This is a genomic window from Anoxybacillus tepidamans PS2, from assembly GCF_000620165.1.
Lineage (GTDB): Bacteria > Bacillota > Bacilli > Bacillales > Anoxybacillaceae > Anoxybacteroides > Anoxybacteroides tepidamans_A.
Genome location: NZ_JHVN01000001.1, coordinates 401,776 through 515,892 on the forward strand (window position 1 = coordinate 401,776; position 114,117 = coordinate 515,892).

The 114,117-nt window shown below is 42.1% G+C and carries 105 protein-coding genes, 1 rRNA gene and 1 pseudogene (1 of these 107 only partly in view); 28 read left to right on the forward strand and 79 right to left on the reverse strand.

The window, feature by feature from the left end; genetic code table 11:
- The 7 genes from icmF to N667_RS0102245 form a co-directional block, all read right to left on the reverse strand.
- Positions 1–2,884 carry the 5' portion of a fused isobutyryl-CoA mutase/GTPase IcmF gene (gene icmF, locus N667_RS0102215; protein ID WP_027408050.1) on the reverse strand. It extends 374 nt beyond the left edge of the window, so the window shows 2,884 of its 3,258 coding nt (coding positions 1–2,884); its start codon is at positions 2,882–2,884; its stop codon lies off the left edge, out of view.
- A 28-nt stretch (positions 2,885–2,912) separates the two neighbouring features.
- Entirely contained in the window at positions 2,913–3,542 is a 630-nt protein-coding gene (locus N667_RS0102220; protein ID WP_027408051.1) for a TetR/AcrR family transcriptional regulator, read from the reverse strand.
- Between the two features lie 21 nt (positions 3,543–3,563).
- Entirely contained in the window at positions 3,564–4,706 is a 1,143-nt protein-coding gene (locus tag N667_RS0102225) for an acyl-CoA dehydrogenase (RefSeq protein WP_027408052.1), read from the reverse strand.
- Between the two features lie 187 nt (positions 4,707–4,893).
- Positions 4,894–6,027, reverse strand: a complete 1,134-nt coding sequence (locus N667_RS0102230) for an acyl-CoA dehydrogenase (RefSeq protein ID WP_027408053.1) — start codon at positions 6,025–6,027, stop codon at positions 4,894–4,896.
- A gap of 23 nt (positions 6,028–6,050) precedes the next feature.
- Positions 6,051–6,902, reverse strand: coding sequence for a 3-hydroxybutyryl-CoA dehydrogenase (locus N667_RS0102235; RefSeq protein ID WP_027408054.1), 852 nt, complete (start codon positions 6,900–6,902; stop codon positions 6,051–6,053).
- Positions 6,903–7,048: 146 nt separating this feature from the next.
- A complete protein-coding gene (locus N667_RS0102240) occupies positions 7,049–8,230 on the reverse strand; it encodes an acetyl-CoA C-acetyltransferase (protein ID WP_027408055.1) in 1,182 nt (393 codons plus the stop codon).
- 193 nt (positions 8,231–8,423) lie between these two features.
- On the reverse strand, positions 8,424–10,529 hold the full coding sequence (locus tag N667_RS0102245) for a (Fe-S)-binding protein (protein WP_027408056.1): 2,106 nt from the start codon (positions 10,527–10,529) through the stop codon (positions 8,424–8,426).
- 201 nt (positions 10,530–10,730) lie between these two features.
- Here N667_RS0102245 and cls point away from each other — a divergent pair, with 201 nt between their 5' ends.
- Complete coding sequence (gene cls, locus N667_RS0102250) at positions 10,731–11,918, forward strand: cardiolipin synthase (protein ID WP_027408057.1); 1,188 nt, start codon at positions 10,731–10,733, stop codon at positions 11,916–11,918.
- A 300-nt stretch (positions 11,919–12,218) separates the two neighbouring features.
- On the opposite strand, the gene N667_RS18185 is transcribed toward cls, so the two are convergent.
- The 5 genes from N667_RS18185 to speE form a co-directional block, all read right to left on the reverse strand.
- Positions 12,219–12,386, reverse strand: a complete 168-nt coding sequence (locus N667_RS18185; RefSeq protein ID WP_035097789.1) for a XapX domain-containing protein — start codon at positions 12,384–12,386, stop codon at positions 12,219–12,221.
- 210 nt (positions 12,387–12,596) lie between these two features.
- A complete protein-coding gene (gene argS, locus N667_RS0102260) occupies positions 12,597–14,267 on the reverse strand; it encodes an arginine--tRNA ligase (protein ID WP_027408058.1) in 1,671 nt (556 codons plus the stop codon).
- Positions 14,264–14,701: a DUF1934 domain-containing protein gene (locus N667_RS0102265; RefSeq protein WP_027408059.1), complete on the reverse strand. Its 438-nt coding sequence runs from the start codon at positions 14,699–14,701 to the stop codon at positions 14,264–14,266. The genes argS and N667_RS0102265 overlap by 4 nt, the downstream gene beginning before the upstream one ends.
- A gap of 221 nt (positions 14,702–14,922) precedes the next feature.
- A complete protein-coding gene (speB, locus tag N667_RS0102270; protein ID WP_027408060.1) occupies positions 14,923–15,804 on the reverse strand; it encodes an agmatinase in 882 nt (293 codons plus the stop codon).
- Positions 15,805–15,816: 12 nt separating this feature from the next.
- Positions 15,817–16,644 carry a polyamine aminopropyltransferase gene (speE, locus tag N667_RS0102275; RefSeq protein WP_027408061.1) on the reverse strand — a complete coding sequence of 276 codons (828 nt, stop codon included), beginning with the start codon at positions 16,642–16,644 and terminating at the stop codon, positions 15,817–15,819.
- 182 nt (positions 16,645–16,826) lie between these two features.
- Here speE and N667_RS0102280 point away from each other — a divergent pair, with 182 nt between their 5' ends.
- Positions 16,827–18,881, forward strand: coding sequence for a transglycosylase domain-containing protein (locus tag N667_RS0102280; protein ID WP_027408062.1), 2,055 nt, complete (start codon positions 16,827–16,829; stop codon positions 18,879–18,881).
- 156 nt (positions 18,882–19,037) lie between these two features.
- Here the strand turns inward: N667_RS0102280 and N667_RS0102285 are convergent, their stop codons facing one another.
- Positions 19,038–19,544 (reverse strand): YwhD family protein, encoded by a 507-nt coding sequence (locus N667_RS0102285; protein ID WP_027408063.1) that lies wholly within the window; start codon positions 19,542–19,544, stop codon positions 19,038–19,040.
- Positions 19,545–19,556: 12 nt separating this feature from the next.
- Positions 19,557–20,225: a site-2 protease family protein gene (locus tag N667_RS0102290; protein WP_027408064.1), complete on the reverse strand. Its 669-nt coding sequence runs from the start codon at positions 20,223–20,225 to the stop codon at positions 19,557–19,559.
- 143 nt (positions 20,226–20,368) lie between these two features.
- Between N667_RS0102290 and N667_RS0102295 the strand changes: the two genes are divergently transcribed.
- Positions 20,369–20,554, forward strand: a complete 186-nt coding sequence (locus N667_RS0102295; RefSeq protein WP_027408065.1) for a 2-hydroxymuconate tautomerase — start codon at positions 20,369–20,371, stop codon at positions 20,552–20,554.
- Between the two features lie 120 nt (positions 20,555–20,674).
- On the forward strand, positions 20,675–21,976 hold the full coding sequence (locus N667_RS0102300; protein ID WP_027408066.1) for an NCS2 family permease: 1,302 nt from the start codon (positions 20,675–20,677) through the stop codon (positions 21,974–21,976).
- Positions 21,977–21,988: 12 nt separating this feature from the next.
- Here N667_RS0102300 and N667_RS0102305 read toward each other — a convergent pair whose 3' ends face one another.
- From N667_RS0102305 to N667_RS0102315, 3 genes are all read right to left on the reverse strand, one after another.
- Positions 21,989–22,507: a YwgA family protein gene (locus N667_RS0102305; protein ID WP_027408067.1), complete on the reverse strand. Its 519-nt coding sequence runs from the start codon at positions 22,505–22,507 to the stop codon at positions 21,989–21,991.
- A gap of 13 nt (positions 22,508–22,520) precedes the next feature.
- Entirely contained in the window at positions 22,521–23,822 is a 1,302-nt protein-coding gene (locus N667_RS0102310) for an HD domain-containing protein (protein WP_027408068.1), read from the reverse strand.
- 130 nt (positions 23,823–23,952) lie between these two features.
- On the reverse strand, positions 23,953–24,180 hold the full coding sequence (locus N667_RS0102315; protein ID WP_027408069.1) for a DUF1450 domain-containing protein: 228 nt from the start codon (positions 24,178–24,180) through the stop codon (positions 23,953–23,955).
- 337 nt (positions 24,181–24,517) lie between these two features.
- On the opposite strand from N667_RS0102315, the gene N667_RS0102320 reads away from it, so the two are divergent.
- Positions 24,518–25,165: an RsfA family transcriptional regulator gene (locus N667_RS0102320; protein ID WP_027408070.1), complete on the forward strand. Its 648-nt coding sequence runs from the start codon at positions 24,518–24,520 to the stop codon at positions 25,163–25,165.
- A 46-nt stretch (positions 25,166–25,211) separates the two neighbouring features.
- Here N667_RS0102320 and N667_RS0102325 read toward each other — a convergent pair whose 3' ends face one another.
- Positions 25,212–26,039, reverse strand: coding sequence for a biotin/lipoate A/B protein ligase family protein (locus N667_RS0102325; protein WP_027408071.1), 828 nt, complete (start codon positions 26,037–26,039; stop codon positions 25,212–25,214).
- Between the two features lie 90 nt (positions 26,040–26,129).
- Entirely contained in the window at positions 26,130–27,104 is a 975-nt protein-coding gene (pta, locus tag N667_RS0102330; protein ID WP_027408072.1) for a phosphate acetyltransferase, read from the reverse strand.
- Positions 27,105–27,307: 203 nt separating this feature from the next.
- Between pta and hemQ the strand changes: the two genes are divergently transcribed.
- The 3 genes from hemQ to gerQ all read left to right on the forward strand — a co-directional run bounded on the left by hemQ (position 27,308) and on the right by gerQ (position 29,181).
- Entirely contained in the window at positions 27,308–28,054 is a 747-nt protein-coding gene (hemQ, locus tag N667_RS0102335; RefSeq protein WP_027408073.1) for a hydrogen peroxide-dependent heme synthase, read from the forward strand.
- Positions 28,055–28,213: 159 nt separating this feature from the next.
- The gene (locus N667_RS0102340) at positions 28,214–28,636 is read left to right on the forward strand and encodes a cell wall hydrolase (protein ID WP_027408074.1); all 423 of its coding nucleotides are present in this window, start codon (positions 28,214–28,216) and stop codon (positions 28,634–28,636) included.
- A 29-nt stretch (positions 28,637–28,665) separates the two neighbouring features.
- The gene (gerQ, locus tag N667_RS0102345) at positions 28,666–29,181 is read left to right on the forward strand and encodes a spore coat protein GerQ (RefSeq protein ID WP_027408075.1); all 516 of its coding nucleotides are present in this window, start codon (positions 28,666–28,668) and stop codon (positions 29,179–29,181) included.
- Positions 29,182–29,218: 37 nt separating this feature from the next.
- Here the strand turns inward: gerQ and N667_RS0102350 are convergent, their stop codons facing one another.
- The 3 genes from N667_RS0102350 to N667_RS0102360 form a co-directional block, all read right to left on the reverse strand.
- Positions 29,219–29,590: a DUF423 domain-containing protein gene (locus N667_RS0102350; RefSeq protein ID WP_027408076.1), complete on the reverse strand. Its 372-nt coding sequence runs from the start codon at positions 29,588–29,590 to the stop codon at positions 29,219–29,221.
- 92 nt (positions 29,591–29,682) lie between these two features.
- On the reverse strand, positions 29,683–29,937 hold the full coding sequence (locus N667_RS0102355; protein WP_027408077.1) for a hypothetical protein: 255 nt from the start codon (positions 29,935–29,937) through the stop codon (positions 29,683–29,685).
- A 72-nt stretch (positions 29,938–30,009) separates the two neighbouring features.
- Complete coding sequence (locus N667_RS0102360; RefSeq protein ID WP_027408078.1) at positions 30,010–30,264, reverse strand: YwdI family protein; 255 nt, start codon at positions 30,262–30,264, stop codon at positions 30,010–30,012.
- Positions 30,265–30,358: 94 nt separating this feature from the next.
- On the opposite strand from N667_RS0102360, the gene N667_RS0102365 reads away from it, so the two are divergent.
- Positions 30,359–31,975: a glycoside hydrolase family 13 protein gene (locus tag N667_RS0102365; RefSeq protein WP_027408079.1), complete on the forward strand. Its 1,617-nt coding sequence runs from the start codon at positions 30,359–30,361 to the stop codon at positions 31,973–31,975.
- A gap of 107 nt (positions 31,976–32,082) precedes the next feature.
- Here N667_RS0102365 and N667_RS0102370 read toward each other — a convergent pair whose 3' ends face one another.
- The 6 genes from N667_RS0102370 to N667_RS0102395 all read right to left on the reverse strand — a co-directional run bounded on the left by N667_RS0102370 (position 32,083) and on the right by N667_RS0102395 (position 39,446).
- Complete coding sequence (locus N667_RS0102370; RefSeq protein ID WP_027408080.1) at positions 32,083–32,757, reverse strand: uracil-DNA glycosylase; 675 nt, start codon at positions 32,755–32,757, stop codon at positions 32,083–32,085.
- Positions 32,758–33,009: 252 nt separating this feature from the next.
- Complete coding sequence (locus tag N667_RS0102375; protein ID WP_027408081.1) at positions 33,010–34,392, reverse strand: glycine--tRNA ligase; 1,383 nt, start codon at positions 34,390–34,392, stop codon at positions 33,010–33,012.
- 301 nt (positions 34,393–34,693) lie between these two features.
- Positions 34,694–35,509, reverse strand: coding sequence for a glycosyltransferase family 2 protein (locus N667_RS0102380; RefSeq protein WP_027408082.1), 816 nt, complete (start codon positions 35,507–35,509; stop codon positions 34,694–34,696).
- 7 nt (positions 35,510–35,516) lie between these two features.
- Positions 35,517–36,443, reverse strand: a complete 927-nt coding sequence (locus N667_RS0102385; RefSeq protein WP_027408083.1) for a DMT family transporter — start codon at positions 36,441–36,443, stop codon at positions 35,517–35,519.
- A gap of 81 nt (positions 36,444–36,524) precedes the next feature.
- Positions 36,525–37,721: an MFS transporter gene (locus N667_RS0102390; RefSeq protein WP_027408084.1), complete on the reverse strand. Its 1,197-nt coding sequence runs from the start codon at positions 37,719–37,721 to the stop codon at positions 36,525–36,527.
- A 105-nt stretch (positions 37,722–37,826) separates the two neighbouring features.
- Complete coding sequence (locus N667_RS0102395) at positions 37,827–39,446, reverse strand: M20/M25/M40 family metallo-hydrolase (RefSeq protein ID WP_027408085.1); 1,620 nt, start codon at positions 39,444–39,446, stop codon at positions 37,827–37,829.
- 460 nt (positions 39,447–39,906) lie between these two features.
- Here N667_RS0102395 and N667_RS0102405 point away from each other — a divergent pair, with 460 nt between their 5' ends.
- The 3 genes from N667_RS0102405 to N667_RS0102415 all read left to right on the forward strand — a co-directional run bounded on the left by N667_RS0102405 (position 39,907) and on the right by N667_RS0102415 (position 43,379).
- Positions 39,907–41,145, forward strand: a complete 1,239-nt coding sequence (locus N667_RS0102405; protein WP_027408086.1) for a PucR family transcriptional regulator — start codon at positions 39,907–39,909, stop codon at positions 41,143–41,145.
- Between the two features lie 113 nt (positions 41,146–41,258).
- The gene (ald, locus tag N667_RS0102410; protein ID WP_027408087.1) at positions 41,259–42,392 is read left to right on the forward strand and encodes an alanine dehydrogenase; all 1,134 of its coding nucleotides are present in this window, start codon (positions 41,259–41,261) and stop codon (positions 42,390–42,392) included.
- Between the two features lie 135 nt (positions 42,393–42,527).
- Positions 42,528–43,379, forward strand: a complete 852-nt coding sequence (locus N667_RS0102415; protein WP_027408088.1) for a carbon-nitrogen hydrolase family protein — start codon at positions 42,528–42,530, stop codon at positions 43,377–43,379.
- A 98-nt stretch (positions 43,380–43,477) separates the two neighbouring features.
- Here the strand turns inward: N667_RS0102415 and N667_RS20110 are convergent.
- Positions 43,478–43,802: pseudogene (locus N667_RS20110) on the reverse strand (sodium:solute symporter family transporter); the annotation flags it as partial.
- 484 nt (positions 43,803–44,286) lie between these two features.
- Here N667_RS20110 and N667_RS0102425 point away from each other — a divergent pair.
- From N667_RS0102425 to N667_RS19920, 4 genes are all read left to right on the forward strand, one after another.
- Positions 44,287–45,096, forward strand: coding sequence for a basic amino acid ABC transporter substrate-binding protein (locus N667_RS0102425; protein ID WP_027408090.1), 810 nt, complete (start codon positions 44,287–44,289; stop codon positions 45,094–45,096).
- A gap of 68 nt (positions 45,097–45,164) precedes the next feature.
- Positions 45,165–45,821: an amino acid ABC transporter permease gene (locus N667_RS0102430; RefSeq protein WP_027408091.1), complete on the forward strand. Its 657-nt coding sequence runs from the start codon at positions 45,165–45,167 to the stop codon at positions 45,819–45,821.
- A complete protein-coding gene (locus N667_RS0102435) occupies positions 45,818–46,540 on the forward strand; it encodes an amino acid ABC transporter ATP-binding protein (RefSeq protein WP_027408092.1) in 723 nt (240 codons plus the stop codon). The genes N667_RS0102430 and N667_RS0102435 overlap by 4 nt, the downstream gene beginning before the upstream one ends.
- Positions 46,541–46,700: 160 nt before the next feature.
- A complete protein-coding gene (locus N667_RS19920; RefSeq protein WP_198020505.1) occupies positions 46,701–46,868 on the forward strand; it encodes a hypothetical protein in 168 nt (55 codons plus the stop codon).
- Positions 46,869–46,897: 29 nt separating this feature from the next.
- Here N667_RS19920 and N667_RS0102445 read toward each other — a convergent pair whose 3' ends face one another.
- The 12 genes from N667_RS0102445 to N667_RS0102500 all read right to left on the reverse strand — a co-directional run bounded on the left by N667_RS0102445 (position 46,898) and on the right by N667_RS0102500 (position 60,541).
- Positions 46,898–48,160, reverse strand: a complete 1,263-nt coding sequence (locus N667_RS0102445) for an erythromycin esterase family protein (protein WP_027408093.1) — start codon at positions 48,158–48,160, stop codon at positions 46,898–46,900.
- Positions 48,161–48,333: 173 nt separating this feature from the next.
- Complete coding sequence (gene qoxD / locus N667_RS0102450) at positions 48,334–48,633, reverse strand: cytochrome aa3 quinol oxidase subunit IV (protein WP_027408094.1); 300 nt, start codon at positions 48,631–48,633, stop codon at positions 48,334–48,336.
- A 1-nt stretch (position 48,634) separates the two neighbouring features.
- Positions 48,635–49,249, reverse strand: a complete 615-nt coding sequence (gene qoxC / locus N667_RS0102455) for a cytochrome aa3 quinol oxidase subunit III (protein ID WP_027408095.1) — start codon at positions 49,247–49,249, stop codon at positions 48,635–48,637.
- A gap of 3 nt (positions 49,250–49,252) precedes the next feature.
- Positions 49,253–51,199, reverse strand: a complete 1,947-nt coding sequence (gene qoxB / locus N667_RS0102460) for a cytochrome aa3 quinol oxidase subunit I (RefSeq protein ID WP_027408096.1) — start codon at positions 51,197–51,199, stop codon at positions 49,253–49,255.
- A gap of 37 nt (positions 51,200–51,236) precedes the next feature.
- The gene (qoxA, locus tag N667_RS0102465; protein WP_027408097.1) at positions 51,237–52,148 is read right to left on the reverse strand and encodes a cytochrome aa3 quinol oxidase subunit II; all 912 of its coding nucleotides are present in this window, start codon (positions 52,146–52,148) and stop codon (positions 51,237–51,239) included.
- A 263-nt stretch (positions 52,149–52,411) separates the two neighbouring features.
- Positions 52,412–53,119, reverse strand: coding sequence for a TrmH family RNA methyltransferase (locus N667_RS0102470; protein WP_027408098.1), 708 nt, complete (start codon positions 53,117–53,119; stop codon positions 52,412–52,414).
- Between the two features lie 243 nt (positions 53,120–53,362).
- Positions 53,363–54,070: an ABC transporter ATP-binding protein gene (locus tag N667_RS0102475; protein WP_027408099.1), complete on the reverse strand. Its 708-nt coding sequence runs from the start codon at positions 54,068–54,070 to the stop codon at positions 53,363–53,365.
- Positions 54,071–54,084: 14 nt separating this feature from the next.
- Positions 54,085–54,864, reverse strand: coding sequence for an ABC transporter ATP-binding protein (locus N667_RS0102480; protein WP_027408100.1), 780 nt, complete (start codon positions 54,862–54,864; stop codon positions 54,085–54,087).
- Positions 54,845–56,149, reverse strand: a complete 1,305-nt coding sequence (locus N667_RS0102485) for an ABC transporter permease subunit (RefSeq protein ID WP_084278837.1) — start codon at positions 56,147–56,149, stop codon at positions 54,845–54,847. Before N667_RS0102485 ends, N667_RS0102480 begins: the two co-directional genes overlap by 20 nt.
- Positions 56,150–56,152: 3 nt before the next feature.
- On the reverse strand, positions 56,153–57,139 hold the full coding sequence (locus N667_RS0102490) for a branched-chain amino acid ABC transporter permease (protein WP_027408102.1): 987 nt from the start codon (positions 57,137–57,139) through the stop codon (positions 56,153–56,155).
- Between the two features lie 164 nt (positions 57,140–57,303).
- Positions 57,304–58,518: a branched-chain amino acid ABC transporter substrate-binding protein gene (locus tag N667_RS0102495; RefSeq protein WP_027408103.1), complete on the reverse strand. Its 1,215-nt coding sequence runs from the start codon at positions 58,516–58,518 to the stop codon at positions 57,304–57,306.
- Positions 58,519–59,170: 652 nt separating this feature from the next.
- Entirely contained in the window at positions 59,171–60,541 is a 1,371-nt protein-coding gene (locus N667_RS0102500) for an ATP-binding protein (RefSeq protein ID WP_027408104.1), read from the reverse strand.
- 197 nt (positions 60,542–60,738) lie between these two features.
- Between N667_RS0102500 and N667_RS0102505 the strand changes: the two genes are divergently transcribed.
- Entirely contained in the window at positions 60,739–62,268 is a 1,530-nt protein-coding gene (locus tag N667_RS0102505) for an FAD-dependent oxidoreductase (protein WP_027408105.1), read from the forward strand.
- Between the two features lie 65 nt (positions 62,269–62,333).
- Here N667_RS0102505 and N667_RS19715 read toward each other — a convergent pair whose 3' ends face one another.
- A complete protein-coding gene (locus tag N667_RS19715) occupies positions 62,334–62,807 on the reverse strand; it encodes an alanine:cation symporter family protein (protein WP_156936077.1) in 474 nt (157 codons plus the stop codon).
- Positions 62,808–62,861: 54 nt separating this feature from the next.
- Positions 62,862–64,004 carry a glycerate kinase gene (locus tag N667_RS0102515; protein WP_027408106.1) on the reverse strand — a complete coding sequence of 381 codons (1,143 nt, stop codon included), beginning with the start codon at positions 64,002–64,004 and terminating at the stop codon, positions 62,862–62,864.
- 426 nt (positions 64,005–64,430) lie between these two features.
- On the opposite strand from N667_RS0102515, the gene N667_RS0102520 reads away from it, so the two are divergent.
- Entirely contained in the window at positions 64,431–65,657 is a 1,227-nt protein-coding gene (locus N667_RS0102520) for a GGDEF domain-containing protein (RefSeq protein ID WP_027408107.1), read from the forward strand.
- Between the two features lie 159 nt (positions 65,658–65,816).
- On the opposite strand, the gene N667_RS0102525 is transcribed toward N667_RS0102520, so the two are convergent.
- The 4 genes from N667_RS0102525 to N667_RS0102545 all read right to left on the reverse strand — a co-directional run bounded on the left by N667_RS0102525 (position 65,817) and on the right by N667_RS0102545 (position 70,173).
- Positions 65,817–66,926 (reverse strand): alanine/ornithine racemase family PLP-dependent enzyme, encoded by a 1,110-nt coding sequence (locus tag N667_RS0102525; RefSeq protein ID WP_051529927.1) that lies wholly within the window; start codon positions 66,924–66,926, stop codon positions 65,817–65,819.
- The gene (locus N667_RS0102530; RefSeq protein WP_027408109.1) at positions 66,923–68,008 is read right to left on the reverse strand and encodes a DUF1611 domain-containing protein; all 1,086 of its coding nucleotides are present in this window, start codon (positions 68,006–68,008) and stop codon (positions 66,923–66,925) included. The genes N667_RS0102525 and N667_RS0102530 overlap by 4 nt, the downstream gene beginning before the upstream one ends.
- A gap of 336 nt (positions 68,009–68,344) precedes the next feature.
- A complete protein-coding gene (locus N667_RS0102540; protein ID WP_027408111.1) occupies positions 68,345–69,157 on the reverse strand; it encodes an ABC transporter permease in 813 nt (270 codons plus the stop codon).
- The gene (locus N667_RS0102545) at positions 69,154–70,173 is read right to left on the reverse strand and encodes an ATP-binding cassette domain-containing protein (protein WP_051529928.1); all 1,020 of its coding nucleotides are present in this window, start codon (positions 70,171–70,173) and stop codon (positions 69,154–69,156) included. The genes N667_RS0102540 and N667_RS0102545 overlap by 4 nt, the downstream gene beginning before the upstream one ends.
- A gap of 466 nt (positions 70,174–70,639) precedes the next feature.
- Here N667_RS0102545 and N667_RS0102550 point away from each other — a divergent pair, with 466 nt between their 5' ends.
- Positions 70,640–71,515, forward strand: coding sequence for a LysR family transcriptional regulator (locus N667_RS0102550; protein ID WP_027408113.1), 876 nt, complete (start codon positions 70,640–70,642; stop codon positions 71,513–71,515).
- Here the strand turns inward: N667_RS0102550 and N667_RS0102555 are convergent.
- The 21 genes from N667_RS0102555 to N667_RS0102655 all read right to left on the reverse strand — a co-directional run bounded on the left by N667_RS0102555 (position 71,481) and on the right by N667_RS0102655 (position 92,213).
- Entirely contained in the window at positions 71,481–72,380 is a 900-nt protein-coding gene (locus N667_RS0102555; RefSeq protein WP_027408114.1) for a PhzF family phenazine biosynthesis protein, read from the reverse strand. The two genes, N667_RS0102550 and N667_RS0102555, sit on opposite strands and share 35 nt — an antisense overlap.
- A gap of 141 nt (positions 72,381–72,521) precedes the next feature.
- Positions 72,522–73,001 carry a 23S rRNA (pseudouridine(1915)-N(3))-methyltransferase RlmH gene (gene rlmH / locus N667_RS0102560; protein WP_027408115.1) on the reverse strand — a complete coding sequence of 160 codons (480 nt, stop codon included), beginning with the start codon at positions 72,999–73,001 and terminating at the stop codon, positions 72,522–72,524.
- 83 nt (positions 73,002–73,084) lie between these two features.
- Positions 73,085–73,240 (reverse strand): CxxH/CxxC protein, encoded by a 156-nt coding sequence (locus N667_RS19270; RefSeq protein WP_084278810.1) that lies wholly within the window; start codon positions 73,238–73,240, stop codon positions 73,085–73,087.
- 105 nt (positions 73,241–73,345) lie between these two features.
- The gene (locus tag N667_RS0102570) at positions 73,346–74,581 is read right to left on the reverse strand and encodes a S1C family serine protease (protein WP_027408116.1); all 1,236 of its coding nucleotides are present in this window, start codon (positions 74,579–74,581) and stop codon (positions 73,346–73,348) included.
- A gap of 113 nt (positions 74,582–74,694) precedes the next feature.
- A complete protein-coding gene (locus N667_RS0102575) occupies positions 74,695–75,483 on the reverse strand; it encodes an MBL fold metallo-hydrolase (RefSeq protein ID WP_027408117.1) in 789 nt (262 codons plus the stop codon).
- A gap of 8 nt (positions 75,484–75,491) precedes the next feature.
- Positions 75,492–76,277, reverse strand: a complete 786-nt coding sequence (locus N667_RS0102580; protein WP_027408118.1) for a two-component system regulatory protein YycI — start codon at positions 76,275–76,277, stop codon at positions 75,492–75,494.
- Positions 76,264–77,610, reverse strand: a complete 1,347-nt coding sequence (locus N667_RS0102585; protein WP_027408119.1) for a YycH family regulatory protein — start codon at positions 77,608–77,610, stop codon at positions 76,264–76,266. Before N667_RS0102585 ends, N667_RS0102580 begins: the two co-directional genes overlap by 14 nt.
- Positions 77,591–79,420 (reverse strand): cell wall metabolism sensor histidine kinase WalK, encoded by a 1,830-nt coding sequence (gene walK / locus N667_RS0102590; RefSeq protein WP_027408120.1) that lies wholly within the window; start codon positions 79,418–79,420, stop codon positions 77,591–77,593. The genes N667_RS0102585 and walK overlap by 20 nt, the downstream gene beginning before the upstream one ends.
- Before the next feature lie 10 nt (positions 79,421–79,430).
- A complete protein-coding gene (yycF, locus tag N667_RS0102595; RefSeq protein WP_027408121.1) occupies positions 79,431–80,144 on the reverse strand; it encodes a response regulator YycF in 714 nt (237 codons plus the stop codon).
- A 165-nt stretch (positions 80,145–80,309) separates the two neighbouring features.
- On the reverse strand, positions 80,310–81,596 hold the full coding sequence (locus N667_RS0102600; RefSeq protein ID WP_027408122.1) for an adenylosuccinate synthase: 1,287 nt from the start codon (positions 81,594–81,596) through the stop codon (positions 80,310–80,312).
- A 159-nt stretch (positions 81,597–81,755) separates the two neighbouring features.
- Entirely contained in the window at positions 81,756–83,120 is a 1,365-nt protein-coding gene (dnaB, locus tag N667_RS0102605; protein WP_027408123.1) for a replicative DNA helicase, read from the reverse strand.
- A 100-nt stretch (positions 83,121–83,220) separates the two neighbouring features.
- Positions 83,221–83,670: a 50S ribosomal protein L9 gene (gene rplI, locus N667_RS0102610; RefSeq protein WP_027408124.1), complete on the reverse strand. Its 450-nt coding sequence runs from the start codon at positions 83,668–83,670 to the stop codon at positions 83,221–83,223.
- Positions 83,667–85,640, reverse strand: a complete 1,974-nt coding sequence (locus N667_RS0102615) for a DHH family phosphoesterase (RefSeq protein WP_027408125.1) — start codon at positions 85,638–85,640, stop codon at positions 83,667–83,669. Before N667_RS0102615 ends, rplI begins: the two co-directional genes overlap by 4 nt.
- A 38-nt stretch (positions 85,641–85,678) precedes the next feature.
- Complete coding sequence (locus tag N667_RS0102620) at positions 85,679–86,611, reverse strand: YybS family protein (protein ID WP_027408126.1); 933 nt, start codon at positions 86,609–86,611, stop codon at positions 85,679–85,681.
- Positions 86,612–86,680: 69 nt separating this feature from the next.
- The gene (rpsR, locus tag N667_RS0102625; RefSeq protein WP_332248955.1) at positions 86,681–86,920 is read right to left on the reverse strand and encodes a 30S ribosomal protein S18; all 240 of its coding nucleotides are present in this window, start codon (positions 86,918–86,920) and stop codon (positions 86,681–86,683) included.
- 52 nt (positions 86,921–86,972) lie between these two features.
- A complete protein-coding gene (ssb, locus tag N667_RS0102630) occupies positions 86,973–87,467 on the reverse strand; it encodes a single-stranded DNA-binding protein (protein ID WP_027408128.1) in 495 nt (164 codons plus the stop codon).
- A gap of 26 nt (positions 87,468–87,493) precedes the next feature.
- Positions 87,494–87,781, reverse strand: a complete 288-nt coding sequence (gene rpsF, locus N667_RS0102635) for a 30S ribosomal protein S6 (RefSeq protein ID WP_027408129.1) — start codon at positions 87,779–87,781, stop codon at positions 87,494–87,496.
- A gap of 104 nt (positions 87,782–87,885) precedes the next feature.
- Positions 87,886–88,986, reverse strand: coding sequence for a redox-regulated ATPase YchF (ychF, locus tag N667_RS0102640; protein ID WP_027408130.1), 1,101 nt, complete (start codon positions 88,984–88,986; stop codon positions 87,886–87,888).
- 71 nt (positions 88,987–89,057) lie between these two features.
- Positions 89,058–91,067 carry a molybdopterin-dependent oxidoreductase gene (locus N667_RS0102645; RefSeq protein ID WP_027408131.1) on the reverse strand — a complete coding sequence of 670 codons (2,010 nt, stop codon included), beginning with the start codon at positions 91,065–91,067 and terminating at the stop codon, positions 89,058–89,060.
- Between the two features lie 36 nt (positions 91,068–91,103).
- Positions 91,104–91,298, reverse strand: a complete 195-nt coding sequence (locus tag N667_RS0102650; RefSeq protein ID WP_027408132.1) for a DUF951 domain-containing protein — start codon at positions 91,296–91,298, stop codon at positions 91,104–91,106.
- A 15-nt stretch (positions 91,299–91,313) separates the two neighbouring features.
- Complete coding sequence (locus N667_RS0102655; protein WP_027408133.1) at positions 91,314–92,213, reverse strand: mechanosensitive ion channel family protein; 900 nt, start codon at positions 92,211–92,213, stop codon at positions 91,314–91,316.
- A gap of 325 nt (positions 92,214–92,538) precedes the next feature.
- Between N667_RS0102655 and yyaC the strand changes: the two genes are divergently transcribed.
- Complete coding sequence (yyaC, locus tag N667_RS0102660; RefSeq protein ID WP_027408134.1) at positions 92,539–93,162, forward strand: spore protease YyaC; 624 nt, start codon at positions 92,539–92,541, stop codon at positions 93,160–93,162.
- A 48-nt stretch (positions 93,163–93,210) separates the two neighbouring features.
- Here the strand turns inward: yyaC and N667_RS0102665 are convergent, their stop codons facing one another.
- From N667_RS0102665 to rpmH, 11 genes are all read right to left on the reverse strand, one after another.
- Positions 93,211–93,912, reverse strand: a complete 702-nt coding sequence (locus N667_RS0102665) for a DUF554 domain-containing protein (protein WP_027408135.1) — start codon at positions 93,910–93,912, stop codon at positions 93,211–93,213.
- Between the two features lie 44 nt (positions 93,913–93,956).
- On the reverse strand, positions 93,957–94,811 hold the full coding sequence (locus N667_RS0102670) for a ParB/RepB/Spo0J family partition protein (protein WP_027408136.1): 855 nt from the start codon (positions 94,809–94,811) through the stop codon (positions 93,957–93,959).
- Positions 94,804–95,565 (reverse strand): ParA family protein, encoded by a 762-nt coding sequence (locus N667_RS0102675; protein WP_027408137.1) that lies wholly within the window; start codon positions 95,563–95,565, stop codon positions 94,804–94,806. The genes N667_RS0102670 and N667_RS0102675 overlap by 8 nt, the downstream gene beginning before the upstream one ends.
- A 140-nt stretch (positions 95,566–95,705) precedes the next feature.
- Positions 95,706–96,551: a nucleoid occlusion protein gene (noc, locus tag N667_RS0102680; protein WP_027408138.1), complete on the reverse strand. Its 846-nt coding sequence runs from the start codon at positions 96,549–96,551 to the stop codon at positions 95,706–95,708.
- 58 nt (positions 96,552–96,609) lie between these two features.
- Positions 96,610–97,326, reverse strand: a complete 717-nt coding sequence (gene rsmG, locus N667_RS0102685) for a 16S rRNA (guanine(527)-N(7))-methyltransferase RsmG (RefSeq protein ID WP_027408139.1) — start codon at positions 97,324–97,326, stop codon at positions 96,610–96,612.
- A 21-nt stretch (positions 97,327–97,347) separates the two neighbouring features.
- A complete protein-coding gene (mnmG, locus tag N667_RS0102690; RefSeq protein WP_027408140.1) occupies positions 97,348–99,237 on the reverse strand; it encodes a tRNA uridine-5-carboxymethylaminomethyl(34) synthesis enzyme MnmG in 1,890 nt (629 codons plus the stop codon).
- 18 nt (positions 99,238–99,255) lie between these two features.
- The gene (gene mnmE / locus N667_RS0102695; protein ID WP_027408141.1) at positions 99,256–100,641 is read right to left on the reverse strand and encodes a tRNA uridine-5-carboxymethylaminomethyl(34) synthesis GTPase MnmE; all 1,386 of its coding nucleotides are present in this window, start codon (positions 100,639–100,641) and stop codon (positions 99,256–99,258) included.
- A gap of 250 nt (positions 100,642–100,891) precedes the next feature.
- Positions 100,892–101,527: an RNA-binding cell elongation regulator Jag/EloR gene (gene jag / locus N667_RS0102700; RefSeq protein ID WP_027408142.1), complete on the reverse strand. Its 636-nt coding sequence runs from the start codon at positions 101,525–101,527 to the stop codon at positions 100,892–100,894.
- A complete protein-coding gene (gene spoIIIJ, locus N667_RS0102705; protein WP_035097809.1) occupies positions 101,524–102,291 on the reverse strand; it encodes a YidC family membrane integrase SpoIIIJ in 768 nt (255 codons plus the stop codon). Before spoIIIJ ends, jag begins: the two co-directional genes overlap by 4 nt.
- A gap of 54 nt (positions 102,292–102,345) precedes the next feature.
- Positions 102,346–102,705, reverse strand: coding sequence for a ribonuclease P protein component (gene rnpA / locus N667_RS0102710; RefSeq protein ID WP_027408144.1), 360 nt, complete (start codon positions 102,703–102,705; stop codon positions 102,346–102,348).
- Between the two features lie 66 nt (positions 102,706–102,771).
- Positions 102,772–102,906, reverse strand: a complete 135-nt coding sequence (gene rpmH / locus N667_RS0102715; protein WP_003397591.1) for a 50S ribosomal protein L34 — start codon at positions 102,904–102,906, stop codon at positions 102,772–102,774.
- Positions 102,907–103,424: 518 nt separating this feature from the next.
- Between rpmH and dnaA the strand changes: the two genes are divergently transcribed.
- From dnaA to N667_RS0102755, 8 genes are all read left to right on the forward strand, one after another.
- The gene (gene dnaA, locus N667_RS0102720; protein ID WP_027408146.1) at positions 103,425–104,774 is read left to right on the forward strand and encodes a chromosomal replication initiator protein DnaA; all 1,350 of its coding nucleotides are present in this window, start codon (positions 103,425–103,427) and stop codon (positions 104,772–104,774) included.
- A 172-nt stretch (positions 104,775–104,946) separates the two neighbouring features.
- The gene (dnaN, locus tag N667_RS0102725; RefSeq protein WP_027408147.1) at positions 104,947–106,083 is read left to right on the forward strand and encodes a DNA polymerase III subunit beta; all 1,137 of its coding nucleotides are present in this window, start codon (positions 104,947–104,949) and stop codon (positions 106,081–106,083) included.
- A gap of 119 nt (positions 106,084–106,202) precedes the next feature.
- Complete coding sequence (yaaA, locus tag N667_RS0102730; RefSeq protein ID WP_027408148.1) at positions 106,203–106,424, forward strand: S4 domain-containing protein YaaA; 222 nt, start codon at positions 106,203–106,205, stop codon at positions 106,422–106,424.
- Between the two features lie 11 nt (positions 106,425–106,435).
- Positions 106,436–107,551 (forward strand): DNA replication/repair protein RecF, encoded by a 1,116-nt coding sequence (gene recF / locus N667_RS0102735; protein ID WP_027408149.1) that lies wholly within the window; start codon positions 106,436–106,438, stop codon positions 107,549–107,551.
- 48 nt (positions 107,552–107,599) lie between these two features.
- Positions 107,600–109,522 (forward strand): DNA topoisomerase (ATP-hydrolyzing) subunit B, encoded by a 1,923-nt coding sequence (gene gyrB / locus N667_RS0102740; protein WP_027408150.1) that lies wholly within the window; start codon positions 107,600–107,602, stop codon positions 109,520–109,522.
- Positions 109,523–109,626: 104 nt separating this feature from the next.
- A complete protein-coding gene (gene gyrA / locus N667_RS0102745) occupies positions 109,627–112,098 on the forward strand; it encodes a DNA gyrase subunit A (RefSeq protein ID WP_027408151.1) in 2,472 nt (823 codons plus the stop codon).
- A 93-nt stretch (positions 112,099–112,191) separates the two neighbouring features.
- A complete protein-coding gene (locus N667_RS0102750; protein WP_027408152.1) occupies positions 112,192–113,286 on the forward strand; it encodes an HD-GYP domain-containing protein in 1,095 nt (364 codons plus the stop codon).
- A gap of 493 nt (positions 113,287–113,779) precedes the next feature.
- Positions 113,780–114,117 (forward strand): 16S ribosomal RNA (locus N667_RS0102755); the annotation flags it as partial.

Consider the following 114,117-nt stretch of genomic DNA (forward strand, 5'->3'; position numbering starts at 1 on the left):
TCGCGCCTAACACGCCGCCGCGATCGTTCAAGCGTTCAAACTCTTTTAATACCGCCTCTTCGACTAAATCGGTCAACTCTTCAATGATGAACGACCCTTGCAACGGATTTTCGTTTTTCGTTAATCCATGCTCTTTTGTAATAATGAGCTGGATCGCCATTGCGCGGCGGACCGACTCCTCGGTCGGTGTTGTGATCGCTTCATCGTACGCGTTCGTATGCAGAGAGTTGCAGTTGTCATGAAGCGCCATTAAAGCTTGAAGTGTTGTACGAATGTCGTTAAAATCGATTTCTTGTGCGTGCAAAGAACGGCCGGACGTTTGCACATGATATTTTAATTTTTGGCTTCGTTCGTTTGCCCCATATTTTTCGCGCATGACGACCGACCAAATGCGGCGAGCCACACGTCCGATTACCGTATATTCAGGATCTAAACCGTTGCTAAAGAAGAATGAAAGGTTTGGCGCAAAATCGTCAATATGCATGCCGCGGCTTAAATAATATTCAACATACGTGAAGCCGTTCGCCAACGTAAACGCGAGCTGTGTAATCGGATTCGCTCCTGCTTCGGCGATATGATAGCCGGAGATAGAAACGGAATAGTAGTTGCGCACTTTGTTTTTAATAAAGTATTCTTGAATATCTCCCATCATTTTTAACGCGAATTCTGTTGAGAAGATGCATGTGTTTTGTCCTTGATCTTCTTTTAAAATATCTGCCTGCACCGTGCCGCGCACTGTTTGCAACGTCCACGCTTTCACTTCTTCATATTCTACTTCTGTTAATGGACGGCCTAATTCTTGTTCTCGTTTTTCCACTTGCTGTTCAATGGCCGTATTCATAAACATCGCCAAAATAATTGGTGCCGGTCCATTGATCGTCATTGACACAGATGTCGATGGATGACATAGATCAAAGCCTTTATATAGCTTTTTCATATCGTCTAGCGTACAAACGCTGACGCCGCTTTCACCCACTTTTCCGAAAATATCCGGACGATATTGCGGGTCTTCCCCATACAACGTGACTGAATCAAATGCCGTGCTTAAGCGCTTTGCTGGATCATCTTTACATAAATAATGGAAACGGCGGTTCGTCCGCTCTGGCGTTCCTTCACCAGCAAATTGCCGCTTCGGATCTTCCCCTTGGCGCTTGAACGGGAATACGCCAGCTGTATATGGGAAGGAACCTGGTACATTCTCCTTATATACCCAGCGTAAAATTTCCCCATAATCTTTAAATTTCGGAAGTGCCACCTTCGGAATATCCAAGCCAGCTAAGCTTTTTGTTGTTAATTCCGTCACGATTTCTTTATCGCGAATTTTCGTAACAAACTGCTTTGCAGCATATTTCGCTTTTAACTCCTCCCACGAGGAAAGGATTTGTTTTGATTCTGTCGTTAGCTCGTTTTCATAGTGTTGTTTTAACGCTTCAAGCGATGTAAGCACCTCTTCATTTCGTTCGCGCTCTTTAACCGCTTCAATGGCCCCTTCGAGCTGGAATAAACGACGGGCGATGCTCGCTTGATGCTCGACCTTTTTATGATAGTTGCGTACCGTATCCGCAATTTCACGCAAATAGTAGCGACGGTCATTTGGGATAATGACGTTTTGTTTTTGAACGTCCGTTACCTTTTCAAGCGTTGTTGTCCAGTTTGTGCCCGCCTTTTTGTTAATTAAGTCCACTAATGCGACAAATAGCGTGTTCGTGCCCGGATCGTTAAATTGGCTTGCAATTGTTCCGTATACAGGCATTTCTGATAAATCTTTATCAAACAATTGATGGCTGCGCTGATATTGCTTTTGCACTTGGCGCTTTGCATCTTCAGAACCTTTGCGCTCAAATTTGTTGATCACGATTAAATCCGCATAATCGATCATGTCAATTTTTTCAAGCTGAGTCGGTGCCCCGAATTCGCTCGTCATTACATACATGGAAATATCGCACACTTCGGTAATCGCTGCATCCCCTTGCCCGATGCCGCTCGTCTCAACAATGATTAAATCAAATCCAGCCGCTTTGACGACTTGAATCGCATCTTGAATCGCGAGTGACAATTCGGAGCGCGAATTACGGGTCGCTAAACTGCGCATGTATACTCTTGGTGAATTGATCGAATTCATGCGAATGCGATCCCCTAAAAGGGCTCCACCTGTTTTTTGCTTTGTTGGATCAACTGATAAAATCGCAATCGTTTTGTCCGGAAGCTCGTTTAAAAAGCGGCGTACTAATTCATCGGTGAGCGAACTTTTCCCTGCTCCACCAGTTCCGGTAATACCGACGACCGGAACTGGCTTTGTTAATTCTTTTACTTTATCAAGAACATTATCAACGGCTACAGCAGCTTCTTTTACCATATCCATGCGATTTTCACACACAGTGATGAGACGTGCAATGGCCTGCACATCCCTATTTGGCAGACGCTCCAACTCGTCTGTAATCTCTTGAATTGTTGGGAAATCGCATTCTTCCATCATTACATTAATCATGCCTTGCAAACCAAGAACACGCCCATCCTCTGGTGAAAAAATACGGGCAATTCCATAGTCGTGCAATTCTTTTATTTCCCTAGGAATAATGACGCCGCCCCCACCGCCATAAATGCGGATGTGGGAAGCCCCTCTTTCTTTGAGTAAATCGTACATATATTTGAAGAATTCGACGTGACCACCTTGGTAGGAAGAAACAGCAATGCCCTGTACATCCTCTTGAATAGCAGCATTGACGATTTCTTCCGCGGACCGGTTATGTCCTAAGTGAATGACTTCTGCGCCGCTTGCTTGTAAAATACGGCGCATAATATTGATTGAGGCATCGTGGCCATCAAATAAACTAGAGGCTGTCACAAAGCGAACATGATGTTTCGGACGATAAATATGAGCCATCCTCTTTCCCCCTTTGTTGTCTATGACATTATGACCGTTTCTCCAAAATACCCCTTAACAATAAATCTGTTTGCAACTCAATATACTCATCAAGCGTGTACATTTTGTGCAATGCCCAACGGCGAAACGCCCACATTTGCCCAAGCACAAAAATGTTATGGGCAAACAACTTGATTTCTTGTTCTGTTAATTGAAAAACCCCATTTTGCACACACGTCTGCAAAATTTTTTCAAACATCGCGACCATTTGAAGTTCCTTATTGAGAACATATGGCAATGAATCTTTCGTCAATGATTTGACTTCTTGATACATGACGAGCACTTCGTCTTGCAAGTCGTCAATAACCTTGAAATAACGGGCAATGGCCAGTTTAAAACTTTCGATGGTTCCATGATGGGTGCCAATATCTTTTTCCATCCGTTCGTGCACCTCATCATAAATGCGGTCACACACTAAATACAACACATCTTCTTTTTGGCGGATATACTCATATAAAGTCCCGATGCTAAAACCGGACGCTTTCGCGATTTCCCTTGTTGTCGTGCGATGAAATCCTTTTTGTTTGAAAAGAGCAATCGCTCCTTTAATCATTTCGTTACGCCGCTTCTTTACTAGGCGCTCATCTTTAACAGATGCAGGCACTTCGCGTTTCTTCATATTCATCGCTGTTCGCCCCAATTATTCTTTTGTCAGCATTCGAGAAATAACAAGTCTTTGAATTTCTTGCGTTCCTTCGTAAATTTGTGTAATCTTCGCGTCGCGCATGAACCGTTCCACTGGATAGTCTTTCGTGTATCCGTATCCACCAAAAATTTGCACCGCATCAACCGTTACTTTCATCGCTGTGTCACCAGCAAATAGCTTGGCCATCGCTGATGCTTTTCCATATGGAAGCCCTTCAGATTCTAACCATGCTGCTTGATATGTCAATAAACGCGCCGCTTCAATCGCTGTCGCCATGTCTGCTAACTTAAAGCCAACCCCTTGCTGCTCAATGATCGGCTTGCCGAACTGCACACGTCCTTTTGCATATTCCACGGCAGCATCCAATGCGCCTTGAGCAATACCGACTGCCTGTGCGGCAATACCGTTCCGGCCGCCGTCCAATGTCATCATGGCGATTTTAAATCCTTCCCCTTCCTGTCCAAGAAGGTTCTCTTTTGGAATACGGCAATCTTCAAAAATTAACTCCGTCGTCGGCGACGAACGAATGCCAAGCTTCTTCTCTTTTTTACCGATCGAAAACCCTGGCGTTCCTTTTTCTACGATAAATGCGCTAATGCCTCTATGTTTCTTTTCCGGATCTGTGACAGCGAATACGACATAAATTTCTGCTTCGCCACCGTTCGTAATCCAGACTTTGGAGCCGTTTAAGACATAATGGTCTCCGTCTAATACTGCTCTCGTTTTCATCGAAGATACGTCAGACCCTGCTCCCGGCTCAGAAAGGCCGTAAGCGCCCAATTTTTCTCCCGTCGCTAGCGCACGCAAATATTTTTGTTTTTGTTCCTCGTTGCCAAATTTATAAATCGGCCAGCTCGCGAGGGAAATATGCGCTGACAATGTGACGCCGGTAGAAGCACACACTTTTGAAAGTTCTTCCACCGCAATGACATAGGCTAAATAATCGCTGCCAATACCGCCGTACTCTTCCGGCCAAGGAATACCTGTTAAGCCAAGCTCGGCCATTTTGTTAAAAATCTCGCGATCAAATCGTTCTTCTTCATCGCGTTCTGCTGCGGTCGGCGCGACTTCATTTTTCGCAAAGTCGCGTACCATTTTTCGTATCATTTCATGCTCTTCCGTTAATTGAAAGTTCATCGTCCGCTCCCCCGATCTCTATATAATTTGATCAAAGTGTATTAACTAACTAATAGCAACTACTACTTGCACTTGCTGGACAGTAGTCACCAAACCATTTGATTGCAACCGAGATACTACCTAAATGTAGAAAACCTTTAGTCTAGAATTACTATTCTGAATTCTTCAACGGCACTTGTTGTGTCCTTTATAATTGTTTGCTGATGACTAGGCGCTGAATTTCGCTTGTTCCTTCGTAAATTTCGCAAATTTTTGCGTCGCGGAACAGGCGCTCCACTGGATAATCTTCCGTGTAGCCATTGCCGCCAAAAATTTGTACAGCTTCGATTGCATTCTCCACTGCTGCCCGCGAAGCGAACAATTTGGCCATCGACGCTTCTTTGCCGCAAGGAAGACCGTTTGCGCGCAAGAACGCCGCACGGTACACTAATAGCTTCGCTGCCTCCACTGCTGTAGCCATATCGGCGAGCTTGAACGCCACCCCTTGTTGTTCAGCGATTGGCTTGCCAAATTGAATGCGTTCTTTCGCATAAGCTGTCGCATGTTCAAGCGCCGCTTCTGCGATGCCAAGCGATTGTGCGGCAATACCGATGCGCCCAACATCGAGATTTGCCATCGCAATTTTAAATCCTTGACCTTCTTCGCCTAACAAATTTTCTGCCGGCACTTTGGCATCTTCAAATGAAATTTGTACCGTTCTTGATCCGTGCAAACCCATTTTCTTTTCATCTTTGCCGATGATAAAACCTGGCGTATCTTTTTCAACGATAAATGCCGAAATGCCTCGGCTTCCTTCTTCTTCTGGATTCGTGCGAGCAAACACGATATACGTATCCGCTTCTCCTCCGTTTGTGATAAACACTTTCGAGCCGTTTAAAATATAGTAATCTCCTTGGCGAACCGCTTTTGTTTTTAAGCTTTTCGCATCTGAACCAGCGCTCGGTTCCGTTAAGCAAAACGCTCCTAAATATTCACCGCTCGCCAGTTTCGGCACGTATTTTTTCTTTTGCTCTTCCGTTCCGAAATAAAGAATCGGGTTCGTGCCGACGGATGTGTGCACCGATAAAATAACACCTATCGTCGCGCTCACTTTCGAAAGCTCATGAATCGCGATAATGTACGATGTAAAATCCATCCCAGCGCCGCCGTATTCTTCTGGAATCGTAATTCCCATCAAGCCGAGCTCCGCCATTTTTTTAAGAATTGGGCGCGGAAACTCGCCTTGCTCCATGTGCTCCACGAACGGAGCGATTTCGGTTTCAGCAAACTCTTTCACCATCTTGCGCATCATTTCTTGTTCTTCAGTAAAACGCAAATTCATGTCTGTCACCTTCTTTGCTGTTTTTATTCGTATGTGTAAAATCCTTTTCCAGTTTTACGTCCAAGCCAGCCAGCTTTCACATACTTGCGTAGCAGCGGGCATGGGCGATATTTGTCGTCGCCGAATCCTTCGTGAAGTGTTTCCATAATATAAAGGCACGTATCTAATCCGATAAAATCGGCCAACGTCAATGGCCCCATTGGATGGTTCATGCCGAGCTTCATCACTTCATCGATCGCTTCTTTTGTGGCAACGCCTTCATAAAGCGCGTAAATCGCTTCGTTAATCATCGGCATTAAAATACGGTTCGAAATAAATCCTGGGAAATCGTTCACTTCTACTGGCACTTTGTTAAGTTTATGAGTCATATCTTCAATCGTTTGATATACTTCTTCAGCTGTTGCCAAGCCGCGGATAATTTCCACAAGCTTCATCACAGGAACTGGGTTCATAAAATGCATGCCAATGACTTTTTCTGGTCGTTTCGTTGCTGCGGCAATTTCTGTGATTGGAAGTGAGGATGTGTTTGTTGCTAAAATGGCATGCGGAGGAGCAATTTCATCGAGTTGTGCAAATAGTTTCGTTTTAACCTCCATGTTTTCAACGACCGCTTCAATCACTAAATCTACGTTGCTTGCGTTCTGTAAATCAAGCGAAGGAGTAATTCGATTTAAAATGCCCGCTTTTTCTTCTTCTGTCAATTTTCCTTTCTCAACTTGCCGTGCCAAATTTTTAGAAATCGTCGCAAGTCCGCGGTCCACATATTCTTGCTTTAAATCATGCAAAAACACTTCATATCCTGCCATCGCACATACTTGCGCAATACCTGATCCCATTTGGCCAGCGCCAACTACCATTACTTGTTTAACGTCCATATTTCAATCCCCCATCTATTAATCTTTGAAACTATTTTTTCTCTCCATCATACTTGAACGAGAACGCCGCCACGGCCAGGCGTTCTTCGTTCATTTAAGTAACAGCATCTAGAATTCAATGCTTTGTATAATGTTTTAATGGCTTCTTAGTCCACTTGCACCATAATCGCGTCGCCCTGGCCGCCGCCGCTACAAATCGCCGCAATACCAATACCGCCGCCACGGCGCTTGAGTTCGTGAATCAACGTAATAATGATGCGCGCTCCGCTTGCCCCGATCGGATGGCCCAATGCCACCGCTCCACCGTTTACGTTGACTTTTTCTGGATCCAATCCAGCGATTTTCATACTAGCTAACGCGACAGCGGAAAACGCTTCGTTAATTTCAAACAAATCAATATCCGCCGCCGTTTTGCCCGTTTTTCTTAACAGCTCGTTAATAACAAGCCCTGGAGTTTTCGGAAAATCTTTTGCCTCTACAGCGATCGATGTATGCGCCACAATGGTAGCTAACGGCGTTCTTCCTTCTCTGAGCGCCCGCTCCTCGCTCATCAATACGAGCGCCGCAGCCCCGTCGTTAACCCCCGGAGCGTTGCCGGCTGTAATCGTACCGGCTGGATCAAACACTGGAGCAAGCTTTGCTAATTTATCGAGCGATGTATCTTTGCGCGGTGCTTCATCATGTTCAATGACAAGCGGTTCGCCTTTGCGTTGCGGTATTTCCACTGGCACAATTTCCTCGGCTAACAGCCCTGCCTCAATGGCTGCAATGGCTTTTTGATGGCTGCGATACGCCCAAGCATCTTGCTCTTCGCGCGAAATTTCTAACTCTTTCGCTGTTTCGCCTCCATATATGCCCATGTGAACACCCGTAAAACTGCACGTAAGACCGTCGTAAACCATTAAATCCTTTACTGTCGAGTCCCCCATGCGAAGTCCCCAACGCGCTTTCGGCAACATATATGGCGCGTTGCTCATCGACTCCATGCCTCCAGCTACAATCACTTCACCGTCACCGGCACGAATAATTTGATCTGCTAATGTGACACTACGCATGCCGGAAGCACATACTTTATTAATGGTTTCCGTCCGCACTTCCCAAGGAATGCCGGCATAGCGAGCCGCTTGACGTGAAGGGAGCTGTCCTTGACCTCCTTGAAGTACGGTTCCTAAAATGACTTCATCCACCTGATCGCCACTAATTCCCGCGCGCTGAAGCGCTTCTTTAATGGCAACCCCTCCTAATTGAGCAGCCGTCAATGAGCTAAGGCCGCCGCCAAACTTTCCGAACGGAGTGCGCACCCCGCTTAAAATAACCGTCTTGCCCATCTTCCTCTCCCCCTTGAAATATGCTAATGTTTAAGTTTTTACAGCCTGTATATACATAGAAAACGGTTACAAAATACAGACTGAACGCTCGCTCGATACAATCGATTAGGAGAAAGGTGCACAAATTCGTACACCTTCACCTTATATTATACTAATTATTTTTAAAAATACGAATTATTTATTCAATTTTTTTTTACGATGCGACATCTTTTTGTTGTTCGCTGCCAAACACCGCTTTTTCCAATAATTCGGCAATATCGTAAGTCGCTACTTTCTCTTCGACTTCTTTCGCTTTTGTTCCGTCTGTCAACATCGTTAAGCAATACGGACAGCCGGAGCTGATAACAGTCGGATTGACCGCTAATGCCTGCTCTGTGCGCGCCACGTTAATGCGCGTTCCTGTCGTTTCTTCCATCCACATTAAACCGCCGCCTGCACCGCAACACATGCCTTTTTCGCGGTTGCGCTCCATTTCTACAAGCTTCACGCCCGGGATGGCGCGCAAAATGCTGCGCGGTTGTTCGTATACTTCGTTATAACGTCCGAGGTAACATGAATCATGGAACGTGACCGTTTCGTTGACCTCGTATTTCGGCACTAAGCGTCCTTCCTCTACAAGTTTGGCAAGAAGCTCTGTATGATGGTATACTTCCGCTTCAAAGCCGAAATCTGGATACTCGTTTTTAAATGTGTTGTAGGCATGCGGGTCAATTGTGACAATTTTTTTGACACCCGCTTTTTCAAACTCTGCGATATTGTTGTTCACTAATTCTTGGAATAAAAATTCGTTTCCTAAACGGCGCGGTGTATCGCCTGAGTTTTTCTCTTTGTTTCCTAAGATAGCGAACTTCACGCCGGCTTCGTTCAACAACCGCGCAAATGCCAACGCAATTTTTTGGCTGCGATTATCAAACGCTCCCATAGAACCGACCCAGAATAAATATTCAAATTCTTCGCCGGCTTTCTGCATTTCTTTGACCGTTGGAATATGCACATCCTCGCGCAATTCGCGCCAGTTTTCTTTTTCCTTCCGGTTCAAGCCCCATGGATTTCCTTGACGTTCAATATTGGTCATCGCCCGCTGAGCGTCCGCATTCATTTTTCCTTCTGTCAATACAAGGTAGCGGCGAAGGTCGATGATTTTATCAACATGTTCATTCATAACCGGGCACTGGTCCTCGCAGTTGCGGCATGTTGTACAGGCCCAAATTTCCTCCTCGGTAATCACATCGCCAATTAAACTTGGCATTTCTAGTGCAGCAGCTTGTTCCTGCATGCCTTGTGCCGCGAAGGCAAGTTGATTGCCCCTAGTATTTTTGAAGGCAAACGTCGGCACCCAAGGAGCTTTAGACGTCACAGCGGCCCCTTTTTCAGTTAAATGGTCGCGCAATTTTAAAATTAAATCCATCGGGGAAAGCATCTTGCCCGTTCCCGTCGCTGGACACATATTCGTGCAGCGGCCACATTCTACGCAAGCATATAAATCAATGAGCTGCGTTTGTTTGAAATCCTCAATTTTCCCGACTCCAAACGATTCTTGCGTTTCATCTTCAAAATTAATTTTTTCAAGCTTTGGACGAGACAAACGGCTGAAAAATACGTTCACTGGACCTGCGATTAGATGTGCGTGCTTCGATTGAGGGACGTATACTAGGAAGGTAAGCAAGATCAACAAGTGAACCCACCATGCGAAGTAAAAAAGAACGATTGCTCCTGTTGTTCCTATCCACGAAAAGGCGCCGGCAATCAATGAGGCGACCGGTTCGCTCCATGTTGCTTCTTCAGCATGCCAAACCATGCTCATTCCGTTTCCAAACAATACGGAAAGCATGAGCCCGCCGATAAAAATAAGAACTAATCCTGCTTTAAGATCGCGTTTTAAACGGACAAGTTTCTCAATATAGCGGCGGTAAAACGCCCATAATACCGCGATTAAAATCAGCAAGGTTACAATCTCTTGGAAAAACGTAAATCCCGGGTAAAGCGGGCCTAATGGAAGATGGCCGCCCGGCACAATCCCTTTAATAATAAAGTCGATGGCTCCAAACTGAACGAGAATAAACCCGTAGAAAAAGATCACGTGAATGATGCCGCTTTTTTTGTCTTTCAGCAGCTTTTTCTGTCCAAATACATTAAGCCAAATTTTCTCGAGACGTTCTTTTACTTTTTGGTCGAACTCGACCTTTTTCCCTAGCTTAATGTAGGCAATGCGCGTTTTCACTAAATACGTAAATAAATATACAGCGTAAGCGGTTACAAGCAAAAACGCAAGTAAATTAATGATTAACAAAGCATTCACCTTTTAACTCTCCTTTCCCCCTTGCTTAGATGGAACAATGAAAATATTAACAAGAGAACAAATTTTCAGAATTATACCCCTTTGATTTCATTTTAATAATGAATGAGCATTCAGTCAACAACGTTTTGCTGGTCTAGGTGCTAATTTTTTTCATTTCGGGCACATTAAAATAAAGAACGATGCGGACAGGAGGAAGATACTGTGGTAGCTTTATGGATAATTATCATTTTATTGCTTCTAATTATTCTTGATGAGCAGGCTGGCCGCAAGTGGAGAGTAGCCATCAAAAAAAAGAAATATCCGATACGTCGAAGCGACGCAACGTTATTTACCAATGGAAAGCATTTGTTTGCTGATTACTTTCAAACCATTCAACAAGCGAAACATCACATTCATATTTTGTTCTATATTGTCAAAACGGACGAAATTAGTCAACAATTTTTTTCACTATTAAAACAAAAGGCCCAAGAAGGAGTAGAAGTGCGCCTTCTCGTTGATTGGGTGGGTAGTTTTGGACTACCTAAACAAACGATCCGTTCCTTAGAGAAAAGCGGGGTACACTTCGCTTATAGCCGAAAACCGACATTTCCTTACTTTTTTTATCAACTCAACCGAAGAAACCATCGGAAAATTACTGTAATCGATGGGAAGATTGGCTACATCGGCGGTTTTAACATCGGAAAAGAGTATATAGGCCAAAGTACCGATTTTGGCGATTGGCGCGATTACCATTTAAAAATAAGTGGCGAAGGAGTTAAAGATTTACAAACAGAATTTCTCTATGACTGGGAAGCGGCAACTAGGAAAAAACTAGCGGATCGTAACCGATATTTTCCAACCACAGAGAAAGGCTCCATCAACCATCAATTTATTTCAACAAACGGAGAGGGACTTGCAGACGATTTCATTGATTTAATTGAGCAAGCTAAGCAACAAATTATTATTGGATCCCCCTATTTTATCCCGGGGAAAAAAGTAATGAAGGCCTTGCTGGATGCCCTTGAGCGTCAAGTAGAAGTCACCATTCTCGTTCCGCTAAAAGCGGATCATCCGTTTGTGAAAGAAGCAGCATTTCCGTATTTTTACCGCTTATTAAAAGCAGGCGCCCACATTTATCGTTTCTACCAGGGATTTTATCATGCCAAAACGATCATTATTGATAAAAAAGTGTGTAGTATTGGAACAGCCAACTTCGATAAACGCAGCTTTTTCCTAAATGGAGAGATGAATTGCTTCATTTACGATCATTCTTTTATAAAGCAAATGAAAAATGTGTTGAAGTATGACCTATCCCGGTCTGAGCGGTTAACGCTCGATGTTTGGAAAAAAAGGACGATATGGGAACGGGGAAAAGAATCGCTGTCAAGTCTTCTTTCCGAGTGGCTATAACTTTTTCGGCATATTGAGTAGGCTTAACAAGAATGATTGATGGAAACACAGCTTCTTCCTGCTACTTCAACATTGTTAACAATACAGTACTGATAGTTGCGTACATGCCAATATACATGATCTCAAAAACTTTCCAATAAATTCCGTTACACCGAATAAAAGCAACAAGCCCATTAAGATTCCCCTAATTTATAATGCAGTATTCTTATATCCGAAAGAGAAAACGTTTATCGTCCATTCCTTTTTGTCGATCTATTTTCAACCATTAAAAAAATGTTGGGGATTCTTTCCCCAACATTTTTATTTCCACAATATGCTAATCCATTGAAAAACTTTCATACCTAAGTATACGCCGACGATGCCTGAAATTCCTGCAAGCGCCGGCGGAGCTGGAATCGGCAAGCGAAATAGAGTAAATAAAAAGCCGACAACCATACCGGTCAATAATGATAAAATAATTTCTTTCATCATATTCTCCTCCGTTCTCTTTCGCTGTCGCATTTTTCGACACACATCTACTTCTATCGACAGACCTTTCACATCTTAACATAATTTATTCAAAATGAGGAGCCAAAAAAAAGCGGATATATTTGCATTGGCATAGCACAAATATACCCACTTCTTTTTATTATGTTTGTTTCACTGTTGCTCGCCTAAACAAGACCTTTCAACCATTGCTTACATTTTTTCTGGAGCCGATACGCCAATAAGCGAAAGAGCATTTTGTAGTGTGATTTGCACTGCTTTTACTAAGGCTAAACGTGCTTGGCTTTTCTCAACATTTTCTGGGTCAATGACTTTTTCAGCGTTGTAGAAGCTGTGCAGCGCCGAAGCCAACTCAAAAATATAGTTTGTAATGCGATGCGGCGTGCGCTTCAGTGCTGCTTCCGACACTGCCATTGGGAACTCGCCGAGCTTTTTCAATAACTCAATTTCTTTTTCCGATTGAATATGAGCAAAATCTAATTCTCCTTCATACGACAGCTTTTGCTCCTCGCCTTGGCGGAGAATGCTGCATACGCGCGCGTGAGCATATTGCGCATAATACACTGGGTTTTCATTCGACTGGGAAACTGCCAAATCCATATCGAAGTCTAAATGCGTGTCGCTTGAACGCATCGCAAAGAAGTAACGGGTCGCATCAAGTCCTACCTCTTCCATCAAATCGCGCATCGTCACCGCTTTGCCGGTGCGTTTGCTCATTTTTACTTTTTCTCCGTTTTGGTATAGGCTCACTAGCTGGATAATTTCAACTTCTAATACGTTCGGATCGTAACCAAGTGCCTCGATTGCAGCTCTCATACGCGGAATGTATCCGTGGTGATCCGCTCCCCAGATGTTAATGAGTTTTGTAAACCCGCGCTGCAATTTGTCTTGATGATATGCGATGTCTGGTAACAAATACGTATACGAACCATCTTGCTTGATAAGAACACGATCTTTATCATCGCCAAATGCAGTGGAACGGAACCACGTAGCCCCATCTTGCTCATAAATATGACCTTTTTCACGCAATGCTTGCAGCGCTTTTTCAATTTTGCCGTTATGATATAAAGACGTTTCAGAGTACCAAACATCAAATTTAACACGAAAATCTTGAAGATCTCGTTTGATTTTGTCCATTTCATAGTTTAATCCGTATTCACGGAATAATTGTAGGCGTTCTTGCTCGTCCAATGACACAAACTTATCTCCGTGTTCATCAGCGAGCTGTTTCCCTAATTGAATAATATCATCCCCATAGTAACCGTCTTCCGGCATCTCTTTGTCGATGCCAAGCGCCTGGAAATAGCGAGCTTCAACCGATTTCGCCAAATTGAAAATTTGATTTCCGGCATCGTTAATATAATATTCACGCGTTACTTCAAAACCAGCCTTTTCTAAAATGTTGCATAACGAATCTCCAACAGCAGCTCCGCGGGCATGCCCTAAATGCAAACTTCCTGTCGGGTTTGCAGAAACGAATTCGACTTGTACTTTCTCCCCTTGGCCAACATTTGTTTGACCGTAAGATGCTCCCGCCTTGATAATCATTGGAACCAAGTCAGTTAAGTAGCTATTATTCATGTAAAAGTTAATAAAGCCAGGACCGGCAATTTCAATTTTTTCGATTGATGCTTTTGTTTTATCAAAATGGTTAACAATCTCTTCAGCAATCATGCGTGGTGCTTTTTTTGCAACTCGAGCAAGCTGCATGGCCATATTTGTCGAGTAATCACCATGCGCTTTTTCTCTTGGCACTTCTAAAATTACATTTGGCACTTCATGCTCTGCGGCAAGCCCTGCTTTTACAACCGCTTGCTTAATCTCTTCCTTTAGTTGTTCTTTCACCTGTTCTACAATATTCACGCTGATTCCTCCCTAAATGTGATCGTCACCGCATGGCGACCGACTCGCTCATTTTGCATTTGTAATATGTAAGATAAAAATAATTGCCCTTTTTTCGTTTTTTCATTATAACAATATTCGATATTATTCGTCTTTGTTTTCATTGCCCACGCACCAAATGGGGTTCGGTAATTTCCCTCTGTTTCAGCATTTTTACGAAACACATGCCGCATATGAACTGCTCCCGAACGAAGCACAGTAACCTCATCTTGGGCGATTTTAACAATTGTTTTCACTTTCCCAATCTCTTGGCTTTCTTCAAATGTTAAATAAGATACATCTCCCTTTACGTAGTATAGACCATCCGCTTCAAATACAATAGTCTCTTTTCTATTTCCATCCCTGATATCCGTTACATGCTTCAGACGGATCGGTGTTCCGCTTGTTTTTTCCATAATGGACACACCCTTATTAATAAACATGTTATAGCTTTTAATAAGTATAAGAAAAGGTTTGACTATATTCAAGGGTGCATGAACGAAAGCAGGTACGCTTTTTTCATAAGCATCAATTTTTGTCAATAAGCTGTCGTTCTTCTAACGAAATAAAACACCAAATAAATATATTATAAAGCAAATCCCCGTCTCTCCTAGAGGTTAGAAGACGGGGATTTTGATTATTTCCGTTTTTGCACCCAACCGAGGATCATTTCACGGATGAGCTTGCTCGCAGTGTTTGCTGTTTGTTCCGAATGGTCGTATACAGGAGCTACTTCTACTAAATCGGCGCCGACTACATGTACGTCCGAACGAGCGATTTCATGAATCGCCGCAAGCAACTCTTTTGATGTGATGCCTCCGCAGTCGACCGTTCCCGTTCCTGGTGCATGGGCTGGGTCTAATACGTCGATGTCAATCGTCACATATACAGGGCGGCCTGCAAGTGTCGGAAGCACTTCTTTTAACGGTTCCAACACTTCAAATTTGGCAATATACATGCCATTATCTTTCGCCCACTGAAACTCTTCTTTCATACCAGAGCGAATGCCGAACGAGTACACATTTTGCGGCCCGATTAGCTCCGCGATTTTACGAATCGGTGTCGAGTGAGAAAGCGGCTCACCCTCATAATGTTCACGTAAATCTGTATGCGCGTCCATATGAATGATCGCTAAATCAGGATATTTTTTATATACTGCCTTCATTACTGGCCAAGAAACTAAGTGCTCACCGCCAAGGCCAAGCGGAAACTTACCAGCGGCCAATACACGGTCAACAAACTCTTCGATCATATCTAAGCTTCGCTGCGCGTTGCCAAATGGAAGTGGAATGTCGCCCGCATCGAAATATTTTACTTCGCCTAGCTCACGGTCTAAATATGGACTGTACTCCTCAAGCCCAATCGACACTTCACGAATGCGCGCTGGACCGAAGCGTGAACCCGGACGATAGCTCACCGTCCAGTCCATCGGCATGCCATAAATAACTGCTTCACTGTCTTCAAAGTTTGGATGACTTTTAATAAAGACGTTGCCAGAATACGCCTCATCAAATCGCATACAGAATCCTCCTTATTTCACTAAATCAGCGACAAACTTCGGCAACACGAAGCATGCTTTATGAAGCTCCTTCGTGTAATATTTTGTGTCGATCTCATGGAAGCGCTCGTCCGCTACCGCGAGTGGGTCGTATTTTTTCGAACCCATCGTGAATGTCCACATGCCGCTTGGATATGTTGGAATGTTTGCAATGTAGAGGCGCGTAATTGGGAAAATTTCGCGCACATCGCGTTGTACATTCGTGATTAAATCCGCTTTGAACCACGGGTTGTCCGTTTGCGCTACAAAGATGCCATCTTCCTTCAGCGCCTTGGCGATTCCTGCATAGAAACCTTTTGTAAACAAATTAACAGCTGGACCGACCGGCTCTGTTGAATCAACCATAATCACATCATACTCGTTTTCGCTTTGCGCGATGTGCATAAAGCCGTCATCGACTTTCACTTCCACGCGCGGGTCATCGAGCTGTCCTGCGATTTCTGGAAGATATTTTTTCGAATACTCAATGACTTTCCCATCAATTTCGACAAGCGTCGCTTTTTTCACGCTCGGATGCTTTAATACTTCGCGGATGACTCCACCGTCGCCGCCGCCGACAACAAGAACATTCTCTGGATTTGGATGCGTAAAAAGCGGAACATGCGCGACCATTTCATGGTATACAAACTCGTCTTTTTGCGTTGTCATGACCATGCCGTCTAAAATGAGCATGTTTCCGAACTCTTCCGTTTCCACCATATCGAGCTTTTGGAATTCGGTTTGTTCTGTATGTAAAGTACGTTTAATTCTCGCTGTAATTCCAAAATGTTCCGTCTGCTTTTCTGTAAACCAAAGTTCCATATCGAACACCCTTTCTTTATTAGCGAATGCACGCCATTATTTTTTCCCTTGAAAAGAAAAACCAAACACGAAAAAGTATAGAGCAATCTAGCAAAATTTCAAGTAAAAATTGCTAGAAAAATGTTTAAAATAGGACAAATCTTTTCATACTAATATAAACAACATCGATGAGGTGATAAACGTTGGAAATCATCCCAAGCAGCCGGTTCCGGGGAACGGTTAAATATATTCGCGCGCTTATATTTATTAGCCTCATCCTAGCAATCTTATTCACCGTCTGCATCGCCGCGGTGATTGCGTTTGCCAAACTTGAAGGCGCCCCGCCTTTAGCGGTGCCGCAAACGACCATTTTCTACGCCGATGATGGCACGAAAATCGGTGAAAGCGATAACGGGCAAAAACGGTATTGGGTGAGCTTACACGACATCTCTCCTTCCGTCATTAACGCAACAGTGGCCGTAGAAGATAAAAAGTTTTTTGAACATCACGGTTTTGATATGAAACGGATCGCTGCCGCTATAATCGCCGATGTAAAAGCAATGCGCAAAGTGCAAGGAGCAAGTACAATTACCCAGCAATATGCGCGCAATTTATTTTTAACGTTAGATAAAACGTGGATGAGAAAGCTGCAGGAAGCGTTGTATACTATTCGCTTAGAAGTGAATTACAGTAAAAAAGACATTTTAGAAGGATATTTAAACACGATTTATTACGGACACGGTGTATATGGGATCGAAGCAGCTGCCAATTATTATTTTGGAAAAACAGCAAAAGAGCTTTCACTAGCCGAGGCCAGCATGTTGGCCGGCATTCCGAAAGGGCCTTCCTATTATTCGCCGTTCGTAAATGAAAAAAGAGCAAAAGAGCGGCAAAAAACGGTGTTAATGTCGATGGTGGAAAGCGGCTATATTAGTCAGAAAGAGGCGAAAAAAGCTTATGAAACGCCGCTTGTTTATTCCCGCCATCACGAGGTCGCCAAGGAACAAATCGCCCCATATTACCAAGACATAGTGAAACATGTATTGCGGACAAAATTAGGCATCGATGAACGGACTATCGAAATGGGGGGATTGCGTGTTTATACATCCCTTGATCCGCGCATGCAGGCCATTGCCGAACAGCAAATTCATGATATCATTGACCCAGCTTCTAACATTCAAGTCGCTCTTGTGGCTATGGATCCTCATACCGGTGAAGTGAAGGCGCTTGTTGGCGGACGAGACTATAAAAAAAGCCCTTATAACCGGGCAGTGCAAGCTGAACGGCAGCCGGGTTCGACGTTCAAGCCGTTCCTTTATTATGCTGCGATTCGGCAAGGGTTCACACCATCAACAGAGCTGCGAAGCGAACTAACAACATTTAGATTTGACGATGGATCAACATATACGCCACACAACTATAATAATTACTATGCGAACGATATGATTACACTGGCGCAGGCAATAGCTCTATCCGATAATGTATTTGCCGTGTCAACCCATTTATTTATCGGGGAAGATCAACTTGTTCGGACCGCCAAAAAATTGGGGATTTCAAGCCCATTAAAACAAGTTCCTTCCCTAGCGTTAGGCACATCGCCGGTCAAAGTGATTGACATGGTCAACGCCTATAGCATCCTCGATAACAATGGAAAAAAGGTAGAGCCCGTATTTATTAAAAAAGTGGTTAATCATCGGGGAGAAATTATTTACGAAAATAAACAAAGCCACGAACAAATTTTGGATCGTGACGCGGCCTACGTGACGACCCAGTTAATGACCGGAATGTTCGACCCGAAACTAAACGATTATACAACGGTAACAGGTCAGACTATTTTAAAAGATCTTACCCGCCCTTATGCAGGGAAATCTGGAACAACTGAAACAGACAGTTGGATGATCGGCTATGCGCCGCAGCTTGTGGCAGGTGTTTGGACCGGCTATGACCGCGGAGAAAAAATTACGAAAATGGCGGAAAAGCAATACGCCAAAAGAATTTGGGCCAAATTTATGGAACAAAGCTTGCAAAACGAACCGGTCAAAGCGTTTAAACCGACTAAAGGCGTTGTTGGGGTCTACATCAATCCGGACAATGGGAAGCTAGCTACAAAAGCATGCCCAGTCAAGCGGCTCACATATTATCTTGCTGGCACAGAGCCAACTGAATATTGCACAGATCATCTTCACAACAAAAAGAAAAAGAAACGGCATAAAGACGAAAACGACAGCTGGTTTGAAAAGCTATTTAAGTGGTTTTAGTCAAAAAGAAAACCCTCAAGCACTAGTGCTTGAGGGTTTTCTTGTCCTAGTTTTATTGTGTTATACATGTAGGTTTAGTTTACTCTTTTTCCAAAAAAAGCTCAAGTCCTCGTCCATACACGTTCACAAAACCGTCACATATATGGATAAATATTCCTATGCATTTAATCCTTTTTTCAATTCTTCACTTGATAAGTTCCACATGTCAAGGTTATGCTGCTTGAGAAAATCCGCTAGCACCCGCTTCGATTTTTCATCCATATGTTCAACGATAATCCGACGTTTCAAAGATTTATCGAGTTTGTTAACATGATCCGGCAACATTTTATACCCGCGCCGCGCTTCGCGATCAACCGTCATTTCGCACGCTGTCACTCCAGCATAATAAGGGCCTTCCTCTTTTCGATCAATCGTTACCCATACAAGCCAATACGGTTTTCCGTTTGGCACCTCCTCGCGGTTTGGGATAAATTTAATTCCTTTCTCAACCGCGCTGCGTGCATGCATCGCACCAATGTCAACAAACGCTTCACCTGCCTCCACGTCAATAATCACTGGCGAAACGTTGTCAAGGCTTAAAGCTCCCGCTCCAAACCCGCCATGGCCAGCTGTCGGGTCGCTTTTAATAATATTAAATCCGATATTTTTCTTTTTTTGTTCCATCAAAACACCCCTTTAAAAAATGATTGCATAAATCCATGTTTGCAGATGATCCAAAATAAACGGAACGGCAACGCTAAAAATAGGATGAATCGTATATCGATCAAGCGGTGTTAGCACAAGAATGAGAAAAATAAGCGCTCCGTAATTTTCCCATTGCGTCATTTTCGCCCGCAAATGACGCGGCGCCATATCTTCAATAATCCGGTACCCGTCCAAAGGCGGGAACGGAAGCAAATTAAATACGAACAATAATGCATTTAAGCCAATAAAAATTTCAAAAAACGTATCAAAACCCGCCGCAAACCAGTCCGGAATTGCCGACATCACGCCGAAACGAATCATGCTGTACCAGACAAAAAAACCTCCTGCAGCCAAAACAAGATTGCTGATCGGCCCCGCAACAGAAACAAGAATGCCCGCTAAGCGAGGGTTTTTAAAATGATGCGGATTGACAGGTACAGGTCTCGCCCAACCAAAACCGGCGATAAAAATTAACAGCGTTCCCAACAAATCTAAGTGAGCAAACGGCGATAATGTCAGTCTCCCTTGATTTTTGGCTGTCGGGTCACCAAATTTATAAGCGACGTACGCATGGGCAAATTCATGCACAGAAAACGCCATAGCTAACGCCATTAAAACATAAGGGATTTCGCTAAGCGAATATGGTAAAAGATTGTCCACTTTGCTTTTTCTCCTTCTTTCTATAATATTTTACTAATAAGTATACATGATTCTTCGTAAAAAGTGGACATTGGCTAGCTTGCTGATGATATAATATAAAGTGATTTTCATAAAGTGATTTTCGGAAAAAAGGAGACGATCTCATGCCTTACGTAACAGTAAAAATGCTTGAGGGACGCACAGAAGAGCAGAAAAAGGCGCTCGTTGAGAAAGTGACGGAAGCTGTATCGGAAACGACCGGTGCCCCAAAAGAAAAAATTGTTGTCTTCATTGAAGAAATGTCGAAAAATCATTATGCAATCGGCGGCAAGCGTCTCAGTGATGAATAATACAGATTATAGTAGAAAGGAAGCCTAGCGTAGGCTTTCTTATTTTTTTGTTGCGTATTCTCTAGAAAACGAATAATATAATATATGGTTTTTATAAATGTTCGTATTTTGGAGGTTCTTATGTTTAAGCTATCTGAATATAACACAGACGTAAAAACAGAAATATTGGCCGGTTTAACGACTTTCCTAACGATGGTATACATCGTTATCGTTAATCCTGTCATCTTATCTGATGCAGGCGTTCCATTCCAACAAGTATTTTTGGCGACCATTATCGCCACTGTGATCGGAACGCTTTGGATGTCTTTGTTCGCTAACTATCCGATTGCGATTGCACCTGGAATGGGGTTAAATGCATATTTTGCTTATTCTGTTGTCGGCTCGCACGGAAATATTTCATATGAAGTAGCATTCTCCTCTGTGTTTGTAGCTGGAATTATTTTCGTTGTTTTATCATTAACACCATTCCGCCGCAAGCTTATTGAAGCCATTCCTGAAAACTTAAAACATGGCATTACCGCGGGCATCGGTTTATTTATTGCCTTTATCGGTTTGCGTCTAACAGGCATTATTAAAGCTCATCCGCAAAATTTAGTAGCATTAGGTGATCTTCATTCGCCTTCTGCTATACTCACGCTCATCGGTTTGGCTGTTACGCTCATTTTCATGTCGCTTCGTGTGAACGGAGCATTGTTTTTCGGAATGATTATAACGGGAATAATTGCTTATTTTACCGGCCAGCTAAAATTTGATAAAGGTTTCGTTTCCACTCCTTCGCTTCCTGAAGGACTAATTATTGCAAATCCTTTATCTGCAATTGGAGATGTCATACATTATGGTTTATACGCCGTCGTGTTTTCGTTTTTGCTTGTCACTATTTTTGATACAACAGGAACAATGATCGGCGTTGCGCAGCAGGCGGGCTTAATGAAAGGAAATACGATGCCTCGCGCCCGTGAAGCGCTGCTGGCAGACTCCGTTGCGACAACCGTTGGCGCCATTTTTGGGACAAGCCCAACTTCTGCTTACATTGAATCATCCGCTGGAGTGGCAGCTGGTGGGCGCACAGGATTAACATCGCTAACCGTCGCCATCTTATTTATCCTTTCCGCCTTCTTTGGTCCGCTCGTCGGGGCGGTTTCCGGAATTTCGGCCATTACAGCTCCAGCGCTCATTATTGTCGGCAGCTTAATGATGGGCAGCATCGCACACATTCAATGGAATGAATTAGATGAAGCGTTTCCGGCGTTCCTTATCATCTTGAGCATGCCGCTTACATCAAGCATCGCAACGGGCATCGCGCTCGGCTTTATCTCTTACCCGCTTCTAAAAATTACGCGCGGGAAGTGGCGCGAAGTGCATCCGCTTGTTTATATTTTTGCAGCTTTATTTTTCTATCAACTTGCATTTTTGCCTCATTGAAAAAAGAAGCCCTTATACGTGGGCTTCTTTTTGTGTTTTATCGCGCAATTGTTCAATATATAAATAGGCTTGTTCAATTTCTTCGTCTGTGTAGCGCTGCTTGCTTTTTAACGAAAATACCTTTTCTTTTACTTCGTCCTTGCTTAAGTTGTCGAAATATAGAACAGTAGATACGAGCTCTAAAAATCTTGAATTTTGTTCGTTCATGTCCCTCAGGCATTCTTGGAGATGCGGCATGTCAATGTCGTAATGGTTTAAAAATTCTTCACCCGCTGCCGTTAACGTATAGCGATATTGAAAATATCCTCCCTTTTTTTCCCGCGCTTCATTTAGAAATCCCAAATTGCAAAGCTCTTCAACGCGCCATGTCAACTCTTCGGAATACGGACCGTAAAAATGGAAATCAAATTTCTCGTAAAAAGGGAATTTTAATTTCTTTGCGATATAAATCATTTTTTGCAGCTTTTTTCGACCGACAATCTCTCCTGCCGCCGCAAACGCCTTCATAATTTTTGCGTGTTCTGTTAACACCCCTCGTCATCTCCTAACCCTCTAATATTTCAATAATTTTTCTCTTTATCGTGCGCTTTGTCGATAAGTCGTATAGAAAATCGTCCGGAAAATACAATTTATGATCCGTTCGGCGCTTTCCGGAAATGGCATCGACAAGCACTGATTCTCTTGAAAGTTCACGAAGTTCTCCGTTCGGCATTAACAAATAAATCGGCAGCCGTTCCCCTTCTTCTCCGGGACGATAAAAATCATACGGCAAATCGGATGAAGAATCGACGACCAAATAATATTCCGGATCAATGCCTGCTTTTTTAAATAAAAGTGTCAACTCCATCAATTTTTTCATTTGTTCGTTCGTCGGACTAAATTCGACATATTTGAATAAACGGCGGTGAACAAAGCGGTTGCATAGATCGCGTAAAATGTCATCTTTTTCGTCCTGCCATTGTTGAAAATAATATAGTATGATCGCTTCATCGAGCTTTAGATAATCATGTAAATCTACATGCCCCATAAAGAGAGAATAAAAGTGGGCTGGTTTCGTTTGGAACGTATACCCGCTTTCATACAGCGTCTTAGCGCGATGCAAAATTTTCGTTAATATCACTTCTGCACTGCGCGTGACGGGATGGAAGTAGACTTGCCAATACATTTGGTAGCGGCTCATAATATAATCTTCGACTGCATGCATGCCGCTTCGCTTAATCACGACTTGATCTTCGCGAGGGCGCATGACGCGCAAAATACGCTCCATGTCGAAGTTTCCATAGCTGACACCTGTATAATAGGCGTCGCGAAGCAAATAGTCCATTCGATCGGCGTCAATTTGGCTCGAGATTAAACTGACAACAAGCTTATTTTGGTACGTTTTCGCGATGACCTCGGCAACTTTTTTCGGAAAATCGTCACCCATTCTCTTGAGTACCGCGTTCACTTCCGTATCTCCTAAAATAATCGCCTGCGTAAAATTTTCATGATCCAAATGAAACACTTTCTCGAACGAATGGGAAAACGGACCGTGCCCTAAATCATGCAATAGCGCCGCACATAAACAAAGCAGCCGTTCGTTATGATCCCAATGCTCCCTGCCGACAAACACATCATCAATAATGCGGCGAATAATCTCATAGACGCCAAGCGAGTGATTAAAACGGCTATGCTCTGCACCGTGGAACGTTAAATATGTCGTGCCAAGCTGCTTAATGCGGCGCAATCTTTGAAATTCTTTTGTTCCTATTAGATCCCATATAATTTTGTCGCGAACGTGTATGTATCGATGAACAGGGTCTTTAAATACTTTTTCTTCGCTTAATTGACCTCCGGGATACGCCATTTTATCCCCTCTTCCATTCATAACCTGAATCTATTATAAGCCGTCTCAATGTGCAAAAAAATACTTGATTTTTATTATTTCCTAAAAATAGAAACAAAAAATCACCTTTCATGAAAATGAAGGCGATTTTTTAACTCTTTTTGATTTTCTGTGCAATTTTGTCAATCAATTCATCCTCGTTTGCGGCCGAAATCGGTCGGTTATTGACAAAAGCGAACGATTTCTTTCGACCAGGACCGCAATATGATTGACATCCAATTTGAATCGTCGCGTCTGGATCGAGTTTTTTAAGTCGAGGCAACAACGTTTTTAAATTCGTTGCTTGGCAGTCATCGCATACGCGAAACTCGTTGCCCATTCTATTTCATCCTTTCCTGCATGTTTGCACTAACGTGTATTCTACCTTTTCTCCGCTTACAATGCAAGCTGAACGCGCATATGACCAGCGAAACTTGCAATTTTCCATTCACGAAAACTAAAAAATTGTATAGACTTTCTTCTTTTTGTCTATGCTACTACTAACAAACAATACAAGTTTAACTTGATACCCGGTTACATTCAACCGCTAACTAGCAAGAGGGAGTTTCCAATTTTTTCAGCTGGCAACTTCGCTATGTAAGCCTGTTGAAAAACCCATTTAATCTTTTACAAAATAACCATTTATAAATCTTATAAGCGAAAGGAAGTTGAAAGTGATGAAACAACGCCAAGATGCCTGGACTGAAGAAGATGATTTGTTGCTTGCCGAAACTGTATTGCGTCATGTGCGCGAAGGAAGCACGCAGTTAAACGCGTTCGAAGAGGTAGGGGATAAACTGAACCGAACATCAGCGGCTTGTGGCTTCCGTTGGAACGCGGTTGTCCGCAGCCGATACGAAACGGCGCTGCAGCTTGCGAAAAAGCAGAGAAAAGAGCGGCAACGGTTGCTTGGTAAAAGCCAGCCTGTTCGCAAAAAACTGCTTTATACACCGCCAATGCCTTCTTTAGAAGAATTGGGAGAACTAACAGAACTTAAAGCACCTGCTGAACAAAGCGCCATGACGCTCGATCACGTCATTGCCTTTTTGCAGTCGCTCAAATCTGCTAATGTTGGCGCTGAGGCTCTCAAACAAGAAAATGAACGACTTAAACGAGAAAAAGAAGAACTATTAGCTAAAACGGAAGAACTAGAAAAGAAAATTGCTAAACTTGAAGAAGATTCTTCTACAATCCGCGAAGAATACGAAACAATGTTGCGTATTATGAACCGCGCACGAAAAATAACACTTCAAGAGGAAGAAGAACGACAAACACTAAAGTTTAAAATGGATAAAAACGGGAATTTAGAAAAAATAGCTGAATGATCAATGCCTGCCCTCATTCATGTAGGGCAGGCATTAGTTTCTTCTGTTATAATACTTTCTCGTTCCTCTCAATCATCCGCTGCAGATAAAGTTCATATAACGGCCACTCTTCTTCCGCTAACGAAGACGGGTAAAGCTCTGCGCCAAATGATCGCAACGTCTGCAACAGTTTTAACATCACCTCGGATATCGCAAGCGGCTCTCCTAGTAACTCGGATAACGATGCCATCGTTTCCGGAACAATGCGCGGGTATACAAATTTTGTTGGTTCCCCCTGCAAGCTGTGCTCATAAAATTGACGAATCAATTCGGCGCGAGCCGAACCACTTCCGTGGACACATACATATATTTGTACAGCCACTCCGCCACGTATACGGCGCTGTGAAATGCCCGCAAATTTTTTTCCACCAATGCTTAAATCATAGCTGCCAGGGCAATACGAACCAACGATTTCTCTTGCTTCAATCGTCGCTTCATACGAAGAGAACATCTGTTTAATCAATTCCCACATTGCCTCATATCCTTGATTAATATCGATCGACTTTTTCGCTTCCGGAAAAATAAGCGAAATATTGAGCACTCCCTCATCAAGAACGACGGCAAGTCCCCCTGAGTTGCGGACAATGACGTGATAGCCCCGCTCTTGTAAAAAGGAAATGCCCTGAGACAAATGCGGAAGTTTCGTATCTTGAATGCCCAACACAATCGTGTTGTGATGCACCCACGTGCGGACCACCGCTTCCGAAGCACCTTGTCCTACCGCTGTACAGAGCGTATCATCCATCGCAAACGATTGCTTCGCATCAAACATTGGGCCTAAATGAGATTGGTCAATAATTCGCCATTTCGGCTGTTGCAACAGCTCATGTCCCATAGTCAATCTCCTTGCTGCAATAATATAGCCTCATTATACCACAAAAAGGGCTTAACTCCGTCGTTAAGCCCTTTTCCATTTAATTATAGATTATAACGCCTGCGCTGCTGTAATGAGCGAGAGCTTGTACACATCCTCCGCGTTGCAGCCGCGCGATAAATCGTTGACTGGTTTGTTTAATCCTTGCAAAATCGGGCCAACTGCTTCAAAGTTACCAAGACGTTGAGCAATTTTGTAACCGATATTGCCCGCTTCTAAACTTGGAAACACAAATACATTCGCATCTCCTTGAATGACGGAGCCCGGCGCTTTCTTTTTCGCTACCGACGGCACAAATGCCGCATCAAATTGAAATTCGCCGTCAATTGTTAAGTCCGGCGCCATTTCTTTTGCAAGGCGAACCGCTTCAATCACTTTTTCTGTTTCCGGTGATTGAGCCGAACCTTTCGTCGAAAAACTTAACATAGCAACACGTGGTTCTATATCAAACATTTTCGCCGTATTGGCGCTCTCAACAGCGATTTCCGCCAAATCTTGGCTATCTGGAGCAATATTAATCGCGCAATCGGCAAACACGTACTTTTCGTCCCCACGTACCATAATAAAGACACCTGATGTCTTGCGAATGCCTAGCTTCGTTTTAATAATTTGCAAGGCTGGCCGTACCGTATCAGCGGTAGAATGGGCTGCACCGCTCACTAAGCCGTGTGCTTTATTCATATATACAAGCATGGTTCCAAAGTAGTTTTCATCTAGTAAAATATTGCGAGCTTCTTCTTTTGACACTTTGCCTTTCCGACGTTCCACAAACGCCTCGGCCAACTCATCCATTGCTTCATAGTTTTCAGGATCGATGATCTGTATGCTATCAGGAAATTCGATTCCCATTTGAGCAGCTTTATCTTTTACGGCAACCTCATTGCCGATAACGATTGGCTTTAATACTTGTTCGCTTGCTAACCGGCTAACCGCCGTCAAGATGCGCTCATCCAATCCTTCTGGGAAAACGATTGTAATGTTTTTTCCAGATACTTTTTGCTTTAATATAGAAAATAAATCTGTCACAAAAGCTCCTCCTCAATTTCAATAAAATCCCTATCTACTAGCATACTCTTATTATAGGGAAACGCAACTAAGGTAAACCCTTACAAAAAATAGTCTTTTTATTAAAATAATTCAGTCATCGATAATGACTATTTGTTTTTCGAGCGTTCTTTGGGCAAACTATGATATAGTAAAGTTAAATCATACATAAGGAGTTGAAAAGCATGAGTGAAGCAGCACAAACACTCGAAGGTTGGTATTGTCTGCACGATTTCCGCACAGTCGATTGGACCGCTTGGAAGACGCTTACAAGCGACGAGCGTCAAGCGGCCATTCATGAATTTTTATCATTAGTAGAAAAGTGGCAAGAAACAGAAAACCGCAAAGAAGGCAGCCATGCGATTTACACCGTTGTCGGTCAAAAAGCAGACATTATGTTCATGATTTTGCGTCCGACAATGGAAGAGCTGAATGAAATCGAAACGGCATTCAATAAAACGAAATTGGCAGAATATCTTGTTCCTGCGTATTCATACGTATCTGTTGTCGAACTAAGCAATTACTTACCTTCTGATGGAAGCGATCCGTATGAAAATCCGGAAGTTCGCCGCCGTTTGTTCCCGATTCTTCCAAAAACAAAGCATATTTGCTTCTATCCAATGGACAAGCGCCGCCAAGGCAACGACAACTGGTACATGCTTCCGATGGAAGAGCGCCGCAATCTCATGCGCGCACACGGAATGACAGGACGCAAATACGCAGGCAAAGTTGTACAAGTGATCACCGGATCGGTCGGGTTTGACGATTATGAGTGGGGCGTTACATTATTTGCAGACGATGTATTACAGTTTAAAAAGCTTGTCTATGAAATGCGGTTTGACGAAGTAAGCGCTCGCTATGGAGAGTTTGGCTCCTTTTTTGTAGGAAATCAGCTTCCAAAAGAAAAGGTATCTCTATTTTTCCATGTATAAATTACAACGGGATGTCTATGGGCAGACATCCCGAATTTTTTTGTCATAGTCCCTCTTTCCTTAACATAACTATAAAATAAAATCTATTTTTCTGTCACCATTTTCCGCTTCTACAATAGCCTATTACTGTCGAGAAAAAAGACGGGATGAGGTGACGAAATGGCTGTTGTTGCCCACAACGCAGAAGATGTGAAATTGTTAGCAAGATTGATGCGGGCAGAAGCAGAAGGAGAAGGAAGATTAGGGATGCTGATGGTCGGCAACGTCGGTGTCAATCGAGTGATTTCCGATTGCCTTGATTTCCGGGGGTTGCGTTCGATTAGACAGATGGTATTTCAAAGCCCTGGCGGCTTCGAGGCAATACAGAAGGGCTATTTTTATCAAGCAGCGAGAGAACTAGACATTCAGTTGGCCCGCCAAGTCATTCGCGGCTGGCGCTACCATCCGGCAACCAATTCACTATGGTTTTTTAAACCGCAAGGCGAATGTCCGCCGCAATGGTTCAACCAATGGAATGTCGGGCGATTCAAAGCGCATTGCTTCTACGCCCCATCGTCGAGCGATTGTCCAAAAGTATACTAATTTATCTTTAAATATAGGAGGGTTTTCATATGACATACGAAGAAGATCGTCAACAACAAAGCTATCAATATCAACAACAACAATATCCATACGGCTACACGTACCCACAAGGTTATTACCCAACTGCTTATCCATATTCCCAGCAAGCTGTTCCGTATCAGACCACTGCGCCACAGATGTCTGGATTTGGTTTGCAGACCCCTTCATTCGCTGCACAGACTCCAGTAACCGCTAGCCAACCGATACCGGGTATGTTACCAATTGAAGAATCTTACATCGAAAACATTTTACGATTAAACAAAGGGAAAATGGTAACCGTTTATATGACCTTCGAGAACAACCGGGAATGGAATGCGAAAGTGTTCCGTGGCATAATCGAAGCAGCGGGACGCGATCATTTAATTTTAAGCGACCCACAAACGGGGCAACGCTATTTGCTTCCGATGATTTATCTGAATTATGTTGTGTTTGATGAAGAAATTAACTATGAATATCCGTTTGCCGGCGGTACAGCGTCTGGATTAAGCTCCTATGCTCCGCGTTAATGAAACCCCATAAAAAGGGCTGCTATTAAAGCAGCCCTTATAAATGTTTCACGGCTACATAGGCAATCATCGCCCAAGCAATTAAAAACGCGACGCCGCCAAATGGCGTAATTGCTCCAAGCGGCTTAATTTGTGTCACGCTTAATACGTACAAACTTCCAGAAAACAATACAATACCGACGAACATGATCCAGCCTGCTGTAGTGAGTTGCTGAATATTTGGGAACTTTCCTAACAAAAGGGCGACGATAAAAAGTCCGATGGCATGAAACATATGATAATGCACGCCTGTTTTCCATATTTCTAAATAACGCTCAGGGATTTTTCCCTCAAGGCCATGCGCCCCAAAAGCCCCTAATGCCACAGCTAGAAACGCATTGATCGCTCCAAGCAATACAAATATTTTCATCTTTCTTCTTCCCCTCACTTATAAATTCCATCATTATGATAACGCATTTACCGACAAAAGAAAAACCCTTCTGCTTCATAACAAGAAGGGCATCATCTTTGCTGCAAATACATTTCTAATACTTTTTTAATTCGTTCAGCAGAATCTTTATCTGTTTTGATCTCATAATGGCTCTTATCTATGTGGGCTTTGGCCTCTGAAAATCCTTGTTTATGAAGAAAATCCTCTAAATCAACGAGTTCTTCATTCTGCTTAGATAATATCTTATATCCGACAAAATCCCCGTTCACATATACTTCATAACGTTCATGAGTATTTTCGGACGAAAAATTGAGACGTCCTTGCATACTTTCACCTCCGCTTCTCTATCATTATTCCCTTGCTGTTCCATTTAATTGGAGGTGAACATTTCCAATTTATCAAAAGTCAAACAAAGACGGTCCGTTGGCATCCTCTCCGATATCAATCCGCTCTGTCCTAGTTTCCAACACGAGAGGTTGTAACGAAGACGGAACAGGATGCTGCGCTGTTTGATTCTCTCCTTCTAAAATCACATCGCAAAGAACGCGGATCGCCGCAATATGCTCGCGAATATGTTGCATATCTTGCGTAGCACGCGCCTTTTGCAGCTGTTCAGCCATTTTTGTTAAAACCGTTGATACTGATATATCCAAAACGTTTTCACTCCCATCTTTCTGTCACGCTGATTCAATGGTATTCTATATATGGAAACATTTCAAGCTAAGAGCGTTTTAGGGGGCGAAAATAATGAAAAAAACATGGTGGAAAGAGGCTGTAGTGTACCAAGTATATTGGCGCAGTTTTTACGATTCCGATGGAGATGGATATGGCGACTTGCAAGGCTTAATTGAAAAGCTCGACTACATCCAGCACCTTGGTGCCAATGTTATTTGGCTTAATCCTTGTTATGAATCTCCTGATAAAGATAACGGCTATGACATCTCAGACTATTATCAAATTATGGACAAAGCCGGCACGATGAAAACATGGGAAATGCTTCTTGCCGAAGTTCATAAACGTAACATGAAGCTGATTATGGATCTTGTCGTCAATCATACGTCAGACAAACATCCTTGGTTTTTAGAGTCGCGCTCGTCCAAAGACAATCCAAAACGTGACTGGTACATTTGGCGCGACAAACCAAACAACTGGCGCTCCTATTTCACTCCATCCGCTTGGGAATATGATGAAGCGACAGGACAGTACTATTTCCACTCCTTTGCCGTTGAACAGCCAGATTTAAACTGGAAAAACCCTGAAGTGCGCGAAGAAATTTATAAAATGATGCGGTTTTGGCTTGATAAAGGAATTGACGGATTCCGCTTAGATGCGATCGCTCTTCTCGCCAAACCGGATGGGTTTCCCGATGCCGCCAACCCAAGCGATATTCGTTACTTGACTAACAATCCAGGGTTACACGATTATCTAAAGGAAATGAACGAACGGGTATTTAAACATTACGACATTTTTACTGTCGGTGAAGTCGCTTTTGTCACTCCAGAAGAAGGGCTAAAATATGTCGCCGAAGACCGTCATGAACTGCATACATTGTTCCATTTTGAAGTGTGCGATGAGATGCCGAGCTGGGATCCACTGCGCTTTAAGCAAATTCAAAAACGCTGGTATGAAGGGTTATGGGGAAAAGGTTGGAACTCGCAATTTTTAAACAACCACGACCATACAAGGCAAGTGACGCGCTATGGCAACGATAAAGAATACCGCGTCGAGTCCGCCAAATTGCTCGGGACAATGCTGCATACGCTGCCGGGAACGCCGTACATATACCAAGGCGAAGAAATCGGGATGACGGGTGTCCGTTTCCCTTCGATTGATGACTATAATGACATCGCGATGAAAAATAAATATGCCGAAGAAGTCGCGAAAGGACGCGACCCGCACGAGGTGCTAGAAAGCTTGCAGCCGTTAAGCCGCGACAATTCTCGGACACCGATGCAATGGGACGACAGCGAACAGGCAGGATTTACAACCGGCACGCCTTGGATTAAGGTCAATCCAAACTATAAAACTATCAATGTTAAACAAGCGCTCGCTGACCCGAATTCAGTCTATCATTATTATCGCAAGCTCATTCAATTGCGAAAAGAGCGGCCGGAAATGGTGTATGGCACGTTCTGCGACTACACGGCAAACGAGCCGCACATTTACGCCTACACGCGCGAATTCGAAGGACAGCGCCTTCTTATTGTCCTTAATCATTGCGACAATGCCAACGATTATGAACTGCCGGAATCTTTGGCAACTGCCAAACGCCAATTATTGCTCGGCAATTATCCAGACATTCGGGAGACAGGGGTCGTCTTGCACATGCGTCCTCATGAGGCGCGGATTTACGAAATGAAATAGAGTTGGCGCGTCAGTCCTGTTGAAACTCAAAATAAAACATAACTGCCTTTTGCATTTGCCGATTCCAAAGGATAAAATGGCGACAACGGTAATTGTTGTCGCCATGTTCAAATATTCTCGATCTGCCAATCGATCGGCTCTTTCCCTACCTTTTTCAAAAACGCATTCGTTTTGGAAAAAGGACGGCTGCCAAAAAAGCCGCGCGCGGCCGAAAACGGGCTCGGATGCGGCGCTTCAATGATATAATGAACCGAATTTGTAATAAGTTCTTTTTTCGCCTGGGCATGCCGGCCCCATAAAATAAAAACCACCGGTTCTTGTTTGCTGTTCACGAGCTCAATGACACGGTCTGTGAAAATCTCCCATCCCTTTCCTTTATGAGAATTCGCTTCTCCCCTGCGAACTGTTAATACCGTATTCAATAAAAGAACCCCTTGCTGAGCCCATTTAACTAAATAGCCGTTGTTCGGGATATAACATCCGAGATCATCCTGCAATTCTTTAAAAATGTTTAACAATGAAGGCGGCAACGGAACACCAGGCTTTACAGAAAAGCTAAGCCCGTGCGCTTGATTCGGACCGTGGTATGGGTCTTGTCCTAAAATAACGACTTTGACATGCTCGTACGGTGTATAATGAAGAGCGTTGAAAATATCATACATATCCGGATAAATCGTTCTCGTCCGGTACTCTTCCTTCAAAAATTCCCTCAGCTTTATATAATACGGTTTTTCAAATTCCTCTTCTAACAAAGGGGCCCAATCATTTTTTAAAATCGCCATAATCACAATCCTTTCTTCATTCATTTACCCTTAATGTATCACAACTCGCCTTATGATATAAATCTTTCCAACACAAAGCAAAGCAGTCCTATCCCTGCGGCTAGATAAAGAAGCTGAATCAAGCCGCCGACTACCCAATTTTCCTGCTTTCCATTTTTCCACATCCTCTGCTTTCGCCCATTGTTCTATCTTTCTTCGTTCACTTTCTAATCAAAAAGGCAATCTCTACATTGCGAGATTGCCTTTTCATAATTAAAATTGAATTTTCTCTTCAAGGAAGCTCTTTAACTCCGCAATCGGTACGCGCGTTTGTTCCATCGTGTCACGGTCGCGCACCGTCACCATGCCGTCTTGCTCGGAGTCAAAATCGTACGTGATACAGAATGGCGTCCCAATTTCATCTTGGCGGCGGTAGCGTTTTCCGATCGAACCTGATTCATCATAGTCGACCATAAAATGCTTCGATAAATCTTCGAAAATTTGGCGCGCTCCATCGGAAAGCTTTTTCGATAACGGGAATACAGCTGCCTTATAAGGCGCAAGTGCCGGATGCAAGCGCATGACCGTACGTGTCGTGCCGTCTTCAAGCGCCTCTTCGTTATACGCGTCGATCATAAAGGCAAGCGTGACGCGGTCCGCGCCAAGCGACGGCTCAATGCAGTAAGGAATGTAACGCTCATTCGTTTCTTGATCAATATAATGGAAATCTTCACCAGAATGTTCCATATGTTGTTTTAAATCGTAATCGGTGCGCGAGGCAATGCCCCATAGCTCACCCCAGCCAAACGGGAATTTATATTCAATATCTGTCGTTGCGTTACTATAGTGCGACAATTCTTCCTCGGAATGGTCGCGCAGGCGAATGTTGTCTTGCTTTATTCCTAATGATAATAGCCATCGTTCGCAAAATTGCTTCCAATAATCAAACCATTTCAATTCTTCGCCAGGTTTGCAGAAAAACTCTAATTCCATTTGTTCGAACTCGCGCGTGCGGAATGTAAAGTTACCTGGCGTAATTTCATTACGGAAACTTTTTCCTATTTGTGCGATACCGAACGGCAGCTTTTTGCGCATCGTCCGCTGCACGTTTTTAAAGTTGACAAAAATGCCTTGCGCCGTTTCCGGACGAAGGTAAATCTCGTTCGCACTCGATTCAGTAACACCTTGGAATGTTTTAAACATTAAGTTAAACTGGCGAATGCTCGTGAAATCTTGGCTACCGCAATCCGGACATGCGATGCTGTGCTCTTTAATAAGCTCTTCCATTTTTACAAATGGCAATCCGTCAACAACCATTTCAATTCCTTTTGCTTCTAAGGCGTTTTCAATCAATTTGTCAGCGCGGTGACGCGCCTTACATTGTTTACAGTCGATCATTGGATCGTTAAAATTGCCTAAATGACCTGACGCTTCCCATGTCTTCGGATTCATTAAAATCGCCGCATCCAAACCGACATTGTAAGGAGACTCTTGGACAAATTTTTTCCACCAAGCTCGTTTAATGTTGTTTTTTAACTCTGTTCCTAACGGGCCGTAATCCCACGTGTTTGCTAAGCCGCCATAAATCTCGGAACCTGGAAAAACAAACCCGCGATGCTTCGCATGAGCGACAATTTGTTCCATCGTAACTGACATATGATCTCCTCCTTATATATTTTTTCAAACAAAAACGCTCTCGCCACTAGGCTTTTCGCCTAGGGACGAGAGCGTAACTCCCGCGGTTCCACCCTAGTTGATGCACATTGTGCACCCACTTTTTGCGAACGCAACTCCGGACTGCCGTTTCGTTGGCCATCTTCGCCAGGCTTCCACCATCCCCGGCTCGCTAAAGAAGAGAGGGACCACTACTATTCATCCATCATCGTTACAATATATGCGTGTTTTGCTATTTATAATAACAAAATCAAAAAACAATCGTCAATGCCGCACACCATTTTTACAATCGATTTTTTAACCGTGATACAATCGGCGCTCCATCCCAAATAATCTCGCTACTTGCCTTTCGTTTTGCCACTTCTGGTTCGGAAAGCAATAGCCAAAAGTTTTTCGTCGGAAGCTTCCCGAGACCATGCTTTTCACCTAACCGATCCAAGTACATTTGCCGTCTGTCCGTCATTTGTCGCGACAGATGGTCCCCTTCATTGGAAAAAGCGTATAGGACGCTTGCTGCTGCGACACGTTTGACGCGAAAGGTCGACGAGACGCGCAAAAAGAAATCCCAGTCCCAATAATTATGAACATATGGATCAAAATAACCGACAGACTCATGAATACGCTTATGATACAAACTGCCTGATGGGACATACGTGGAAAATTGCCGCATCGCTTCTTTATCATATTCGTAAGCAAATAAAAAACGATTCGTCGGGATGCGATGCCCGTCGTCCATACGATAATAGAAAATCTCGACATCTGAATAAACAAAATCAGCATCGGAAATGGCCGCAACCATTCTTTCAACATGACAAGACAGAAGTAAGTCGTCATCATCGCAAAGCATAATCAATTCACCGCGTGCGGCCTTCACCCCGATATTTCGCGCCTCGACATGTCCGACATTTCGCTCACAATGAATAAGATGAATACGTAATTCTGGATATAACGCGACAATATGATCTACACGTTCACCGCCATCATTGACAATGATGACTTCAAAAGGTTTATATGTTTGCCTGCTTAAAGACTCTAATAATTCCGCAAGCGGATATGGCCGATTGTACGTCGGAACAACGATCGAAACAAACGGATTCATGCGAACTTCACCGCCCTGGTCCTATGATTTTCTTTTCGGAAGACAAGAACAACCTTTCTTCTAACGCCCCGGAAGCAAGTACGACACCTGTAACAATAAAGAAAAAGCCGAACCATTGCGCCAAGTGAATTTTCTCCCCTAAGAAAAAAGAAGAGGCCAACAACGAAAAAAACGGTGATAGATTAATAAAGATGGCCGCTTCAGCCGCGCCGAGTCGCTGAATGGCCCGGTTATAAATCATTTGTCCCAACCCGCTTGCGACAATCGCCGAAGCGAAAAAGACGAGCCATGCTGACATGCTGCCCGCGGCTAACCGCGACAAACCATCTCCCTCAACCGCAAGACCAATCACGAATAGAACAGCCGATCCGGTCAGAAGCATCCAAGCTGTCAATACCTTTACATCTATAGAAGCTGCTAGCTTTTTAATAAAAATAAAGCTGACCGCTTGCGCTAACACCGCTAAAAAAATATAGAGATCCCCCATCGAAACCGTGCCAATTTTTGTGGAGCTATGTGTAACGATAAAAATGACACCTGTAAACCCTGAAATGATTCCAATGAACTTGGCTAAACGCAATCGTTCGCGCAAAATTAAGGCAGCTAATAAAGCGGTCACAAGCGGCGCCATCCCTAAAATAATTCCCGCGTTTGACGCCGTTGTCTTCGTTAAGCCGGACGCTAAAAAATAATGGTGACCTACAACATTACATAATCCTACTGTAAATACTAACATCAATTGCTGGGCTGTTACCCTTTGGCTTTGTCGCGTCACCGCCAGTACAAAAAACACTGTCAATGCCGCAACAAAAAGGCGCAATGACGTAATCATAATCGGTGTAAAAGCACTCACCAATATTTTAATCGCAACGACATTGCCTCCCCATACGACCATGACCGCGACAAGCAACATATAAATCGACCATTTTGCCATTCGATCCAACCTCTTTTCGAAAAATAAAAGAGAAGAAGCAATAATAGTAAAAATATCGCTCCTTCCCTTATTTGTCAATGATTATACCAATTCTTGCTGCTTCGTTTCTTTTCCTAATATCCAAACGGCCAAAGCTCCTACAAAAATGGCAATGCAGAAAATCGCAAAAATAGTGGTAACTCCTACCTTTTGCGCTACGAGATAACCGACTAAAAGCGGGCCTAAAATGCCGCCAACCCGACCGAATGAAGCAGCCATCCCTGCCCCTGTGCCGCGAATGGACGTCGGATACTGCTCCGGAGTATAGGCGTACAACGCTCCCCACGCTCCCAAATTAAAGAACGACAGCAGGATACCGAACAACATTAACAATGCGATTGATTCGGCATTTCCAAAGAAATACGCGCTCACCGCCGTACCAATTAAATACACGACAAGCACAAATTTTCTGCCGACACGTTCAATAAGCCATGCTGCACTGAAATATCCCGGCAATTGCGCAAGGGTCATAATAAGTACATATTGAAAACTTTTAATTAAACTAAATCCTTTGATCACCATGACACTCGGCAACCATAAAAACATGCCGTAATATGAGAAGACGACGCAAAACCACAGCACCCAAAGCATAATCGTTTCTCGTCGATAATCTGAGGACCATACTTTTGCAATATTTGCAAAAACGGTACTTTCCTTTTTAACGCTAGAAAAACGCGGAGAATCTGGCAAACTCCAGCGCAAATAAAGAGCGTAAAGAGCCGGCACCGCGCTTAATATTAAAGCGAGCTTCCATCCGTATGACGGAATGACAAAATAAGAAATCAGCGCTGCTAACAGCCAACCAAACGCCCAAAAGCTTTCTAACAAAACGACCGTTTTTCCGCGTTCGCTCGCTGGCACGCTTTCAGAAACTAATGTCGACGCCACCGGCAACTCCCCGCCAAGTCCCATGCCGACGATGAAACGTAAGATTAAAAACATTGTCAATGTGGTAGCAAGCGCCGACAAACCGCTTCCTACAGAAAACAATAAAAGCGTAAGGATAAAAACATTTTTTCTCCCAATACGATCCGCTAAAAGTCCAAAGAAAAGCGCTCCAACCGCCATACCGATTGAGTTAATACTGCCAATCCAGCCCATCTGTTCAGCTGTTAAATTCCATTCTTTTTGCAGCGCGGCGATAATAAACGATAGCATCCCAACATCCATCGCATCAAACATCCAGCCCAGGCCAGCAATGCCTAACAGCTTTCGTTGAGAAATCGTTTGTTGACTCATGACAAGCCTCCCTTCTTGACAGATGTCAATCTATAACATACACCATTATATTGATATATTCTCCTTGATTCAAACAAAAAAACAAAGGAGGCGAGTCTCCTTTGTTTATTTTGAAAATACTTGTTCGATTACATATACTAACCACTGCTTTACCGTCTCAAACGCAAACGGCACATTCAAACGCTCCGTCCATTGATGCGCATCGCGGCCCACCGGTCCGACGTTGAACACAGGCACTTGAAATTCGGCCAATGCATCAATTGGCAATTCGTAGCCACGGTTCCACATCGGCATATTGGCAGTCAACGCCCACAGCGCAGAAAGAGGCTGATGCAAACCAACGTAGCTTAAATCGGAAATGCCGCCGAAATAATGCTGTTGCACGAGTTCAATGTCGTGCTTTTCTTTTGCGTATTGTTGCAATGTCGCGACAAGATGGCAAACAAGCGAATCATCGCTTGAATTGACGGCTGGATAGTAAGGCGGAGCATAAAATAAGACAATCATTGGAGCGAAGTCTTTGCAAAGAATCGCCAGCTTATCAACGAGTTCAATCGTTCGCTCTCGCTCATCCTTTTTCACTGCATCCCCGAAAACTCGGCTCTCTAATTGTTCAACCGTCTCGCTTCCAAACATTTCGACCGCCTTTTGCCTTAGTTCCGCAAATGTCCATACATTGACAGAAAGCGATTTCGGCGTCGATTGCTCCATTTGCGCAAAACGAACCGCCTGCTCTCGGTAGCGCTCTTCAATTCGTTTTCCGGCCCGCTTCGCTAATTCAAGCAACTCTTCTGTTACTTCATCCATCGACTTTTTCTGTAAAAATAAATTGAACAATGTCACTGCGCGGTGCGGAATTTGCACCGAATAATCTTCTTTCAAATCTGTCTGAAATAAGCCGGTCGGCGGCGGGCTCACTTCACGGCCAAACACCTCACAAAAATCCGTGTTTAATTCTAGTTCATTAACGACTTGTGCCACCATAAAATTAGCGTTCAACCCCGCCAGCGGCTCACCGACATGCGTCTCCTTCCCGTAACAATAAAACCCCGGAAGCACTTTACCGATCGAACCAGTATAAATATAGTTCGTTTGATCTCCCGGATAGCGTGTAAACATCGGCTCAGAGTTGAGCACAAGTTTATAAGACAAATCATATTTCTTAGCCATTTCCACTAGAGCCGGCACTGCTGCGCGCATCCCGACAGAGTTCACCTCTTCATCCGGCACCGTTAAAAGCAGCAAGTTGCCTTCAAATGCGCCGTGACACGCCTGTTCAATGAGCGACATATGCAGCGCCAATCCGCATTTCATATCCATCACGCCGCGGCCAAACAGCCATTCACCGCTCTCTAAGTCAACTTGTACATCTGGCGGCAACTGCTCTTTATTTTCATAAAAACGTTGCGTCAACACTTGCGGCGAGAAAGCAAGTTCCTTCCATGCCCCATAGTCTTGTACATCGACGACGTCAAAATGGCTCACTAAAACGATCGTATCGCGCACTCGCTCGTCTTTTTTTACAAGCGCTGTGACAAAATAGCGCCCATCCCCTGTCGGATGTAATTGAACGAACTCGGGATTTCCCTGAAAATAATCAAGAGTCCGAAGCTGCTCCGCAACGTATTGCGAAAGCGTCACTTCTGCCTCTGAATTACTGATGCTTGCATGCTCTACTAAATTGCAAAGCAATTGGGTTAACTGTTGCTTCGTCTGCCATTTCATCCTATTTCCCCCGCTTTTCTTATAGTCCTTTATTATTTTAGCAAATATTTGTGCTAAACTGTACAATAACAAGTGTCAATTTTCTTGTTCTGTTTCTAAATTTGGCGACAAAGCCCATTCACTTTCAAAGCAGCTTCAACTATATTGACATTTTGCTACAATAACAGGTGTGTTGATTATCCAATAAAAACCAATTGACATTGCTTGATTCCTAGCTTTTCTGCCGCAGTCGGCGAAGCTCTGCTTGCCGACTGGACATGCATATCGCATGCCCTCCTCGAACAACGAACGCTTTGCGGGCAAATGCATTTGTAGGCTAGCGTTCTTGTTCGAGGGAAGAGACAGAAAAGCTTGTGTCTAGCTATATCATTCCACATTTTTAGTAAAATAATGGATCATCAACACTTGTGCTACAATAAATATATCTCAACCAAACATTTCTTTTGAGAGCGGGGATTATATGACACTCAAAGAAGACCCTTTCAAAGCGAATTTCGATAGCCTTGAAGAATTTGCAGACCGCATTAGCGACTTGCTGCAATGTCCGATTACGATCGAGGATGCGAATCACCGCTTAATCGCCTACAGTGCACACGACGACTATACCGATCCGGCGCGAACGGCGACAATCATTAGCCGCCGCGTTCCCGAAAAAGTAATTAATAGCCTTTGGAAAAAAGGCGTCATTCCGGCGTTATTAAGCAGCGAAGAGCCATTACGCATCGATACGATCTCCGAAGTCGGCCTCGGAAACCGCGTCGCCGTCTCCATTTGGAAAAACAACGAAGTCATCGGATTTATTTGGGCATTGGAAACGGAACGGACGTTATCGAAAGAGGATATGGAATTGCTCAAAAAAGCGGCTAAAGCCGCCAAAAATAAAGTGCTACAGCTGTATATGCGCAAAAACAAGCGGGAAGAACGGGTGCAAGAATTTTTTTGGAAGCTCTTAACAGGACATATCAAAACAAATGAAGAAATTAAAGAGAACTTTGATATGATGCAAATTCCAACCGCTTCACTTTTTTCTGTATTCGTTTTTCGCTTTGCAAGCGACATTACAAACGATCTCGAAAAACAAATTTCCTATGTTTTGCAGACGACACAACAAATTCAAGTGCTTCTTTACACAGTGGACCGGAACGATTTTATCCTATTAGCTGCTCCAAAATCACCTAATCAACCGCTATATGAGTTTAACCAATTCATCGCATCGTTTGCGACGAAAATGAAAGAGCGGTTCCATATTAACAGCATTCAAAGCAGTTTCGGCGGCATTTATGAAACATTTGAGCATATTGAAAAAAGCTACAAAGAAGCGTTGACCGTTTTATCAATGAAAGAAAAATTCCCTGAGCAAACTTCTTCCATTTATGGATATCAACAATTGGGCATGTATCAATTTTTTGATTTGTTATTAGAAAAAAAGCGGCAAGGGGAATTTACTAATTCATCACTCGCAAAATTGCAGGCCTATGACGACAAACATCATACAAACTTAATCGAAACATTCGAATCGTTTTTTGACCACGATAGTAATGTAAACGAAACAGCCAAAGCGCTGAACATTCACCCGAACACGCTCGCCTATCGTTTGAAGCGCATTGCGGAGATCGGTGAAATTGATTTGCACGATATAAATCAAAAAGTAAAATTATATATCGATATTAAACTAGCCAAATATGAAGCGCTGCATTAGTTTTGTGGAAATCCACAAAACAATGGCGCTTCTTTTTCTTTTCTAAACAAAGAAAAAATAGTACCGACTGTGTATACTGCAAGTGAGGACAATATGAGGGAGGAACTCAACCCATGATTATTGGTGTACCAAAGGAGATTAAAAATAACGAAAACCGCGTGGCGATTACTCCTGCTGGGGTGTTGTCATTCGTTCAAGCTGGTCATACAGTTATTATTGAAAAAGACGCAGGACTTGGAAGCGGTTTCACTAATGAGGATTATGTAAGTGCTGGCGCACAAATTATTGACAGCGCAAAAGACGTATGGGCACAAGCAGATATGGTCATGAAAGTGAAAGAGCCGCTCGCAAGCGAATATGAATATTTCCGTCCAGGATTGATTCTATTCACATACTTGCATCTTGCAGCGGAGCCTGAATTAGCTCGTGCGTTAAAAGAAAAAGGCGTTATCGCCATTGCCTATGAAACAGTGCAAGTCGGCCGTACGCTTCCGCTTCTTACACCGATGAGTGAAGTCGCAGGACGTATGTCGGCACAAATTGGCGCGCAATTTTTAGAAAAACCAAAAGGCGGAAAAGGTATCCTTCTTGGTGGTGTTCCGGGAGTAAGCCGCGGCAAAGTGACAATCATCGGCGGCGGTGTCGTTGGAACGAACGCAGCGAAAGTTGCAGTTGGTTTAGGCGCCGATGTCACAATCATTGACTTGAGCGCAGACCGTCTTCGTGAATTGGATGACATTTTCGGCCATCAAATCACAACACTTATGTCTAACCCAATGAACATTGCCCAAGCGGTCGCACAATCTGACCTTGTCATCGGTGCCGTTTTAATCCCAGGAGCAAAAGCACCGAAGCTTGTGACAGAAGAAATGGTAAAAGCGATGAAACCAGGCTCTGTCATCGTGGACGTCGCGATCGACCAAGGCGGCATCGTGGAAACAAGCGACCATGTGACGACACACGACAATCCAACATACGTGAAGCATGGCGTCGTTCACTACGCGGTTGCGAACATGCCTGGTGCGGTTCCAAGAACATCAACAATCGCATTAACAAACGTGACGATTCCATATGCGCTGCAAATCGCGAATAAAGGCGTGCGCCAAGCGATTGCCGACAACGCAGCGTTAAAACTTGGCGTCAACGTCGCCAACGGCGAAATCACATACGAAGCAGTCGCTCGCGACCTTGGCTACAACTACGTTCCTGTTGAAGAAGCATTTGGAAAACAGCTTACAGCTAACTAATTGAAAGAAACGACACAAAGGATAGGCACAAGCAGAATGATTAGCTTGTTCTATCCTTTTTTATTTTGACGACAACATCGCAACCATTTATAGTAAAATAGAGAGAAAAGAACGACAAAAGGAAGTGTGAACCCTTTGCGTGTATCAGCTGTCCAATATCATCTTCATACGATTCATTCCTTTCAACAATTTGCCGACCAAGTCACTCATTACGTCAAGACGGCGCAGGAGTTCGAAGCTGAGTTTGTGCTGTTCCCCGAGTTTATGACGACACAATTATTGTCGATTCCGACAAGTAGCGGACAAGCGGGAACTATCAACGATTTGCCCAACTATACTGAACCATACTACGAGCTGTTTACTGCACTGGCAAAACAAACGGGTATGCACTTAATTGGCGGCACGCACGTCATCCGAAAGGACAATAAGTTGTATAATGTCGCCCATTTATTTACGCCTGATGGAGATGTTCATCAACAAGCAAAGCTCCATATTACACCGACGGAAGTAAAAGAATGGGGAATTACGCCGGGGGAACATGTAAATGTATTCCAGACCGACAAAGGCACGATCGCCCTCTTAACGTGCTATGATATCGAATTCCCTGAGATTGTGCGCATGGTCCGTGCCAAGGGAGCAGACGTCATCTTCTGTCCATCGTGTACTGACGACCGGCACGGATTCCACCGCGTGCGGTATTGCTGCCACGCCCGCGCCGTAGAAAACCAAGTGTATGTCGTAACGACCGGCACCGTCGGCTCTTTGCCAACAGTCGATTTTATGCGCGCCAATTTTGGCCAAGCGGCAGTTATTACACCAAACGACATCCCGTTCCCGCCGCGCGGTATTTTAGTCGAAGGCGAAATTAACGACGACATGGTCGTCACTGCTGACCTCGACTTGTCGCTTTTATACAAAGTTCGCGAAAAAGGCTCGGTCACGACATGGCGTGACCGTCGCGTCGATCTATACCCGGACTGGAATTGACACGCTAAAAACGACGCGACAGCCCTACACTTACCTAGTAATAAAAACGCCTTCCCGTGATGGAAAGGCGTTTTGCATTATCAAGCCTGTTTACAAATCAAACGCAACAATTTCGATGCATCACCAAAGCGGTTCTCCCAAAACTCTGAAATCGTAATGGAGTTGTTTGCGACCTTCCATGTATATGTGCAAGACACGGTGCAACACATCACCAGTTCGCATACGCTTCGAGCGTCAAACCGATGACAATCCAAGATGCGCTTAACCCCTATACATACATCGCTCCCGGAAGCTCCACCAGGAGCCATTCACTCATATCGGAAGCTCCTGCGCTAAGCACCTACCGCTAGACCTGGCGTGCGCCCGCCGATCACCAATTAACAACATTCCGATCATATAAATCGAGACGGAAAGTAATACCATGGTCTCTCCCCTTTCCATGTTATCCGTTTGTCGATAAAATAATAAATGAGAGAATATTATTAAAAAAATAACAATTGTATTTGTATATTTGTAATACAACGCAAATAAAATCAAGCATTTATCTTCCTGAGAGAAATTTATTTATAAAATATTTCAATAAATCTAAAATTACAAACAATTATAAACAATATTTTTTCCAAATGTTGTTTTCATAAAAATATATTTTTCTTCTTTTTAATTTTTTTAGAATTTACCGTATATTTCATATGAAATATATGTATAGATGAACATGATATGTTTTAACTTTTTTTCTAAATGTTACAAAAAATTATTTTTATAAAAAGTATTGCATAAATAAATAAAGACTGGTAGTATGATAATCGTCTTAGTTAGTGTCTCACATTTGATTAACAAAAGACACTGAGTCAATGTTAAAATTTATTTATTTTTTAATAAAAAGGATGTATAAGGGGGAAGGAAAACGATGAAAAAAGGAATGGTGTTTGCTGTTATCCTTGCTTTGTTTGTAGCTTTAGCAGGATGCGGCGGTAAAGCATCGGAGCAAACTTCAGGAAGTGGAGAAGGGAACAAGAAAATCGTTGTTGGTACCGACGCTTCATTTGCTCCATTCGAGTACATGGATAAAGGAAAAATTGTTGGGTTTGACGTTGATTTGTTAGATGCTGTCATGAAAGAAGCCGGCATTGACTATGAATTGAAAAATATCGGCTGGGATCCTTTATTCGCAGCAGTACAAGGAAAAGAAGTAGACATGGCGGTTTCTGGTATCACAATTAACGATAAACGTAAACAAACATACGATTTCTCTATGCCTTACTTTGAGTCTACTCATATGATTATGGTCAAAGAAGATAGTCCGATTAAAAATGCGCTTGATCTAAAAGGAAAAGTGGTCGGCGTACAAAACGGAACAACTGGACAAGCAGCCGTTGAAAAATTGCTTGGCGCAGAAAACAAAAACATTAAAAAATTCGAAAACACAGTTGTTGCCATTATGGACCTTTTAAACGGCGGCGTTGAAGCAGTTGTAACAGACAACGCGGTTGCGAACGAATATGTGAAAAACAACCCAGATAAAAAGTTAAAAACGATTGAGGATCCAACAAACTTCGAGTCAGAGTTTTATGGATTTATGTTCCCGAAAGGAAGCGACTTAAAACCAAAAGTAGATGCAGCGATTAAAAAAGTCATCGAAAGCGGCAAATATGCAGAAATCTACAAAAAATGGTTCGGTAATGAACCGAAAGTCGACAACTTGCTCAAACAGCAATAACATACAGGTAAAAAATTGCGTAACTATTCGGCATTAGTTACGCAATTTTTATAAGAAAGGTGAGGAGAATGGATTTTCGTTTTGATATCATCCAGGAATACGCCCCGTTTTTCCTGAAAGGTGTATTATTGACGATTGGTTTATCTTTAATTGCCATCATTGTCGGCTCGATTCTTGGACTGGCGATTGGACTTGGTAAAATGTCTAACAATCGACTTGTTCGTCTTCCATTTGAATGGTACATTAACTTTTTCCGTGGAACACCTTTATTTGTACAAATTTTGCTTGTTCACTTTGGACTCATGCCGATGTTCTTTACACAACCGAGCCCAACGGTTTCGGCGGCTGTATCGTTATCATTGAACTCTGCGGCTTACATTGCTGAAATTTTCCGTGCAGGGATTCAATCGATTGACAAAGGGCAAATGGAAGCAGCACGTTCGCTCGGTATGACACACGCCCAAGCTATGCGTTACGTGATTTTGCCACAAGCGTTAAAACGGATGATTCCACCGTTTGCGAACGAATTTATCGTCTTAATTAAAGATTCGTCTCTTGCTGCGATCATTGCTGCTCCTGAGTTAATGTATTGGGGAAGAGCGGCGCAAGGACAGTATTACCGCGTATGGGAGCCGTATTTAACGGTTGCGTTCATTTATTTGATTTTAACCCTTTCCCTCAGTAAATTACTACATTATTTGGAAAGGAAGTATTCGAACCAATGATTACAGTCACGAATTTAAAAAAATCATTTGGCGATTTGCAAGTACTAAAAGGAATCGATGCTCATATTAAAGAGGGCGAAGTGGTCGTTATTATCGGCCCATCTGGTTCAGGAAAATCGACATTTTTACGTTGCTTGAATTTGCTTGAAAACTTCGATGAAGGCGATGTTGTCATTGATGGATTCCATTTAAAAGATAAAAATACCGACATCAATAAAGTACGCGAAGAAGTCGGCATGGTGTTCCAGCGCTTTAACTTATTCCCGCACATGACCGTGCTTGACAATATTACATTAGCCCCTGTGAAAGTGCGCAAATGGCCGCTTGAAAAAGCGAGAGAAAAAGCGATGGAGCTATTGAAAAAAGTCGGCCTGCAAGACAAAGCAAATGTTTACCCGGACTCGTTATCCGGTGGACAAGCGCAGCGTGTCGCCATCGCACGGGCGCTCGCAATGGGGCCGAAAGTGATGCTGTTTGACGAGCCGACTTCTGCCTTGGACCCAGAAATGGTTGGGGAAGTATTAGCCGTTATGAAGCAGCTAGCAAATGAAGGGATGACGATGGTTGTCGTCACCCATGAAATGGGCTTTGCCCGCGAAGTAGGCGATCGCGTCATCTTCATGGACGGCGGCTACATCGTCGAAGAAGGAACGCCAAGCGACATTTTCGACAATCCGCAGCACGAACGGACGAAGTCGTTTTTATCAAAAGTACTATAAAGCTTTTTACATCCGCCTTTCACGGAACATGTTCCAAAAGTCTTGTTTCGTGAAAGGTGGATTTTTTATGAAATGAGCTCGTTATGAACCAAATGCCAAAATATTTTTCATACTTAACCAAAAAATGTAGAAAAATAAACAGAAAAAGAGGTGCAACGTGATGAAGGAAAAAGACCCACAATTCCAAAGCGGCAAATTAGTCAAAGACAAACTAAAAGGGTATTATGGAATGGATTCTGAATCCAGCCTACAATCAGTAAATTTCGCTACGACAGACAATCCGCTCCTCAGCGAGCATTACCAAGAAGACACAAAAGAATTAGAATAAGCGCCGAATGACATGGCGCTTATTAATCTTTATACCATTTTACTTTCAACGAACAATGGACGAAGAGCATGAGAATCATCAAAGTAAATAAACGCATCATACCGATCAGAGATTTGCGATGGCACATAATTTCCTAAATGTTCGAGATGTGGATGATAAACAACCCCGATGGCTCGATGTCCAATAGCCGGTTGGAATTCCTCTTTATTTTGCTCATCGAACAGGAGTATTTTATTTTCGCTTCCCGCTAGATGCAAATAGTATTCCCAACTATCAGATACAGCCTCGAGCACAGGCATTACTTTATACGGCTCCCCCCACTTTGTGGCAGCTATAACTGTTCCTTTGTAGGCCCCGAATCCAACAGCATAAATATTTTCTCTTTCGTATTTTTCACGGGTTAGCTGTCCAACATTGACAAGCCCTTCTGTCGCCATATCGGTAAACCGGGCATCCCCGATGTGTGTATTATGCTCCCACACCACGCCTTTTGCCTCTTTTCCGTAAAAATCCGCTACTAAACCAAGCACCTCAACCATATGCCGATCGCGAATGTTCCATGATTCATTGTCATCTGTAATCATCGTATGGTAATAATGCTCAGCATTTGTTGTCACAAGTGCATTCACAAGCAAATTCAAATCTGCTTCATCATCTTTATACATATTTCGATCCCACTGAATCGCATTAAGAAGATCGATGACCTCATCCATACAGTCTTTCCCATAGAAGACAGCGGATACACCGTATTGTTCCCCTCTCCGACTAAACGGCTCGAAACATTCAAACGCCCTAATGGCTTTGTCTAAATAAGGAGATTGAATGTTACGCAAATGTTGAACAATCGCTTCCATCGACTCCCAAAGACTGTATACATCAAGCCCGTAGAATCCTACTTTTTTCTTGCTTCTCTGATTATAAGCTCGAAGCCACTCTACTAACTCTAAAACCTCTTCATTTGCCCACATCCACGATGGCCAGCGGTGAAACGCTTTAAGCACTTCTTTTGCGTCTTTGTATTCGGAAGTATAGCCCTTAATATAATGATTCACTTCATAACAGGAAGGCCAATCGCCTTCAACCGCGATAAACGAAAAATCAAATTTTTCAATAAGCTGCTTCGTAATTTCCGTCCTAGTCGTGTAATACTCCGAAGTGCCGTGGGACGCTTCTCCAAGCAGGACAAATTTAGCTTTGCTTGCCCTTTGAATGAGCGGGTTTAGATCATCCATTCGTTGAAATGGAAGAGCATATTTCTCGATGCTAGACTGCAAATGATGAGTGGTAATCATTTTAGTTTTCACCCTTTTGGATTTATGTAGCAGCCTTATTATTTTACTTTTCATATATAAGTATTCTTTGTTTTGCCCTCATGAACCTCTCCGATCGCTTAGAGGCGGGAGACTTCTCGGTGAATGTGTTAAATAAATAAACCGGCCCCCCTTTAAAGGAAGGCCGGTTTTTATCATAACACGAACGCCATCGTCCAAATCGAACCTGCCACGACAACAATCGCGATAAAAAAGCTGTATGCCATATTGATCGTTTGGATTTTGCCGCTGTCGCTTTCAGTTACATGCATGAACATAAATAGCTGCAACACCGCTTGCAAGACAGCGAGTACCACGATTCCGACAAGAATCGCCTTTGTCGCAAGCCCTGAAGAAAACGCAATCCACAATGCGGCAAACGTCAAAACAAGCGATAAAATGAACCCGACAATATGTTTCCAAGGAAATGTTTCATGGTGATGGTTTGCTCCCATCTTACATCACCATCCCTGTCAAATAAACTAGCGTAAAGATGAAAATCCATACAACGTCAAGGAAATGCCAGTACAAGCTGACAATAAACACTTTGCGTGCCGTTCGCGGAGTGAATCCCCGCTGCAAAAGCTGAATAATAATCAGCGTCATCCAGCCAATTCCGAGGCTAACGTGCGCTCCGTGCGTCCCAACAAGCACAAAGAAGCTTGAAAGAAACGCGCTCGTTTGGATCGTTGCTCCTTCGTGAACATAATGGATGAACTCACGCACCTCAAATGTGATGAACCCGGCACCTAAAAGCAGCGTCACTAACAGCCATACTAGCAACCCTGTCAATCGGCGGCGGCGCATTTCAAATACGGCAAGCCCGCATGTGAAACTGCTCGTCAAAAGAAGAAGCGTTTCAATCATGACATCTTTGATTTCAAATAAATCAGCCGTTGTCGGTCCATGACCAGTTCGCTGGAATAGGACAAGGTAAGTGGCGAACAAGGTCGCAAACAGCGCGACCTCGGCGCCAAGAAAAATCCAAAATCCTAAAATATTGAGGCGGCTTTCTTCTGTTCGATACTCTAATGGCATCGTTTCATCATAGTGATGAGCTGTATCTGCCATTCTCTATGCCCCCTTTCCCGTCAAACGCTCCGTACGTTTGATCTCGTCTACACTGATATAGTAACCGTCGTCATCATCAAACGAACGAAGAATTAAACCGAGAATGATGAATACCGCAGCGATAATCGCTAGCGTAAACCATTTAAACACAAGGCCAAACCCTGCAAAGAAAAAGGCAATCGAAATTAAAAACGGGCGACCGGAATTGCTTGGCATATGAATTGGTTTCAATTTCTCCTCGTCAATTTCAAAGCCTTTTCCGGACTTCTTCATCTCCCAATATGCATCTAAATCCTTCACTTCTGGAATCACAGCAAAGTTATAATGTGCAACCGGAGAAGATGTCGCCCACTCAAGAGTACGGCCATCCCATGGGTCCCCGGTCATGTCGCGCTCACCGTAACGTGCGCTATAGTAAATGTTATAGCAAAGCACAATAAAACCAATTCCCATTAAAGCGGCGCCCACTGACGCGACAACGTTAAGCGGCGTCCAGCCAAGTCCCGCCGAATATGTGTACATGCGTCGCGTCATCCCCATGAGTCCTAAGAAATACATTGGGAAGAAACAAATGTTAAACCCAATCATAAACAACCAGAATGTCCATTTTCCTAATCGCTCGTTCAAAATATGGCCGAACATTTTTGGATACCAATAATGGAGTCCAGCAAAGCAAGCAAACACTGTACCAGCAATCAATACATAATGGAAGTGAGCAATTAAGAAATAACTATTATGGTATTGATAATCCGCCGCTGCCATCGCCAGCATCACCCCAGTGACCCCACCGATGACGAAGTTTGGAATGAACGCGAGCGACCAAAGCATCGCGGTCGTAAAACGAATTCTTCCTTTGCGGAGCGTAAACAACCAGTTAAAAATTTTAACACCTGTCGGCACCGCGATCGCCATCGTCGTGATCGAGAAAAAGGAGTTAACTGCTGCGCCTGCACCCATTGTAAAGAAGTGGTGCACCCAGACGATGAAGCTTAAAAACGCGATTCCGACAATGGAATATACCATCGCTTTATAACCGAATAGACGCTTGCGAGCAAACGTACTAACAACCTCGGAGAAAATTCCGAATGATGGAAGAATAACAATATATACTTCAGGGTGTCCCCAAATCCAGAACAAGTTCGCCCAAAGCATCGACATACCGCCGTTTGCCATCGTAAAGAACTGCGTATCAAACAAGCGGTCAAACGTCATTAACGCCAACGCTACTGTCAACACCGGGAAAGCAAAAATAATCAACACGCATGTGATAAGAATTGTCCACGTAAACATTGGCATGCGCATAAGCGTCATCCCCGGCGCACGCATTTTTAAAATGGTGACTAAAAAGTTAATCCCGGTCATCAGCGTACCAATACCTGAAATCTGCAAAGCGACCGCGTAATAGTTGTTCCCAACCCCCGGGCTAAACTCGTTCCCAGCAAGCGGGAAGTAAGCTGTCCAACCCGCATCCGGTGAGCCGCCAATGACAAATGCAATGTTAAATAACATCGCTCCAACGAAGAACAACCAAAAGCTTATCGCGTTCAAATACGGATACGCGACGTCACGCGCTCCAATCTGCAGCGGCACGACAATGTTCATCAATCCGATAATAAACGGCATCGCCATAAATAAGATCATGATCGTACCGTGAGTCGTAAAAATTTCATTGTAATGCTGCGAATCAAGAAATTTCATATTCGGTGCCGTTAATTGGGCGCGCATTAACAGCGCATCAACGCCGCCGCGGAATAACATCAACACCGCTGAAATGATGTACATGACACCGATTTTCTTATGATCAACCGTCGTTAACCATTCATTCCAAAGCCATTTCCACTTTTTAAAGTACGTAAGAACGAAAACGATGCCGATCATCGTTAACACGATGGATACATCGGCTGCATAAATCAGCGGCTCTCCCGTTACGAAAAATTCGCTCCATTTCATCCGCCTGTTCCTCCTTCCCTACAATGAATGGATGCTATTAATGGCTATGATGCTCCATGTCCATTCCTTCGTGATGTTTTGTATTCTCACTATGTTCTTCTGTTTTGCCCATATGATGGCTATTTTGTTTTGCATGATCGATCCATTCAAGATGTGTATTCGAGAATGTCATTCGGCCAACAAGACCCGGTTTTAAAATGGTTTCATATTTTCCCTTGCTTAGTTTCGGTGCTGTTTGCTGCACTTCTTTTACCCATTTGTTAAAGTCATCTTTTGTTTGCGCGACGACTTCAAATTCCATGTGCGTAAAATCTTTTCCTGTGAAGTTCGCGTTCCGTCCCATATATGAACCCGGCTCATCTGCTTCAAGGAACAATTCTGTTTCCATGCCGTCCATCGCATATTTTTGTCCGCCTAACTGCGGCACCCAAAATGAACTCATTGGACCGACTGATGTTAACTTGAATTTTACAGGAACGTCTTCTGGAATATTGACATAGTTCACTGTTTCAATATTTTGTTCCGGATAGCTAAAAATCCATTTCCAGTTTGCCGCCGTAACATGAATCGTTAAAGGTTTCACACTCTTCTGGGACGGCTTTTCTAAAGCAAATGTTGCTTTTACTGTCGGAACAGCGAGCGCTGTAACAATCAAAATCGGAATCGCTGTCCAGACGATTTCTAACAACGTGTTTCCTTCCTCTTCAGGAGGCTCGTAATTGTCCCTTCCCGGTTTTTCACGGTAACGAACTAACACCACAGTAAATAGTACAAATACAACAACAATAATTAACAACATAAACCCAATGGACCACATAATTAGATCATACTGCGTCTTCGCAACAGGTCCTTTTGGTTGTAACACCAACATATTTTCGCTGCACCCGCTTAATAACAGCAACAAAGATAACGGAAGCAACGAAGCCCATTTCCACATTTTCTGCTTCATCGCTTTGCTTCCCCCTTTACATCGCAAAATAACGCTAGAAAAACTACTAATATGTTTTGTTTTTAACATATCAAAAGTAGAAACATTTGAAACCGATTTAAGCAAAAGTTCATAAATCAGAAAAAGATTTGTCACAATGTGTTCAAAAACTATTCAAGAAATATTCACTTGTATGGATACGTCCCCCAATGAAATGTTTTCCATAAAAAAAGCCGATCCTCCTCATAAGGATCAGCCCTGTTTTTTACCAATATAAAACGATATTATTTTGTGAGACGCGCTTTCATCATCTGTCTTGTCCGCGGATGAAGCGTTTGCCACATCCATGCTTCGTATAGCTGCTTCTTCTCGCATACAGGCAAATAGTACGCCTCACCTAGCTGTCTTCGTGCCCGTCCGGTGACATCATACAGCGTTAATGCCGCCGCGACAGATATATTAAAGCTTTGCACAAAGCCATGCATTGGAATCATGAATGTCCCGTCGGCTAAGGAAAGCGCCTCATCCGATACACCGCAATGTTCATTACCAAATAAAAGCGCCGTCGGTCGCGACACATCAATGTCATGAAGCGAGATCGTTCCTTCTCCTAAATAGCTCGCCAGTACTTGATAACCGCTTTCTTTTAATTCTTTAATAGCGGTTTTAATATCGGGCTTTTTATGAATGGTAAGCCACTTATCCGCATTACGCGTCACAAATGGATTTGGCTGAAACGGTGCCTGCCCCGTAACGACGTACACATCTTGTAATCCAAATGCCTCCGCTGAACGTAGGACCGCCGCCTGATTATGCGGATCATCGACCGCCTCTGTTAATATAGTAATATGGCGAGTTCTTTCATTTAATACATCATACATCCGCTTCAATCGCTCAGGTACAATCATTTCCCAAATGGGTTGGTTTTCTTCTGTTAATAATCCCTCTTGTTTTAATTGTTCAATGAACGTTTTTGCTTCTTGTTCGTTCATTGTGTTCACCTTCGTTCTATTGAAATTTCTAAGAACGAATTTCATTGTACAAAATTTCGAAACATCCGGCAAATAGTAATCACAAATCAAACTCTTAAAACCTTGTTGATCCATTGAAGCTCTCTCCCACACCGAAATAAGTATCATTATACGCAAGACAAGATAATAAAGCCGAATACCTGTTGACCCATATTGATCCAATATCTCAATAAAAAAGGACTCCTTTCATTGGAGTCCTGTTTATTATGCCAAGTATGCCTCACGCACCTGCTCATTAACAAGCAACTCTTGGCCGAGTCCAGCCATCACGATTTCCCCTGTTTGAATAACATAGCCGCGATGGGCAATTTGCAGCGCTTGGAACGCGTTTTGTTCAACGAGCAAAATCGTCATGCCTTCGTCATTTAATTCTTTAATAATTTCAAAAATTTGCTCGACAATGATCGGTGCAAGCCCCATCGAAGGCTCGTCAAGCATGAGCAGCTTTGGCTGCATCATAAGTGCCCGGCCGATCGCGAGCATCTGCTGTTCCCCGCCGCTCATCGTGCCGCCTTTTTGATGAAGGCGCTCTTTAATTCTCGGGAAATAATGAAACACTCGCTCCATCCGCTCAGCAATCAATTTTTTATCTTTTACCGAAAATGCGCCCATCTCTAAATTCTCTTTTACAGTCAACCGCGGAAAAATGCGGCGGCCCTCCGGCACGTGGGCAATCCCTGACAAAGCTGTAATATGCGGCGGTGTATTTGTAATATCTTGACCGTTGTATAAAATTTTTCCGCTTTTTGGTTTTACTTGCCCGCTGATCGTTTTTAACGTCGTAGACTTACCAGCACCGTTACTGCCGATTAACGTCACAATTTCCCCTTCGTTAACTTCAATCGTAACTCCTTTTAAGGCGTGAATTCCACCATAGAACGTATTAATATCCTCTAGTCTTAACAAACTCATCGCGAGGTCCCCCTTTACGAAGCCGTTGCGGCAGCGCCTTTTCCTAAATAAGCTTCAATGACTTTTTCGTTATTACGTATTTCATCAGGTGTCCCTTCCGCAATTTTTTCGCCGTGGTCCAAAACAACGATATGTTCGGAAATTTCCATGACAAGTTTCATATCGTGTTCAATTAAGATAATGGTTAAATCAAGCTCTTCTCTCATATTATAGATGAGTTTCGTGAGCTCGTTTGTTTCCTTTGGATTCATTCCGGCTGCCGGTTCGTCAAGCAACAATACTTTTGGTTTTGTGGCTAACGCCCGGGCAATTTCTAATTTGCGTTGCGCCCCGTAAGGTAAATTGCGCGCCTCCTCATTAAAAAATGATTCTAAACCGACGTATTCAAGCAAGCGGTATGCCTCCCGTCTTGCTTCTTTCTCTTCTTTTTTGACACGCGGTAAATTGAGAATAGTGCTGAATAACCCGCCTTGAAGATGGTTGTGCATGCCAACCATGACGTTTTCTAACACTGTAATTGCTCCAAATAAACGAATGTTTTGGAACGTACGGGCAATTCCTTTTTTTGTTACTTGATGCGGCTTTAATCCAACAATCGACTCATTGTTTAATAAAATTTCCCCGCTTGTTGGCTGGTAAACGCCTGTCACCATGTTGAAAAATGTTGTCTTGCCTGCACCGTTCGGACCAATGACCGCTGTAATTGATCCTTGCTGCACTTCCATATTGATATTACTGTTGGCCACAAGCCCGCCGAACTGTTTCGTTAAATTTTTAACTGTCAAGATGGACATGTTGCGTCCCTCCTTTATGCACGCCTGTATTCATTGGATGATTACTATCCGTATCTTTTAGATCTTTCTCATCAAATACAGGATTTTTCGCCGGCAATAGCCCTTGCGGACGATACAGCGCAAACAAGATCAAGATAATCCCGAAAATAAACCGTTGCATCTTCGCTGGTGAAAGCGCGTCTGGAACATGGATGACACCGCTTAAGCTGAGCTGGTTCAACCAGTTTGTAAGCTCCGTTAACACTTGTAAGTTCAAAATAGTTACAATCGCAGCACCAAGAATAACTCCCGGAACGCTACCCATTCCACCTAAAATAACCATAACGAGAATCGTAATCGACTCTACTAATGTAAAGCTCGTTGGATCGACGAACGTTTGCTTTGCCGCAAACACGACGCCCATCATTCCTGAGAACGATGCTCCAACTGCAAATGCCATTAATTTTGTGCGCACAAGATGAATTCCCATCGCTTGAGCAGCAATTTCATTTTCCCGCACCGCTTTCCACGCGCGGCCAATTTTCGAGTATTCAAGACGACGTACTGCAAAAATTACAGCAATGAGGATAATCAATACAATGTAATAGAACTGACTTGGATACATAAATTGGATGCCGAATAACTCCGGTGGCTTAACAGAGGCAAGCCCCATCGCACCGTTTGTAATGTTCACTGGCTTGTCTAAGTTATTGAAAATAATGCGGATAATTTCCCCGAATCCTAACGTAACAATGGCTAGGTAATCACCTTTTACGCGCAATACTGGAATCCCTAACAACACTCCAAATAATGCCGCGACCAAGCATCCGATGAAAATAAATACCCAAAAGCTTTCCCCGGAAAGAGGATAATGACCGAACGGCATAAAGTTATTCGCTTGAGATGTCGCAAAAATTCCGTAGGTGTAGGAACCTAGGGCGAAGAATGCGACGAATCCGAGGTCCAAAAGCCCAGCTAAACCAACAACAATATTTAGCCCTAGAGCCATTGCGATATAAATACCAACTAACGTTGCGACTTCCATGTAAGACTGATACGCTTCGCCTTGGCTAGCGGCAAGAGGAAGCAACACAACCAGCACCAAACCGCCGACGAGCCATTTCACTCGATTAGAAAAACTTGTAAAATACAACAGCAAAAGAGAAGCAAGAAGCAACAAGAAAGCAATAACTGACTTTTGCGCCAAATACAAACTCGCAAATGTAACGACAATATATAGACCGACAATTATTGCCTGAAGGCGTTTGTTTGCCTGAATCGTACTGAGCAAATTTTTCACGTCCATCACCTACACTTTCTCTACAGACACTTTTCCAAATAAACCTTCCGGCTTGAAAATCAACACGATAATTAAAATCGCAAATGCAAATACATCTTTGTACTCGGCACCCAATATTCCATGCGACACGACTGGTAAATTTGCCGCAGCAAACATTTCAAGCAATCCAATCATGATACCGCCAAACATCGCTCCCCGGATGTTTCCGATGCCTCCTAAAACCGCTGCTGTAAACGCTTTTAACCCTAAAATAAAGCCGATGTATGGATCGATTGTTCCATACTGAACTGCAAATAATACTCCTGTTGCGCCTCCTAGCGCTGAACCGATAAAGAATGTAAGAGCGATGACTTTATTCACGTTTACCGTCATTAACGCCGCTGTCTCCCGATCTTGCGCAACGGCGCGCATCGCCATTCCCCATTTTGTTTTATTGACGAAAAAGTCGAGGGCAACCATCATGATCACAGCTAGGATGAGTACAATGAAAAATGAGGATTTTACTGATGCATCGTTAAATACTGACGAAATCGCAGAAGCTTTAACGCCGATTTGTTTGCTAAATAAGCTTGGCCCTGTTAGAATGTAGTTTCCATTTTTCAATTCCGTAATAAAACGAACGATATCCTGAAGTAAAAACGAAATACCGATTGCTGTGATTAATGTGATAAGCTTCGGCGCATTGCGCAATGGGCGGTATGCGACCCGTTCAATTCCCATTCCAAGTAAACCGGTAGCCACCGATGTAACAATGAGTACTAAAAGAAGAGCGAGAATCGCTGGCATCGACGCCATCCAACCCAATCCAGAAAACGTCAATAAAATCGCCGTTCCTACAAATGCCCCCGTCATAAAAATTTCTCCGTGGGCAAAGTTAATTAACTCCAAAATCCCGTAAACCATCGTGTATCCTAACGCAACAATCGCATAAACAGCTCCTAATGCTAAACCGTCAATCAGTACTTGCGGCAATGTTTGCAATACTTGTTCAATCATTTTATTCACCTGCCTGTTTTGCTACTTTTGCACAGAAAAGCGCCCAGCTTTGTTGCCTCGGACAACAAATATTTGTTTTCCATGAAGAAACCAAGCTAGGCGCGAAATGTTGACTTAAGAAAAGGGTACGGCAAACCTGTCATACCCTTTTCCTTCCTCTTTCATTATTGTTTGCTTACTTCGTCCTCTAACTTAGCTGGATATTTTGCTTCATCAAACTTGTAGATGTAGATTTTCGCATATTTATTGTCGCCTTTTTCATCAAAGCTTACTTTTGTTACAACACCTTGGTAGTCTTGTACTTTACGCACTCCCTCAGCCGCTTGTTGGCGTGTAGGAAGTTTGTTTCCATTTGCCTTGATCGCTTCTTCAATACCTTTTAGCAATACGCCCATTGAGTCATAACCGTAAGCAGAGTAAGACTCGATTTCTTTACCGAATTTTTGCTTATATTTCTCGGCAAATTGCTTTCCTGCATCCGTTGCTGTTGTGAGACCAGCTGCTGATGTCATATACGTATTTTTCACAGCATCTCCCGCAATTTGAACAAGCGTTGAAGAGTCTAGGCCATCGCCGCCCATAATTGGCACGTTAATGCCTTTGTCGCGCGCTTGTTTGATCAATAAGCCGCCTTCTGTGTATAGACCGCCGAAGTATACAAGGTCAGGCTTTTTCGCTAATACTTGGTTTAGAACTCCGTTAAAGTCTTTCTCGCCGATAGTAATTCCCTCAAAACCTACGATTTGAGCGCCTAGGTCTTCAGCACCTTTTTTGAACGCTTCTGCCAAACCAGAACCGTATGCAGTTTTATCTTGAATGATGAAGATTTTCTTCGCCCCAAGTTTCTCGATAGCGAATTTTGCTCCCGCTGGTCCTTGGAAATCATCGCGGGCACAAATACGGTTTACAGTTTTCAAGCCACGGTCTGTGACTTCTGTAGCCGTGTTTGCTGGCGAAACCATAGGGATGCTGTATTTTTCATAAATTTCTGACGAAGGAATCGCTACGCCAGAGTTTAAGTGCCCAACTACACCTAGGATTTGTTTATCTGCTCCAATAAGTTGAGCGTTTGCTACCCCTTTTTTCGGGTCGCCTTGATCATCATAAGGAACAAGTTCTAGCTTAAAACCAAGTTTTTCAAAATTCGCTTTTTGTTCTTCTAACGCAAGCTGAGCACCCAACTTAATAGATTCGCCCAACGTTGCACTTCCACCGGAAAGTGGCGTTTGTGTCGCAATTTTAATTACGTTGCCACCTCCGTTACCTCCACCGCCTCCGTTGCTAGCATTTTGTTCCTTTTGTCCTCCAGAACATCCTGCCAACAAACCGACTGCTAGTGTCGTTGTTGCTAAAATAGAAAACGTTTTCTTTAGGACCATTCGTATCCCCCTTTTTTCACTTTTAAAAATTTTTTTTATTTTAAGAAAAATATAATATGAATTCTCGAAATACACAAGCTTTATTTTTTTACTGGAAAAAACTTTTTTCGGCAAAATTCTTTTTGTAAACCCGAAAAACACGCATCCACAGCACATTATTCTTGTAATATTTCGATATTCGAAATATTATTCTTACAAAATTTACTAAATATTTTTCTATTATAAATGTTGATATGATCTTTTTTCATCATTCTTCCTTCCATTTAATTTAAAAAATTCCATATAAACCAATAGTCCCAGTAACACGTCTATCTTTTTTCTCTCCCTACCATTTCATAATGAGGATGGTTTTGTTGTGGAAACTTTTCCATGCGGTATTCTATCTAGTACTTGCTACAAAAGATCTTTTGGAGCTTAACTAATGCACATTTACTGAAACTGTCGCTTTCCTTTATATAAAAAAGAAAAAGCAAGCCGTTCTTGAAACGGCTCGCCTTTTCGCAGCTAGTATTTACATGCAATAAATATAGGCACACGTCAAAAATAATACATCAACTACATAGATTAGGTCAGCTGTAGGTTGGATCTAGCCTTGTTCCATAAATATATTGGTAATTTTTACATTTCGAATAACCCAACACGTTTTCATAAATCATAGATCTTGTTTTGCCATATACGCTTGTTTCGGATGGTTCGGCTGATCCGGATATTTTAATTGAATTTTCTCTTCCTCTAACAGTTTAGCTAAATAATTGTTTCTCAATCCATCTGACGTTCTTTCTAACAGATGTGCCAACTCTTTTAGCATAAGTGGCCTTTTTGAACAAAGCTGTAGAATGATTTGCTCCATTACAGCTGGATGCAGACGTTTTTTCTTACGGGCTAACTCTGCAATACTCCATAGTTGTTCGTCGATCTCCTCATTATTTAAGGTTGTATGTGTATCATGTTGCTTATTTAAGGAGTTAGTCCGTTTATTTACGGAGTTAACCTCTTTATTTACGGACTTAATCTTGTTATTTACGGAGTTGGTCTGTTTATTCACGGAGTTAGGGTCGTTATTTACGGAGATTCCCTCTCTATTTATGGAGTTTAGATTGTTATTTATAGAGTTAATTTCGTTATTTATTAAGTTAATCTTGTTATTTACGGAGTTGTCTATGTCCTGATTGATCCATTCATCGATTTCGTCGTTTTCAAACTGTATTACAGGATGCTCGTAATCTGTTTCATGTGATGCAGCAGTTTCATCTGGAAAAAACATTAATGTAAAAATGGTTCTTTCTGGACTTTGATGCTCAGAAAATTCCGGTGGTTTCCAATGATGCTCTTCCCACGCTGCTTTAATGTATTTCAATCCTGATCCTGCCCGCTTACAAAGGCCGATTAAAATAAACATTTTAAATAAATTCGGATTGCGTAAATGACTCATTCCCCCAGAAAATACGGCATCAGATGAAGTACGTAGCAATCCAGGGTTCGAAAATCGAATGATATTTTGTTCTTTTTCAATCACAATGCCGCCTTCTCCCGAATAATCAGCATGAACTAATGTATTGATGACTGCTTCATGTAATGCCGATTGTAAAGAGTTACGGTCTTCAGCTATATGAGCCATTACCTTAAAATAAAAATCATACACGTTTCCCGACCATGTCCCATCCTGGGAAGTAAATCGCTTGGTCCAACTGTTTCCTTCAAAATCACCCCTATTTTCTCGATATTCAAGAAAATACTGCGGCAATACCTCTGTAATGATCCTCTCTTCGCTAAACATAAGTAATCCCGCAACCGTAACGCCTTCTTTACTGCTGTTTCTTAGCTTTCCCCATGCACCAATTTTGTATAAAAATTCTTTCGTCTCAAGCCCATTCCAAGGATGGTGTGGCTTTGCTGCGGCAAATTTTTCACGATAATGGTTCACTGATTCGAAGCTCAATTCGTTTAATCCGTAATGTTCCAGAATTAAATTATCCGTCAATATCATTGAATGACTATCTGAAACGTTTGTATATTTATTCACTTCCAATCTCCCTCTTGTATTATTTTATAAAAACAAAACCGCTTTCTTATGATTTTTATTTTATCACCTTTCCTGTTCCTTGCGGATAATAGCAAACAAAAGAAAATCAAAATATTCATATAGAGAGCGGATAATTTTTTTATTTTAAGGAAATTTATGTATATAACTTAGATGAAGATGAATAGGAGGTAAAAATCGTGCAATCTCTCCCTGTATCTGTTGAACCTTATTGGCGAACATCGGTCTCACTCCCGTCGTTTCCAACGTTAACAGAAGATATTCATGTTGACGTGGCCATTGTCGGTGGAGGCATTTCTGGCATCACCACTGCCTATCTGCTTGCAAAAGAGGGGTTAAAAGTTGCAATTATCGAAGCCGATCAACTTCTAAACGGAACAACAGGCCATACGACGGCAAAAATTACCGCCCAACACGACTTGATTTATGATGAGTTTATCCATCACCTCGGCGAGGAAAAAGCCAAGCTGTATTACACAGCTTGCACAGAGGCATTACATTTTATTAAAACGATCGTGACAGAACAACAAATCGATTGCGATTGGCTGGAAGAAGATGCTTACATATACGCCAATTCTTCAACATCCTTGAACAAGCTTATTAACGAATGGAAAGCTTATGAAAAACTTGGCATTAACGGTGCTTTTGTTGAAACGATTCCGCTTTCCATTCCAGTAAAAGCAGCGATCGTCATGAAACAGCAAGCGCAATTCCATCCGTTAAAATATCTGGTACATATGGTGAAAGAAATTACAGAAAACGGTGGAATGATTTACGAACATACCCCAGCGCGGGATGTCGAACAAGGGAACACATTAACTGTCATCACTCGCAATAAAAAGCGCATCGCATGCGAACATCTCGTCATCTGTTCCCATTTTCCATTTTATGATGGCGGATTTTATTTTTCGAGAATGTATGCAGAACGTTCGTATGTACTTGGGGTGAAAATTGATGGAAGCTATCCTGGCGGCATGTATTTAAGTGCCGACGATCCAAAACGATCCATTCGCTATGCCGCAACAATAGATGGCGAAAAACTGATCTTAGTGAGCGGTGAAAATCATAAAACGGGACAAGGTGTACCAACCATTCAACATTACGAAGCACTGCAATCGTTTGCATTAAATACGTTTTCCGTTACGTCCATCCCTTACCGCTGGTCAGCACAGGATTTAATAACATTGGACAAAGTCCCATACATCGGAAATATGACGGCCAACACTCGCAACATCTATGTCGCGACAGGGTATCGAAAATGGGGTATGACAAACGGAACTGTCGCGGGTCTATTATTAACCGATCTCATCATGGGCCGGGACAACCAATATCGCGACCTTTATACGCCTTCGCGATTTTATGCTGATCCAAGCATTCAGCATTTCATTACGCAAAATTTTGATGTCGCGAAACATCTCATCAAAGGAAAGACTGAGACAGTCGTACGGACACCGGAAGACCTGTCAAACGGCGAGGGAGCGGTTGTTGTCGTCAATGGGAGACGTGCCGGCGCCTACAAAGATGAAAACGGGACATTATCTATTGTCGATACGACATGTACTCATATGGGATGTGAGTTAGAATGGAATAGCGGTGATCGGACATGGGATTGCCCTTGCCACGGCTCCCGTTTCTCAGTATGCGGGGACGTTATTGAAGGCCCAGCAAAGCAACCGCTAAAAAAAATCGAAGACCAATCCCTACAATAACGAACAAATAACTTAGGAACAGCTAGAAAGCTTTATCTCATGCATATAGCAACAGAGGACATCCCTCACCTAGCTTTCGGGACGTCCTCTGTTTGTTTCTCACTGCTGAAGCCGTTATACAACGATAGGTCCTGTAGCGACTTCTCCAATGATTTACATTCCTTTTCCCAAAACTCAGCATTATCGATTCCCATTTTTACGGAATCAAGCATTGGATTCTTTTCCGCCTTTCCCCGATTTTCACCATCTTTAAATATTCGCAGCGCTGGGATAGCTAAGAGGCGAATAGCAATCATATTAAGCTCCGTCATACTCCCGACACTAATATTACCAAGCGCCCATAGTTCGGCTGTTTTGACACTCCTGTAAAAACCATAACCAAAATAATGTTTTTTAATGTGTATGAAAGCAGCCTTATATTCTTTTTTCGCGTAATAAGAATAATAGGCTATGATAGTAGAAAGGCAAAGAAAAATAACGTAACAGCAACAAAAATATTTTTTTGTAATAATAATGAAATTGAATATTACAAAATATATTTTCTATATTTGGATGAGTAATAATTATAAAACATATTCGATTTCATGAATGTTTTAACCGATGTTCATACCAATTCTACATGTTGCTGCAATATTTTTTGCTGTTTTTTCAATATAATATCGGGCGTGTTCAAACGCTTTGTCCAACGGAATAACGCCTGGCACGACACTATATAGAGCATCGATTCCATGCATTAAAACGATGTCGCTGTCGTCTGACAATGTCCCAGCTAAAGCAATGACCGGAACACCATATTTTTTTGCTGCTTTCGCGACACCGATGGGCGTTTTCCCATATGCTGTTTGACCATCAATACGCCCTTCACCGGTAATAACAAGAGACGCTCCCTTGACTCGTTGTTCAAATTGGACCGTTTTCAAAACAATATCGATACCCGGCTTTAGATCGGCATCTAAAAAAGCTAACAAAGCGGCGCCAAGTCCTCCTGCCGCCCCAGCGCCCGGAACATTACGCACGCGTTTTCCTGTCGCCTGTTCGACTATATCTGCATAGTGCCGTAAATTGTCATCCAGACGCCGCACCATTTGCGGCGTTGCTCCTTTCTGTGGTCCAAATACGACCGATGCTCCTCTCTCTCCAGTTAAGGGATTCGTGACATCGCAAGCCACTTCAATTTTTACTTTCCGTAATCGTTGATCAAGCAGGGAAAGATCGATAGAAGCAAGCTCGCCTAAGCTCCCACCGCCAGGTTCAATTTCCTTTCCATGCCTATCTAACAAACGCGCGCCAAGCGCCTGCACCATCCCCGCTCCTCCATCATTTGTCGCACTTCCTCCAATACCGATAATGATATGTTTGACTCCATAGTCAAGGGCCGCCTGAATGAGCTCACCTGTTCCTCTTGTTGTCGTAGTGAGCGGATTTCGTTTCTCGCGCGGGACTAGATGCAGCCCTGAGGCGGCCGCCATCTCAATAACCGCTGTGCTACCGCCGCCGAGCAGTCCGAAAAAAGCATCAACAGGCTCGCCCAAAGGCCCCGTTACCTTCTTTTCGATCATCGTGCCATCTGTCGCGTCAACAAGTGTTTGGACTGTCCCTTCCCCTCCATCAGCCATAGGAATGGTAATATACTCCGCCTCGGGAAATATGTCGCGAAATCCTGTTTCAATCGCGATAGCTACTTCGCGGGCAGATAAACTTTCCTTAAATGAATCGGGTGCAATCACAATTTTCATTGTTCTCACCTTCCACTTTTTCGAAGTAAAAAATAAAACATCTATCTACATTACAAACCAAATATGCCCATATTGCCTCGAAAAAACCGCAACTGTTACAAAACGCTTTTATTTGCATACTTCTATGATAAAAATGGAAAAGTTATAAAGAAAGAAAAATATTTGCGACTTATCCTATTTTCATCCCCTGAAATAGCGCTATAATTATAATTAAAATAAACGGCACAACATTTTGTTCTCAAGTAGAACATTCTCTTTACCACTCTAGTTCAACACAACAAAATGAATTATCGATCCACGTTAAATTTCTATTAGAGCCTTATCTTTAACTATTTCGTTTTTTCTCCCATGGCGGAGATTGCTGTCAAATAAGATTTTGCTGTTCCTCTAGCTGTCAGAGGTCAGGCAATAGGAGAGAAAGTAGAGATGCTATTAAGAGCACAAAACATTATTTTTACCATTTTGTTCATCGCAGTGATTATTGCTGTTTGTTCATGGCCTTTTATTCCAGATAGCACGTACATAATCGCCTTGGCCCTGTATTGGTTATTTTCTAGTCTATACAGCCATTTGCGCGTTGTAGAAAAAACAAAAAGCAACGTCCCGATCGATTATGGCATCAACTATAGTTTATCGTTTGCGCTATTTGCTGGACCGCTTGGCTTACTGCTGTTTGAAACATTATTCCGCTTAACTGAGCATGTTACCAAAAAATACTTAAAAACAGCAGAGCCCGATGAATGGCTCCATACTACGTATAACATCGGCGCTTTTGTTACCTCTAACTCCTTAGCATTCTACTTGTATCATGCTCTTGATCCTTTGTTTGACCGCATTCCATTTGGCTTTTGGTTGCTCCTGCTTTTGTTAATAGTGTTTGTTTCGTTATTAAGCGACATTTGCTTAATTGCCGTGTTTCGTGCAATTGGCGACATTCAGACATGGCAGGAAGCAATCGATTTTATTAAAACGAGAAGCCTGTTTGATATGGGAAAAGTGGCGCTCACTAACGGCCTTCTTTTCATCTTTTTGCAGGAACAACGTTGGGATATGCTTATTAGCTTGTTTTTGCTCAATTATTTCGTCAGCCACTCTTTTTTCTCCAAATCGCAAAGTATTCAACATAAAGCCGAGCGCGACCAATTTGAAAAAATGGCCTATACCGATTTTCTTACCGGTGTCCATAACCGTGCTTTTATGGATAAAAAAATTGCTGAGTTAAATGACAAAAAAGAATGGATGGGCGTTATCGTCGCAGATATCGATAATTTTAAAACAATTAATGATACATATAACCACGCAGTCGGCGACCAAGTAATTCGACACTTTGCTTCGACTTTGCGACGCTTTCTACGCGAGGAAGACTTTCTATTTCGCAGCGGCGGTGAGGAGTTTACAATATTTTTGCGCCATCGCTCATTCGAAGAAAGCGTCCAGCTCGTAGAAACGATTTTGCAGGCCATCCGCAATAGTTTCGTATTGGCCGAATACGGAAATAAAGAATGTCTTGTTACATACACATCCTCATTCGGCTTATACTTTTTTCAAACAGGTGGAGCTATTTCGATCGAAAAAGCGTATGTATATGCTGACCAGCTATTATTACAGGCGAAAAGCAGCGGAAAAAATAAAGTGGCGGCCAAATGCGGATAGGATGTACAAAACAAGGCGCTGTATAATTTGTTTGAAGAAATAACAAAAAATCCTTACCATGTGGGTAAGGATTTTTTAGTAGTCATATGAACCTCCCCCTCCTACATTCCATTTAGAGGTGGGAGACTTCTCGGGGGATACTAAAAATACGCAATGTACTTATGCGGGGGTCTTTTTGGTTGAACTATCGTCTTTTTCATCAGTGTGTAAATACTTCCTGTATACATAAGGCGATGTCATAACAGACATCATCGCCCCATAGTCAAGAGAAAAGTTGATCTCATCACCAGGTTTTAAATCTACATTTTTCGCATCAAGAATAATATGGTCACTGCTTGAGCCTAGTATCTCAACGGGCAAAAGTGGCCTTAAGCCGCTCACTAGTACATCCTGCCGTCCCATCGCGACAATGGCTCGCCGAATCACTCCGCGTTCCTTAAAAGATACCGTTTCACCAAACGCATTTCTTCCTCGATCGCCAAAAGGGACGGATGGCTTTAATTTCGATTCAATCACTTCCGCCACTAGACAGAATGCGTCTTGATATAGGCCCGGAATAGGTGCTCCATGCACCGTTTCTCGTCCCAAAAAGATCGACTCTCCAAGGCGAACATGATTAATCGCTCCTACATCTTTTGTATTTTTCAGCCATTGGTAGTTGGCTGAATTGCCCCCTGAAACATAAGGAAATATCAAAGAAAACCGCTTCTGCATATTCCTTGCGAGAGTGGAAAATTCGCGCATCTTTTGTTCGGTCGGAATCACTCCGCCAAAACAAGCAAAGTTGGTACCAATTCCTGCGATTTGAATCCCGGGCAGTTTTAAAACTTCTTCAATAAAAGCCGGAAGGTCCTGAATCATAATGCCTTCGCGTAAATCGCCCATTTCGACCATTAAAATGAGCGAATGGACCTTACATTGTTTTACCGCCTCCGCTGACAACGCTCGAATCACTTCCAGTTCGGTGTTCATGCTAATATCAGCAAACTGAACGACTTGCCCGACTTCACTTAGCGCAGGCGTGCGTAATAAAATGAACGTTGCTTTTAAGCCGGCCATTCTCATCTTTTTAATGCGAGAAATATTCGTATCTGCCAAACTAGTAATGCCGCTATCAATTAAAACTTTAGCAATCTCAAGGCTAGCGCCGACTCCTTTCACCACTCCGGTCACTTGAATTCCTTTCTCTTCATGTAGTTTTTTAAGCATTTCAGCATTGTGCCGAATTTTCCTTAAATCAATTTCAACTCTCGGGGTGATTTCTTTCATCCGATAGCCACCCCTGATTTTTCTTGCAAAGATGGGAAGTATTCAATAATACGATTGATGACTTTATCAGGCCCCATTTTTAAAACATCAGTAACCGGCAAATAAAACTTCCGCTCGTACTCAGCGATCGTTCTTTGCAGTTCATAATCGGACATCCCTTCATGGTTTAACGTAATAGCAATCACTTTCGTTTGACCAAAATGTTCAATCAAATCGATTTCGCTTTCAACTGTCGGCATTTTCATAAAAGGAAAATCCCCTAACACCTTTCGTTTCGGCGGATGCTGCAAAATAACAGCTTTAGGTCTTGCTCCCTTCAAAATGCCGCACGAACTCACATAAGCGGGATGGCTTAATGCACCTTGTCCTTCCACAATAATGATATCAGGCTGCTCTGTTTCATTTGCTCTCACAATCTCTCTCTCTAACTCTCCAATCATATACTGAAGCGGAAAAGCGTCCATAGCAAAACCGTAAGAAGCTCCTTGAATGAGTCCTGTCTGCCCTGTGGCAATAAAAGCGGTTCGATAGCCTCTTTCTTGCAACCCTTTATCAATGATCATAGCAGTGGTTCTTTTTCCGCAAGCCCCATCCGTGCCAAGAACAGCAATGATAGGCGTTTTAATGTCGAGTATTCGCCCGGTAAACAATGTCCATTCTTTTTTCGGTCTCGGCTTGCGGACGTCACGAATCTCAACGCCGCATCGTTTCGCAATTCGCATCATTTCTTCGTCGTCTGTAAGAAATTCTTGAAGCGGATTGATGATGTTCATTCCAGCTTCCATTGCTTGAATAATCACTTCTCGTTCTTCTTTTTGCAGGAATGCATTGGCTGGAGCAATCCCAAGGATAAAATAATTTGGCTTGGCTTTTGAAGAGGCAATGGCGTCTTGAAGATTTCTACAAATCGGAATGCCGTTTCTTTTTTGATCTAAAAACTCTCCTGAATCCTGTCCGGCTTTTGTGCTATCGATGACTGCCGTAATCTCGTACATTCCTGAATTGCGAATCAGTCCGTTTGCGGTTTTTCCGTCCATGGACCCAAATTGATTTTCACAATAAATAATGGCATATTTCTTCATCAAGAAACTCCCTCCATTTTTTAATGTGAAATCAATTTTTCTCCATGAAAAAGAACACCTGATCAGCTTCTCAAAGCAACATAATCACTTTGAGAAAGAAAAGATGTTCTTTGTGAAAGAGGCATTTATGTTTATAGTGGATGAATGAAATGTAGAAAAAGACCGTTCTATTAATAATTATAATAAAATTACGGAAATATGTGAAATTTATTGCTTCTTGGTCTATTGCTAATTGCATAAGAAGAGCGACACCCAATGAACTTCTCCCACCTACACTCCGTTTAGAGGTGGGAAAAGCTCATGTTAAAAAATAGCCATAAAAATCGTCTCGAACCTTCATGCCCGGCGCATATATACACGTACCGTCAGAGGCGCAAAGATGGCGACAATGACCGCTGCTCCAATCAAAGAGAGTGCGAAATCTTGGCCCATCGTTCCTGCATTCGTCAAATCTCGAACAGCCGTTATCATATGCGAGACCGGATTGATCTTCGCCAACCATTGAAGCCAATCAGGCATCGTCTCGACCGGTACAAAAGCGTTCGAGAGAAAGGTCAGAGGAAACAGGATCAGCATCGAGATTCCTTGCACGCTGGATGCCGTTCGTCCCACCACACCAAAGAAAGCGAAAATCCAGCTGATCGCCCAAGAACATCCAATCACAAAAAGGGCGGCGATCACAACGTGCCCTAAACCTCCGTCAGGGCGATATCCCATAAGATACCCCATCAAGAACGTCAGCGTGGTCGCAATCGTATACCGAACAGTGTCCGCCAATAGCGCTCCCGCCAGCGCCGCGATTCGCGCAATCGGCAACGACTTGAATCGGTCAAACACGCCTTTGTCCATATCTTCGCGCAGCTGGACGCCAGAGATAACAGATGTTCCAATCACCGTCTGCACGAGAATGCCAGGAATGATAATTGGCAAATAATTATGCACATTCCCTGAAATCGCCCCGCCAAAAATGTAAGTAAACATGAGAGTAAAGAGAATCGGCTGAAGCATAACATCAAAAAATTGCTCGGGTGTACGCCGCATTTTTAACAAACTCCGGTAGGCCATTACCAATGAATGATGCACCGCTTGACCTACACTCGCTCGATTTTTCAGTTCACGGCCCACCGTTAGATTCGAAATATTTTTCATACTCTGACCTCCTCTACTGCACTCGATGAATCCACTGCAGTATCTTTTTTCACACCATGACCCGTAATCGTGAGGAACACCTCATCGAGGGTTGGCTTTTGGACACTGAGCTCGGCCAAGTGGATTCCCGCCTCGCGAAGAGCGATCAGCAGATCGGTGACTCTGTCGGCTTCCGTCATTGGGGCTGTGATCCTCCCTGTCTCTGTTGATGTATTAGACCGGACTTTCAGCACCTGTTCAACGATCTGACGCGCTCTCTCCATATCATAAGAATGTTGAATCTTCAACTGTAATGACGAGTTCCCCACTGACGCTTTCAGCTCATCGGCCGTCCCCTCGGCAACGACTTTGCCGCGGTCAATCACTGCGATCCGATCCGCCAGTTCGTCCGCCTCTTGTAAGTACTGTGTTGTTAACAGCACCGTCGATCCGTGATTGACTAACTTCCGGATAGTCTCCCACATTTGATTGCGCGTGCGCGGATCGAGCCCTGTCGTCGGCTCGTCTAGGAAAATGAGCGGCGGCTGCGCGATGAGGCTGGCGGCCAAATCCAGACGGCGACGCATACCTCCGGAGAAATTTTTCAATGGACGGTTGGCAGCTTCGGTTAAACTGAATTCCTCCAACAGCTCTTCTGCCCTTTGCCGCGCCTCTTTACGTCCCATTCCTAACAAACGGGAAAAAATGACCAAATTCTCGATCGCACTAAGCGACTCGTCGACCGACGCGTATTGACCGGTCACACCGATCAATTGACGCACGATATGCGACTCTTTCACCACGTCGTATCCAAAGATACGCGCCGAACCGTCATCCGGACGCAATAAGGTCGTCAACATGCGGATCGTTGTGGTCTTGCCCGCTCCATTTGGCCCAAGCACCGCATAGATCGTACCGGTGCGCACCTTTAAATGGACGCCATCCACCGCTCGATGGTCGCCGAACGTTTTGACAAGTCCTTGTGCCTCCACGGCCCAATCGCAACCGGTCGGCACCGTTTGATATAAACGTTTCATTCCAAGACCCCCTCCAAACTTTGTATATGGCAATGGTAGCACATGTTTATGAACGGAATATGAACAATGCATCAATGAATATCTTTTTAAGAGCCTGTTCAACGAAACCATAATGACCGAAGGGAGACCATGAATTCATAATCAAAAAGCATATAATAAACTTTGACGGACGATACCTATCGGTACAAGGGTTCTAATTTATACCTGAATGAATCTCTTCCATCTGTCCTTGTTTAGAGGTGGGAGACTTCTCGGAGAATATGTTAAAATATCTCCATTCGTACAGTCACTTCACTCATCCATTAGCATTCGTTTGATGTGGATGATATCTGTTAAATACCTCGACTTTGTGTTGAAGTTATTTCTTACCTCTATTTTAAAAGCTCCTTCGCCCTTACTTTTTTGAAACACACAAACGGGAAGTGTATAATGAAAGGAACAACTGCGAGTATTGAGGTGGGGATGGATGAACCTACAACAGCTACGTTATTTTCTTGCTGCGGCCAAGCTTAAGAGCTTCTCGAAAGCCGCAAAGGCCATGTATGTCTCGCAACCGGCATTAAGCAAACAAATCGCTTTGTTGGAGAACCAACTACAAATCACCTTGTTCGAGCGAACATCAAATGGGGTGCAGTTGACAGAAAAAGGGGCACAGTTGTATCAACAGTTGACTCCCTTGGTTAACCAATTAGATGCCATTTTAAGAGCATTTGCGGAACCAAAAGAAATTCGTCTGGGCGTACTCCCGAGCATTGGGACATACTATCTTCCGGAATTGGTTTCTCGTTTGACATTTTTGAACCTGACACCAATTATTAAAAACACGAGTGCAGAACTGATAAAGTTGATGGAAGCAGGAGAAGCGGATGCCGCCATTGTTCAGGATCGACCTCAATTGGGAACGATGCGTCAAGCGCTATTATTTGAAGAAACGTATCTGGCAGCCGTTCCGATCGGGCACCCGCTCTCCCAACAAACGGAGATTCGTTTGACTCATTTCAACCAAACGAACGTTATCTTGCAACAAACAGCTTGTGACAGCAGAGAATACTTTGAACTAGAGTTTCGTAAGTTGGGACTAAAACCGAAAATTACGTTGGTTCATGGCCTGTTTGAATCACTACTGGCATATGCCGTGAGCCTCGAGGGAATTGCATTTATTCCAAAAATGATGGCTTCCAGTATCACGCATCGTCAGATCGTCTATAAACCGATTGAAAATCAGTATTTCAGGCGCAGTATTCATTTGCTTGCTCGATCCGATGCTATTTTCAACCGATTGATGGAAGAATTCTCAATGCTCCCCTTTATCCCAAATGAAGCACCCCCGCAATTGTCTTAACCGCTCTTCCACCGATACGAATCACCGGTGCAGGGGTAGATGGCTCAATCTCGGCAAATAATGTTCCAGGGCGACCGATCGCATCCCCTTGACCAATAATTAGTTGATGGCTACGGTTTGGTTCGAGAATGCCTTCCAAGTATAGGTAGCCGGTCAATGCCCCATTCGCAGCGCCCGTAACAGGATCCTCCGCAATTCCTACGGCCGGAGCGAAATCACGGGTATAGAGGTCATACCCTTCTTTCGCATCAAAAGTGAAGAGGTGCGTGGTACTAATCCCACTGGCCCGATTAGCTACATCGAGATCGTCAAGTTGTGGTTGTGCTGCATCAATGGCTGCCCGAGATTTGACGGGGATGAGCAGATGCCAGTTTCCCGCAAACGCTTCCCGAATGGGATAGCGATCATCTACTTCTTCGACAGGAATACCTACCATTCTTGCCGCTTCGTTTATACTCAGCTTTGCGTCACGTACCTTTGGCGCAACCAATGTCATCGTAACAGCTTCTAGGTTTTTATCCTGTTTTGTCCATTCTACCGGCACAGGTCCATTGTTCGTTTCGAAAACAACTTTATTCGCTTTATCTGCCCAACCGTATTCAGTAGCTAAGATCCAAGCAGATGCTACGGTTGCATGACCACAAAAGTCGATTTCTGTAGTTGGAGTGAAATACCGCACACGGAAATCCGTTGCTCCCTCATCGGTTCGAAACAAAAACGCCGTCTCTGATAAATTCAGTTCCCGAGCGATGTTTTGCATAACTTGATCATCCAATCCGACTTCATCAATAACTACACCGGCAGGGTTCCCTCCGAATGGTTTGTTTGTAAACGAATCCACGTGGTATACAGGAATTTGCTTCATGGAAATTGTTCTCCTTTCTAACCGTGTTCACTTGTCATCATACCGTATTAGGCATGTCAACATGAAATACATCTTTGTTATCGAGTGATAACTAGAGGTTATACCCGTGCTTTGCGTATTTAAACCATTCCTTTTTTGTCCCTATTTATGATACGGTTCCCCCCGATTAATACGGAACGCCCGATAAATTTGTTCAAGAAGAATAAGTCGCATAAGCTGATGCGGGAATGTCATTTTTGAAAACGAAAGCGATTCATTCGCACGTTGCATCACTTGCTGGCTAAGGCCAAGCGAGCCGCCAATAACAAAAGCAATTTTACTTTTTCCATAAGTAGCAAGCTGATCTAAGCTAGCTGCAAACTCCTCAGACGACTTCATCTTCCCTTCAATCGCTAGAACGACGACGTATGCATCATTTGGAATTTTCGCCAATATACGCTCTCCTTCTTTTTCTTTCACTTGTTTCATTTCCTGCTCGCTCAGATGCTCGGGTGCTTTTTCATCAGCAACCTCGACGATTTCTACTTTTGCATACGCCGACAATCTTTTTATGTACTCATCGATTCCTTGTTTCAAATATTTTTCTTTTAACTTACCAACAGAAATAATCAAAATATGCACAAATCATCCCCACTTTACAAACATTATATCAACAATACTTATCCACATATTCACAACACATGTCCACATATTGTGTAAAAACATTAGTTCCCTACCACATATACGCCTTGTTTTTGACAAAATTGACACTTCTTCTCTTGTTTATCCACAGGTATATGTATAATTTCAGGTGCCCGCTCGATTTCATCCACATACATATCGATGGCCAATTCAATATGCTCCTCACAACAGATAAACATATGTCTCCCTCCCTTATCCTCTTGTGGACAAAGAAAACCAGGAGCGCATCGGTCCACTCCCGGTTTTTATTTTATCCACACTGTTTGAATTGTACAGTTATTATTTTAGAGCGACTCTTTTGCCAGTTTCATGGTCACTTTCGCTTTTCGACCATCACGGTAAAACGTTACTTCCATTTCATCGCCAATCGCTTTCTTTGTATATAAATACTTTCTAAGATCGAGCACGTTTGAAATTTTTTGCCCATCTAACGCAACAATCACATCAAATTGTTTTAAACCTGCTTGGGCTGCTGGAGAGCCTGGTCTCACTTGAATAATTGCGACTCCCCCCGTTACATCTTTCGGCAGATGTAAAGTCTCCTGCAAATGATAGGAAGAAATATCGCTTAAAGAACGAAGCTCAACCCCCATATAAGGACGGCGTACTTGCCCGTATTTTTCTAAATCAGCTATAATAGGGCGCGCTGCATTGATTGGAATGGCAAATCCGATGCCTTCTACCGCCTCTTGGGCAATTTTCATCGAATTGATGCCGATAACCTGTCCCTCTATATTAACAAGAGCTCCGCCGCTATTCCCTGGATTAATAGCTGCATCGGTCTGCAATACTTCTGCATTCCAATCCGGTAATCCATCTTGATCTACATCGATCTCAATTGTTCGGTTTTTTCCAGAGATAATGCCTTGTGTCACAGATCCCGCAAATTGTAAACCAAGCGGATTTCCGATGGCTACGACCGGCTCTCCTAACTTAATAGCATCTGAATTACCAAACTCCGCCACTTTTCCAACATGTTTTGCATCGATTTCAAGTACGGCTAAATCGGTCAGCGCGTCGCTTCCTAATAAGTTGGCGGGCACCCTTGTTCCGTCTTTCAAGCTTACTTCTAATTGGCTTGCGTTTTCGACAACGTGATGATTTGTTACAATGAATGCTTTCCCATTGGCTTTTTTATAAACAACTCCTGAACCTGTGCCAGCTTCGCCGCCTTCGTCACCTTCCGACCAAAAACTTGCTTCTTGAATATTAACGACACCAACCACGGCATCAGATGCTTTTTTAATTGCCTCGGTAACTTGGGAAGTAACGTTGACCGATACATTTTCTTGAACAGCCGGGTGCTGCTTTGTTGTCTGCGTTTCCCCCGTTTCTGCCTGTTCATCGTCTTTTGGGGTAATATGATATGGGAGAACGTCCCATCTCGAAAGGGTTGGAATGGAAAATGTCACTAATAATGCACCTAAAATCGCCCCAACGAGTCCTGACAAAAATGTGCCCCCACGATTTCCTTTTTGCTTTCGTCGGTATTGTTCGTAATGATCGTCGTAATATCCCATGCGCGACTCACCAATCCTTTCACTATAAAAGGTCGTGCTCTACCATCAAACGAGGATACCTGTTGATGCTGATAGCCCGTTTTAACATACTGCCCATCCTTCCCAAACATCAGCTAAACATACATTAACCCCGTTGGGATTTTCGGGTCGGTATCATAAATATCAAATTGTTGTCCAACTTCAAATCCCTTGCTTGACAACGTTTGCTCGACTGTCATTCGCGCTAGCTCTTTCATGTTATTATCTTGACTCAAATGCGCTAAATAAATTCGCTTCGTCTGATCCCCAATTACATCAGCTAGCGCTAAGGCAGCATCCTCGTTCGATACGTGGCCGACATCGCTCAAAATGCGCCTCTTAATACTCCAAGGATAGCGGCCCATGCGAAGCATTTCTACATCATGATTACTCTCAAATACAAACACATCAGCATGCTTAATAATGCCCTTCATCCTATCGCTCACATATCCCGTATCTGTAATTAATACGAGCTTTTTTCCTTTATGGTGAAATACATAAAACATTGGCTCCGCCGCATCATGGGATACGCCGAACGACTCAACATCTAAATCGCCAAATGATCGAACCGTTCCTAAAGGAAACACGAATTTCTGATCGGTTGGAATATCCCCAATCAATCTTTCCATTGCTTTCCATGTTTTTTCGTTCGCATAAATAGGCAACTGATACTTTCTAGCGATAGTTCCTAATCCTTTGATATGATCGCTATGTTCATGCGTTACTAGAATTCCAGTTAGTTCATTTAACTGACGATCAATTTGCTGAAAAAGCTGCTCCATTTGCTTGCCACTCAATCCAGCGTCCACAAGCAAACGATGTGTATCTGTTTCTACATAAAAAGCATTTCCTGTACTGCCACTTGCAAGGACGCTAAACTGCATCATCTCATTCACTCCAACGCATTTCCTTCATCGTTAATAAATTGTCCTTCAAATGCATGAATAAAATAATCTTTCTTTCCATTTACAACAATGTGCCATGTAGGGGTTAGCACTTGTGAAGCGGTAAAATGAACAAGCGCGTAATACCCCAATTCAATCGTCGTAACTCGGTCACCTGGTTTTAAATAGTCTTTCTTATATAGCGTTTCAATAGCTTTGATCGCAGGGATAATATCTTGCTTTTTGTCATATTTCTCCAAATCATATAACATTGTCTGCTTATAAGAAACAACTTCATCTCTTTCGTTCAAACGCAACAATAACATACTACTTGCATTATTATAAATCATTTTTTGATCATATTTCTGAAAACAAATAATCGTCCGCTTTTTTTCATCAAACATCCAAAATTCATAATCTTTTCCATGAATAATGTTTTGACGCAAAAATTCATTCAAACTGTCGGGATCCCTAAAGTTCGCAAGTGGAATTGGATGGACAAATGTAGCTTGTAAAATCGGCTGATCGCTCGCAGCTACTTTCTGATTTTTCAATTTTTGAATGTCTGCATGTGAAAAAATTTTGCTTTTTCCGCTTACATATGATGCTTTTGTAATTTCTTTCGGTATCTCGACATACGTAATTCCATTTGCTTCTAGCTGTTCTTCAATAGTTGCCTCTAAAATGACGTCCAGTTGGCTGCTATTTCGTTTTTGCATAAGCTGATAGCCTAAAAAGAGATCGAGGATGAGGAAGGTAATAATAAAGATCGTCTTTGTCTTATTCCAGTCCAATTGCATTCCCTCCTCGAATCTCGTCTGTATCTTTGATAGAAATTTTTTTCCACGCTCCGCCATACAAACAAAACCATGCCGGTTCTAGAATAACTACTTTTTCTCTTTCTTGATCCTTGACAAGTTCGTATCCTAAAGTAATGCCATTGACAAGTTCCTTCTTAAACCCTCTCATCTTCTCCAATTGCTGAACGACCTGTTGACCGGACAATAGTGTTGTTTGCACACTCACACGATCTGGGATTTCTAGCCTAAATAACGGTCGCTGATATTTATTAATCTCATTGGTTCCCCATATTTGAACGATTTCCGACATTCCATAATTATTAAACACCGGATGATTATTCACAACAAGTCGAAACACAACTTTCCGCAAATCGCGATTCCACTCTGCAAAGCGATAAACATCGGTCCATCCGCCATGTCCATTTACAAAATCAATACTCTTTTGAATTAATGACGAACTTTCCTCATTTGATTGACTTATTGAACTTCCCGCTGCTGGGTTCACATACAACAATAATTTCTGCAAAAAGTCCACATCCATTAACCTTGACCCGTCCGTATATTCTTCACCAAATGTTAATGTGTCTTTTTTTACAAAACTCGGATCGCTAAATAATGCTTCTTTGAATTTATCTGGATCTAATTCATCCGTATAATACTGCAGACGTCTCATAGTCACTTCCTTTTCCGGAAGGAAAATGGATTTTGTTTCACTCACATTATAAGCGAAGTAACGAGGGAATTTTTCGGCTTTTTCATAAAATTGCTCAATTCCCCCTAATGAAGCACCACTCACTGTAGCTTTATATATTTTTCGATGGTTAACCGAAACAAAATAAGCAACAAATTTTTGCCGTTTTTCAACGGGGACAATAATTGTATCAAAGGTTAGGCTATCAAGAACTTTATCATCAATCCGAAAAAGGTCTTGATAAATATTCATTGGAATTTCATCAGAATAAATAATTTCTATTTTTCCTTTTCCATGAATAAAAGATAAAAAGTTCTGTTTCGAAACGGTGGACGAAATGTTCTCAAAATCATCAAACGTCCACCTTTTCATTTCTTTTAATAACTTATTTACATCCGCTTCTTCAACCATTCCATAATGATTCCCGTTTTTATGAATAAGTATTTGCGAAGGGCGAACAATCATAGATGTGTCGACTTGGGAATTGCTGACGGAGACGTTTTGCACATATTGATCGTTCGGAATGACATCATATTTTGGGTGGTAAGTCCATAGTCCCCATGTGAAAACAATGCTTGTTAACACTAAAAACGTTAAAATGATCGTTTTCGCTGTTTCATACTTCATCCCAGTCATCCTCTTGAATCCGCTCAAGCGGTAATGTAAAGAAAATTGTTGTTCCCTTATGTTCTTGGCTTTTCGCCCAAATTCTCCCTCCGTGAGCTACAACCACCTCTTTTGCAATTGCCAATCCTAATCCCGTTCCTCCCAGCTTGCGCGATCTTGCCTTATCGACACGATAAAAACGATCAAATACTTTAGCCAACTCTGATTTTGGAATACCTACCCCTTCGTCTGTGACACTTACCAAAATTTCATCACTTAATTCCTTGGCACGAAACGTGATGTTTCCCCCTTGCGGTGAATATTTCAGCGCATTTGAAATGATATTATCAAGCACTTGTGTAATTTTATCTTCATCAATTTCAATAAAAATGGCTTCTTCAGGAATTTTTCGGATAAACTTTATGTTTTCATTTTTTGTTAATTCAAAACGGTCAATGACCTTATGGAAATATCGTGAAAAGTTGACCCATGATTTATTGAGTTTGTAATCTTTGCTATCTAATTTTGAAAGCTGCAATAAATCATTGACTAATCGGATCATCCTTTCTGTTTCCGTTTGAGTAACTTCAATAAAGCGCGGGGCGATGTTCTCATCCCTCCATAATCCTTCTCCAAGCGCTTCTAAATAACTTTTCATCGTGGTTAACGGCGTTCGTAGTTCGTGTGAAACATTTGCTACAAATTCTCTCCGCTCCTGGTCAATCTTTTCTTGTTCGGTAATATCGTGCAATACAACAATTAAGCCGTTCACAAAGCCGGTTTCTTTCTGAATCACAGACAGCGAGGCGCGCAAAACGTATAATTCCTCATCCGTACTAAAGTCTAAAATAAGAGAATCCGGCTCCTCAATTAACGTCTCAAATGTGTATTGCTCTTCTAGCCCAAGTACATCGATAATTGAACTTTCTAGAACTGTTTCACGTGAAACATTCAAAATATTCAACGCGGCATCATTAATTAAAATGATTCTTCCGCGTCGATCAGTGGCAATGACACCATCAGTCATATGAGCGAGCACAAGTGCCAATTTGCGCCGTTCCCCCTCTGTTGTTGCCTGCGCTTCCTGTAACTTTTTTGTCAAATTATTAAATGTCATTGCTAATTGGCCAATTTCGTCATACCCATATACTTTTACTTTTCGAGAAAAATTGCCTTTGGTCATTGCTAGCGCTTGCTTTCTCATATCGGAAATTGGGCGGGTAATCGTCCGGGAGAGAAAAACACCTAAAACAGCTGTAATTGCAAGAGCAATTCCAGTTCCCGTTGCAAAAATGGTGTTGATTTGTTTCATCTGCGAAAATACATTTTCCATCGATGCGATGACATAAATCGCACCTTTAATTTCTCCATTGACCTTGATTGGTGTTGCGGAAATATATATGCGATGACCTGTTTTCCGGTCAATGAACATCCGATCAACCATCTCTCCAGTAACAAGCGCTCGCTTTACAAAAATTTCGGTCGTTCGTTTTCCTACAATGTTTTGCATATAAGGATTGGATGTTGCAAGCACTTTACTTTTATCATCAATGACTCGCACTTCCGAAATATCTTGCGAAACGAAGTCATGCAAAAGAGAGCGTATCTCTTCTTCTAATGTTGGGCTTTTTGAGTCACGATCCTTATTCATCGCTTGCTCTACATTATAGGCAAGCAAGGTCACTCTTTCATTTAAAGAATTTTTAAAGTTTTGGACGAGCTGAGTTTCCAGCTCTCTTACAAAGTACACCCCAATAATCTGCATCGCCACAAGAATTAATAGAACATAAATAAGCACAAACTTAAAGTGAATTGAACGAAATGGTCCTACTTTTTTCATGTTGCCTCTTTTACTCCTGTTCCGGATTGCGCAAATAGTAACCTACGCCCCGCCTTGTCACAATCCAAGTCGGGTATGAAGGATTATCCTCGATTTTTTCTCGTAAGCGGCGAACGGTAACATCGACTGTACGGACATCCCCATAATAATCATATCCCCACACTGTTTGTAATAAATGCTCCCTTGTCATCACTTGTCCGATATGTTTAGCTAAATAGTGAAGCAATTCAAACTCACGGTGTGTTAACTCAATCGTTTCTCCTCTTTTCAAGACAACGTATGCATCGGGGCGAATGACGAGCGATCCAATTGTAATTTCGCTCATGTCATTTTCCTCATCTTCTTGAGCGCCTGCATTCGGTTGGTGTCGGCGTAAATTCGCTTTTACACGTGCTAACAGTTCCCTTGTACTAAATGGTTTTGTAACGTAATCATCGGCTCCTAACTCTAATCCAAGCACTTTATCAATCTCTGAATCTTTGGCTGTCAACATAATAATTGGCATATCGTACTTTTTCCGCACCTCTCTGCATACTTCCATTCCATCTTTTTGCGGAAGCATAATATCAAGTAAAATAAGGTCCGGAACAATTTCCTCCACTTTTTGTAGTGCTTCTACTCCGTCGTATGCACAAATAACTTCATAGCCTTCCCTCTGTAAATTAAACTGTAAAATATCTGCAATTGGTTTTTCATCATCAACGACTAGAATTCGTTTTTCCATAAAAGTTCACATCCTTTCTTTATCAATGGATTCATTCCAAAGAAAAGACCCATATTAATAATGTATCATGTTATCTACGGGAATTCACTTATTACCCATTGCCAATTGATAGGCAAACGAAAAAGCATAGATACATGTCCGTATCTATGCTTTTCGTCATCGTGATTAAGCGTACACGCTGCGAACGACATTTGTTTGCGAGCGATCTGGACCGACAGAGAAAATGGACAGTGGGATGCCTGTTAATTGGGAAATACGTTCTACATAATGGCGGGCGTTAGCTGGCAGTTCATCCAAGCTTTTCACGCCTGTAATATCTTCCGTCCAGCCTGGAAGTTCTTCATATACAGGCTCACATTCTGCCAGGACTTTTAAACTTGCCGGGAATTCCTCTATAATTTGTCCTTTATAACGATAAGCGACGCAAATTTTTAACGTTTCAATTCCGGTCAATACATCAATCGAATTTAACGATAAATCGGTAATTCCGCTCACCCGGCGGGCATGGCGGACAACCACGCTGTCAAACCAGCCGACGCGGCGCGGGCGACCTGTCGTCGTTCCATATTCACGTCCAACCTCGCGAATACGGTGACCAATTTCATTATGCAATTCTGTTGGGAACGGACCGTCTCCGACGCGCGTCGTATAAGCTTTCGCCACCCCAACAACATGCTTAATTTTAGTTGGTCCAACCCCCGAACCAATCGTAACGCCGCCAGCAACTGGATTCGACGAAGTAACGAACGGATAAGTGCCTTGGTCAATATCAAGCATGACGCCTTGTGCCCCTTCAAATAATACACGTCGGCCTTCATCCAAAGCATTATTTAGAACGACTGACGTATCGCAAACGTATTGGGCAATCTGTTGGCCGTATCCGTAATACTCTTCAAAAATATCCTCTAATTTAAATCCTTCAACACCGTATACTTTTTCAAAGAGCATGTTTTTCTCTTGCAAGTTGCGCGCAAGTTTTTCTTCAAATACTTCCCGGTCTAACAAATCGGCAATGCGAATGCCGATGCGGGCCGCTTTATCCATGTAAGCCGGGCCAATTCCTTTTTTTGTCGTGCCAATTTTGTTTGCGCCTTTTCGTTCTTCTTCCACCTCGTCCAATTTTAGGTGGTACGGCAAAATAACGTGGGCGCGGTTGCTAATTCGTAAATTATCCGTCGAAACGCCCCGCTCATGTAAATATTTCAATTCTGCTACAAGCGCCTTTGGATCAACAACCATCCCGTTGCCGATGACGCATATTTTATCTTTATAGAAAATCCCTGATGGAATGAGGTGCAGCTTATATTTTTCCCCGTTAAACACAATGGTGTGTCCTGCGTTATTTCCACCTTGATATCTTGCGATTACTTCCGCATTTTCGGATAAGAAGTCCGTAATTTTTCCTTTTCCTTCATCTCCCCACTGCGTCCCCACGACGACTACTGAAGACATGACGAGCACCTCCGCTTTACCTAATTATAAACATAGTTAGTGTAGCACTTTTAGTTAGTAGAGTCAATGAAACACGAACATTAAATACATTGTTTAGTATTTTTATTCGTTTCAAGAGTTTATAAAAAAGATTATTCGTTGCCTTTTTGATTAACAGATTTAGGCTCCAGGCGGAATTTGCGCGTCATCAAATCGCCGTTCTAAATTCACAAATTTATTATATTCTTTAATAAACGCTAGCTGTACGGTGCCGACAGGGCCATTCCGCTGCTTAGCAATAATGATTTCAATAATATTTTTGTTTTCCGAATCTTTATCATAGTAATCATCACGATATAAAAACGCCACAATATCAGCATCCTGTTCGATACTTCCAGATTCACGAATATCGGACATCATTGGCCGCTTATCTTGTCGCTGCTCGACGCTGCGAGAAAGCTGTGATAAAGCAATAACAGGCACTTCCAACTCGCGGGCGAGCGCCTTTAACGCACGGGAAATCTCTGATACCTCTTGCTGGCGGTTCTCCTTGTTTCGTCCGCTCCCTTGAATTAGTTGTAAATAGTCAATCAGCACCATCCCTAGGCCGCTTTCTTGCTTTAGGCGGCGACATTTTGCTCGAATCTCACTGACGCGAATACTTGGAGTGTCATCAATATAAATACCCGCATTTGACAGGCTTCCCATCGCCATCGTCAATTTTCCCCAGTCTTCAGGAGTCAGTTTTCCAGTCCGCAAATTTTGCGCATTAATATTGCCTTCGGCGCACAGCATACGCATCACTAGCTGCTGAGCGCTCATCTCTAAACTAAAAATCGCTACATTTTCATTCGTCTTCGTAGCTACATTTTGTGCAATATTTAGCGCAAAGGCCGTTTTTCCGACGGAAGGGCGGGCGGCGACAATAATTAAATCGCTGCGCTGAAATCCGGCTGTCATACGATCAAGTTCAGTAAATCCTGTAGGGATGCCTGTAATTTCACCTTTACGATTATGGAGCATTTCAATGTTATCATACGCTTGAACAAGTACATCTTTTATATTTTGGAACGTACCGGAATGCTTTCGCTGCGATACCTCCATAATTTTCTTTTCGGCCTCGGTCAATAAAACGTCGACTTCATCTTCACGAGTATAACTATCTTGGGCAATAGAGGTTGCAGTGCGAATCAAGCGCCGTAAAATCGACTTTTCTTCAACAATCCGGGCATAATATTCTACATTTGCAGCAGTAGGGACCGCATCCGCCAATTCACTTAAATATGACACTCCCCCGACTTCTTCAAGCGTTTTGGCATCGGCTAACTCGGCCGTGACTGTGACTAAGTCAACCGGTTCTCCTTTGTCGGCTACTTTTAACATCGCATTGAAAATTTTTTGGTGGGCCGCACGATAAAAATCTTCTGGTATTAAAATTTCAGACGCTGATGTTAAAGCGGAAGGATCGAGAAAAATAGCTCCCAGTACCGCCTGTTCCGCTTCAATGTTTTGTGGAGGAATGCGCTCAGTAAATAAGTCGTCCATCTCCTTCACCACCTTTTCGATGATATTCGACATTAACAAGTCATAAGAAAAATGTGATCATATGGAGAATCTCCTCCATAAAAATCACATTTTGCATTAATTATTTTTGTTCAATTACATGTACTTTCAATGTCGCTGTTACCTCTGGATGAAGCTTCACTGGTACGTTCGTATATCCTAAAGCCCGAATAGCATCTGCCAACTCGATTTTACGTTTATCTACCTTGATTTGATGTTGGCTTTGAAGCGCTTCAGCTATTTGCTTGCTTGTAATAGAACCGAATAAACGGCCTCCTTCCCCAGCTTTTGCGGACAGTTGAACAGTCAATGTCTCCAATCGTTCCTTAAGCTGCTTGGCTTTTGCTAATTCTTCTTCCGCTTGACGTTTTTCTTTGTTCTTTTGCGCTTCGAGCGCTTTTAAATTCGCTGGGGTTGCCTCAATAGCAAGTCCTTGTTTAAAAAGAAAGTTTTGCGCATAACCGTCTGCGACGTTCTTAATCTCGCCTTTTTTCCCTTTTCCTTTTACATCTTTTAGAAAAATGACTTTCATGATTTTTTGCCTCCTTCCAAATACTCATCAATCGCTGCCCGCAAACGGCGTTCCGCTTCCTCAACCGTGACATTGGCAAGCTGAACTGCGGCATTTGTCAAATGCCCGCCTCCCCCTAAACTTTCCATGATAACCTGAACGTTAATGTCTCCTAACGATCGTGCACTAATGCCGATCTTTTCGTCAGTTCGTTTGGAAATGACAAAAGATGCGACCACTCCATTAAGCGTCAAGAGTGTATCAGCTGCTTGAGCAATCAAAACTTGATCGTATGTCTCATTTGGTTTTCCTTTAGCAATTGCGATGCCTCTCGCGCTAATTGTAGCATTTTCAATGATTTTTGCCCTTTTTACATAATTGGCCATATTCTCTTTTAACAACTTTTGCACTAATACAGTATCTGCCCCTTGAGCACGCAAATATGAAGCGGCATCAAACGTGCGAGAGCCGGTCCGCAAAGTGAAGCTTTTCGTGTCGACAACGATACCTGCAAGCAGCGCCGTAGCCTCTAGCATCGTCAGTTTCATCCGTTGCGGCTGATACTCAAGCAGTTCGGTAACAAGTTCGGACGTTGAGGACGCGTAAGGTTCCATATATACAAGAAGCGGATTTTCGATAAATTCTTCCCCTCGACGGTGATGGTCAATAACAACAATATGATCAGTACGAAAAACCAACTTTTCTTCAATCACCAATGAAGGGCGATGAGTATCAACAACAACAAGCAAAGTATCATCAGTTATTAATTCAAGAGCTTGCTCCGGTTGGATAAACCGAGACCAAAGTTCAGGGTGGCTTTTAATTTCTTCAACCAACCGTTGCGCACCAGAATCAATATGATTCGTGTCAAGAACAATAAATCCCTCTTTTTGATTGAGCTGAACAAGTTTTAAAACACCGATCGCCGCCCCTAACGCATCCATGTCCGGATATTTATGTCCCATAATCATAATTTTATCGCTGTCAATAATTAATTCTTTTAAAGCGTGAGAAATCACACGTGCACGCACCCTTGTGCGCTTTTCCATTGGATTGGTTTTTCCGCCATAGAACTTTACTTTCCCGTTCGCTTGTTTAATCGTTACCTGGTCTCCCCCACGACCTAGCGCTAAATCTAAACCCGATTGCGCCAAAGCCCCTAACTCAGGCAATGAAGAAACACCTGTCCCGATCCCAATGCTTAACGTCAGTTGAATGTTATTCTTCATTGTTTGTTCACGTACTTCATCTAAAATCGCAAATTTATTTTTTTCAAGCTGCTGCAAAATTCGCTCATTTAAAACAGCCACAAAACGGTCGGAAGATGTTCTTTTGAGAAATAGTCCGTAATCGTTTGCCCATTTGTTTAATGTAGATGTCACTTGGCTATTAAGCTGACTTTTTGACTGGTCGTCCATTCCCTGTGTGATTTCATCATAGTTATCAAGAAAAATAATCCCTAACACAATTCTTTCTGCTTCATATTGTTTTTCAATTTCCACTTGATCTGTGACATCAAAGAAGTAGAGAAGCTTTTCTTCTCGCCTGATAATAACTTTAAACTTTCTTTCGTGAATATCAATCATTTCTGTATCAATTTCTTGCTTAAGAAGCGGAACTAATTGTTCAGCGACATCGTATAATGAACGACCAACTAATGTCTGCTCCCCAAAGCAGGACGTTAAAAATATGTTTGTCCATTCAATAACATAATCGTCATTGATAAGCATAATTCCAATCGGCATTTCCATCAATGCCTCTTCCCCGACTTTTTTCAGGCGGTGAGATAGATTGGAAATATACTGTTCAAGTTCGGCATATAACGTCCGCTGCGATTTAATAACATAATAAAGCACAAAAACGAGGAGCAAAAAGCTAGCTAGCCCCAAAATCCATTGAAAATAAGACAACATTCCTATTAAACTGAACGAGATAACAGTCAATGCATAAAGGGGGTAGCGATATGCCTTCTTTTTATAAAAATGAGACATTCATGTCAGCTCCTAAATCATTAAAATAATTCACTCGCCTATTGAATGCGTTTCCGTAATTCAAATCCTACATCAATTATACCTAATAGCGCAATAACACGGAAAGTAAAAAACCAAAAAAGAAAGCAAAACAACGTTCCTATAACAACAAACGCTTTTGCTATCCTTTTTTGAGCAGCTACATAGTAAAGGAAAGAGAATCCTTGAATTAAGAACAAAAATTGTAATAATAAATAAAAATTAACAACAATAATAAAGGCAAATGTCCCTTTTTCTAAAGGGAAAAACATGACAATTAAGACGAGCATATAGCACCACAAAAAAGGCTTTGGAAGCGTAAGATGACGAAATGGAGGCCACGCTCCAGTTGCCATGTTCAAACGCTTTAAAATAGGAGAAGATGCTAAAATTGTCAAATAAGCAGCCGCTAGTGCTGATAAAACGAACATCGTCGGAGTAACATATTTTAAAAGTTCCAATCCAAACTGAAAGAACTCTTGCAGCTGTTTTGGAACCTCTTGGCCCATTCCTTGCATAATATTAAAAGCCGTACGAAATGAATGATCCAGCATTGTAATCGATTTCGCAATAATATCGATGCCAAAAAATTTAACGGAAATGATGTAATCAACGACCAGATTCACTAAAAATACTAAAGTGGTCACCATTAAAATGAGATAACGGTTTTTTTGTTTAACGAGCAATACACCGATTACAATTCCAACCGTTCCAAACATGACGGCAACAAGCATAGACAGAAAGGAACCAATCCATGATGAAAGGATTATGGCTGCAACAAGCAGTACGAGGCCCGCTCCATAGCCGCGCCGCATCGTTAAAATGATGAAAGGAAGAGATAAAAAGAAAGGAACAATCATACTTAATAGCGGCACATATAAAAATACTAAAAACAGCACAATAAAAATAGCAAGCTGGATTGCTGCTTCTGTCAGCACATATGTATTTCTCATCGGCTCATGCCCCCCTCCTCGCATCATCAAAAAAAGCAGTAAGGACTGTCCCCCTTACTGCTTTTTTTCTTATTCGCCTGCTACATATGGCAACAATGCCATTTGACGTGCGCGTTTAATTGCTACTGTTAATTTACGTTGATATTTTGCGCTTGTGCCTGTTACACGGCGAGGTAAAATTTTCCCGCGCTCAGAAATAAATTTCTTTAATGTATCAACATCTTTATAGTCGATATGAGTAATTCCGTTCGCTGTGAAATAGCAAACTTTACGACGTTTTGCACGTCCGCCTTTGCGTCCTGCCATTATGAATCCTCCTTCCTTTTTTCATGATCATATCCGAACTTTGCTTACTTTTTTATTAAAACGGCAAGTCGTCATCGGAGATATCAATTGGTTGTCCATCATGAGCAAACGGATCTTCATCGATGCGACTAAAGCCTTGATCGTTTGTGTGACGTGGGTTCTGACTTGGTCCAAATGGGTATGGCTCTCCATGATAGCCACCTGCTGTTGTACCACGTTGCTCTGTTCCACCCTTAGGTTCAAGAAATTGAACACTATCAGCAACCACTTCGGTTACGTACACACGTTTTCCATCTTGACCTTCGTAGCTTCTCGTTTGCAGTCGTCCGTCGACTCCTGCCAAACTCCCTTTTTTCAAGAAGTTTGCTACATTTTCTGCGGGACGGCGCCAAACGACGCAGTTAATAAAATCGGCCTCACGCTCGCCTTGTTGATTTGTAAAAGGGCGATTGACAGCCAACGTGAACGTGGCAACAGCTACTCCACTTGGAGTATAGCGCAATTCTGGATCTCTTGTAAGTCTCCCTACAAGAATTACGCGGTTAATCATCAGAACCACTCCTTAAGATTTCGGAATTATTCTTCCTCTTTTACAACAATATGACGAATGATGTCTTCGCTGATTTTCGCTAAACGGTCAAATTCTTGTACCGCTTTTGGCTCAGACATAACGTTTAAGATCATGTAGTAACCGTCACGGAAATCTTTGATTTCGTAAGCTAAACGACGCTTACCCCATTCTTTCACGTTTGTAATTTCCGCACCATTTTCTGTTAAGATGTTATTGAAACGCTCAACAACCGCTTTTTTTCCTTCATCATCCATGTTTGGGCGGATAATATACATAATTTCGTACTTTCTCATCCGAGTCACCTCCTTTTGGTCTAAACGGCTCTATAAAAGAGCAAGGAGCAATATACATTACTCACATTTTCTGATTATATCACGGCCACAAGACGGATGCAATACTATACATTAAAGCGAAAATGCATAATATCGCCGTCTTGTACTTCATAATCTTTTCCTTCTAAGCGCACTTTTCCGGCCTCGCGCGCCGCTGCCATCGAGCCGCAAGCGATTAAATCGTCATAAGAAACAGTTTCAGCACGAATAAACCCACGTTCAAAATCGGAATGTATAATTCCAGCGCATTGTGGGGCCTTCATTCCTTTACGGAACGTCCATGCCCGCACCTCTTGTTCGCCCGCTGTGAAATAAGTCGCTAAACCTAATAAACTGTATGCCGCACGAATTAACTGATCCAAGCCCGATTGCTCAATGCCTAGCTCCTGTAAAAACATTTGTTTTTCTTCGTCGTCCAATTGAGCAATTTCCTCTTCCACCTTTGCACAAACAACGATCACTTCAGCATGATCGTCTTTTGCGAATTCGCGCACTTGCTGAACAAATGGATTTTGCTCTGGATTGGCTAGATCTTCTTCACCTACGTTAGCAACATACAGCATTGGTTTAATCGTTAATAAGTGAAGCTGCTTGACGATTTTCATTTCTTCTTCTGTAAACGACAATGTGCGGGCTGCTTTTCCCGCTTCGAACGTCTCTTTTAAACGAACAAGAATGTCATATTCGAAAGCTGCATCTTTATCTTTTTGCTTTGCCAGCTTGCCAACGCGGTCGATTCGTTTATCGACTGTTTCAAGATCCGCCAAAATAAGCTCCAAGTTAATTGTCTCAATATCGGCGAGCGGATCGACTTTCCCTGCTACATGCGTAATGTTTTCATCAGCAAAACAGCGAACGACTTGACAAATCGCATCGACTTGGCGAATATGCGATAAAAATTTATTTCCTAATCCTTCACCCTTACTCGCCCCTTTTACAATGCCGGCGATATCGGTAAATTCAAATACAGTAGGTACTGTCTTTTTCGGATTGACCAATTCTGTTAATTTTTTAAGCCGTTCATCCGGCACCTCGACAACCCCAACGTTCGGTTCAATCGTACAAAACGGATAGTTGGCAGACTCCGCCCCTGCTTTTGTAATCGCGTTAAATAACGTTGACTTCCCAACGTTCGGCAAACCAACGATTCCTGCTGTTAATCCCATTGTTTCCACTCCTCTTAACCGTCAACATCTTTCCTCATTATAGATACTAAAAAACGAAATGACAAGCACGTTCATTCGCTTATTTTCTCAATGTTTACTAAACAATCATAGAGCGTGCTCCCTTGGCCGTTGTCCGATTCCCGGTCAGACGTCAATACATTGACGCTTCCCCCAAATTTTTCCCATTGGCCCTCATCGATATTGATAACTTTTCTATGGGCTTTCTTTAAAATTTTCACTGTTCCCACAAGCTGACCACGATCATTGAACACTTTTGCTTTGTCGCCATCTTCTAATCCTTTTTCCTCCGCGATATCTCGAGATACTTCAATTTTAATCGACTGCATCGACTCAATTAAATGGTAGTGCTGCGAATGATTGGAACGAAGCGGATGAATCGTTAACAAGCGATACGGATATTTTTTCGCTAGTTCCTTGTTTTCCGCTTCCGACTCAGCAGGATACATCATTTTAAGTTGTCCGTCTATTCCTTTCTTCTTAGCCAACAAAGATGTAAATTCAAATTTGCCGCTTGGTGTTTGGAATGTGTAATCGTCCCATGGTACCGGTTTTACCGGGAGAAGTAAATGTTTTTCTTTTTTCAGTCTTTCTAGTGTAATACCGTACTTTTCAAGACCGCTGAGCCCCATTTGCAAAAATTCGTCCCTTGAAAAAGAAAAATCGGCGCCAAAACCTAATCGATTCGCTAATTGCGTCCATATCCAAAGATCCGGTTTCGCCTCTCCCGGCGGCTGTACAAGCGCTGGTCCGTAATTGACATAAGCGTGATACATGGACGAATAATAAATGTCCTCTTCTTCAAATACAGTTGTCGTTGGCAGCACATAGTCGGCCAATTGCGCCGTATCGGTCATAAACTGTTCCAAAACAACGACTGTTTCCACTGACTGAAACGCTCTTTTAACAACATTCGTGTTTGGTACTTGGGTCAATGGATTACCGCAAGTAACAATAATCATTTTTATTCCCGGATCGGTCGCTTGCAAAATTCCTTCCGCCTGCTTCATCATGGTGAATGTTCGAGATTTTGTCTTTCGTTCTGGTAAAGTTAATGCAGCAATGTTAAAGCTTTGCCCAACTTGTAAATTGCCAAAATTGGCCCCGCCCCCACGAATGCCGATATTCCCACTCATTGCTACTAACGCATCAATAAGTCGAATCGTATTTCCACCATTGGCATATCGTTGCATTCCAAGCCCTAGGTATGTCATCGTTGGGCGGTTTCCGTATATAAACGCTAACGAAGTAATCGTATCGCGTTCAACTCCAGTTAATTGTTCAATTTCCTCTATTGTAATACTTTGCAATAAGGTTTGGACATCCTCAAACCCGATTGTATAGTTCTCAATAAAATTCCGGTCTTCTAGTCCGAGGCGCAGCAACTCTTTCATGATTCCGATCGCTAAGAACCCATCCATTCCTGGTGTGACTGACACATACATATCAGCCATTTGTGCTGTTTGGTTAAAAATAGGGTCAATAACAACAAGTTTTATCCCTTGCTTTTTCGCAGATTGGAGATGGCCGAATAAATGCATGTTGGTTCGCGCCACATTTCGCCCCCATATGATGACATGCTTGCTGTTATAAATGTCTTCGGGAGCGTGGCTATAAGAGTTTCCGAAATCCCATGTTTGCGCCTCTATTCCTGCCCCCCAACAAAGACTCCCTGTTAATTCAGTGACTCCTCCATAACAATTAAAAAAGCGTCGATCTAAATTTTTTAATAGCCCGTTATTGGCATAGTCGTGACTATGGAGAACAGCGGTTGTTCCGTATTTATTTTTAATCTTGCGCATTTTCTCTGCAATTTCGTCTAACGCTTGCTCCCAAGAAACGCGAGTCCATTCGCCGTTCACTTTTTTTAGAGGATAAAGCAACCTTTCTTTCGAATTTGTGCGTGCCTCTAGCATTCGCCCTCGCCCACAAATTTTTCCTTGTGTAATCGGATGAAGGTCATCTCCCTCCACTTTTATTACCTTTCCGCCGTCAACCGTCACTTTAAATCCGCATGTATCCCAGCAGTTTAAAGGACAGGACGAAATATGAACTTCCGCCATAATCCTTCATCCCCCTTATACAAATAACATGAGGAGTTACTCCTCATGTTTTTCTAACACCTTTTTTAGCTTTCGAACAAATTCTTTGCGAGGAAGCAGGACACTATGTGCACAACCTTCACATTTAATGCGAATATCCGCTCCCATACGGATTACTTTCCAGCGATTTACCCCGCACGGATGCGGCTTTTTCATCTCTACAATATCATGCAACCCAAACTCTTTCTCCATCGTTCATCCCCCTTTTTATGCATCTCCTTTTGAGCGTTTAGGTGCCGGTTCTTCTTCCCCTTCGCGATTATAGAGAACAAGCCGAGGAAATGGAATCTCGATGCCTTGTTCATCTAAACGAAGCTTAATTTCTTTACGCAACGCACGAGCAACAAAAAAATGGCGCATTGGTTTTGTTTCGCAAGTCACTCGAAGTACAACCTCCGAACTTGTCAAATTCTGAATACCTAAAAGTTGAGGAGGCGCAACCATATCTTCATACTTCTCCGGAAGTTCAGTAAGTAAATTACGAATAGCTTCCTCTGCCCGTTCAAGATCCCCTTCGTAAGAGACACTCACATCAACAACGGCTACACTATTATGCAGCGAAAAATTAGTCACTTGGGCAATACTTCCATTCGGAAGGATATGAATTTCTCCTGTCCAACTTTTAATCTTCGTCACTCTTAACCCAATCGCTTCTACGTAACCTTCGAAATTGCCAATACGGACATAATCGCCTACTGAAAACTGATCCTCAAAAATAATAAAAAATCCTGTAATGACATCTCTCACTAAGCTTTGTGCGCCAAATCCGAGAGCAACGCCAACAATTCCCGCACCTGCCAGCAGCGTCCTAACTTCTACGCCAACCGTGTCTAAAATCATCACAAACGCAATGAAATAAATCACATATGTAATCACATTATCAAGCAATTTTAATAATGTCGCTTCCCTTCGTTCAGAAATGCGAATCGGCGCTTTTTGCCGCACTTTAAAAATATTGTGGACGGCAATCTTTAATACTTTTGATGCAACCATTGCAATAATCATAATCGTTATTATTCTCAAGATTCCGCCGCCAAGACGCAACCAAAAATCTTCATTGGACAAAAATGAAAGAAGATAGTCATAAAAAGTTTTTGCACTCTTCACCTTTTGTTTCACCTCGACATACGTTAAATTACTCCTTTGCAGGTACGATACACTATGAATCATTGTACCAAGATTTCAAATGGATTTGTAGCATTCCGCAAGCAAGGGGGACCATTTATATAAATTCTTTAATATTTCGTCTTTTGGGTAAGAACAAATACTTAGGCTTCAAGTAAAGTTCGTATAGTACACCTCACTATATACTCAATCAACCTTCCGCCTCGTTCCTACCCTTTTGCAAGCAATAAGCTATAACTAAGATGTATATAAATTCTGTTTTTTCCGTATACTGTTTAATACTTAACCGATATCAGGAGTGAATACTATGAGTATACCTTCGATTTTTTTTCATTCCAAAAATGAAAAAGAACGAGTTTTCTATGATGAACAAGGTGCCGCCACTTTAATAGCGGGTCGTCTTATTTCATTGCTTCCCTCATCTTTAACACAACCAGTAGCAATCGTCTGTATCGGAACCGATCGTTCAACAGGGGACGCACTCGGCCCCCTTGTCGGAACGATGTTAAAAGAAAAAAACTTATCATATTTTCAAGTCTATGGCACATTGGAAGAACCAATTCATGCAGTCAATTTAGAAGAAAAAGTCGCTGAAATTCGCTCCCTTCATAAAAATAGCTCTATGGTTGCAATTGACGCTTGTTTAGGGCGACTAAAAAGTGTTGGAGCCATCACAATTGCCGAGGGACCTGTACGACCAGGAGCTGGCGTAAATAAGCAACTTCCTCCCGTTGGTGATTTCCATATTACAGGTGTTGTAAATGTCAGTGGATTTATGGAATTTTTTGTTTTACAGAATACACGTCTTCATTTAGTAATGAGTATGGCTAAAACTATTGCCAACGGCATATACGAGGCCGATCGACATTTCAAACGAAAAGAATATTTATCAAATTTAACGATAAAACAAGAACAATATAAATCATTTTAAACTAGAAAATCCCCTCTTTGTTACAAGTAACAAGAAGGGATTTTTTGTTTACCAAAAATACATTATTGTTACAGCAACAGCCGTTATAATGATACTTGGAAGCAAATTGGCTACTCGAATCGATGTTACTCCTAATAAATTTAAACCGATAGCCGTAATTAAAATACCGCCCGTTGCTGTCGATTCGGAAATGAACGAATCCATCAACTCTTTTGGCACCCATACTTGAATTTGAGTAGATAATAGAGCGATTGTTCCCTCATACAACATGACTGGAATGGCAGAAAAAATAACACCTATTCCGAGGGTCGTTGTTAAAATGACGCTTGTAAATCCATCAATAATTGATTTCGTATATAACACACGATGATCGCCCCGTAAACCACTATCCAATGCCCCAATAATGGCCATAGCCCCGATGACAAACAGCAATGTGGCTGCAACAAATCCTTTGGAAATACTGCCTTGTTCACTGCCTCCGACTTTTCTTTCTAACCAATGACCGAGTTTATTTAATTGATCGTCAAGATTCCATAGCTCTCCCAAAATACCGCCAAATACAAGGCTGCAAATAACAATGAGAAAATTCTCGCTCTTTAATCCCATTTGTATCCCCAATAACATCACCGCCAAGCCAATTCCGCTCATGACTGTCATTTTCATTCGTTCGGGAATACGATGAAATATTTTTCCTAATAATGCTCCTATAATAATACAGATTCCGTTCGCGATTGTTCCTAGCAGTATCAAATGGTATTCCCCCTTAAAAAAATAAAACCATCAAAAGATGATGGCTATTCATCAAATTTAACATTCAGTAATTGTAAAATTCTCTCTAAATCATCGTCGGAAAAAAATTCAATTTCAATCTTTCCTTTTTTCCGATTTTTTTTAATTGTTACATTTGTCCCGAATTTTTCTCTTAATAATGATTCACTTTGTTTAACAAAAACGCTCTTTTCTTTCTTCGCTTTTGTTGTTTCACGTGAAACATTTTGATTTGTTTCTTGGATCAACTTTTCAAGTTGGCGGACATTTAGTTGTTCGGAGACAATTTTATCAACAATGGCTTTCATTTTTTCTTTTTTCTTTAATCCTACCAGGGCTCGTCCATGTCCCATAGATAGAGTTCCATCTTTAATAAGATCTTGTATCTCTTTTGGCAAAGATAATAATCGCAGATGATTAGCTACGTGAGGGCGACTCTTCCCAATGCGTTGGGCTATCTCCTCTTGAGTTAATTGAAGGTGTTCCATTAATGTTTGATACGCTAACGCCTCTTCAATTGGCGTCAAATCTTCCCTTTGTAAATTTTCAAGCAGCGCAAATTCCATCATTTGCTGCTCAGTTAAGTTGCGAACAACAACGGGTACTGTTTTTAACTTTGCCTCTTTAGCGGCACGATAGCGCCGTTCCCCTACAACAATTTCATATCCTTTGATGCTTTTTCGGACAATCAATGGCTGTAAAATCCCATGCTGGATGATCGACTGCTTTAATTCTTCAATCGCTTCCGTACGAAATGTTTGCCGCGGTTGATAAGGATTGGGTCGCAATTCTTTAATATTGACTTCTTGTATTGATTCGCCTTCGCTTATTTCTAAATTGGAAAACAGCGCATTAATGCCTTTTCCTAATCCTTTAGCCACGTTCTAACACCTCCCGTGCCAGTTCTAAGTATACTTCTGCCCCCTTCGAACGCACATCATAAAGAATAATTGGTTTTCCATGGCTCGGCGCTTCGCTTAACCGAACATTTCGCGGAATAATCGTATCATATACTTTTTCGCGGAAGTATTTTTTAACCTCCTGAATGACTTGAAGACCTAAATTCGTCCGCGCATCCAACATCGTTAGGACGACACCTTCAAGTCTTAATTGTGTGTTTAAATGCCTTTGTACAAGCCGAATCGTATTTAACAGCTGGCTCAAACCTTCAAGGGCATAATATTCACATTGTACAGGAATCAGCACTGCATCAGCAGCTGTTAAAGCATTTAACGTCAATAACCCCAATGAAGGGGGACAATCAATTAAAATAAAATCGTATTGGCTTTTTAAAGGCTCAAGGGCATTTTTTAATAAGATCTCCCGTGAAACGACCGAAACCAGCTCAATTTCCGCCCCGGCTAACTGAATCGTGGCTGGAATCATATATAAATTTTCAATGTTAGTAGGCCTAATAACGTCTTTCGCTTTCATATTTTCTACAAGAACATTATAAATGCACTCATCGACATCGCCTTTTTCAATACCGATACCGCTCGTTGCATTTCCTTGAGGATCGATATCAACAAGCAGTACTTTTTTTCCGATATGTGCCAAGCAAGCGGCCAAATTAACAGCTGTTGTCGTTTTGCCTACTCCGCCTTTTTGATTTGCAATTGCAATAACTTTGCCCACGATGACACCTACCCCTGATTTCGTACTTACTTATATGTTTTATTGTAACACGAAACAAAAGAAATGGATGTATTTTCTATAAATTGAATGAAACAAAAGACCTCATCACATCTACTATGATGAGGTCTTTACACAACCAGCTATTTTTTAGGAATACGAATCGTAATTTGATAGTAGTCTTCAAATTCTTCTTCTTCCGAGTCAACAGAAAGTCCACTATCAGCCACCATGGCTAACGATTGGCGAATAGTGTTAACAGCAATTCTCATATCTTTGCTAAAAGCTTTTCGCTTTGGTTTCGGTTTCGTTTGGCTTGCCTCTAACATTTTTAGCACACGGTCTTCCGTCTGTTTCACATTCAATTGCTTTTCAATAATTTCTTTTAATAGTTTCAATTGTTTTTCTTGGTCTTTTAGCACGATAAGTGCTCGGGCGTGCCTTTCAGTAATTGTCCGCTGCAAAAGCGCCTCTTGCACTTCTTGGGGCAACTTTAACAATCGAAGTTTATTCGCGATTGTCGACTGGCCTTTTCCTAATCGCTGAGCAAGTGCTTCTTGTGTTAAATGGTGCAATTCTAATAGCTTAGCGTATGCCATTGCTTCCTCGATTGGAGTCAGTTCTTCCCGCTGCAAGTTTTCGATCAGCGCCACCGAAGCCGTTTCCTTGTCATTTAAATTTTTAATAATCGCAGGGATTTCTGTCCATCCCAATGTTTGGACAGCACGCCAACGCCGTTCCCCAGCAATGATTTCAAATTTTCCATCTTCACATTCACGGACAACAATTGGTTGAATAATTCCATGCGTTCGAATCGTTAAAGCGAGCTCCGCAATTTTTTCATCGTCAAAAATTGTACGCGGCTGAAAGCGGTTCGGTACAATTTGTGAAACCGGAATTTTTCTAACTTCCTCGCTTTCATTTTTTTCAATCATTTCTTCCTGCTCTTTTTCTCCGAAATTAAAGAAGCGTGAAAAAGGATGCTTCATTCCCCTACACCACCTTTAAAAACTCTCCCCTAATTCTAAGGCATTAGTCGTAAAATGCTTACTCAATCGGAAGTTTGTTCGGTACCCCAGGTTTCCGAGGATATTTATTTGGTGTTTTCCGTTTTTTATTAATCAAAATAATAGTGCGCTCACTTTCCTCAATCGGCAAATTAAACCGATGAACCTTTGCAATTTCTCCACCCAACACTTTAATAGCAGCTTTCCCTTGTTCTAATTCTTCTTCGGCAGCAGCTGCCTTCATAGCAATAAATGTTCCATTGACCTTTACTAGCGGCAAACATAACTCACTTAAGACCGACATTCGAGCGACTGCCCGGGCGGTAACGATATCAAATGATTCGCGAATCCCCTCTTTTCGACCGAAAGTCTCGGCCCGATCATGATAAAATGCCACATCCTCCAATCCAAGTTCTGAAGCCAAAGCGTGAAGGAACGTAATGCGTTTTTGCAGCGAATCCACTATCGATAACTTAATATGCGGAAAGCAAATTTTTAAAGGAACGCTTGGGAACCCTGCTCCCGCACCGACATCACAAAGAGAAATAGGCTTTGAAAAATCAAAGTAAAACGCTGGAGAAATGGAGTCGAAAAAATGTTTCAAATACACGCTAGGCTTGTCTGTAATGGCTGTCAAATTCATTTTTTCATTCCATTCAACCAACAACTGATAATACCTTTCAAACTGTTCTAATTGCCGAGGAGAAAGGGATATTCCCTTCTCTCCTAACAATCCATGAAACTGTTTTGTATCCATAGACAGATCCCTTCACTAATGTTATTCATTCGACACGCGAGCGATTCTTCCTTGTTCTAAATACACTAATAATATCGAAATATCTGCAGGATTTACTCCGGAAATGCGCGAAGCTTGAGCAATAGAAAGCGGACGGACTTCTTTTAATTTTTGTCGCGCCTCTGTTGCCAGACCTGTGATTGCATCATAATCAATATCTTCCGGAATTTTTTTGTTCTCCATTTTCTTCAAGCGCTCCACTTGTTGAAGCGATTTCTCAATGTATCCTTCGTACTTGATTTGAATTTCCACCTGCTCGGCGACATCTGATGGAATCTGTTCATCCGCTGGCGCAAGCATTTGAATATGTTCGTAGGTCATTTCTGGACGCTTCAATAAATCGGAAGCACGAATTCCATCTTTTAATTCGCTGCCCCCTGCTTGGCGAATGACCTCTTGCACTTGGGCGGTCGGTTTAATGATATATGCTTGAAGACGCTTTTTCTCTTTCTCAATTGCGGCTTTTTTCTCTAAAAACTTTTGATAACGCTCCTCAGAGATTAACCCCATTTTATACCCGATTTCTGTAAGGCGCAAATCAGCATTATCATGGCGAAGCAATAGACGATATTCCGCACGAGATGTCAACAAACGATACGGTTCATTTGTTCCTTTCGTAACAAGGTCATCAATTAAGACACCAATATAAGCGTCCGAGCGGCTTAAAATGAGTTCTTCTTTTCCTAACGCTTTTCTAGCCGCGTTAATTCCAGCAATTATTCCTTGACCAGCGGCCTCCTCGTAACCAGAAGTGCCGTTAATTTGCCCCGCTGTGTACAGATTTTTGACAATTTTCGTTTCCAATGTCGGCCATAGTTGTGTTGGAACAACCGCATCATATTCAATAGCATATCCCGCTCTCATAAGCTGCGCCCGCTCAAGCCCTGGAATTGTTTCTAGTATTTTTCTCTGAATATGCTCTGGTAAACTTGTCGATAGTCCTTGTACGTATACTTCTTCTGTGTTCCGGCCCTCTGGCTCAAGGAAAATTTGATGACGCGGTTTGTCGTGAAAACGAACAATTTTATCTTCAATCGACGGACAATAACGTGGGCCAGTTCCTTTAATCATTCCGGAATACATTGGCGACAAATGCAAATTCTCATCAATAATTCGGTGCGTTTCTTCGGTCGTATAAGTCAACCAGCAAGGAAGTTGGTCGGTAATATACTTTGTAGTTTCATAAGAAAATGCCTGTGGAACTTCGTCTCCTGGCTGAATTTCTGTTTTGCTATAGTCAATAGAACGACTATTCACTCGAGGAGGAGTTCCCGTTTTAAATCGCACTAATTGAAATCCTAATTCTTCGAGGTGTTCAGATAGCTTGATCGATGGTTGCTGATTGTTTGGACCGCTTGAATATTTAATGTCCCCAATGATAATCTCTCCGCGCAAAAACGTTCCTGTCGTAATAACGACGGTTTTTGCGTAATAGTGAGCACCCGTATGTGTAATAACCCCTTTGCACACACCGTCCTCGACAATAAGACGCTCTACTTTTCCTTGAAGAAGCGTTAAATTTTCTTCGTTTTCAAGCGTTTTTTTCATTTCATGCTGATATAAAAACTTATCAGCTTGTGCCCGCAGCGCACGAACGGCTGGCCCTTTCCCCGTGTTTAACATTCTTATTTGAATGTATGTTTTATCAATATTTTTTGCCATTTCTCCGCCTAAAGCGTCAATTTCGCGGACAACGATGCCTTTTGCCGGTCCCCCGATCGACGGGTTACACGGCATAAAAGCGACCATGTCAAGATTCAACGTGATCATTAATGTTTTTGCTCCTATGCGTGCAGCAGCTAATCCTGCTTCGCATCCCGCATGACCCGCGCCAACGACGATCACGTCATAAGAGCCTCCTTGATACTCCATCTGTCAACAGCCTCCTTCTTACTTTCCTAAACAAAACTGCGAGAACAGTTGATCAATTAAACTTTCATGCACCGTATCTCCAATAATTTCTCCAAGTAATTCCCATGCTCTCGTTAAATCAATTTGCACAATATCAATCGGAACGCCCTCTTTAATTCCGGAGATAGCTTCTTCCACCGCTTTTTTTGCTTGATGAAGCAGCGCGATATGTCGCGAATTCGAAACATATGTTAAATCATTCGCCTCTACCGATCCAGTAAAAAATAATGTCGAAATCGCTTCTTCTAACTCTTCAATCCCTTGTTCTTCCAAAAGGGAAGTGGTCACAATAGGACGGCCGTTAGCGAGTTGCTTAACTCTCTCCATATCAATCTTCTGTGGTAAATCGGTTTTATTGACAATAACGATAATATCCTTCCCACTTACCATTTCAAAGAGTTGCTCATCCTCTTTTGTTAACTCCTCATTAAAATTGAGCACAAATAAAATTAAATCCGCCTCTTTTACCATCTGCCGCGAACGTTCGACACCAATCCGCTCCACAACATCTTCTGTTTCACGGATCCCCGCTGTATCGATTAATTTTAACGGAACTCCGCGAACATTAACATACTCCTCAATCACATCTCTCGTCGTTCCTGGAATATCTGTTACAATTGCTTTATTATCATGAACAAGGTTGTTTAATAAGGAAGACTTTCCGACATTCGGTCGACCGATAATAACGGTCGCAAGTCCCTCACGTAATATTTTACCTTGCTGTGCCGTTTGTAAAAGCCGATTAATTTCTTCACAAACATATCGTGCCTTTTCCATAAGAAGCTGGTGAGTCATCTCTTCCACATCGTCATATTCCGGGTAATCAATATTTACTTCCACATGGGCAAGCGTTTCTAAAATCGTTTGCCGCAGGTGGCGGATCATTTTCGATAACCGACCTTCCATTTGACTGAGCGCTACATTCATTGCCCGATCGGTTTTAGCACGGATTAAATCAATGACCGCCTCGGCTTGTGATAAATCGATTCGTCCATTTAAAAAGGCGCGTTTTGTAAATTCTCCTGGCTCTGCAAGACGGGCTCCATTTGTAAGGAGAAGTTGCAAAACCCGATTGACCGAAACCAGTCCACCATGGCAGTTAATTTCAACAACATCTTCCCTTGTGAAGGTTTTTGGTGCCCTCATAACCGATACCATAACTTCCTCTACCGTCTGACCATTTTCCGGATCAATAATGTGGCCGTAATGAATCGTATGCGAATCGACATCTTGGAGCCGCTTACCTCCTGCTCTCTTAAAAATGCGATCCGCAATCGGAATGGCCTCATTCCCGCTCAAACGAACAATTGCAATAGCTCCCTCACCCATCGGTGTAGAAATAGCGGCAATTGTATCAAAATCCATGTGTTTATCACCTCTCTTTAGCCGCATTCGTCTATATTTATATTGTGAACAAAATAATAATCCCCGATAACAAATATTCCACAGTTTTGAAATTAATCATTATCAATTTTAACTTATCCACATGTGAATAACAATAATGAGAACAACGTTTTTCCATTCTGGATGATAGCAAAAAGCGAACAGAAAAAGAGGCTGTCTCAAATAATGAGATAGCCCCTTTCCCCACATCCTATATAACTCCAACACACATTTAACGACTCATTCGTTCATGCATAGGAGCTATAACAATATACCGGTGTGGTTCTGTTCCAACAGAAAAGGTTTTTACCTGTCCATTATTAGCCAATGCCGCATGGATGACTTTACGTTCATAAGCCGGGAGCGGCTCTAGTTTCACTTCTCTTTTCGTTTTTATTGCCTTTTCCGCCAATTTTTCTGCCAACTGTGTTAATACTTCCTTCCGCCTTGTCCGATAGTTTTCCGCATCAACCGTAATGTTGATATAATCTTGAGTATATCGGTTTGCAACAAGCTGTGCGAGCAGCTGTAACGAATTTAAGGTTTGTCCATGTTTTCCAATTAACAACCCTATCTTTTCTCCAGTAATAGAAAATAGCACTTCTTTGTCATTTTCAACCTTCTCAATGGTTGCCTTGATGCCCATCTTTTCGATAACATTTTTCAAAAATGTTTCTGTTTCTTCAATAGGATGTGGTACTACTGTTACTTTTACAACCGCTGGTTTATTTCCAAAAATACCCAAAAAACCTTTTTTTCCGTGATCCAGTATATCGATTTCCACGCGATCTCTTGAAACTCCTAACTCATTTAATGCCGATTGAATTGCTTCATCGACAGTGGAAGCGGTCGCGGTTATTACCTTCACTTTTTCTGTCCCCCTGAATGAGTAGATTTTAAATCAGGACCTTTAATGAGATACGTTTGAATAATGGAGAAAATATTTCCGACCACCCAGTAAAGTGACAAGGCAGCTGGGAAATTAATACCGAAAACAATAATCATGATTGGCATCAACCAGAGCATCATTGCCATTTGCGGGTTTTGTTGTTCCGTTCCAGCCATCATAAGTTTTTGTTGGATAAATGTTGCTACCCCAGCGACGATAGGTAGAATAAAATACGGGTCTTTAGCCCCTAAATCAAACCATAGAAAATTGTGGTCCGCAATTTCTCTTGTTCTCATAATTGCGTGATAAAAACCAATTAAAATCGGTGTTTGAATGATAAGCGGGAAGCAGCCAGCTAGAGGATTTACACCGTGTTTTTGGAACAACAACATTGTTTCCTGCTGTAATTTTTGCTGAGTCTGCATATCTTTAGAGCTATACTTTTCCCGAAGTTTTTGCAATTCCGGCTGTAATGCCTGCATTGCCTTGGCATTTCTTGTTTGCTGAATCATCAACGGTAAAATAACCAACCGAATAAAAATCGTAACAACAATAATGGATAGGCCATAATTTCCACCAAATAAATGTGCCACGTACTTAATTAACCAAGAAAGAGGATAAACGATATATTCGTTCCAAAATCCTTTACTCTCCGGGGTAATTGGCTGGTTCACTTGCGAACAACCCGCAATAAGGGCTACTAACATAACGAGTGCGATTGTTAACCAAATTCGCCTTTTCACCACATTTTCCTCCTAACATTTAAAAAATCTGTTCCTTTGTTTATATGTAGCTCATCATGGAGACGAAAACGGTTGTTTTATTAATACGCCCGCTTTTTTCAGTACATGTACTAAGCTTTTTTTCACCTCAGCATAATTCATTCCAGCAACAGGAATCCTCGCAATAATAACATAGTCGTGTCCAATAGCTATATGTTCACGCAGCTCTAAAAAAACTTGTCGAATGTATCGTTTTACTCTATTTCTTACAACCGCTTTCCCAATCTTTTTGCTCACCGATAGGCCAAGACGGAAGTACGGCTGCTCGGGACGATCCAAAACATAAACGACAAACTGCCGGTTTGCTGTTGATTTTCCTTGTTGGAAAACCTGCTGAAATTCTTCATTTTTTTTGATCCGATATTTTTTTTTCATCCCAAGTTAATACACTCCATATTCTTTTGTATAGCTTAGAAAAAAGACCACTGAGGTTTCAGTGGCCTACGCGGATAATACTTTTCTTCCTTTACGGCGACGGCGTGCAAGCACTTTACGTCCGTTCTTTGTGCTCATACGCGCGCGAAAGCCGTGAACTTTGCTGCGTTTTCGCTTATTTGGTTGATATGTGCGTTTCATTATATGACACCTCCCTGAGGAATAACTGTTACAGGCAGTCTTTCTAATTATAGTGAACAATCTAGTAAAATGTCAACCGTTCCAGGTGAATCGCGATATGATTTTTGGTTGTGGATAGTTTTTTTGCGCTTTTTCATCTATCAACAACATTTATCGACACTTTTTTCACAACTTCCTAAGGTGTGGATAATATTTTTTCCACAAGATATGAGTGTTGTGGATATTTTTCAAAAAACATTGCAACACAATAGTTTATTTGATATTATATTCTTGTTTTCACTCTGGATTATTTATGTGGATAGTCCGATTATCCACAGTTTGTGGATAATGTGTGGACAGATTTATTCAAGGTTGTAGAAAATTTTATCCACATAAAGTGGATTTTGTCGAAATGTCATATTTCTTCATTAATATTATTTTTCCACATACCACTTTTTATTTGATTCATAAATATACATCTATATGTTTAAAAAGTTGTACAAAGGTTGAACAACCCTTTGTAAAAGGAGGGCCAACGGGTGGAAAATATCGATGATTTATGGAACCAAGCGCTGGCGGAGATTGAAAAAAAAATTAGCAAACCTAGCTTCGAAACATGGCTCAAATCAACAAAAGCTCATTCTTTAAAAGGAGATACACTCGTAATCGTAGCCCCGAACGAATTTGCTAGAGATTGGCTTGATTCCCGCTATGCGCACTTAATCAGCGAAACAGTTTACGATATTACTGGTGAAGAATTCAACGTTAAATTCATTATTCCCCACACCCCAAACGAGGGAGAAGTAGATCTTAAATCAGCAGCAAAGAAACAGCGAAAAATCGACGACGAGCAGGCGGATTTCCCGCAAAGTATGCTAAATCCTAAATATACATTTGATACATTCGTAATAGGTTCCGGAAACCGCTTTGCACATGCAGCTTCGCTCGCTGTAGCAGAAGCACCTGCCAAAGCTTACAATCCGCTCTTTATATATGGTGGGGTTGGACTAGGAAAGACCCATCTAATGCATGCAATCGGTCATTATGTCATCGAGCATAATCCATCTGCTAAGGTCGTCTACCTATCGTCTGAAAAATTCACCAATGAATTTATTAACGCTATTCGTGATAATAAAGCGGACGATTTTCGCAACAAATATCGAAATGTCGATGTTCTATTAATTGATGATATTCAATTTTTAGCTGGAAAAGAACAAACACAAGAAGAATTTTTCCATACTTTTAATACGCTTCACGAGGAAAGCAAACAGATTGTCATTTCCAGTGATCGGCCGCCAAAGGAAATCCCAACTCTTGAGGATCGGCTTCGTTCGCGGTTTGAATGGGGGCTTATTACAGACATCACCCCGCCGGATTTGGAAACAAGAATTGCAATTCTTCGTAAAAAGGCAAAAGCAGAGGGTTTCGACATTCCAAATGAAGTAATGCTTTATATTGCTAACCAAATTGATTCAAATATTCGCGAACTAGAAGGAGCTCTCATTCGTGTTGTTGCTTATTCATCGCTCATCAATAAAGAAATTAATGCGGATTTAGCCGCAGAGGCGCTAAAGGACATCATTCCGAGTTCAAAACCGAAAGTTATTACAATTCAAGATATTCAAAGAATTGTAGGACAGCATTTTAATCTAAAGTTGGAAGATTTTAAGGCAAAGAAACGAACAAAATCGGTCGCGTTTCCAAGGCAGATTGCTATGTATCTTTCTCGAGAGTTGACGGATTGTTCACTTCCGAAAATTGGTGAAGAATTCGGAGGGCGTGACCATACGACTGTCATTCATGCGCATGAAAAGATCTCTACTTTATTACAGACAGATGTTCAATTACAAAAACACATTAAGGAGATTCAAGAAAAATTAAAACATTGATTCATAGTGTGAATAATATAAAAGGATTGCGCACAGTCTATCCACATGTGGATGACTGTGTTTCCTTTGCTTTTTATCACTTATCCACATGTCAACAGACTCTATTACTATTACTATTATTTTTTTATAAAAATATAAAAATACTTTCTAAACAATTTAGGGGGCGTTAGTCGTGCGACTTACTATTCAACGGGACCATTTAGTTCGAAGTGTCCAAGATGTCATGAAAGCTGTTTCTTCTCGTACAACGATTCCTATTCTATCTGGGATCAAAATTGTAGCGAACGATCAAGGAGTTACATTGACAGGAAGCGATTCCGATATATCCATTGAATCATTCATTCCGGTTGAAGAGGATGAAAAAATTATTGCCGAAGTATCACAGCCAGGTAGTATCGTATTACAAGCACGATTTTTTGCTGAAATTGTAAAAAAACTTCCTCAAGATACGGTAGAAATAGAGGTTGGAAACCAATTCGTTACCGTTATTCGTTCAGGAAAAGCAGAATTCAGCTTAAATGGTTTAGATGCAGAAGAATATCCACGCCTTCCGCAAATTAAAGAAGAGCACGTATTTAAACTTCCAACGGACCTATTAAAAACGCTTATTCGTCAAACAGTGTTCGCTGTATCTACATCAGAAACGCGACCGATTTTAACAGGTGTGAACTGGAAGTTAGAAAACGGCGAATTAATTTGTATTGCGACAGATAGTCACCGCTTGGCTTTGCGGAAAGCAAAAGTAGAAACGGACCATCATTTGTCGTATAATGTTGTCATTCCAGGAAAAAGCTTGAACGAATTAAGTAAAATTTTAGATGATAGCAATGAAAGTGTGGAAATTGTCATCACGGAAAATCAAGTTCTGTTTAAAACAAAGCATCTATTGTTTTTCTCACGATTGCTTGACGGGAATTATCCGGACACATCGAGACTGATTCCGGCAGATAGTCAAACGGACGTGATTGTTAATTCAAAAGAATTTTTCCAGGCAATTGACCGCGCTTCATTACTAGCAAGAGAAGGAAGAAATAACGTGGTAAAATTAACAACGTTGCAGGATGGGATTATTGAGATTTCTTCTATTTCCCCTGAGATTGGGAAAGTAACTGAAGAAATCCAAAGCGAATCCATTACGGGAGAAGAATTAAAAATTTCCTTTAGCGCTAAATATATGATGGATGCATTGAAAGCATTAGAAGGAACAGAAATTAAAATCAGTTTTACAGGAGCGATGCGCCCATTTATTCTCCGGCCGCTTCACAGTGATTCGATGCTTCAACTGATTCTTCCTGTAAGAACGTACTAACTGAATGATAAAGCTGCTAGGATGATGTGAATTCTCTAGCGGCTTTCTTTTCTATTGTTCAATTTTTGGGTAAAATATAATAATAGACATTTTTCCTAAAGAAAGCGAGCGGTGAATCAATGAAACAAAATATAGAAATCACCACAGAAACGATTACGCTGGGCCAATTGTTAAAGCTTGCACAAGCCATTGACACGGGCGGTATGGCAAAATGGTTTTTGCAAACCAATGAAGTATATGTCAATGGAGAACGAGAAAATCGCCGAGGAAGAAAATTGAAGCATGGAGATATCGTTGATATTTATGAGTTCGGTACCTTTATTGTAAAAGGTATGGAGTAGGTGAAGAATCTTTGCTTTTAACACATCTATCGTTAAAAAATTATCGCAATTATACAGTTCAAGAAGTCGAATTTACGAATAGCGTTAACGTCATTTTAGGAGAGAACGCACAAGGAAAAACCAACTTAATGGAAGCGATTTATGTTTTAGCGATGGCTAAATCCCATCGAACATCGAATGATAAAGAATTGATTCGCTGGGATGAAGAATATGCTAAAATAGAAGGGAAAGCTGTTAGACGGAGCGGTCCACTGTCGTTACAGCTTGTGATTTCAAAAAAGGGGAAAAAAGCAAAAATAAACCATATTGAACAACAGAAACTAAGCCAGTATATAGGTAATATTAATATCGTTCTGTTTGCTCCAGAAGATTTGCATTTGGTCAAAGGAGGACCACAAGTTAGGCGTCGTTTCATTGATATGGAAATGGGGCAAATCTCTCCTGTTTATATGCATGATTTAAGTCGCTATCAAAAAATATTACAACAGCGCAATCATTATTTGAAATTGCTACAAATGAAGCAGCAGCATGATGAAACGGTATTGGATATACTAACGGAGCAATTAATTGAGCTAGCTGCAAAAATCACGTTAAAACGCTATGAATTTTCGCAGTTGCTTCAAAAATGGGCTGAACCAATCCATTATGAAATTAGCAGAGGGTTGGAAAAGTTGCAAATTAAATATCACCCTTCCGTAGATGTATCAGAAAAAATAGAATTGTCGAGAATAATAGAAGCATATGTCGAGAAATTTGCTAAAATAAAGGAGAGGGAAATCTATCGGGGAACAACACTCGCTGGCCCACATCGCGACGATTTATCATTCCATGTAAATGAAAGAGATGTACAAACATTCGGATCGCAGGGGCAGCAAAGAACCACTGCTTTATCTATCAAGTTAGCCGAAATCGAACTTATTTGTTCAGAAACAGGCGATTACCCAATTCTTTTACTAGATGACGTGCTTTCGGAACTTGATGATTTTCGACAAACTCATCTGCTTAATACAATCCGCCAAAAAGTTCAAACATTTGTTACCACGACAAGTATTGACGGAATCGAGCATGAAGTAATTAAAGAAGCGGCTATTTATCAAGTGCGTTCCGGTCATATTTGTACTCCCTAGCAGTGAAGCTTCTTGACTGTTTTTCAAAGGAAAGCGTAGGTGATTAACATGACAATGGAACAAAAAATCGAACATATGTATGATGAGAGACAAATTCAAGTATTAGAGGGGCTTGAAGCTGTTCGAAAACGACCAGGCATGTATATAGGATCGACTGGATCAAAAGGGTTGCACCATCTAGTTTGGGAAATTGTGGACAATAGTATCGATGAAGCATTAGCTGGGTATTGTACGGAAATTTCTGTGACTATCGAGAAAGATAATAGCATTACTGTTGTCGACAATGGCCGCGGAATTCCGGTCGGTATCCAAGAACAAGTGGGACGACCTGCTGTGGAAGTTATTATGACCGTTCTTCATGCTGGTGGAAAATTTGGAGGGGGCGGCTATAAAGTATCAGGGGGGCTCCACGGTGTTGGGGCGTCCGTTGTGAATGCCCTATCGCAAGAATTAGAAGTATTTGTTTATCGTGAAGGAAAAATCCATTACCAAAAATATGAGCGGGGTGTTCCTTGCACAGATTTGCAAGTGATCGGTGAAACGGATCGGACAGGCACTACCACCCATTTTAAACCGGACCCGGAAATTTTCACTGAAACAACGGAGTACGATTATGACACGCTCGCAAATCGGTTGCGTGAATTAGCGTTTTTGAACCGAGGCATTAAAATTACGTTGGAAGATAAGCGCGTGAACAACCGGAAAAATGAATATCATTACGAAGGCGGAATTAAGTCATATGTCCAACATTTAAATCGGACACGTGAAGTACTTCATGAAGAGCCGATTTATATCGAGGGAGAACGCGACGGCATCTATGTTGAAATCGCTTTTCAATACAATGACAGCTATAGTAGCAATATCTATTCATTTGCCAATAACATTCATACACATGAAGGTGGAACGCACGAATCAGGCTTTAAAATGGCATTGACTCGCATTATTAATGACTATGCTCGGAAGCATCACATTTTTAAAGAAAACGATGCCAATTTGGTTGGCGAAGACGTGCGAGAAGGTTTGACGGCGATTGTTTCTGTCAAACATCCGGCGCCGCAATTTGAAGGGCAAACAAAAACAAAACTTGGAAATAGTGATGCAAGAACCGTAACAGACGCTATTTTCTCAGAACAATTTGAAACGTTTTTACTTGAAAACCCGGCTATTGCCAAAAAGATTGTTGAAAAGGGAATGATGGCGGCACGGGCTCGCCTAGCAGCGAAAAAGGCCCGCGAATTAACAAGAAGAAAGAGTGCCCTTGAAATTTCGAATTTGCCAGGAAAGCTAGCCGATTGCTCTTCAAAAGACCCTTCCATTAGCGAGTTGTATGTTGTGGAGGGAGATTCGGCAGGCGGATCGGCAAAACAAGGACGCGATCGTCATTTCCAAGCGATTTTGCCACTGCGCGGAAAAATTATTAATGTTGAAAAAGCGCGATTGGATAAAATTTTATCCAACAATGAGGTGCGGGCAATTATTACCGCTTTAGGTACAGGGATCGGTGAAGACTTCGACATTACCAAGGCCCGCTATCATAAAATTATTATTATGACTGATGCCGATGTCGACGGAGCGCATATTCGCACGTTACTCTTGACGTTTTTTTACCGCTATATGCGCGAAATTATCGAACGAGGTTATGTTTATATTGCCCAGCCGCCTCTTTATAAAATTCAGCAAGGGAAACGGATTGAGTATGCATATAATGATCGACAGTTAGAAAAGATTCTTTCTGAACTTCCTGAAAATCCGAAGCCGACGATCCAACGCTATAAAGGACTTGGGGAAATGAATCCGGAACAGCTTTGGGAAACGACGATGAATCCAGAAACGCGCACGTTACTTCAGGTAAGTCTAGAAGATGCTATTGAAGCTGACGAAACATTTGAGATTTTAATGGGCGATAAAGTGGAGCCAAGAAGACAGTTTATTGAAGAAAACGCGAGATATGTCAAGAATTTGGATATTTAGGATAGATGTTCGTATCTATCCTTCTTGCTTATGTATTGGAGAGTGTTCATGTACCACCCTCCCCCGGGAAAAAAATAAGTTTATTAAGGGAGGTTCTTTGAGAAATGTCTGAAAATCTTAACTCGCGAATTCGCGAAGTAAATATTAGTCAGGAAATGCGTTCATCATTTCTTGATTATGCGATGAGCGTCATTGTTTCGCGTGCATTACCGGACGTTCGTGACGGATTGAAGCCTGTTCACCGTCGGATTTTATATGCGATGCATGACTTAGGAATGACAGCGGACAAGCCTTATAAAAAATCGGCACGTATCGTTGGTGAAGTAATTGGTAAATACCATCCTCACGGCGATGCTGCTGTTTATGACACGATGGTGCGTATGGCACAGGACTTTAACTACCGGTATATGCTTGTTGATGGGCACGGTAACTTCGGCTCTATTGATGGTGATGCTGCGGCTGCAATGCGTTACACAGAAGCGAGAATGTCTAAAATATCCATGGAACTATTACGTGACATCAACAAAGATACGATCGATTATCAGGATAACTATGATGGATCGGAAAAAGAGCCGGTTGTTTTACCATCTAGATTTCCGAATTTACTTGTTAATGGCTCGTCAGGTATCGCTGTCGGTATGGCGACTAACATTCCACCGCATCAGCTTGGGGAAGTAATCGATGCTCTTTTAGCTTTAAGTAAGGACCCTGAAATGACAATTGCTGAGTTAATGGAATTTATACCGGGACCTGATTTTCCTACTGCCGGACAAATTATTGGCCGCAGCGGAATTCGAAAAGCTTATGAAACAGGGCGCGGTTCCATCACATTGCGTGCAAAAGTGGAAATTGAACAAAAAGAAAATGGGAAAGAAACGATTATTGTCCGCGAACTTCCATACCAAGTAAATAAAGCGAAATTAATTGAACGAATCGCTGAACTTGTGCGTGAGAAAAAGATTGACGGCATTACTGATTTGCGCGACGAGTCGGATAGAAGCGGAATGCGAATTGTTATGGAGGTCCGCAGAGACGCTAACGCTAAAGTCATCTTAAACAATTTATACAAGCAAACGGCTTTGCAGACAAGTTTTGGAATCAATATGCTGGCGCTTGTAGACGGAGAACCGAAAGTATTGAATTTGAAAGAATGCTTAATGCATTATTTAGAACACCAAAAAATTGTGATTCGCCGTCGTACAGCGTATGAATTGAAAAAAGCGGAAGCGCGCGCCCACATTTTGGAAGGATTGCGCATTGCCCTAGATCACCTAGATGAAGTCATTCACTTAATTCGCCATTCGCAAACGACGGAAATTGCAAAAGAAGGGTTGATGCAGAAATTCTCGTTGACGGAAAGACAGGCACAAGCAATTTTAGATATGCGCCTGCAAAGGTTAACCGGTTTAGAGAGAGAGAAAATTGAACAAGAGTACCAAGAGCTAGTCCGGCTTATTTCAGAACTAAAAGCAATTCTAGCAGATGAAGAAAAAGTGCTCCAAATTATTCGTGATGAATTAACAGAAATAAAAGAGCGTTTTAATGATGAGAGGAAAACCGAAATCGTAAGCGGTGGAGTCGAAGAGTTTGATGATGAAGACTTAATTCCTTGTGAAAACATTGTTGTTACATTAACGCATAAGGGATATATTAAACGATTGCCTCTTTCCACCTACAAAAGCCAGAGACGCGGCGGTAGAGGGATTCAAGGAATGAACACAAGCGAAGATGATTTTGTCGAGCATCTCTTGATCACTTCTACACACCATACGATTTTGTTTTTTACAAATAAAGGGAAAGTGTATCGCGCAAAAGGTTATGAAATTCCTGAATTCGGACGAACAGCAAAAGGAATTCCAATCATCAATTTATTAGAGATCGATAAAGACGAGTGGATCAATACTATCATCCCGATTGATCAATTTGATGATAATTCCTTCTTATTCTTTACGACAAAAGAAGGAATTGCTAAACGTTCCCCATTGTCTTCTTTTGCGAATATTCGCAACAATGGTTTGATCGCTGTGAGTCTGCGTGAAGGTGATGAATTAATTTCTGTCAAACTGACAGACGGCTCCAAACATGTGATTGTTGGAACAAAGAACGGGATGCTTATTCGTTTTCCTGAAACAGATGTAAGGACAATGGGAAGAAACGCAACAGGAGTCAAAGCAATTACGTTAGAGGGCGATGACGAAGTTGTTGGTATGGAAATTTTAGAAGAAAACCATGATGTATTAGTTGTAACGAAAAACGGTTATGGAAAACGAACCAAAGCATCTGAGTATCGAGTACAAAGCCGCGGTGGGAAAGGATTAAGAACGTGCAACATCGTAGAGAAAAACGGAACGGTTGTAGCTGTTAAAACAGTTACCGATGAAGAGGATTTAATGTTGATTACAACAAAAGGAATTTTAATTCGTATTGCGGTCAGCGACATTTCCAGAATGGGGAGAAATACAAAAGGAGTCAAGCTAATTCGCCTGTCAAGCGATAACGGACATGAGTATGTTGCTACAGTAGCCAAGGTGCCGAAAGAAGAAGGAAAAGAGTTAGAAGAAAACGAAGAGAATTAACCGGCTTGCTGATTCGAAAGTTAACTATTAACGCTTTCGGATCAGCTTTTTCATAAATAAAGGGGAAATTTGTTGTAAGACTGGGGGAAAAAAATGATTCGGGTCAAGATTAATCAATTGCAGGAAGGATGCATTCTCGCGGAAGATGTAACAGGAAAAACAAAAAAAACGATTATTCCTAGAAATACGGTGTTAGATTCAACACTTTTAAATATACTTGTGAAATTTTTGATTGAAGATGTCTATGTGGAACCAGTGTTATCGAATGGTCAACCATTTAAGCCATCAGAAATCATCGAACCAAAGTCGCCGAAAAATGAAATAGAAAATAAAAAAGAGGATGTTGTTACATTATATTTAAGGGCTGTACAACAATATAAAAAGTTTTTTCAAGCTTGGCAATTAGGGTCTCCAATTGATATTGGAAAAATTAGAGAATTAATCATTCCTCTACTTGATCGGCTTATCGAAAATCGGAGGGAGTTGCTCACCTTATATAGGTATACTACGAAAGAGGATTATTTATATCATCATGCTATTAGCGTTGGGCTACTATCGGGTTTTTTGGCTAAATATTTAAACTATAGCAAGGGAGATTGTTATCAAATAGCCCTTGCGGGAGTTTTATGCAATTGTGGAATGTCTAAAATTGATGAAAAAATCATTACGAAAAAATCGGCTCTTACGTCGGAAGAGTATAAAGAGATGAAGCAGCACACCGTATTAGGATATAAGATGGTTCAAAAAATACCGGTGTTGCAGGAAGGAGTTAAATTAGCAGTTCTACAACACCATGAAAGAAACGATGGAAGTGGGTATCCATTTGGAATTAGTGATAAACAAATCCATCCATATAGTAAAATTGTTTCAGTTGCAGATGTATATCATGCGATGGTTTCCGAACGTCTTTATCGAAAAAAGGAGTCTCCATTCAAAGCACTAGAACAAATACAAGTTGATAATTTTGGAAAATTAAGTATGGAAGTTGTGCAAGTGCTACTAGACAGTTTGACAACATTTAATAATGGAACAAAAGTAAAACTATCAAATGGAGAAATGGCAGAGATTGTGTTTATTCAAAGAAAAGAGCCAACTCGTCCAATTGTAAAAACGATGAACACAAACCAGTTTATTTCTCTAAATGAACAGCGTAATATCTTTATTGAAGAAGTTATTTATACCTCTTAGTTTCCTGCATTAGTACATTAGATTAAATACCTCCCCTACCAATAAATAATATCTTCCAGCGGGGGAGGTATAAAAAATGCTTGTCAAAACTAAAACACATATGTATAATAGACAATGTCTGAAATCGATGAATCAAATTTTAAAAAAAGATTGACATCGATTTTCGAAAATGTTAATATGTAATAGCTGTGTTAATTGAGAAGTGTTCTTTGAAAACTGAACAAAACGAAGCGTCCACTAAGAAAAGCGAAGGCGAGCGTTGAACGACGAAAGGAAAATGTTCTTCCGACGAGACATGCTTGCATGTCGATGGAGGAAGGTTATTTTCCGCGAGGCGTTGCGAGCCGAAGCTAGACAATAAAGAAAAGCTGAGGACGTCCGATAATCGGCGAAACGCGCTGTAGGGCCTGCGAGGAGGCTATTGCCGCCGCAGCAGGACCGAAGCGTCGCGAGCCGATGGCGTCTGAAGCTAGACAAATTAGCCAATCAAATTTCTTTGGAGAGTTTGATCCTGGCTCAGGACGAACGCTGGCGGCGTGCCTAATACATGCAAGTCGAGCGGACTAAAAGGGGCTTGCTCCTTTTAGTTAGCGGCGGACGGGTGAGTAACACGTGGGCAACCTGCCCGTAAGATCGGGATAACTTCGGGAAACCGGAGCTAATACCGGATAACACTGAAGACCGCATGGTCTTTGGTTGAAAGGCGGCTTTTGCTGTCACTTACGGATGGGCCCGCGGCGCATTAGCTAGTTGGTGAGGTAACGGCTCACCAAGGCGACGATGCGTAGCCGACCTGAGAGGGTGATCGGCCACACTGGGACTGAGACACGG

What these genes read in the sequence shown, in the direction of transcription:
- N667_RS0102390 (WP_027408084.1), bottom strand. Translation starts at nt 37,721, where the DNA reads ATGAGTCAACAAACGATTTCTCAACGAAAGCTGTTAGGCATTGCTGGC.
- N667_RS0102385 (WP_027408083.1), bottom strand. Translation starts at nt 36,443, where the DNA reads ATGGCAAAATGGTCGATTTATATGTTGCTTGTCGCGGTCATGGTCGTA.
- N667_RS0102370 (WP_027408080.1), bottom strand. Translation starts at nt 32,757, where the DNA reads ATGGCGATTTTAAAAAATGATTGGGCCCCTTTGTTAGAAGAGGAATTT.
- gerQ (WP_027408075.1), top strand. Translation starts at nt 28,666, where the DNA reads ATGACATACGAAGAAGATCGTCAACAACAAAGCTATCAATATCAACAA.
- yycF (WP_027408121.1), bottom strand. Translation starts at nt 80,144, where the DNA reads ATGGAAAAACGAATTCTAGTCGTTGATGATGAAAAACCAATTGCAGAT.
- N667_RS0102395 (WP_027408085.1), bottom strand. Translation starts at nt 39,446, where the DNA reads ATGAAATGGCAGACGAAGCAACAGTTAACCCAATTGCTTTGCAATTTA.
- qoxC (WP_027408095.1), bottom strand. Translation starts at nt 49,249, where the DNA reads ATGGCAGATACAGCTCATCACTATGATGAAACGATGCCATTAGAGTAT.
- N667_RS0102445 (WP_027408093.1), bottom strand. Translation starts at nt 48,160, where the DNA reads ATGATTACCACTCATCATTTGCAGTCTAGCATCGAGAAATATGCTCTT.
- N667_RS0102240 (WP_027408055.1), bottom strand. Translation starts at nt 8,230, where the DNA reads ATGGGCAAGACGGTTATTTTAAGCGGGGTGCGCACTCCGTTCGGAAAG.
- N667_RS0102480 (WP_027408100.1), bottom strand. Translation starts at nt 54,864, where the DNA reads ATGTCCATCTTGACAGTTAAAAATTTAACGAAACAGTTCGGCGGGCTT.
- gyrB (WP_027408150.1), top strand. Translation starts at nt 107,600, where the DNA reads ATGACAATGGAACAAAAAATCGAACATATGTATGATGAGAGACAAATT.
- N667_RS0102750 (WP_027408152.1), top strand. Translation starts at nt 112,192, where the DNA reads ATGATTCGGGTCAAGATTAATCAATTGCAGGAAGGATGCATTCTCGCG.
- gyrA (WP_027408151.1), top strand. Translation starts at nt 109,627, where the DNA reads ATGTCTGAAAATCTTAACTCGCGAATTCGCGAAGTAAATATTAGTCAG.
- mnmE (WP_027408141.1), bottom strand. Translation starts at nt 100,641, where the DNA reads ATGGATTTTGATACAATTGCCGCTATTTCTACACCGATGGGTGAGGGA.
- N667_RS19270 (WP_084278810.1), bottom strand. Translation starts at nt 73,240, where the DNA reads ATGTTTATCTGTTGTGAGGAGCATATTGAATTGGCCATCGATATGTAT.
- N667_RS0102615 (WP_027408125.1), bottom strand. Translation starts at nt 85,640, where the DNA reads ATGTCTCATTTTTATAAAAAGAAGGCATATCGCTACCCCCTTTATGCA.
- N667_RS0102470 (WP_027408098.1), bottom strand. Translation starts at nt 53,119, where the DNA reads ATGAACGAACAAGAAGCAAAAACGTTCATTGAACAATTAAAACAAGAG.
- N667_RS0102435 (WP_027408092.1), top strand. Translation starts at nt 45,818, where the DNA reads ATGATTACAGTCACGAATTTAAAAAAATCATTTGGCGATTTGCAAGTA.
- rnpA (WP_027408144.1), bottom strand. Translation starts at nt 102,705, where the DNA reads ATGAAAAAAAAATATCGGATCAAAAAAAATGAAGAATTTCAGCAGGTT.
- N667_RS0102375 (WP_027408081.1), bottom strand. Translation starts at nt 34,392, where the DNA reads ATGTCAGTTACGATGGAACAAATTGTCGCTCATGCGAAGCATCGCGGG.
- N667_RS0102265 (WP_027408059.1), bottom strand. Translation starts at nt 14,701, where the DNA reads ATGGAAAAAACAAGCGGAACACCGATCCGTCTGAAGCATGTAACGGAT.
- ssb (WP_027408128.1), bottom strand. Translation starts at nt 87,467, where the DNA reads ATGATTAACCGCGTAATTCTTGTAGGGAGACTTACAAGAGATCCAGAA.
- N667_RS0102350 (WP_027408076.1), bottom strand. Translation starts at nt 29,590, where the DNA reads ATGAAAATATTTGTATTGCTTGGAGCGATCAATGCGTTTCTAGCTGTG.
- N667_RS0102490 (WP_027408102.1), bottom strand. Translation starts at nt 57,139, where the DNA reads ATGATTGAACAAGTATTGCAAACATTGCCGCAAGTACTGATTGACGGT.
- N667_RS0102430 (WP_027408091.1), top strand. Translation starts at nt 45,165, where the DNA reads ATGGATTTTCGTTTTGATATCATCCAGGAATACGCCCCGTTTTTCCTG.
- qoxB (WP_027408096.1), bottom strand. Translation starts at nt 51,199, where the DNA reads ATGAAATGGAGCGAATTTTTCGTAACGGGAGAGCCGCTGATTTATGCA.
- N667_RS18185 (WP_035097789.1), bottom strand. Translation starts at nt 12,386, where the DNA reads ATGAAAGAAATTATTTTATCATTATTGACCGGTATGGTTGTCGGCTTT.
- N667_RS0102520 (WP_027408107.1), top strand. Translation starts at nt 64,431, where the DNA reads ATGCTATTAAGAGCACAAAACATTATTTTTACCATTTTGTTCATCGCA.
- N667_RS0102220 (WP_027408051.1), bottom strand. Translation starts at nt 3,542, where the DNA reads ATGAAGAAACGCGAAGTGCCTGCATCTGTTAAAGATGAGCGCCTAGTA.
- N667_RS0102645 (WP_027408131.1), bottom strand. Translation starts at nt 91,067, where the DNA reads ATGGCGGAAGTTCATATTTCGTCCTGTCCTTTAAACTGCTGGGATACA.
- N667_RS0102380 (WP_027408082.1), bottom strand. Translation starts at nt 35,509, where the DNA reads ATGAATCCGTTTGTTTCGATCGTTGTTCCGACGTACAATCGGCCATAT.
- N667_RS0102485 (WP_084278837.1), bottom strand. Translation starts at nt 56,149, where the DNA reads ATGGACGTGAAAAATTTGCTCAGTACGATTCAGGCAAACAAACGCCTT.
- speB (WP_027408060.1), bottom strand. Translation starts at nt 15,804, where the DNA reads ATGCGATTTGATGAGGCGTATTCTGGCAACGTCTTTATTAAAAGTCAT.
- qoxD (WP_027408094.1), bottom strand. Translation starts at nt 48,633, where the DNA reads ATGGGAGCAAACCATCACCATGAAACATTTCCTTGGAAACATATTGTC.
- hemQ (WP_027408073.1), top strand. Translation starts at nt 27,308, where the DNA reads ATGAGTGAAGCAGCACAAACACTCGAAGGTTGGTATTGTCTGCACGAT.
- N667_RS0102405 (WP_027408086.1), top strand. Translation starts at nt 39,907, where the DNA reads ATGACACTCAAAGAAGACCCTTTCAAAGCGAATTTCGATAGCCTTGAA.
- N667_RS0102315 (WP_027408069.1), bottom strand. Translation starts at nt 24,180, where the DNA reads ATGGGCAACGAGTTTCGCGTATGCGATGACTGCCAAGCAACGAATTTA.
- N667_RS0102320 (WP_027408070.1), top strand. Translation starts at nt 24,518, where the DNA reads ATGAAACAACGCCAAGATGCCTGGACTGAAGAAGATGATTTGTTGCTT.
- N667_RS0102495 (WP_027408103.1), bottom strand. Translation starts at nt 58,518, where the DNA reads ATGGTCCTAAAGAAAACGTTTTCTATTTTAGCAACAACGACACTAGCA.
- yaaA (WP_027408148.1), top strand. Translation starts at nt 106,203, where the DNA reads ATGAAACAAAATATAGAAATCACCACAGAAACGATTACGCTGGGCCAA.
- speE (WP_027408061.1), bottom strand. Translation starts at nt 16,644, where the DNA reads ATGGAACTTTGGTTTACAGAAAAGCAGACGGAACATTTTGGAATTACA.
- walK (WP_027408120.1), bottom strand. Translation starts at nt 79,420, where the DNA reads ATGAAAAAAGTAGGACCATTTCGTTCAATTCACTTTAAGTTTGTGCTT.
- N667_RS0102295 (WP_027408065.1), top strand. Translation starts at nt 20,369, where the DNA reads ATGCCTTACGTAACAGTAAAAATGCTTGAGGGACGCACAGAAGAGCAG.
- N667_RS0102425 (WP_027408090.1), top strand. Translation starts at nt 44,287, where the DNA reads ATGAAAAAAGGAATGGTGTTTGCTGTTATCCTTGCTTTGTTTGTAGCT.
- N667_RS0102600 (WP_027408122.1), bottom strand. Translation starts at nt 81,596, where the DNA reads ATGTCTTCAGTAGTCGTCGTGGGGACGCAGTGGGGAGATGAAGGAAAA.
- rsmG (WP_027408139.1), bottom strand. Translation starts at nt 97,326, where the DNA reads ATGGATACAAAACAGTTTCATGGATTGTTAGGAGAGAAGGGAATATCC.
- N667_RS0102310 (WP_027408068.1), bottom strand. Translation starts at nt 23,822, where the DNA reads ATGGCGTATCCCGGAGGTCAATTAAGCGAAGAAAAAGTATTTAAAGAC.
- yyaC (WP_027408134.1), top strand. Translation starts at nt 92,539, where the DNA reads ATGAGTATACCTTCGATTTTTTTTCATTCCAAAAATGAAAAAGAACGA.
- rpmH (WP_003397591.1), bottom strand. Translation starts at nt 102,906, where the DNA reads ATGAAACGCACATATCAACCAAATAAGCGAAAACGCAGCAAAGTTCAC.
- N667_RS0102515 (WP_027408106.1), bottom strand. Translation starts at nt 64,004, where the DNA reads ATGAAAATTGTGATTGCACCCGATTCATTTAAGGAAAGTTTATCTGCC.
- rpsF (WP_027408129.1), bottom strand. Translation starts at nt 87,781, where the DNA reads ATGAGAAAGTACGAAATTATGTATATTATCCGCCCAAACATGGATGAT.
- N667_RS0102650 (WP_027408132.1), bottom strand. Translation starts at nt 91,298, where the DNA reads ATGGAGAAAGAGTTTGGGTTGCATGATATTGTAGAGATGAAAAAGCCG.
- dnaB (WP_027408123.1), bottom strand. Translation starts at nt 83,120, where the DNA reads ATGGACGACTTATTTACTGAGCGCATTCCTCCACAAAACATTGAAGCG.
- noc (WP_027408138.1), bottom strand. Translation starts at nt 96,551, where the DNA reads ATGAAGCATCCTTTTTCACGCTTCTTTAATTTCGGAGAAAAAGAGCAG.
- N667_RS0102620 (WP_027408126.1), bottom strand. Translation starts at nt 86,611, where the DNA reads ATGAGAAATACATATGTGCTGACAGAAGCAGCAATCCAGCTTGCTATT.
- N667_RS0102340 (WP_027408074.1), top strand. Translation starts at nt 28,214, where the DNA reads ATGGCTGTTGTTGCCCACAACGCAGAAGATGTGAAATTGTTAGCAAGA.
- N667_RS0102300 (WP_027408066.1), top strand. Translation starts at nt 20,675, where the DNA reads ATGTTTAAGCTATCTGAATATAACACAGACGTAAAAACAGAAATATTG.
- N667_RS0102545 (WP_051529928.1), bottom strand. Translation starts at nt 70,173, where the DNA reads ATGAAACGTTTATATCAAACGGTGCCGACCGGTTGCGATTGGGCCGTG.
- N667_RS0102570 (WP_027408116.1), bottom strand. Translation starts at nt 74,581, where the DNA reads ATGGGATATTACGACGATCATTACGAACAATACCGACGAAAGCAAAAA.
- N667_RS0102225 (WP_027408052.1), bottom strand. Translation starts at nt 4,706, where the DNA reads ATGAACTTTCAATTAACGGAAGAGCATGAAATGATACGAAAAATGGTA.
- N667_RS0102555 (WP_027408114.1), bottom strand. Translation starts at nt 72,380, where the DNA reads ATGAAGCAAATTCCTGTATACCACGTGGATTCGTTTACAAACAAACCA.
- N667_RS0102525 (WP_051529927.1), bottom strand. Translation starts at nt 66,926, where the DNA reads ATGAAAGAAATCACCCCGAGAGTTGAAATTGATTTAAGGAAAATTCGG.
- N667_RS0102355 (WP_027408077.1), bottom strand. Translation starts at nt 29,937, where the DNA reads ATGCAAGGACGTCTCAATTTTTCGTCCGAAAATACTCATGAACGTTAT.
- qoxA (WP_027408097.1), bottom strand. Translation starts at nt 52,148, where the DNA reads ATGAAGCAGAAAATGTGGAAATGGGCTTCGTTGCTTCCGTTATCTTTG.
- N667_RS0102585 (WP_027408119.1), bottom strand. Translation starts at nt 77,610, where the DNA reads ATGACTGGGATGAAGTATGAAACAGCGAAAACGATCATTTTAACGTTT.
- N667_RS0102230 (WP_027408053.1), bottom strand. Translation starts at nt 6,027, where the DNA reads ATGAATTTGCGTTTTACTGAAGAACAAGAAATGATGCGCAAGATGGTG.
- ychF (WP_027408130.1), bottom strand. Translation starts at nt 88,986, where the DNA reads ATGGGATTAACAGCAGGAATCGTTGGTTTGCCGAACGTTGGGAAGTCA.
- rplI (WP_027408124.1), bottom strand. Translation starts at nt 83,670, where the DNA reads ATGAAAGTCATTTTTCTAAAAGATGTAAAAGGAAAAGGGAAAAAAGGC.
- N667_RS0102540 (WP_027408111.1), bottom strand. Translation starts at nt 69,157, where the DNA reads ATGAAAAATATTTCGAATCTAACGGTGGGCCGTGAACTGAAAAATCGA.
- N667_RS0102575 (WP_027408117.1), bottom strand. Translation starts at nt 75,483, where the DNA reads ATGCAGTTTAGCGTCCTTGCAAGTGGCAGTACAGGAAATGCTTTTTAT.
- N667_RS0102550 (WP_027408113.1), top strand. Translation starts at nt 70,640, where the DNA reads ATGAACCTACAACAGCTACGTTATTTTCTTGCTGCGGCCAAGCTTAAG.
- N667_RS19920 (WP_198020505.1), top strand. Translation starts at nt 46,701, where the DNA reads ATGAAGGAAAAAGACCCACAATTCCAAAGCGGCAAATTAGTCAAAGAC.
- ald (WP_027408087.1), top strand. Translation starts at nt 41,259, where the DNA reads ATGATTATTGGTGTACCAAAGGAGATTAAAAATAACGAAAACCGCGTG.
- N667_RS0102365 (WP_027408079.1), top strand. Translation starts at nt 30,359, where the DNA reads ATGAAAAAAACATGGTGGAAAGAGGCTGTAGTGTACCAAGTATATTGG.
- mnmG (WP_027408140.1), bottom strand. Translation starts at nt 99,237, where the DNA reads ATGGAGTATCAAGGAGGCTCTTATGACGTGATCGTCGTTGGCGCGGGT.
- N667_RS0102530 (WP_027408109.1), bottom strand. Translation starts at nt 68,008, where the DNA reads ATGAAGAAATATGCCATTATTTATTGTGAAAATCAATTTGGGTCCATG.
- N667_RS0102325 (WP_027408071.1), bottom strand. Translation starts at nt 26,039, where the DNA reads ATGGGACATGAGCTGTTGCAACAGCCGAAATGGCGAATTATTGACCAA.
- N667_RS0102475 (WP_027408099.1), bottom strand. Translation starts at nt 54,070, where the DNA reads ATGAGTTTGTTAAGACTAGAGGATATTAATACGTTCTATGGTGGAATT.
- N667_RS0102235 (WP_027408054.1), bottom strand. Translation starts at nt 6,902, where the DNA reads ATGGACGTTAAACAAGTAATGGTAGTTGGCGCTGGCCAAATGGGATCA.
- N667_RS0102285 (WP_027408063.1), bottom strand. Translation starts at nt 19,544, where the DNA reads ATGGAACAAAAAAAGAAAAATATCGGATTTAATATTATTAAAAGCGAC.